Here is an 86,280-nt window from a genome sequence, read left to right as displayed (position 1 = left end):
GGACGCCATCACCGTAGCTGGAAAGCGCATCGACGATGCGGTGGCGACCTATCTCCTTCGCAGCGCCGATCTCGTCGTCGCTCGCGGCGCGTCGCTGGTGCGTCCGTGGGTGGACACGCGTCTACCCCATGCTGGAGGGTGCGGCTGGGCCTGCACTAGCGAGGAGATCGACTGGCGCGATCGTGGCATCGCTGGCCTTGCGGCCGGTATGCCGCTCGAACTCGAAGAGCGGAGCCGGCGCGCGGGCCAGGATGTCGATGCGGTGCTGACGGTGCTCCGGCAAGTTTTCGATGACGGCCGTACCGCGCTGTCCGTCCTCATCGAGAACGCGATGCGGCCATCTTGGAACGTGCGTGCCTGGGGCGCTCGGGATCCGACCGAGGAGAGTATGCGCCTCGCCGGGTACCAATGGAGTTCGGAGGATCGGGTCTGGATGAAGCATGTGGTCGACCGTGACCGCGAAGCAGCATGGCTGGCCCAGCACGTCTACGGGACAGTTCGGAATTGCAGCGATGCGCGCCCGTCCTGGGCGTTGCTGTCGCGGTTTACGCGTCATGCGTGAGCGTCGCTTCCCGACTGCCCGAGTGGAGGAGCAGTGCGCCGATCGCGGCAATGGACCATTTCGTTGCTGTCTGCGGAACATCCAGGAGGACTCTCGACGCCCATCCGGACGACGGCACGACCCGCACGTTCCCGCGCCGCTTTAACGTCAGGCTACGGCCCGACTGAGTCGCCCCTCGTCGTGATCGGCCCCGTCATCAGCGCGGCCTCGCGATCCTGGTAGCGTGTGGCGAGGGCTGGGTCCTTTGACAACGCGGCCGGAAGGTACGGCTCCCGGCGACCGCATTTGAGGATCGAAGGCAGGGCCATCCGCTCGACAACGGTCGGATGGTACGGGGCTCCGCTCGCCTCGTAGCGGGGCTTCGCCTTCCACGTCCGTCGAAGCCGGCGTGGCCACCAGCCGGGATAGGCGTCGAGCATGCCCTCGACCTCGCAATGCTGGACCCCGCTCGCCGACGGGAACACGTTGAGCTTGTCCCGCTCGAACAGGACCGGGTGCGGGAGCGCGGACGCCTCCTCCACCATCCAGCCCAGGGCTATGTCGGACAGTCTGCTCTCGTCCTCCGGATAGCTGCCGCCGACGTCCGAGTGGTTCCCCGCAAACCACATCTGGCGGAACCGCTCCACCTCTCCCAAACCCGGTGGGGAGGTTCCTTCGCTAGGTTGGCCCCAGGCGACGCGCGCGAAGTCGGAGCGGGTCTCGTCGATCGCTAGTGCGTGCCGGGCGAACGGCACCCTTGCATCCAGGTTCGTGTCGTAGTTCCCGAACCGCCAGCCGGTCCAGTGGAGGCGCAGCTGCCACCGCGACGGGTAGCGTGTGATCACCTTGAGCCGCGCCCGGACAACCTTGTAGGCGAACACGGCCGCGGCGGCGGCACCGATCCATAGGACCGTGTCTCGGAACTGCGCATCCGTGACGATGACGGCGAGCTGGGCGACGACGGTAACTGCCAGAGCGACCGCGACCGCGAGCCCAGCCAACATCAGGATGCGTCGCACGCCAACGGCCCCCAGAGCCGCCACCGTATCGAACACTCCGATGAAGTATGGCGCGGCGTTCGCGCGGCCGGCGTGGTCGCTGCCGTACTTGCGGCGGAAGCGGAGCGCGAGTTCCTGGCGCTCGGCCTCGTGCTTCGTGCGGCTTCGACCGGAGCCGTGCTCGTACACCTTGTGGACCGCCTCCTCGGCGATCGCGCGCAGCGCGGTCCCGGTCCTCGGAACGGGCCGCCCGTCGATCAGGCGTTCGGGAACGCCGCAAAGCCTGATGACGCCAGCCACGCACCGCGCGGTGTAGGCGCCCCGGCTGAACCCGAACAGGTAGATGCGATCACCGGGTTCGTATTGCTTGAGCACGGCTTCGTAGCAGTCGACGATGTTGCGACCGATGCCCGCGCCCGTCGCCGAGCTTGCGAACTTCCGCAGCGCTGCGGCGAACTTCGTGCGCATGTTCTCGGAGTCGCTGTCGGTGCCGAGGCCCGGGTCGTAGAAGGCGATCTGATCGGCGGGATCGATCCGGCTGTCGGGTCCGATCCGGGTCGCCCGATACATCTTGTAGATGTTGCTCAGGCGCTGGTCGGGCCGAAGCCCGCCGGCCTGTCCTGTCCCATCGGCATAGATCAGGATGTTCTTCGCCACATTCTTCGCTCCCCCGGCCGCTCGGCACGAACCTTCCATACCATGGGCCGGTGCGAAACCGTCTTGGAATGCTTTGACGCGGGTTTCACAGGGCAACAGCTTGCTCGACGCTGCGAGAACGCAGTCGTTGCCGCAGGAGATCGTATCGCATGCGCGCTCCGGGATTGATGGAGCGGTGACGAGAAGTTGGTCTCGCCTATAAGGCGCCGATGGCAACCGAACATGATCGTCCCCACAGGCTCGCTGTCCTGATCGATGCGGATAACGCGTCTCCCCGTATCGCGCCCGGTCTCTTCAAGGAGATTGCCGCGATCGGCGAGGCAAGCGTGCGTCGTATCTATGGTGACTTCTCGGGTACGCGACTGAAGGGCTGGTCGGAGGTGCTGTCCACGCATGCAATCATGCCCCACCAGAATTTCTCCAATACCGTTGGGAAGAACGCATCGGACATCGCCTTGGTAATCGACGCGATGGATCTGCTCCACACTGGGCGGTTCGATGCGTTCTGCCTCGTGTCGTCGGACAGTGACTTCACCAGGCTGGCCGCGCGCATTCGCGAGCAGGGTGTCGACGTCTATGGATTCGGGGAGGCGAAGACGCCGGCGAGCTTCCGCCAGGCTTGCAGGCGCTTCATCTACACCGAGAACCTGGTCTCGGCGGCGGAGCCGGACACCTTGACCAGCACGGACGTCGAAACCGTGCCGGTGGCCTGCCCTGCCTCGCTGAAGCAGCCCCCGACTGCCGCCGTGCCACTGATTGAGACGGCGCTGAGCCAGATGGAGGACCAGAACGGGTGGTACTTCCTCGGTGCCGTCGGCAACCGACTTCCCGTCCTCATGCCTGACTTTGATCCACGAACCTATGGCTGCGCGAAGCTCGTCACGTTAATCGAAAGATCGGAGGCGTTCGAGGTGCGGCGCGAGAACCTCACGGTCCACATCAAGCCGAGGGCGATGCGCGAAGCGCACCAGGTCGTCGACCCGAATGTAATGAATGGTCGCGTGTAGCGTCGGGATGGGTCGGTCGCCACGAACTCAGACACGACCTCGCTTTTGCGGAAACAGCCATCCCCGCTCGATCGACGACGGATATCGGCTGGCGGAGCGCGGCTGTCGGGCGACGCCGTTGAAAGCGGCCGTGCATCCCTGCGCGGCCGATGCCGTAGTCCTGTCCCGACGCATCCCAGAACGGCGCCAGCGGCCACCGGTCCAAGCATGGCTGGAGCAAGCAGCGGCGCGCGAGGCGCACCTCGATGGCGTCGACCCGCCTGTAGCCCGACCGCGCCATCGCGGAGCGCAGGATGCGCAGCGCACGGTTGATCACGACCTGCCGATGACGCGACAGGGACCCGTCTCACTGGAAGCCCTGCGACGTTACGAGGAGCACGTCCTCGGGTCCATGCCGCCGGTCTGCGGCGGCCGGTAGCCGTCGCATGGGGACGGCCGCCAGCCGGTGTCGCCCCGACCGGCGTCCCCGCATGCCTGGCGCCGTCGCCGCGTCCGGTCCGGTGCGGGAAGTCCAGCTCGCCCACGCGTCACCGCGCCTTGAGCTGCTGCTCGATCGCCCTAATCGCGTCGGCCGCCGCCTCGAGGCGCTCAATGATCTCCGCCGCGATGGCTGCGGGCACATCGTGCTCCACCTGCTCGGTAGAGTTCACGAGGCCCAGATCGAGGCTGCAGCGGTCTGACGCCAGTGCCTCCGCGACGGAATGGGTGCCGAAATGCTCACCCTCCACCCGGCCCGACCTCCTCCTCCCGCCGTAGCTCCGGACGAAGTCGGCCAGCGCGTCGTCGGTGAGCGGATCACCCCGCAGGCTGAAGCGACGCCCCGTGCGCATGTCGTAGGTCCAGAGCCGGCCGCGCTTGACGGGTCTCTCCGTCGGCCGATCGAAGAACAGCACGCTCGACTTGACCGAGCCTGCGTAGAAGATCCCGGGTGGGAGTCGCAGCAGGGTGTGGACGTCGAAGCGGGTCAGCAGCGCGCGCCTGACCGCCTCGCCGGCGCCGCCTTCCGACAGGAGGCTGTCAGGCACGATGACGGCCGCGCGGCCGCCCGGGCTGACGAGCGACATGACGTGCTGTAGGAAATTCAGCTGCTTGTTGCTGGTGGTCGCCACGAAGTCTGGACGCCCGTAGACGAGGCGTTCCGCATCGGTGTCCGCCTCGGTGCTGAACGTCATGGAGCTGCGGCGCCCGAACGGCGGGTTGGTCAGCACCAGGTCGAACGTCCGCTCGGGCTGCGCCAGCAGCGCGTCGCCGACATGGATCTCGATCTCGTCGTCGGGGATCCCCCTGAGGTGCAGGCTCATGAGGCAGAGGCGCGCGGTGTCGGGCACGATCTCCCATCCCGCGAAGAGCGACGGGGCGGCACCGCGCCTGCGTTCATTTCGACCGCCGCGGGCACCGATCGAGCGGCGCGCCTCCAGCAGGAAGCCGCCCGTGCCGCACGCCGGGTCGCAGACGCTTTCGCCTTCCACCGGCCCCATCACCGCGGTGATCGCGCGGAGCAGCGGCCTTGGCGTGAAGTACTGGCCGGCCCCGCTCTTCACGTCCTCGGCGTTGCGCTCCAGCAGCCCCTCGTAGATCGCGCCCTTCACGTCGATGTCCATGTCGGACCAGCGCTCCGCGTCGATCAGCCCGATAAGACGCTTGAGCTTGGCCGCGTCCTGGATCCGATTCTGGGCGCGGGCGAAGATGCGCCCGACTGTGCCCGCTTGGTGGGAGAGCGTCTGGAGCACGTTGATGTAGCGGGCCTCGAGGGGAAGCCCGCATGGGTCGAGGAGGTCGCGCCACCTCGCGCCCTCGGGCAGCGCGGACGCCCGCTCCCCGCCCCGCGTGGCCTCCTCCTCCATCTTCAGGAAGAGGAGGAAGGTGAGCTGCTCGACGTAGTCGCCGTAGCTCACGCCGTCGTCCTTCAGGACGTTGCAGAAGCCCCACAGGCGCTGGACGACCGCGCGCGCGTGGCGGTCCGGACTTGGGTGGCTAGAGGTCACGGTCAAATATCTCCTGAACCCAGGGCAGCGTCTTGTAGGCGCCAAGGTAGATGCGGGCGGCGCTCGACAGCTCCGCTTTGTGGCGCGCCTTCTTGATGAGTTCCTTCTTGGCCCGCTTCCGGCCCTCCGCGTCACCCGCCTCGATCGCGTCCTGCCCGGCGGCAACCAGGGTGCGGATGTCGATCGCGATCTGCTTGCGCTCGCGCACGAGGCTGGTGTGGTCGAGATGGTACAGATCGATGCTGCACAGCGCGCGCTCCCGCGCCTCGCTGTCGGCGTCCTCGTCGACCGGGGCCGGGAAGCCGTTGGTGAGGAACGTGAGCTGCTTCGTGTCCTCGTCGATAAGGGGGTCGAGGAGCTTCGGCCGGTCGTCGGCGTCGTCCTCCATCTGCTGGCGGAGTGGCGGTTCGATGACGGGGAAGTAGTCCTGCTTTCCGCCGACCCGGCCCGTCTTCACGTCCCGCCGACGCGAGTTGCAGTAGGTGCAGGACAGGCGCAGGTTGCGCCAATCGAAGGCGCGCCACCAGTAGCCCGGATGGCCGGCCGCTCCGTTGACCCGGCCTTTCGGTCGGAAGTGGTCGACGGGCTTGTCGGAACGGTCTTGGCGCTTTTCGCAGTACCAGCACTTCTCGTCGCTCGCCGCCGCCAGCGCCGGGCTCGCCGCTGCCCAGACGCGCGATCGCTTCTCGATAGCCTTGTGCAGGGCCTTCAGGGCGGCCCGTTCGGCATCCTCGGCGGATTGCCCCTCCCCGAGCGCGGCAGAGCGCGCCTCGTCGGCCTTGTCGGACACGAACGTCCGCGCCTCCTCGACCCGGTCGTCCCAGTCGTGCGGCAGGTCCAGCTCGACGTCGTCGTTCAGGATGTACCTCAACGGGCCGCGGCCTCCTCGGCCTCGATCTCCGCGAGGATCTCGTCCGTCTCGTCCGCGAGCTCGGCCATGTCGGTCGTATCGAGGAACTGCTGGTTGAGCAGCGCCGCCGTTCTGGGTCGGCGCGCCACACCCTTCAGGAACGCGCGGTAGTATGGGTCCGAGCTGGCGGTGCGAAACCCGAGCGCCTCGATCTGGTCGGTCACCTCTTTAAGGCGTGCGGTCTCGCCGTCGCTAAGCGTCTCCTTGCCGGCGAGCACGGCCTGCCTATGCAGTAGCTCCAGCGTCGGGCGGTCCAGGTCGGAGCCGAAACCGAACATCTCACTGGTGAGGATGCCGGTGAAGCCGAGCCCCCGGGGGCTCTCCGTCGCCGGGCGCCATTCGCAGCGTCCCTCCGGCCGGGTGCGTCTTAGCAGGTGGATCTGCTCCTTCTCCTGGGCGACGATCACGAGCGGGTCGTGGGTAGACATCAGGATCTGGCTGGTGGCGAGGTCCTCGCCGTCGTCCATGATGCGGCCCAGGAGGTCGAGGTAGTCGATCGACCAGTGCGGGTTCAGGTGAGTATCGGGTTCGTCGAGCAGCACCAACGAGTCGTGCGATTTGGTGAACCGGAGCAGCCCGAGGACCGTCAGGAGCTGCTGCTCGCCTTCGCTCATCTCGCGGAAAAGGATCGGGGTCCCGACGCGGCCCGCCCCGTCGACGACGACGCTGACCTTCACCTCACGCACCATGCGGGAGAAGTCGGCGCTCTCCAGCGCGAGGAAGAAGGTGCGCGCGTCGGGATACTCGTCGGCGAGCAGGCGGAGGTGCTCGGCATCGGGAATCAGGAAATGGAGCTGCTCCTCGCGGGTCTGGCGGTATCCCTCGTCGACCGTGGCGAGGATGCGCAGCGGGGCGAGCGCGATGCGCCGCAGTCGCTCGAGGAAGTGGCGTACAACGCCCCTCGCCCCCCAAAAGGTGCTCGCGTCCTCCCCGGGCTGGGCCCAGTCGGGTTTCCTGATCACGAACACGGCCGCGCCGAACCCCACGATGCGCAGGCGTTCGCGCAGGAATTGACTTATGACCTCGTCCTCCTTGTGGAAGTAGCCGAGCATCACGTACTTGGCGTGGTGCACCTCGGCGCAGAAGAAGCGCCTCTCCTCCAGCAGCCTCAGCATTTCGGCGGGATCGTCCGAGGCGCTTTCCACAAGGCGCTGATAGTGCTCGCGGTCGAGCGGCCTGAAGTGCTCCGCGAGACGGTTGGTCGGCCCGGAGTAGTAGCCGAATACGAAGCGCGGCAGGGGAATGTCGTCACGGCCGATCTTCACCAAGCGGCCCGCCTCTCCGGCTTTTGCGGTCAGCTGCCGCTTGCCCTCGGGCGACCACGACAGCTCCACCGTCCTGCCGCCGATCTCGTAGCGGATCCGGTAGGCGAACTCCGTGGCCGGGAGCTTGCCCCGGGCCATCAGCAGGTCCCGGAAGATGACGACTAGCGCTTCGAAGAGGTTTGACTTGCCGGTCCCGTTCCAGCCGAGCACGATGTCGATCGCGTGCGCAGGGTCGAACTCGACGCGGTAGTCGCGGAGGTTCTTGAACTCGCCGATCCAGAGCTCGACGAGCCGGAAGCGGTGTCCGGGTGTGCGATCGCGGGGAATTTTGGCGAAGAGCGTCTCTCGAAGCGGTTCGCGACCCCGCTGTGCGAGAGACTTGAAGTGCTCGAGCACCGCCCCGTCCATTAGAATGTCCTCGTAAAACGCGCCGGCCTGCTCTGGTTCGTAGCCGGCGGCGTCGAACAGCGCCCGCGCGTCGGCAGCACGCCCCAGGCCAGCGACGGCCTCGGACAGCGGGGTCCGCCTCTTCTCGGTTTTCGGCATCTTCGCCCTCCTCCGCCTGTCGATTTTTTCCTCGACGTCCTGCGCCTCGATCGCCGCGATCTCTTCCGCGAGCTCGCGCAAGGTCTCCTGCGCCGTTCCTTCGTTGCCAACTTGGGCGACGAGCCGGCCGTCAGCGGCGCTCCGCAGGATCGAGCGCCTCAGGCCGTCGATGCGGGCAAGTGTCTCCAACACCCGCTCCTCCGCCACCGCCATCCCGGCGAGCGCGCCGTCGAGGCGATCGGCGATCAGCGACTGCTCCTCCACCGGTGGCACGGGCACGACGAAGTCCGCCAATTGCTTGGTCGATATGTGCTGGATCATGCTGCCGGTGCTCAGGCCGTCGACGAAGCGCCTGAACTGCGGCGAGCGCAGCATGTGGAAGAGGAACCGCGTCGAAAGGTCCGGGGCGTTCAGCCGGGCGAGACGCTGGTTGAGGATGCAGTCGTCGCCACGTCCGGTCATGCACACCCGCCCGAGGAAGCCTCCGGCAAGCGACTGCGCAGTGAGGTTTATGATCAGCTCGCCGGGCCCGACCCGCAGCTCGGGGCTGCGGGCGGCCACCTCGGGGGGCAGGTGACGCGTGGCCGAGGGCTTCCAGGTGATCCCGCCGTCGGGCGCGAGGTTGCCGGGTCTGAGCAGGCGCACGCCCTGGTCCGAGTACTGGGTGCTCGGGAACGCTCGGCCGTTTTGCTCGGATCCGATCGCGTCCCATCGGACCCGGAGCCAGCCGTGCGGCTCCCGCTGCTCGCCCGCGTCGTCTCCGCCGCTCGGCCGTCCGTCCGCGACTGCGGGCGGTCGCGACGGCTCGCCAGGGCCGGCGCCGTCGTCGACCTGGGCGTGCCGCGCCTCCCGCCAGTCCCGCGTCAGCTCCCCATCGAACGCGAGGGCCAGCATCGACTTCCGGTAGGCTTCAATCTCCGCTCGCGCCTGCTCCGCATTGCTGGCGGCCTCGAGCAGCCGGGCCTGCAGCGTGCGCACCCGCCGCGCAATGCGCGTCTGCTCGGCAAGTGGGGGGATGGCGAGCTCGAACAAGCCGAGCCGCTCGTAGCTCACCCGCGGGTAGAGCGAGGACGTGGCGCCGACAGTAGCGTGAGCCACGACGTCGTCGGCGAGCAGGCGTAGTGCGAGCCAGTCCGGGTCGACGTGGCGGAGCCGCCGCAGCACGAGGAACTCCGTCGAGCAGCTGCCGTCGAACGTGGCTCTCCAGACCTTGTTCAGGTTTGGCCGCAGGCGGGCATACAGCACGTCGCCGCGCCGAAACCCGGCCTTGTCACTCCTGGTGGTAGCCGCGTCCGCATCGCCGACGAGCCTGCCCGTGTCGCGCTCGATGTTTTCCAGGCCGACGAGCGCGCGGTCACGCGCCTCGGATGGCTCGACCCGCTCCCGGCGCAACCGTGTAATCGCCGCGATCGTCGTGCGGGTCCAGCCGGCTGGCAATCCGCGTCCTCTCATCTATCTGCACGCGCCGAGACGGCGTTTATCGTTCTACCCACTTCCGCCGGAGCGCGACGGATTGGGTCCCCGCGGCTGGTTAGGTGGTGGGGGTGCCAGCTTGCAAGCCGCCATTTCCTCGGTGTTGGTCATGCGCCAACCGGATGGGCCCGGGTCCGCGCGCAGGTGGCGCCCTCCTCGGTCCCGGCCGCACCGCGTCGGAGTCCAGGCGACCACCGTCGCGGCGACGGATGCCCGACGCCTTTGTCCGTGGCATGGGTCAGCCTGCGACCCGCTTTCCCGCTTCGATCGCTGTCAGACGAGCGTTGCCATGCGGACCGCGTCGTCCACGGTGCCCAGCATGGACGTGATGCTCCTCACCAGCCGCTCGCACCGCTCGAGGTCGGCGATCTCCTCCTCGATCGCCGGGATCGCAGCCGACACGGCGCGGGCGTGCCGCGCGATCTCCTCGGTCTGACGCGCAAGCAGGACGCGGCCGGTGGCGGTGACGCGCGCGTTCACCTCGACGATCTGGTCCGTGATCGCGCCGATGGCGGCCGCCGTCGGCGCATTGTCGATCGACCTCTCCAGCCGACCCGCGAGCGCCACCAGATCGCGGTGCATCGCCTCCAGGTCGGGGTTGGCCACGTTACCGCCGCTGCCGGCGCTCGCCTCTGTCATCGCGCCTCTCCGGCCTTGTCGATCGCGCGGTAGGCCGCCTCCGTCCGGCCGAGCCGATCGTCGACGTCCCTGAGCACCTCGTCGAACGGCCGACTGGATCCCGCCGCCGCCGCCGTGTGGGCGTCCGCGAGGCCGAACAGCGTCGCGCGCAGTCCTGCCAGGGCGGCGAGCTGCGCGTCGCGTCGGTCGATGCCGGCGAGGTAGTCGGCGACGATCTGCCGCTGACGGGCCTCGGCCTTCTCGGACGCGGCCACGGCATAGGTCCTCTGATAGGCGGAGAGCGCGGCCGTCCAGTTGGACGAGACCGTCCCGCGCAGTCCCTCGCCGTCGTCCGCCCCGACCGCCTCCGCCATCGCCGTGAGCAGCTTTCGCACATCGGGATCGGTACGCTGCAGGATGTCCCGCGCCGTGGCCTGCGCGCGCAGGTCGACGAGCGCTCCCGCCAAGGCCGCGAAGCCGGCCGCGACGCCCGGATCGAGGTTCGCCGCGGTCGAGCCGGATGCGAGCTGGACGCCAAGCTGACGAAATGCATCGGTCTGCGTGCCGCCCCTGCCGCTACCGGTCAGCGTCGCGAGCAGGTTGCCGTATCGCGCAAGGTCGCTGAGCGAGGTGCGCCACCGGACCGCCACCTCCGGCGGGATGGCGGGAGGGAAGCGACGCTCGGACAGCGCGATGGCGCCGGATCGCACGAACCGGTCGACCTCGACCGAACGCGTCAGCCGGTTGGCCTCCGCAAAGGCGATTGCGACGTCGCTCTGCAGCCCTGTCGCCGCCCGACCGAAACCGGCCAGATCGGCGGGCGGCGTCGTCGCGCAGGCCACCGCGAACAGGGATGGACCGAGAGTCGCCATGATTTTTCCGCGATGCCGGCCGGCCATCATGTGGGACACCCGAGCGCCGGGGATAGATCGGTTCATGTCCGTCGCTCCAATCTTGGGAAGAGTCCCAATCGCGACCGCAACTCGACCTCGTCGATGGCGACCCGAGCGTCGCAGTGGTTCAACGACCGGGGTGTCGCGGTGTCCATGATGAAGGAGGCCAGCCGCCCGTCCTGGGTCGCCACCACCTTCCAGTAGCCGGACGGCACCCGGTGACGCTCGTCCGCGCCGGGCAATGCGGGCATGACCCGCTCGAACAGCGGTCCGGTCAGCACATAGACGGCCACGTTCTCGCGCCTGGCGAGCTCATTCTCGCTCGCCTCCAGCCTCTGCCACGGAGCCTGGTTCAGTCCTGCGCCCTGGGGCGTGATGTTGGACAGGATGTTCGTGTCTTTGGCGAAGGGCGTGCCGGAGAACGCCGCGAGCGGAGCCTGGTGACCGCGGTCAATGCCAAGCGCCTTCGGTGCGCCGACGAAATCGTCGGGTTCCAACGTCTCCTCCGGCGAAAGCCAGGGATCGGCCGACCATGTCCGCTCGCCCGACGGACCGATCGAGTCGGGTGTGACCCGGTACGCCACCCAGTCGGCCATCTTGGTGAGGTCGTTCGAGGCCAGCGTGTAGATCTCGCGCACGACGACGTCGTCGATGCCCGCCGCCCCGATCGGGCACCCGTGCAGGCAGTGTAAGGTGTGCAGCTCTCCACCGTCGCGGGCGACAGCGCCCGCGGGACCGCCGACGAGAATGAGGCCGACTAGAAGAAGGATCGGCAGCCTGCTCATCGCATCGAAGTCTCGCGAAGGACGCCGCCGATGCCAAGAGCCCGGAGCCTCGGTTTAGACCGCATTTGTAGAACAAAGACGGATCATGTTCCAGCGCCGAATCCGGTGACGGTCCGTCGCCGCCACAGACGCCGTACGCGCCGGGGCTGGCGGATGGGCCGGCGCGACGAGGACCCGAACACGCCCAACCCTAACGGCCGCGCAGATGCGTAGATATTCCCGGGCAGTCGGCGCGCAGATTCCCGATCCTGACCGGAGATCCTGTGGTCGCCCAACGAAATGCCGACAGTGGACGCGGTGGCTCGCGGCTCCCGGAGAGCGATGTCGCCGTCTCGCGGTTGGCGGTGGATCGTATCGCCGAGCAGGTCAGACCGTGAGGTGCGACCTGGCCAATGCGGTTCATATGCCACTCTGTTCTATCCGGCCGGCAGCAAGGGCGGCGCTTCCGGTTCCGGCATTTTCCAGGTGACCGCGTGTGAGGCTCGCCCTGTCGTCGGCTCGCCCTTGTCGTCGGTGGCGGGGTCGAACCGCACGCGCGAGCGGAATATGCGGCAGGTGGTCTGGTCCAGATCGGCGGAGCCGCTGGAGGACGCGACCGTGCAGCCCGACACGCGCCCGTCGGCCCCGATCTCCAGCTCCACCGCGACGCGGCCCTGCGCTCCGGCCCTCATCGCGGCGGGCGGATAATTCTCCGCCCCGAACATGAGCGCGAGGTCGCCGCGCACCTTGGCGGACCTGGGCTCCACCCTGACACCGGCGAACGGGTCGTCGGCGATGTGCGAGAAGCGCCGACGCTCGCGCTCGGCTGCGGCCTTGACGGAGCGCTTGGCCGCCAGGCATCGCTCGACCGTCTGAAGCGCTGCGGCCGACCCGGAGAGGTTCAGGCTATCGACGAGTGTCTCGCCCATGTAGATCTTGAAGCCCGAAGCTGCGGCGAAGGCGGGGATGAAGTCGGCCGGGAAGCGCGAAGCGAATCCCTTGCGCCCGGACGACTCGCCAAGGCCGATGGACGCGCCTCCCCCGAACGACTCGTCCCCCATCACGAAGGTCAGGTCGTATTCCTGATCCTTCTTCGCCGACCATTGGAAGTTCGTGACCACGACCAGCGCATGGCCGTCGAGGTACTTGGCGACGCTGAGCTCGGTATCGCCCTTGCCCTCGAACTCGGACGTGAGGGCGCAGTATTCGTCACCCTCAGCGATGTCCCAGCCGGCCGTTCGTGGCCAGTCGCGCGCGGACGCAGGCACCGACATCGCGAGCGCCGCCACAGCCAGGCTCGTCGTCCACCAGCCGGCAATCGAGGCCAGCGCACGACCCGAAAACAACACCATCTTCTCCCCTTGCACCTTCCAGGCGGCGACACTGCCCCGACCGTCGATACGGTCAAGCGGCGGCAAAACCGTGGCGCCGGCAGGTTTGCTCGGCGGGTTCTCGATCAGGCGAGTCCACGGTGCGCAGGAGCCGACGCATTCAGCGACCGGCCAGACCGGCCGCCATCTCGATCCAGCCGCCGATGTTCTCGCGACCTCTCTGCGCGACGAAGTCGTACCGCATGCAACGTTTTGAGATAGGCACGACGGTGCTGGAGACAGGAGGCGTGAACCAAAGATCGCGCGCGGGGATCGCAAGGGTGTAGTCCGCGTACTTGACCCAACGGCCGTCTACCACCTCCGCCAGGTGGATGGCCGATCCCGCCCGGTACACGCCGACCTGGCTGAGGGGATCCGTTCCGCGAACCGTCGTTATACCCCTGCTGTTCTTCACGCCGTGGACGTCGACGGTGAGCAGGCCGTTGCCACGGATGACGCTTCTGGCGATCTCGTAGCGAACCCACCGCCGCGTCGCCGTCTGCGCCCCGTTCAGGACGCATGTGACGGAGGTGTTGTACAGTCCGTCGCGCAGAAAGCGCTTGAGCGAGGCATCGCTCTCCCGCTTCTTGGCCTCGAACACGCTGTTGTCGAAGAAGCCCTGGGGCGCTTCGGCATCGGTGACGACCCAACTGTTCCGGACGTTCCAGGCTCGCCAGACGTCTGGACCGTAGTGGAAGGAGAAGAAGGTCCTGCGCGCCATGCGTCTCTCAGCCGATCCTCGTCTGCTTGGCGATGTTCGGGATAGATCGATGGCTCATCACGCCGTCTTCCGGAACGATTGCGGCGTCTCGACCCAGCTGCGCCAGTCCTTGTAGTCGCTGGCTGCGCGATGCACGCGCAGCCCCTGCGTGGAAAGGGTGAGAGCACCTTCGTCGATCCATGGGTAGATCCCGAGATACTCCTGCCCTCGGAAATCCTGCTGCGCACTCCTGGTCACCGGAAGGATGGCGACGGCGCCGCGGAAGCCGTCGAAGAAGCCGAGCTCCCACGGCATCCATGTGGACGTGCCTGAATTCTCGGTGTGGAGGTAGACCAGCGATCGACAGCTCCTCATGCGCAGCCTGATCCGTTCGGCGGTGGCGGCGTTCACGCGCGATCGGTCCAGCTGCGGATCCTCGAGCCAGTCGACGTACACGGATCGGTTGTTGTCCTCGAGGATCAGCTTCACACCCAGGACCACTTCGGCGTCTCGGACGGAATGGCTGAGGAAGACGTCGTAGGTTCGCGTGGTGGGAGCGGTCCGAATGTGCTCGTTGAGGATCGCGGCGGCAGTAACGCTCGCGTAGGCCGTCGAGCGCCGGGCCCGCGCGCGGATCCGTTCTTCCGTGAAGGTCGCCATCGTTCTCCTTCCACCCCCGTTTCGAGCGCGCTTCCTACCGATCTCCCGTGCCGCGCCGACGAGATTTGCAACCGATCCGGTTGCGATCCACCCTGCCCGATGGTCCTTGCCGGTGTCACTGGGATGCATGTGCCGTCCAGGTCTCGACGGCGGTGCGGGACGAGGCGTCCGTCGCCCGGTGGTGTACGGCAAGGAGGACGGTAATGCGTGCTGAGATCAGACGGTTCGTCGACGACTACTTCGCGGAGCTCGAGGCCGGGAACGCGGCGATACTCGCTGGTGCGGGCCTGTCGGCCCCGGCTGGCTTCGTTGACTGGCGCGAGCTTCTCCGGCCACTCGCCGAGGAGATCGAACTCGACGTCGATCGCGAGACCGACCTTCCGGCGGTGGCGCAGTTCCACGTCAACCGGAACGGGATGAACCGCCACCGGCTCCATCGTGCGGTCATCGAGGCCTTGTCCGCGGACACGCCGCCGACGGCGAACCATCGGCTCCTCGCGCGCTTGCCGGTCACGACGTGGTGGACGACGAACTACGACCGACTGATCGAGGCGGCGTTGCGCGAGGCAGGCAAGGTGGTCGACGTGAAGTCGGCGGTCCCGCAGCTCGCCAACACGATGCCGCGGCGGGATGCGGTGGTCTACAAGATGCACGGCGATGTCGATCGCCCGGACGAGGCGGTGGTGACGCGCGACGACTACGAGGCGTACCCGCACCAGCGTGGCGCATTCATCAACGCCCTCGCTGGCGACCTCGTGTCCAAGACGTTCCTATTCGTCGGCTTCAGCTTCACCGACCCGAATCTCGAGCACGTGCTTTCGCGGCTTCGCACCAGCTTCAAGGACAATCAGCGCAGGCACTACGCACTGTTTCGACGACGTTCGAAGCTCGTCGGCGAATCCGAAGAGGAGTACGAGCATGGACGCGTCCGCCAGATCCTGGTCCTCGAGGATCTGCGGAGGTACAACGTCCAGGCGGTTCTGGTCGACGAATATGCGGAGATCACCGCGATCTTCGAAGAGCTGCTGCGACGGTACCGGCGACGGACGGTGTTCGTCTCCGCCAGCGCGGCCGACTTCGAGCCGTGGGGCGAGCACGCCGTCTCGCAGTTCATGCGTTCGCTGGGCACCGCGCTGATCGACAGCGGGGTGCGTGTCGCCACCGGGCTCGGTCTCGGGGTGGGCAACGCCCTGTTCACGGGTGCGGTCGAGGAGGTGCTCCGGACACGTGCCGGTCACATCGAGGATCTCATCGTCGTCCGTCCCTTTCCGCAGGTGATACCGACGCCCCAGCGCCAGGCCGTATGGGAGCAGTACCGGCAGGACATCATCGGGGAGGCCGGACTTGGCCTGTTCCTGTTCGGCAACAAGGAGGTCGGCGGCTCGATCGTTCCGGCCGATGGCGTCCGGCGTGAGTTCGAAATCGCCCATCAGCACGGACTCGCGCTGATCCCGGTCGGCGCGACCGGCTCGATGGCTCGTGAGCTCGCCGCGGAGGCGGCAGGTGCGCCGGAGACCTTCCTGAGCGGACTGGACGAGGCCGCGAGATCGCAGCTGGAGCGCTTGGCGGAGCCGGTCGAGGACCTCCAGGCGCTCGTGGCGCCCATAGCGGCGCTCGTGCGCTCGTTGAGGGGCGGTCGGCGCTAGGCGCCGCCAGGTGCGCCACCGGGCGGTCGAGCTGCGGCCATGCCGCCTCGAACCTCAACGCGACCGACCCGCTGTTCGCATTGCATCGCGCCCGACATCTTCGAGAGGCCGCGCCCTCGGGGTGAGGCTTCAGGTGCGTCCTCGCCGACCACCGCGCCCGCGGTACCGACCGCGGTGCCGCCCCTGGGACTATATGGTTTCGAGGTAGGACCTCATCGCGGCCTCGGCCTCCGGGGTCAGCTCGACGAGGCGTCGGCGGTTGTCCGCTCCGTCCCTCCAGCAGCGCACGAGCGACTGGCGCTCTAGGTTGCCGAGCCATCGAAGCCCGGTGGTGCTCGCGACGTTAGCACCGCCGCAGGCGCTGGTGACGCTGATCGTCTGGCCCTTCTCGCGCGCGATGAAGAGGTCGAGGAGCATGTCCCATGCCGGCTCGCGGAACAGTCGTGACTGTCCGGGGAAGGCGCGGTGCCTGGCCTGACGCTGCCGGTATAGGGTCTCCGCGCGCTCCAGATGGGTGGGTGGTGTCAGGCCGCGCGGGAGCTTGGGCGGTGATGCTCCGTGCTGCTCATCGCCCTCCCCGGGTGCAAGCAGACAGTCGAGGGCGTCTCCGTCCTCGTGGCTGAAGCGCCACAACCGGACGGCGGTCATGATCCGATGGCGCCCATCGCGCGAAGGCTCGCGACCTTCCGGCCCGCGATGATCAGGTTGTCGTGGACCTCGATCCCCAGTCCACGGCGGACGTTCACGAGTGCGCGGGTCCGTTCGATGTCGCTTCGGCTCGGCACAGGATCGCCGCTGGGGTGATTGTGCGCGAGAACCAGGCCCGCCGCTCCGATCTGTACGGCGCGGGCTATGATCTCCCGGACGTAGAACGAGGTCGCGTCGATCGCTCCGGTCGCGAGGATCTCGTCATGAAGAAGGCAGGTGGCGCTGTTCAGGTACGCTCGCCGAGCGAAGTCGGGCGCGATGAGCGCTCTCAGGTGGTCCGTCTCTGAGATCGGGCTCCTGCCTGCCGTCCGCGTTCGGGCCCGGCGTGCATCAATCCCGTCGTGGGCGCTCATGGCTGGGCACCCGGATGCGGAACGGTTTCCAGGACGGGTCCGTGCCGGCCAGGTGCACCCGCCGTCCATGCCGCCACGTACCGAGCGCCATGACCAGCAGCATCGGATAGCCCCATCCGCGGACCTGGAGCGCGTAGCCGAAAGCGAGCATCGACGGATCGAGCATCTTGGCCGTGTGGGCGATCACCGCCGCCGTCTGGAAGCCGGCGATCCAGAGCGGCCAGAAGCGGGTTGATCTGATGGCAAGGATGGCAAGCCCGATGAGCAGAGCCGCGTCGAGCATGTAGAAGCCGGTTGCCACCCGCGCTCCGCTGCCCGGTTCGTCTAGCCGAGGCATCAGGAAGCCGATCAGGTATGCGCCGAGTTGAAGCGACGCGGCGACCACCTCGCACGCGCCGCCTTTCAGGAACGCGTATCCACAGCATAGGACTAGAACTGCGACGAAGAGGTGGAACGTGCTCACGGCCGGCCGGAACCATCATGCGCAGCTCCGGTCAACCGACCGGATCACGCGGCTTCGACGACGCTGAGCCCGACGGCTTGTGCGGGAGCGGGGGTGTCGCCGTAGTCGCCGTATGAGACGGCACCCAGACCGAGGTCGAACTGCGCGTTGCGCAGGACCATGTGCGCCTCGTTGATGTGGTTGCGGGCCTCGATGAGCCGCATGCTCGCGAGGGCGACATGCTCCAGACTTTTGTGGGCGGTCGTCAACGGTGCTTTGGCCCGCTGCCTGCCCTTGATCATGGCCACCGTGAGCTGCGCATTGCGGATGATCGCGTCGTCGATCTCGCGCTCGTGCGGAATCAGATGCTCGGCGATGTCATGGGCGGCGGAAAGGCGTTCTTGGCGCATGGTCGGTTCCCCGCCGCGGCGCAGGACCGACGGCGCTATCGATTGCCGGGCTGCACCGACCCGTTGGCGCGGAGCGCTAGCCCGGTTGCCCCGTTCCCGATCGCGACGGCCAGTGCGGCGGCGGCGAGCGAAAGCAGGGCGATCGCGAAGATCCAACCGACCGTGATGAGCGGGGTCAAAGCGTTTCGCGGGCTGCTCCGTGTCGGAAAGGGCAGGCCGCCTCCGAGCCGTTCGGGCTCGTGGACGATCTGCCAATCCGGCAGTGCGCCTTCCGGTTCGTCCGTAACGGGATCGGCGACCACCCGCGCCGGATCGGCCCCTGATTCCGTCAGGGGTTCTCGCAGGCCTTGCCACAGGCGTGCCGCCTCGCGCCGGTTGCCGACGCCGAGCGCCGTGACCGCCTCGGCGATGTAGCCGTCGACCGTGTGCTTGCTGCCGATGCCGAGTTCGAGCGCGATCTCCTTGGAGGTCAGGCCAGCGGCGACAAGCCGGAGGCATTCCGCCTGGCGTTTCGGCAGTTTGGGTGTGGTCGGGTCCATTGTGGACCATCCTGCCCTTGCCTGCGCGATCTGTTAAGTACCGGCGGCGGGAGAGGAGTGCGTGAAGCCATGACGATTGAGCGATCGTAGCTTAACGACTGGCCGGAGAGATCGCATTGCGAAGTGTGATGCCCAGCCTGTCGAAATCGCGTCGTGCGAACGTCACACGGTGTCCGGCTCGTTCGACGTCGCCAGCTTGGGAGTCGCGGGATCGGCTCCTCCGCCGATTTCGGTCGCATCGGACAACATCGACAAGTTCCGGATTGTCCATGCCGCCTAGGTGCAGCCGGTACGGCGCAAGAGCGCCGATAATTACGGGGAGCGCAACCGCACGCGGGAATGGACGAGCGCCTCGATGCATGGCCACGGTTCGTGGAGCTGGCCGGCCGAGGACGTTCTGATCGGGGTGGAGGCGTCGCCACGCTTTGGGCTGAGCGGCACCAGGGTGCTCGATCGTGACGATCCCGACCAGAAGCCGATCCCGCTGGCTATGGACCGCCCCCCCCCGACCGCCCCGCATTCGCAAGCGCACCTTCGGGAAGATCAGCGGCATGTACCGGGTATTTGGACGTGACTCGTCTTGCTGACTCGCGTCCGTGACCTTCCGATCGACTCACCGGCCGGAGCAGTGATGGCTCGCGTCAGCCGGTCGGTGCCACACCCGTTGTCGACTGGACCACCTCCTCGTCCCTGGTCTTCCGCAGCGCATGGATGACCTTGGTGTAGGGTTCCCGCTCGTTCTCGACGAACCAGTTGGCCCATATGCGGTCGAGGCGTCCATCCTCGTCCGGCTCGAGACTCAGGTAGTTTCGCCGGCCGATGAAGCGATCCTGGGTTCCGGGGAAGTCGACCATCCGGGCGGCGATGCCCCGGTCGATCTCGTCGGTGCTGTCGAACAGGTGCCGCAACGCGAATAGCACCACGCCACCTGGTCCGGGATGGACGACGCCGGACGAGATCATCTGGTTGATGACGGCTCCGTGACCGCGCTGGCCGCGCGACGACTCGATCACGCCGAGAGCGGCGACGTGCACGTCGCCCGAGAGGATGGTCGAGCGGACCTCCTCGTCCTGTGAAAGCTGGAGCAGCCGGTGGATAAGCCGCAGCCGCTCGCCCTTGTGCGGTCGGCTGTTCCAATGGTCGCGGAGGTCGTCCTCCAGGTCCTGATGTCCCGGCAGCGCTCCCAGGAGCCGCTCCAGGGTGTCGAAGCCGGGGTAGACGACGGGTATGCTCGACATGACCATCAGGTGCTTGGCGTCGCCGACCTTGTCGAGCCAGCCGAAGACGTCGTTCCAGTGTGGCGGGCTCAGCACCTGGCGGTCCGTCCGCTCGCTTCGCATGTCCAGGGCGAGAATCGCGAGCGGGCCTACGATGTGGCCCCGACTGTAGCCGAAGTCCGCCGCGATCGACGATGCGTGGAATTCACCGTCGGCGAGATGCTGCTGGAACACCCGGAACGCCTTGCGGGCCGCCGGCCAGACCGCCTTCTGGAACACGTCGCATCGCTGGCGCGGCTCCGGGTACGAACCCCAGCCATCCATCAGGTCATGGTCGTCCCACATCGCGACCATGGGCACGCTGGCCATCATCGTCGCGATCTCGGGCTGCGACCACCGGTCGGTGTACAGGTCGAAGAAGAACTCCTCGACGGAGCTCACCATCTCACTGGTCGCCTCGGCGGCATTTCCGGCATCGTAGGGCAACCTGGCCCAGCGTCGGAGTTCCGGTACGGTGTCCCACATCGTGTCGGCGTAGACCTGGTCCCCTCCGAGAAGCAGGAGGTGATAGGGCGATCTGGCGTGTTCGGCAGCCATGCGGCTCCACATCGCGTTCTTGTCCTTGACGCCCTTCATCACCTTCGCGGACGAGAAGCCGTTGCACGAGGCGTACGCCATCGTCGGGGCGTGACCCCTCGCGGGCAGGCTGACGGTGAAGGTTCGATCGTCGACGGAGTAGTCGAACCGGGATGCCGCATCTTCGAGCGGCACGGCGAACCGGAAGCGGTAGGCGAACCGCCCGCCGTTGGACCATATGGCCTCTGGCGTCGAGCGGACCTCGGCGCCGCCTATGTCGATCACGAGATCGCTGGGCCGTTGCTTCGAGACCAGCACCGCTGTCAGGTGCCATTGGCGCGCGTCCGAGCGCTCAAGTGCAAGTACCGGTCCCACCGACGTGATCTCCCTGCTGCCCACGGTCGGGCTTCGAAATCTTATCCAGCTGATCGTGAGGTCGATGCCTCTCGTCGGAGTCGATCAGGCCCTTGGCGACCCAGTCCGACGAGTTGTGCTGCCCATGCATGGACGACGCCGTGACCCGCTCGACGCAAGAGCAGGCATGATTTGAACACAGGTCGATCCGACTGTCGAGCACGCGACGACGCCGGCCGCCGGATTGCATCCATTTCGGCTCGGGTTCCGCTACCGGATTGAAAGGCTAGGCAGGAGTTTTCCTCGGGCGTCGCATATGTTCTCCCGAAAACACGCTTTTCGGTCGCATGTCGTCTCGTCAGGCCGGGAGGACTCCGACCTGCAGGTAGTCTAGGATCCGTCTCACAAACGGGCGCGCGCGGCGTCCAGATCTGGTAGGCCGCGGGGTCCGACCACCCTGTAGCATCGCACCATGTGATCGCGGATCGAATAGAAGTTAAGGAGCCTGTCTCGCCCCCCGGTCCGCGAGACACGCTGTTCGACAAGCATCTGCTCGGCATCGAGTAGCTGCTTGCCCAGCATGGGCGTGACCTTGTCGTTCTTGCCCGACCACGGCGAGTCCACGATCTCCTGACATCGGGAGATGGTGAGGAACCTGTCCTGTACGGTCATGCGCTCAAAGCGATGGTCAAGGGCCTCTGCTGTGCCGAAACCAGATCGAGGTGGAGTTCGCTGCGCTGGGGTTCGGCCGCCATCGTGACAATCGGAACCGCGCCAGCGAGGATGGAAGGCGGGGTTACCTACCTGCCCGTACCGCGACGATGGTGCATGGCTGCGATCTGGGCGGGCGTTGGCAAGATTTGTCCGGGCTCTTCGTCATCGGCTTTCCTACCGGGCGACGAGGTAAGCTGCTTGTCCTTCTCGGGGTGGATTGCCTCCCGCAAAGTGCCCGCATACTCCTCCATGGTCGTGAGCAGGAGGCGGTGCATGAGCTCCTGATACGCGTCCGTGCCGCCACCCTTTTGCGCACGCTCGAGCGAGTCGAGATATTCGATTCTATCGTCAGGGCTGACCGGGACAGGCTGATAGCCCCCGCGTACGAGCATGAGGTTCATCAGCAACCGCGCGGTCCGGCCATTCCCGTCGTCGAACGGGTGGATCGAGACCAACCGGTAGTGCGCGTCGAAGGCGTGGCGCGGTGTGATCTCCGCGGTCTTCAGGCTGTCGGTGAAGTCGCGGGTGAGCCCTTCGACTTCAAAAGCTGGCGGGAAGCTGATGCTTGTGCCCTGGATACCACGGGGCAGCACCGCCCATGCACCCGCAATGTCAGGGGCGCTGTGCTTCAGCACCAGCTTGTGCAGCTGCAGGAGCGTGGAAACTCCGATGGGCTCCTCGCCGCTCGCGACCGCGTACATCCATTCGAGGGCCGCGTGATGGTCCTGCGCCTCGAGGTGGTGCTTGATCGGCTTTCCCTTGATCGTGGTTCCGTACGCGATGACCTCGGCGGTCTCGCGCAGGGTGAGCGTGTTTCCTTCGATCGCGTTGGACGTGTGGGTGAGCTGCAGGTCACGCTTCTCGCGCAACACGGCCAGAGCTGATGGCGGCAGCGGGCGCATGGTTGCCAGTTCCGCCTTGAGCGCGTCGATGCGCTTGGTCGTCTCTTCGATGCTCATGCTCGTGTCTCCGGGTGGCATACTACTCTTCGAACCCCTGCTCCGCCACGGCTGTCGGTCGGACGAGCGCCCATCCACGGACCGCTCTCCGTCGAACGCCCGATGCGCGTACGCCGAGCCCCTCGACCCCGCCGCTTGGTCGGACTTCAGCCCTCCGGCCAGACCTGGGGCGTCCGAACGCGACATCATGATCGGCCTGCCGCCCCAGTTCGTCGGCCGCGCCGTACGCCGGCTCGGCTGCCGCCATATGTTATTGGAACCGGAGCGGTCGCGAAAATGCCGACACGCGTAACGCTCCGTTCGGTCGGCCAGCCGTACGGGCCCTCCCGATGACTAGGGAGTGAGTGGCGTTGAGGATCGGCGATGTCGGAACGAAGGCTGTCGTGCTGCTGTACGGGAGCGCGCTCGCGGCGCTGCTCGCGCTGTCCGGCCTAGAGGTATATCGCGGCGTAGGCGATGAGAACGCACCCCAGTCCTCCGCTTGCCAGGCCTACCGCGCCCAGATGCCTCTCCAGGACGTGCTTCCCGCGCGTGAGGAGCAGCAGTCCGATCAGGATGGCGCCAAGGTTGCCGAGGCCGATCACGATCCTTCTGTACAGGCTCGCGCGGCCGCGGCCGCTCTCGACGCGGCCTGCGAAGCCAACGCCCTCTCCAGGGCCGCGCTCGGCACGAGCCCGTGGCTGTTCCTGTTCACGGCCATCTCCGCCTGTCTGTCCGGTGTCGGGGTGATCGCCGCGGCCGTCGCGCTCAAGCAGGGCGGGCGAAGTGATGACGGCCCGGACCGTGACGGCGCTGTGTCGGCTCGCCGCCGCCTCATCGGTCTGACCACCGCCCATCTCGTCATCGAGGTGGACTACCGTCCCGCGATCGACGGTCGCCGGCCGATCTGGTCCGTTTGCAATCTCGGCGACGGGCCGGCCCGGATCACGGGCATGGGGGTGGTCCGGGCCGGCGATCTGGCTCGCCTGGACGATGGGAGGCTGAAGCTGGTCGGCATTCAGCCATTCGATGTCGCGCCCGGCGAGCATCTCGCGCTTCCCCAGGTCCAACCCGACGGACATGGCTCCGAAACGCTCGTCGCGGTCGGCTACCGAGACGATGTGGCGGGCGCGGGGCTGATCTGGGCCTGCTTCGTTCTTCGAGGCGATCCCTTGCGCCAGGAGAAGCACGACGAGGGTCGTGTTCTGCACCAAGCTGTAGAAGAACGGCATAAACTGTTTTCCCTCTCTGTTGGAATGGACGCGCTTCCCGTTTCGGATCCGATCTCTTCGTGAGGACGAGGGCCGTGCGTCGATTAGCGGTGGGGCGGGGTCGGCCGCCTGCTCGTGCTGCCGGCCAGCAGACCGAAGCCGGTCTCGTTTGCCGATCGCGTCCGGCGGTGGCCTGATCCGCGTGCAACATCCGTTTCGGCTGCAATTAAGGGACGCCCGCAGCTCGATGCGCTCTATGCTCCGAGGAAGCGGGTGCTCGACCGCGTGGCAGACCTGGACGAGGATCGGCCAACCGGACCCCGCCGCCGACCGGGAGCCGGGACGATAAGGCACGAGACCGGACCCGTTCACGGCGGAGCGGACTAGAAAGGTACGAGATGGCGACCAAGACCTTCCTGAGCTTCCACTACAAACCCGACAACTGGCGGGTCCAGAAGGTGAAGCAGATGGGTGCGATCGAGGAGCAGCCCCTTCTCACTTCGAATGAATGGGAGGAGATCAAGAAGGAGGGCGACGACGCGATCAAGAAGTGGATCGAGAAGAACCTCAAGGGCAAGGATTGCCTGATCGTGCTGGTCGGTGAGAAGACCGCGAGCAGGCGCTGGGTGAAGTACGAGATCAAGGAGGCCTGGAAGAAGGGTCTCGGCGTTCTCGCGATCCACATCCACAACCTGACCGACAAGGACGACAATCAGGCGAAGAAGGGTGAGAATCCGTTCACCGGGCTGACCGTCGACGGGGAGTCGGTGACGGGCAAGGTCTACGATCCGCCCCAGACCGTCAGCGCGAACGTCTACAATCACATCCGCGACAATCTCGCGGATTGGACGAAGGCGGCGATCAAGGCCCGCTAGGTCAGCGCTCCGGTCGCGTTCAGGGCGGGGCTGGGCAGCCTTGGAGGATCCACGGACAGGCCACGGGGCCCTTGGGAATGGACGCCGCCGCAGGCGGCGATCGACTGCGGGGGTGCTGTGCGGATGTCGATGATGGGCCATTGGGCGGTGCGGGTGGTCGTCGTCACCATGCGGTGACCGGCGGCGCCGGTCCTGTCGCCGGTGAGACCGGCGATCATGAGGATCGTGATAGGCGCCGCGCAGGTCGTCGTCGGCACGGACCGTCGCGCTTCGTGGTGAGCACGGTCCGCGACCGGGCCGATCCGGTCATGCCCCGGTGTCGACGCTGCCCAGGCTCGACGACGCGTTCACCGTGGCAACCAGTTCGGCGGACCTCGAGGACGCATGCGCGCCCCGCCGCACCGATAACGCCTGACACTCCCGGGGGCCGATGCTCGAGCGATGCGCCGTCGATCACCGGGGTCCCCCCGATCGGGGCCTGGCCGCTCCGCCCGGTGTCGCGGCCTAGTCGACCACGGTGGGCTCGATCACCGCCAGAACGCGCTGGCCGCGGGCGCTCGAGAAGTGGCTCAGCGACATGGTGGTGTCCGCCGTCGGCGAGAGACTCAGGCTATGCCGGCCTTCACGCGTCGTCTCCCGGTACTTGGCGGCGGGATAGAGCGCTCGCAGGCTGTTGCGAAAACGGCTGTATGCGGCTTGCGCCTGTTCGACCGAGTCGCCGCGGTAGATCCAGATGGTCACATCGCTGGCACCGTTCCCGGCATGCTCCACGGCTGCCTCCTCGACGCCGGGGATCGGTATTCGAAGCTCGCACGACCGCTCCCCGCGAGCGGGCGTGCAGTTCGCCTCGGCGGTCGAGAAGGCGTACGCGGCGCTTGTGAGGATCGGGTCCAGCGCTGCACGGAGTTCGGTCAGCTCGGCGTCCGCTCCGATCAGCTGGACGGGTGCGGGAGCGGCGGCCGCCGTCGAGCGCAGGACGACCGCCTGGTAGAGGCTCTCGCGGCTGAGCGGATAGACGAGCCTCGGCATGAGCTCGTCGGTGGCGACCCACTGGAGGCGTCCGGTGACCTCATGGATCTGACCGGGCGCGAGATCGAAGGTGTGGCGCCGCGTGTCGGCCACCCGCCATCGGTCGGTATCACCCCTGCGATCCCGCGGAACCGACATCGTGCGGACGTGGAGTTCGGCGCGGATCGGAGCTCTGCCGACGTTTCGGTACGGTATGCGGTAGTCGACGAATGGCGCATCCGCGGCGGTGCTCCATTTGACGGTCGCGGCGTCGGTCGCGAGCGAGGCGACACCGTCGCCGGCGTGGAGGATCCCTCGACAGGTGCGCGTGGCCCACTGCGGAGCCGGCTCCCCGGACATCACGTCGAAGACACGGAGCAGCCGGTCGCGTGCCAACCTCCGGTCTTCCTCGGTCGCCAGATCCGGATAGCGTTCCGCGAGCGCCCGTCCCACCCCGAATCGTATGGCGGTACGCCGCTGGTCACCTGTCGGGTGGTCACCGTCGACCCCTGCGCCGGCCTCAAGCGCCTGTGCGGTGTCGACGACGCCCGCCACGGCATCGCCGAGGCGTTGCGCCGCGCCTTCCTCGGTGCGTAGTCCCTGGGCCGCGAACTCCTGATCCATGACGGCGTGCGAGGCCATGACGTCGGCCTCGCATTCCCGCATGCGCGCGAGTTGCAGGTCCTGCGGCGCCCCGGCGCCACGTCGAAACTGAACGGCGTGCCAGACCTCGTGCGCGATCATCCATTGAACGGCCACCTCCGCGGATTTCTCGGAGAGTCCCGTCGTCAATCGACGCAGCCCTTCCGTGCCGATGTCGATCCGATCTTCGAACCAGCGGATGTCCGCACCATCGACGAACCGGATCTTCGGCGCGACGCCCCAGCGGGCGGAGATCCGGCCGGATGCGACGGCGGCGACCTCCCGGAGACGGCCGGCGTCGGGAGGCGCCGTCGCGGATGTCAGGGCTGCGCCGATCAGCAGCGCCCCCGCCCTCACGGCACCCCTCCGGCGGGCGAACCAGGCGTTGCCAGCCTCATTGCCTCTATGGCGAGCACGGCGGCCGCGGCGAAGCCGAGCACGGTGGCCATGAAGCAGCCGGCGAGCGCGAGTTGGCGGAACACCAGCTCGGAGCGCGGCCAGAGTTCCTCGGTGCGACCGGCGCTGTCGGCGATCATCGCCGCGCATCCGGACTGCCCTAGGTACTGCATCTCCCGCTTCGCCTCGGCCAGCAGCTCGCCCCCGATGACGACGGGCCCGTTCCCGTCATAGTCGCACGTCCACGCCGCTGTGAGGGACAGGTAGGTGAAGAACATCGCCACGCTGGCGGCCAGGACGGTCAGCGCCGCCCACCATAGGGCAGTTGGTCGCCTGCCCGCCTTGCGGGTGGCGACGAGCAGAAGCGCTATCACGATGGCCGCGACGAAGCCGGCGGCGTGGACGAATGCCGGCGTGCCCGACGTGCGGGACAGCGGCGGCGGCTCGACGACGAAGAGGACGATGAGCGCGACGAGCCACACCCCGAACTGCAGAAGCTGCCCAAGGTCGGCCTTTGCCTGTTCGAGCATGCTTCCGAGCGTCACGGGATCGCCAGCTCGACGATGAACTCGTCCTCCGCATGAAGGCCGATGCGATAGATGTCGCGCGCGGCGATTGCACCATTCCGCCAGGCCGCGACCTCGTAGCGCCCCGGTGTCACCAGGCCGGAGCTCGGCGTGAGCGGCCCTAGTCGGTAGAATGGCGCTCGGTGCCGGTATCGGACCGGGTTCAGCGTCACGGAGTAGCCCTTCACTTCGCCTCCCAGTCGCTTCGTGACCACCTTCACGGCCACGTAGCCGGGATTCCGCGAGCCAGCCCCGGAACCTGGGCCGAGGTCGCTCTTCACGCCCAGGTCGTCGGCGACCTCCGCGATGGCCGTCACCCGATCGGCGGCGGCCAGCTCGCCTATGCCGGCGAGCACTGCCGCCTGGTGATTGATCGATCGCGCGTAGTCGGTCGCGGCGGCGGATGGGATCAGGCGCGCCCGGCTCTGAAGGACCGTGGCCAGGCCGGCGATCTCCCGGATCTTCAGGCGCTGGTCGGGAGCCGAGGCTCGCGCGTTCGCGATCGCGCGCTGAAGCTCGCCGAAGGCCGCCTGGAGCCGGGATGCGGCGTCGGAGCTCTGGACCTGCGGCACCTGTGCGCCGACGGCCGAAGGGCCGGTCGGGACCATCGAGGCGAGGGCCGCGAGAATGACGGCGGATCGCACGCTACTGCTGCGGCGCCGGTAGTACGTAGAAGCCCATCACCTTCCAGGTCCCGCCGACATTGTCCATGTAGACGTCCTGGAAGACCAGTCCGTTCGGATGGAGAGTGCGGAAGCGGACATACCGATAGTCGCCGGTCTGCCCGGTCGGGGTCTGTCTGAACGGTTGCATGCCGACGAACTCGCGCGATCTTGCCCGACCGCCGCTCTGTACGCGCATGAAGCCTCCCTGCTGGAGGAACAGGTCGCGGGCCATCAGGCTTTTGAAAGCCGTGGTGAGCTCATGATCGTAGATGTCACCGAGGTCGCCTTCCTCGTATCTTGTGACGAACTGGAGCGCCGCCCGTACGGCCGGGTCATCCTGCGGCGAGCCTGAGTTTTCTGCCTGATTTGCTTGGTTTGCGGCAGAGATCGGAGCCGGAAGTCCGAACGACAGCAAAGCAGCCATGGCCGCTACGCGCACTGGGATGCAGAGACTCATCGCGATCTCCTATCGGGCGTGGTCGTGATACTGCATGGAACCGCCACGGAAGCAAGTGGACGAGCAACGGACGGCAATCCGTTTCGGGCCGGGCATGCCTGCGGCAACGGTCCCCTGAAACGCGCGCGCTTCAACGTCGGGCAGCGTGGAAGCCCCTACGACCGGTTCTGGGTGACGGTAGCGAGGTCAGACGCTTCCGGTGCCGGACTGTCGGGTCTGGCAATGCGTGGATCCGGAGGAGCTTCCGACGTTTGCAATGGAACATCCGCGGCTGAGCCATTCGGACCAGTCGGGGGCGTGTCGTTCGTGCAGGTTGACCGGCAGGAAGACTCAGCCCCTCCCCTGTCCGATGTCTTAGGGGCCGTCACCTGCGGGATGGGCCTCTGCCGCCGGCGGCACGTCGCGCACGGCTTCCGCCCAGACCGAGTCGCTCCCTGGTCGGATCACCGCGCCGCTGCCCTGCTGGACGAGACCTGCGAGATGGATGTCGCAGTTGCGGCCGCAGCACTCGACTCGGTCGGCCGCGGTTTCGGCGCCTGGAGCTAATGCCCGCAGGTGTGCGCTTCCCGTGCCCAAGTTCAAACGGCCGCCGGCTTGCGCCAGCGGCCGTGTTTCCGTCTTCCTTGTCAGGCAGTCAGTTAGCGGAGGTTTGCGGCCGAGATGCGCGGATTCACGCTGAGGCCGTACGCAGCGGCTGCCGCCCGCGAGGCGGCGTTACCGGCAATGAGTTCGCGCTCGATCGAGTCGAGTTCGGAGTTGCTGAAGAAGGGGTGCCCCTCCGTCCGGCTGGCTTCTGCTCCATTCGAGGAGAAACCGGCCTTCTGCATCAGATAACCGAGCAGGCTCATGTCCAATTTCTCCTTTCCACAGTGTGTCTAACTCTGGACCATAGGCCCGCAATAGTAAATCCCGGATTTCCGGGGTCATCGCGAATGGCAGATCCCGTCCTAGGGAATGTGCCAACGCGCACGCGCCCAGGACCGTTCCGCCGTTCCTTATGATGTGGGAACGCATGACCGCAAGGGTACCCCCCAGACTGAGCGTGTCGTCCACGAGCAGATACGGACGATGGGGGTCGACCTCACCCACGAAGCTCGGCTGGAATACGAACCGCGGGAAGCGGGCCAGCCTCGTGCGACCGACCCGCGCCGCCTGTTTGATCGTTATGTTCTCGAAACCGTCCACTGCCAGTCTGACCCGCTCCTTGATGGCGAACGGGATGGCGTTGCGACTGGTGAGGCGGATGCCCGCGTCGTGATCGACGCAGTCCTCGTCGTCGAATCCCGGATGTGGGAAGGCGACGATCGGCCGAACCTGCGCCGCGAGGACGAGATCCACGATCCGCTCCTCGACCTCCTTGCGCCATACGATGTCGACGAGCCGCGTGGCCGCCGCGTGGTCCGCATCTAGCTTCGACTTCTCGTACAGGGCCGCGACGATCTGCTTCCGCTCGCCGAGCCCTTCCTCGGTTCCCTTCAGAATGGACAGCTTCGTGTGGATGAAGGCGGTCGCGCAGCGGGGCAGATCCCACGGCTCGCGCTCGTGCGGAGGCCTGAACGGCCGCATGGCGTCGGCCGATGCTGTTATGCTTGTCATTAATGGAAGGCTGACGGCTGCTGTATCTTGGACGCGGCGGTCTGCGCGCCACGACGCCTTAGCGCCAAGCCGAGCCTGGCACAACGTGACCGAGGCGTGGCCGGCCCGGAGACCGGCCACGGCAAATCAGACCGCCCAGCCGCGTCATGGCGACGGCGGTTTCCCCACCAAGGTCTGCCGCTCGCCGTCGCGCCGCTCGCGACCGCACCGGCCGGTCAGCGTCAGCGAGAACGCCGCCGCATACCTCAGCAGGGTGGAGCTGACGACCGGGTCGGAGGCCGAAAACATCCGCAGGTCGAGACGCGTCTCGCGGATCTGTTCTGTCTCGCTCACCATCTCTCAAATCCTTGATCGTTGACGCGGAGCGGCGGGGCGGGCCTGCTGCCGCTTTTTCCTCTCTCTCCAGCTTCGCTTCCCCTGCCGTGCCTGATGGGCACTGGCCTTCGCGGCCCGGCAACGGTGCCGCTGTCCGGCATCGGACGTCACGATGCCTCGAAACGCATTCGGAGGAGGAACGGCGAAGTCGTTCGGATTAAGTCAGTGGATGAAGCCTAGGTCGCGTCGGGCGTGTCACTGGGGCACGGTCAGCTTGTCGGCGCGCCTGTCGGGTTCAGCCCCAGGCAGATGTAACGCGAAGCGTTCCTGTCACAGCAAGAGTGCCGTTGTGACAGTGACAGGGTGCCGCAGCGGGGAAAGCCGCCGCCTGGTGGGTCCGCCGGGGCTCGAACCCGGGACCTCTCGATTAAAAGTCGCTTGCTCTACCAACTGAGCTACGGACCCTCACCAGACATGCCCCGCGACCTAGGGACGGGGTGCCCGCCGGTCAACCAGCGCCAGCAGTTGGCGCACCGTCCGCCCGGTGACCGGATCGCGCCAGTCCGGCGCCACCGCCGCCAACGGTCGCAGCACGAAGTCGCGCTCCCGATACGCCGGATGCGGCACGACCAGCCCCGGTCCCGCCCACGCCCCCTCCGACCACAGCACCAGGTCGATATCGATCGCCCGCGCCCCCCAGCGCCGGCCCCGCCGCCGCCCGAAGCCACCCTCGATCGCCTTGACCCGCCGGAGCAGCGCGGGCGGGTCCTCGTCGCTGGCGACCAGCGCGACCGCATTGGCGAAGGCACGCGTCGACGGCCCGATCGCCGCCGTCCGCCAAATGGGCGACACCGCGCGCACGCCGCCGATCGCGCCTATCGCCGCAGCGATCGTGGCCGCGGGACTCCCGAACCGGCTGCGCCTGTTCGATCCCAGCGCCAGCGCATAACTTGCCGTTCCCATTCCGCCCTCCTAGCGAGGCGCGATGCCCGCCGCATCCTCCCCGCTCCCCGCAACCGAGCCGCCGCGCGACTGCCCGCTCTGCCCGCGCCTCGTCGCCTTCCGCGAGGAATGTCGCCTGGAGCATCCCGGTTGGTGGAACAGCCCCGTTCCCGCTTTCGGCGACCCCGACGCGTGGCTGGCGGTGGTCGGCCTTGCGCCCGGCAAGCACGGCGCCAACCGCACCGGCCGCGCCTTTACCGGCGACTATGCGGGCGAGCTGCTCTACGCCACGCTCGCCAAGTTCGACCTGGCCGAGGGAACATATGACCGCCGCGCCGATGACGGCTTTCGGCTGCGCGGAGTTGTGATCATCAACGGCGTGCGTTGCCTTCCCCCCGCCAACAAGCCCACCCCCGCCGAGATCCGCACCTGCCGCTCCTTTCTCGAAGCGCCGATCCAGGCGCTCCCCTCGGTCCGCGTCTTCGTCGCGCTCGGCCAGATCGCCCACGACACCACCGCCCGCGTGCTGGGGCTGAAACCCTCGCGAGTCAAGTTCGGCCACCTCGCCGAACACCCGCTCCCCGACGGCCGCATGCTCCTCGATAGCTACCACTGCTCGCGCTACAACCAGAACACCCGCGTGCTCACGACGCCGATGTTCGAAGCGGTTTTCGCGCGGGCGCTGGAGTTGCGGAACGAGAGGTGAGGCAGTCAGGCTCATTCGTCCTGGGTGAAGAAGGGCACATCCTCAACTTCGGCGTCCTGGCGTGATAGATCCGGCATCCGCAGCGGAGCACCAACCCGGTACGATCTCGCGGGCGTGGGCCTGTGCCTGCTCGGCGCGGGAGTGATCCTCTTCGCCCCGCACCGCGCGCGCCTGACGGGCTAACGATCCTCGACCAGCCGCCCGTACAGTTCCGGCCGCCGGTCGCGGAAGAAGCCGAACGCCGCGCGGTGGCGCTTGACGCGCGCCAGGTCGAGCGTGGCGGTGATCACGCCTTCCTCCTCCCGGCCCAGCTCGGCGAGGATGTCGCCCCGCTCGTCGCAGATGAAACTGGTGCCATAGAAGGTCTGGCCCCCCTCTTCGCCATTGGGCTCTACACCAATGCGGTTGGCGGCGACGATCGGCACCACGTTCGACACCGCGTGTCCCACCATCGCGCGCCGCCACAGCCTGGCGGTGTCGAGCGAGGTGTCGTGCGGCTCCGACCCGATCGCGGTGGGGTAGAACAACAGTTCCGCCCCCATCAGCATCATCGCGCGCGCGGTTTCGGGATACCATTGGTCCCAGCACACGCCCACGCCCAGCGTCGTGCGGTCGGGGCCGTCCCACACCTTGAAGCCGGTATTGCCGGGGCGGAAATAGAATTTCTCCTCATAGCCCGGCCCGTCGGGGATGTGGCTCTTGCGGTACACGCCCTGGACCGCGCCGTCGGGGCCGATCATCGCCAGCGAATTGTAATGGTGCGGCCCGTCCGCCTCGAAGAAGCTGGTCGGGATGGCGACGCGCAGCTCGGCCGCCAGTTCGCGCATCGCCAGCACCGCCGGGTGTTCGCCGACCGGCCGGGCATTGGCGAACAGCCCTTCATCCTCGACGCGGCAGAAATATTCGCCTTCGAACAATTCGGGGGGCAGCACCACGGTCGCGCCCCGCGCCGCCGCCTCGCGCACCAGCCGCGAGACGTTGGCGATGTTCGCGTCGATATCGGCGGAAAAGGCGAGCTGTAGCGCCGCCACGGTAATCTCGGTCATGCGGTCTCCTCCGAAGCGCGGGGCAGCTGCTGCGAGATGCAGTGGAAGCTGCCGCCCCCCGTCAGGATATGGTCCGCGCGCAGGCCCACCGCGCGTCGCCCTGGGAACAGCGCCCCGATCGCCGCCACCGCCGCCGCGTCGTTCGCCACGCCGTAAGTCGGCACCACCACCGCCGCATTGCCGATGTAGAAGTTCATATAGCTGGCGGGCACGATCTCCTCCTCGCGCAGCACCCGGCCGGGCGAGGGGATCGTCACCACCTCGAGCCCCGCCGCTTTCGCATCGCGCAGCGCATGGACGTACACCTGCCAATTGGGGTCGTTCTCGCCGGGCTCGGGGATCGCGACGCGCCCCTCGGCGACGAAGCGCGCCAGATTGTCGACATGACCGTCGGTATGGTCGCCCAGCAGCCCCTCCTCCAGCCATACCACGCGGGTGAAGCCCAGCGCCGCGCGCAGCCGCCGCTCGACCTCCGCCTCGTCGAGGTGCGGATTGCGGTTGGGGTTGAGCAGGCATTGGCGCGTGGTGACGACGGTGCCCGTCCCGTCGCCGTCGATCGCGCCGCCTTCCAGCACCCAGTCGTTATCGGCGACCGCCAGCCCGGCCCGGGCGGCCAGCCGCGCCGCCAGGTCGTCATCGCCTTCCAGCTCGTATTTGCCGCCCCAGCCGTTGAAGCGGAACGCATGGCCCCGCCCGCCGGCGACGATCGGCCCCGTGTCGCGCAGCCATATATCGCCGAACGGCTCCACCACCACTTCGGCGAAGGGGCACATCGCCGCCGCCGCGATGCCCGCTTCGGCATCGGCGGCAACCAGGATCACCCGCTCGCCCGCACCATCCGCGTGCACCGCATGCGCGAACGCCGCGACCTCGACCCGCGCGGGGTCCAGGTCGTCGGCCCAGAGTTCGGAATGGCTGGGAAAACCGATCCAGACCGCGTCGTGCGGCGCCCATTCGGCGGGGGGTGGTGTCGACATGCCCGCGCTCCTGACGCGGGCGGGCCGGCCTGTCTAGCGCATGTTCGAATTGGGCGCGGAGCTGACATCGTCGGCGTTCTCGCCCGCCTTGGTCACGCCGGTCGCTTGCTCGACCCCATGCTTGCCGAACATCAGCGCCCCCGCGCCGAACAGCGGCAAGATCGTGACGATCGCCCAGATCATCGCGGGTCCTCTCGCCGCCAGCTTGCCCCGGCGGTGCAGCACCAGCCCGACCACAGCGAGCAGGATCGACGCGCCGATGCACAGGAAGAGGTTGATGAGGATGGGATTGGTGGTGGCGTTGGTGCCCATGGCTGCTCCGGTTGCGCTAGAAGGCGCGAAAACGAGTATCTCGTCTAAGCGTAGAGCTCGCCCTTCCGTTCCCGTGCGACCTGCGCGACTTCAAGCCCAAGCGGAGCAGCCCGGCCGACGGCGCCGCCGCGCCGTTCGACGACGCGGAATTCACTTCCGCGTGGGAGGCTCCGGGAAGCGGCCACAACGAGAAAGAGCGGCCCACACGGGACCGCTCTCCTATAAACCAGCGCCGCGGCGAAGCCGCACCGTCGGACAGGGCTGTAGCCCTGCCGGCCGGTCGAATCTCGTGGTCGGTTCGCCTCGCGCTTCAGCGCGAGTAGAACTCGACCACCAGGTTCGGCTCCATCTTCACCGGATAGGGCACCTCGTCCAGCGTCGGCACGCGCACGAAGGTCACCTTCGCCGCGCCGTCGGGTGCGACGTAATCGGGGATCTCGCGCTCGGCCAGCGTCTGCGCCTCGAGCACCAGCGCCATCTCGGTCGCCTTGGAGCCCAAGGTGATCTCCTCGCCGACGAACACCCGCCTGGAGGCGACGTTGCACTTCACCCCGTTCACGCGGACATGGCCGTGGCTGACGAGCTGGCGCGCGGACCAGATGGTGGGCGCGAACTTGGCGCGGTAGACGATCATGTCCAGCCGCTGCTCGAGCAGGCCGATCAGGTTCTGGCCGGTGTCGCCCTTCATCCGGGCGGCCTCGTGATAGCAGGCGCGGAACTGCTTCTCGGTCACGTCGCCATAATAGCCGCGCAGCTTCTGCTTGGCGCGGAGCTGGATGCCGAAATCGGACACCTTGCCCTTGCGGCGCTGCCCGTGCTGGCCGGGGCCGTATTCGCGCTTGTTGACCGGGGATTTGGGGCGGCCCCAGATATTCTCGCCCATCCGACGGTCGAGCTTATACTTGGCGCTGGCGCGCTTCGACATGATAGATTCCCTTGCAGATGCGTATAACGGGCCCGCCCCTGATGAGGCGGGCCATTCCCGGTCGTCGCCCGCCGCTCCCGAAGGAAGGCGCGGCCACCGCTTCACCGGGGTGCGGAGCCATCGCGAACGCGCGCATTTAGTCGGGGCGACCGCCCGGGTCAAGCCGGACGGTTCTAGCCCTTCGGTCCCTTGGACCCGCCGAGCGCCGACAACACGCCGCGTACCGTCCGCACCTCCTGGCTCGACCAGCCCGGCTTGGTCAGCAGCGTGCGGAGCGTGCGCCGCACCGTCGGCGTCCGGTCGGGCGGGAAGAAATAATGGCGCTCGACCAGCAAGGCGTCGAGCTGGGCGATCATCCCCTCCAGCTCTTCCTGCGGCGCGGGCGGATGAAGCTCGACCTCCGGCGGCCGCGCCAGCGCCTCGCCCTTGGACCATTCATAGGCGACGACCATCACCGCCTGGGCGAGGTTGAGCGACCCGAAGGCGGGGTTGATCGGCACGGTGACGATGGTGCGCGCTAGCGCCACATCGTCGGTCTCCAGCCCCGACCGCTCCGGCCCGAACAATATGGCCGACCGCTCGACCGCGCCGTGCACCGCCGCCGCCGCCTCTTCGGGCGTCACCACGGGCTTGGTCACCCCGCGCTTGCGCACCGTGGTCGCGTAGACATGCGCGCAGTCCGCCACCGCCTCAGCGACGTTCCCGAACACCCGCGCCTCGGCCAGCACCGCGTCCGCCCCGCTCGCCGCCGGCCCGGCACTCGGATTGGGCCAGCCGTCGCGCGGGCTCACCATCCTGAGCTCGGTCAACCCGAAATTGAGCATCGCCCGCGCCGCCTTGCCGATATTCTCGCCCAATTGCGGCCGGACCAGCACGATGACGGGGGGCGGGGCGATGGTAAGGCCCATCCTCTCTCCGTTCGTCCTGAGTAGGGACTGAGTAGGCCCGTCAGGGCCGTAGCGAAGGCCCGTATCGAAGGACTTGCGCGCGAGCTGTTGAAGCATCCCCCAATCACCCGCGATCAGCGCCTCCTTCTTGGCGCGGGACCAGCCCTTGATCCGCCGCTCGGCCTCCAATGCTTCGAGCCGGCTCGGAAAATCCTGCGACCAGAGGAGCTCGACCGGCCTCCGCCGCTGCGTATAGCCGGGAACCTCACCGAGCTGATGCTGGCCGATACGCTGCTCCAGCGCGTCGGTATGCCCGACATAATAGCTGCCGTCGGCGCAGCGGAGCATGTACGCGTGGAATGCCACTCACCTGTCCTTCGATACGGGCCTTCGACTTCGCTCAGTCCCTACTCAGGACGAACGGCGTTTATCTACTCCGTTCGTCCTGAGTAGCCGGTGAGCTTGTCGAACCGGCATATCGAAGGACAGGCAAGCGAGCATAGGCCTAGCCCCGCCCGACCTCCTCGACGGTCCCCGCGAACGCCTCGAAATCGCGCGCCTCGCTGAAATCGCGATAGACGCTCGCGAAGCGGATATAGGCCACCGAATCGAGCCCTTTCAGCCCCTCCATCACCATCTCGCCGATGCGCTGCGAGGTGACCTCGCCCTCGCCCAGCGTCTCCAGCCGGCGCTGGATGCTCGACACCAATTTCTCCAGCCGCACCGGATCGATCGGCCGCTTGCGCCCTGCGATCGCCACCGATCGCAGCAATTTGTCGCGCTCGAACGGCTCGCGCCGTCCCTCGCTCTTGAGCACCGTGAGCTCGCGCAGCTGGATACGTTCGAAGGTCGTGAAGCGCGCGGCGCAACCCTCGCATTGCCGCCGCCGCCGGATCGCCGCCCCATCCTCGGTGGGGCGGCTGTCCTTCACCTGGCTGTCCTCATGCGCGCAGAACGGGCAGCGCATTCAGACCTTGTTGCGCTTGCTGTACGCCCAGGCCGCACCGGCCAGCGCGCCGAAGATCGGACCGATCACCGGCACCGGAATCGCGATCACCGCGCCCACCGCGCTATACTTCGCCATGCGCTTGCCGAGACCCGGCGTCGTCTTGATCGTGTTCTGGACTTCCTCGAGCTTCGACATATCGTCCGTTCCTTTATTGATAGATGGGAAAGCGCGCGCAGAGCGTGTGGACGCGCGCGCGGACATCGGCCTCGACCGCCGGATCGCCGCCCTCGCCCTTGGCCCGGAGCCCGTCGAGCACGTCGGCGACCATGTGGCCGATCTCGCGGAACTCGGCGGGGCCGAAGCCACGCGTCGTTCCCGCGGGGCTACCGACACGGATGCCGCTCGTCTTCATCGGGGGCTGGGGGTCGTCGGGGATGCCGTTCTTGTTGCAGGTGATGCCCGCGCGCTCCAGCGCCTCGTCGGCGTCGCGGCCCGTGATGCCCAGCGGGCGCAGGTCGACCAGCGCCAGATGCGTGTCCGTGCCCCCCGCGATCAGGTCCGCGCCGCGCTCCTTGAGCGTCGCCGCCAGCACCTTGGCGTTCTCGACCACGGCGGCGATATAGGATTTGAAGGACGGATCGAGCGCCTCGCCGAACGCCACCGCCTTGGCCGCGATCACGTGCATGAGCGGCCCGCCCTGCAGCCCGGGAAAGACCGCCGAGTTGATCTTCTTGGCGATCGCCTCATCGTCCGTCATGATCATGCCGCCGCGCGGGCCGCGCAGCGTCTTGTGGGTGGTCGTCGTCACCACATGCGCGTGGCCGAAGGGCGTCGGGTGCAGCCCCGCCGCGACGATTCCCGCGAAATGCGCCATGTCGACCATGAAGTACGCCCCGACCCGGTCCGCGATCGCCCGGAACCGCGCGAAATCGATCCGCCGCGGATAGGCGGAGCCGCCCGCGATGATGAGCTTCGGCCGGCGTTCGATCGCCAGCGCCTCGACCTGGTCGTAGTCGATCAGGTGCGTGACGGGATCGACGCCGTACTGGACCGCGTCGAACCACTTTCCCGACAGGGCCGGCTTGGCGCCATGGGTCAGGTGGCCGCCCGCGTCCAGGCTCATCCCCAGGATGGTGTCGCCCGGCTTGACCAGCGCCAGCATCACCGCGCCGTTCGCCTGCGCCCCCGAATGCGGCTGGACGTTGGCGTATCCGCAGCCGAACAGCCGCTTGACGCGCTCGATCGCCAGCGTCTCGACCGCGTCCGACGGTCCGCAGCCCTGGTAATAACGCTTGCCCGGATAACCCTCGGCATATTTGTTGGTGAACACCGACCCCTGCGCCTCCAGCACCGCGCGGCTGACGATGTTCTCGCTGGCGATCAGCTCGATCTGCGTCCGCTGGCGGCGCAGTTCGGCATCGACCGGGCCGAACACCGCGGGGTCGCTCGTCGCGAGATCGCGCGAGAAGAAGCCGTCGGGCTGATTGTCGTAGGCGGGGGCGGGCTGGGTGCTCATGGGGCGAAGATCCTTGGGCCGATCAAGGGAGCGGGACCGCTATCTAGCCCCGATCGGTTCGATACGCTACCATCCCGGCTCACGCCGCCTGGGTGTCAAGCCATGAACGACCTTTCCGTCAAGATCGTCGCCGACCCGAGCCGTTCGCCCGGACGGTTCACCACCGCCGAGTTCCGGCGCATGTGCGACGTCGACGCCTTCAGCGGCATGAGGGTCGAGCTGGTGGACGGCGAGATAGAGCGCTTGAACCAGCCCAGGAACCCGCATTCGAAACGGCAGGCGCAGTTGTTGTTGCGGCTGGGCCAAGTCTGCCCGGAGGCGCTGCTGCGGGTCGAGATCGGCATCGAGCTGGACGAAGGCACCGTTCTTGGATGCGACGTGGCGGTCCTGCGCGCGCCGATGGACGACCGCGACTGGCTCGATCCTTCCGACTTCGCGCTGGTGGTCGAGGTTTCGGTGTCGACGCTGGCGCGCGATCTCGGTCTTAAGCTACCGCGCTACGCCGCGGCCGGTGTCGAGCGATACTGGGTCGTGGACGATGCCGCCATGGTGGTGCACGTCTATGGTCACCCCGTCGACGGCGAGTACCGGGACACGATGATCGTCCGCTTCGGTGAGCCCTTGACCGTACCCGGCACGGACGCGTCGATCACCATCGACTGATGCCCGCCACGCCCATCGCCCGCGCCACCCGCCTGCTCGGTTATGCGGGGCTGCTGCCGCAACTCGCCGCCGCCGGGCTGGTCGCGTCGGGGCGCGGCGAATGGTTCTTCTTCGGGCGCGTGCTGGCGCTCGTCTACGGCATCGTCATCCTCAGCTTCCTGGGCGGGATCTGGTGGGGGTTCGCGGTGCGCCGGACCGTCGGCCAGGCGCGGCTCGCGGCGGTGGCCGTGCTGCCCTCGCTCGTCGGCGTGGCGTTGATGATCGCCACCCAGTTCGGGCTGCCGCTGCCTTGGGCGCTCGTCGCGCTCGGCAGCGTCGTCGCGCTCACCCTGCTGGTCGACCGCCGCCTCGCGCGGACCGGCGACGCGCCCTCCGGCTGGATGGCACTGCGCGTGCCGCTGTCGCTCGGGCTGGGCGGCCTGACGATCCTGACCGGCATCCTCGCCGCCTAATGCGCGCCCGCGCGCGGGGCGAGCTCGCGCGCCGCCTTCCAGCTCGGATCGTCCCAGGCGCGCAGCTCGAACGGGTAGACGGGATGCCCCTCGAGCGCCGCCCGCAGCTCACCCACGAACGCCTGACCGTCGGCCGCCTGGAACAGCCATTCGCGCGCCGCCCCGCCCGTGACCACCGCGACCAGCATCCCCCAGCCCCCTTGCTCGGCGGCGGCGTGGAGCGCTTCCTCGAACGCGATCATCTCGGCCAGCACCGCCGTCTCCGCCGCCGCGTTCGCGAGTTCGCCGAAGGGCCAGCTGATCCAGATCGCCACCGGATGCCGCGCGCGCTCGTCCGCGGCCGGCAGCGCGGCGCGGGCGCGGACGACGAACAGCCCGTCCTCCGCCGCGCGCTCGGTCAGCGTCCAGGCATCGCTCACGGACCTGGGCTCACGCCGCTTGGCGAAGCTCCAGCCGGCTCCAGATCTCGACCAGCGCGTCGACCAGCTCGCGCATCATCGCTTGCGTATGCGCCGGGCCGGGGGTGAAGCGCAGCCGCTCGGTCCCCCGCGACACCGTGGGATAGTTGATCGGCTGGACGTAGACGCCGTATTCGGCGAGCAGGATGTCGCTGATCCGCTTGGCCTCGACCGGGTCGCCGACCATCACGGGCACGATGTGCGTGTCGCCGGGGATCACCGGCAGCCCGGCCTCCGCCAGCATCGCCTTCAGCCGTGCCGCCGCCGCCTGCTGCCCGTCGCGCTCGACCGACGAGCCCTTGAGGTGCCGGACGCTCGCCAGCACCCCCGCCACCAGCACCGGCGACAAGGAGGTCGTGAAGATGAAGCCGGGCGCATAGGAACGGATCACGTCGACGATCGTCCGGTCGGCCGCGATATAGCCGCCCATCACCCCGAACGCCTTGCCCAGAGTCCCCTCGATCACCGTCAGCCGGTGGGCGCATCCGTCGCGCTCGGAGATGCCGCCGCCGCGCGGGCCGTACATGCCGACCGCATGCACTTCGTCCAGGAAGGTCAGCGCGTTGTACCGGTCCGCCAGGTCGCAGATCGCCGCGATCGGCGACACGTCGCCTTCCATCGAATAAACGCTCTCGAACGCGATCAGCTTGGGCACCGACGGGTCTTCCGCCGCCAGCAGCGCCTCCAGATGCGCGAGGTCGTTGTGCCGGAAAACGCGCTTCTCGCATCCGGAATTGCGGATGCCCGCGATCATCGAGGCGTGGTTGAGCTCGTCGGAAAAGATCACGCAGCCCGGCAGCACCTTGGCCAGCGTATGCAGCGTCGCCTCGTTCGACACGTAACCGCTGGTGAACAGCAGGGCCGCTTCCTTGCCGTGCAGGTCGGCGAGCTCGTTCTCCAGGTCGACATGGTAATGCGTGTTGCCGCCGATGTTGCGCGTCCCCCCGGAGCCGGCGCCGACATCGTGAAGCGCTTCCTCCATCGCCGCGATCACCAGCGGGTGCTGACCCATCGCCAGATAATCGTTCGAGCACCACACGGTGATCGGCTTGGGGCCGTTATGCCCCGCAAAGCAGCGCGCATTCGGGAAGGCGCCCTTGTTGCGCAGGATGTCGATGAACACGCGGTAGCGGCCCTCGGCGTGAAGCCGGTCGATCGCCTGGGCGAACACCCGGCGATAGTCGACGGGCGCCTGGCTGGGGCCGGCAAGGGGGCCGATACTGTCCATCGCCCGCATCTAGTCTCGCGATCCGCCCTTTTCCAGCGCGAACAACTCGCAACTTGCCGCGTGTTACCGGGGCTTCCCGACCCGCTACAGCGCCTCGATCGCGGGGAAACCCCGCGCGGCCAGCGCGGGCGCCAGCGCGCGCTCCGCCTCGCCCAGCCGCGTGAACACGGCGACGCCGGGCGGCGCGCGACCCGGCCAGGTCTCGCCCGCCGTCAGCTGGGCGATTCGTCGCGCGATCCCCTCGCCCCCGTCGACGAAGCGCACCGGATGGGGGACCGCCGCCGCCAGCTCCGCCTCGACCAGCGGAAAATGGGTACAGGCATTCACCACCACATCGATCCGCTCGCCCCCCGGCTGCCCGAACAGGCCGTCCAGCACCGCGCGGTAACGCGCCGGGTCCACCGCCGCCCCGCGCAGCTTCGCCTCCGCCAGTTCCACCAGCTCGGCCGACCCGTGGCGCAGCACCAGGCAGTCGCCCGCATGGGCGCGCGACAGGTCGTCGACATAGCGTTGCGCCACCGTCGCCTCGGTCCCCAGCACCCCGACCACCCGCGTCCTCGAGAGCGCGGCGGCGGGCTTGATCGCGGGGACGGTGCCGACCACGGGCAGGTCCAGCGCCGCGCGGATCGCGGGAAGCGCGATCGTCGAGGCGGTGTTGCACGCGATCACGATCAGGCGCGGCCGATACCGCTCGGCCAGCCGCCCGAGCAGGGCCGGCACCCGCGCCGCGATCTCGTTCGCGCCCTTGATGCCGTATGGGAACCCCGCCGAATCCGCCGCATAGACGAAGGGCGCGTTCGGCAGCGCGTTCCGGGCGGGCGCGACGATCGACAGCCCGCCCACCCCGGAGTCGAAGAACAGGACCGGCCCGGCATTCATCGCGTCGCGCATAGCCGGGGCGTGCGCGCCGGTGAACCTGATTCAGTTTATTTGCACTATTGTGAGTATTGCCTAGAAACTGGGGACGTGGGGGATATCGTTCAGACAGAGATCCTTTGGATCGCGCCGACCCTGGCCCTGATCGGCGGGTATCTGCTGGGGTCCATCCCGTTCGGGGTGCTGCTCACGCGCGCTGCGGGGGCGGGTGATCTTCGCCGGGTCGGGTCGGGTAATATCGGCGCCACCAACGTGTTGCGCACCGGGCGCAAGGGCCTCGCCGCCGCCACCCTGCTGCTCGACATGCTGAAGGGCGCGCTCGCCGTGTGGATCGCGGCCCGCTGGTCCCCGGCCGACGCGCCGCTCGCGGCGGCCGGCGCGTTCATCGGCCATTGCTATCCCGTCTGGCTCGGCTTTCGCGGCGGCAAGGGGGTGGCCACCCTGATGGGCGTCGCGGTCGCGCTTCACTGGCCGATCAGCCTCGTTTATGCGCTGGTGTGGCTCGCCACCCTCGCGCTCACCCGCTATTCGTCGCTCGCCGGGATCGCCGCCGCGATCGCCGCGCCCGTGGCGGCGGCGATGCTCGACCGGTTCGACCTGGTGCTGCTGCTCCTCGCGCTGGCGGTGATCGTCCTGTACAAGCACGGCGCCAATATCGGCCGGCTGCTCGAGGGCACCGAGCCCAAGGTCGGCGGAAAAGGCGTCCGCGCCTCACATGGCTGACGCGGCGTTCGCCGGGGCCGCATCCGGCATCGCCGCCCGCCTTCGCCTGATCCGCACGCCCAGCATCGGCCCGGTCACCTATGCCCAGCTCCTCGCGCGCTTCGGCACCGCCCAGGCCGCGCTCGACGCGATCCCGCTTCTCGCCAGGCGCGGCGGCGGCCGGCCGCCCGTCCTCGCCGACCCCCGCGCGATCGCGGCCGAGATCGCCCGCGTCGCCGAACTCGGCGCGCGCCACCTGTTCCTCGACGACCCCGATTATCCGCCGCTCCTCGCCCAGCTCGAAAACGCGCCGCCCGCGTTGACGATGCGCGGCGACCTGGCGCTCCTCCGCCGACCCTGCGTCGCGATCGTCGGCGCGCGCAACGCATCCGCCGCCGCCTGTCGCTTCGCGCGCGAGCTCGCCGTCCAGCTCGGCGAGGGTGGCGCGACCGTCGTCTCCGGCCTGGCGCGCGGCGTCGACACCGCGGCGCATGTCGGCGCGCTCGGCACCGGCACCGTGGGCGTGATCGCCTGCGGGATCGACGTGGTGTTCCCGCCCGAAAACGCCGCGCTGCAGGAACGCGTCGGCGCGCAGGGGCTGCTCCTGGCCGAACAGCCGCCGGGCACCGAGCCCCGCGCGCGTCACTTCCCCTTCCGCAACCGCATCATCGCCGGGCTGTCGTCGGGCACGGTGGTGGTCGAGGCCGCGCCCAAGTCCGGCTCGCTCATCACGGCGCGGCTGGCGGCGGAGGCGGGGCGCGAGGTCATGGCGGTCCCCGGCTCTCCGCTCGACCCGCGCGCGCAAGGCTGCAATCTCCTGATCCGCGAGGGCGCGACCCTGGTCCAGAACGCGGGGGACATCCTGCAACAGATCCGCCCGCTGGACCCCCGCATGGTCCGCGCGCCCGGCGCCGGCTATGGCGGTCCCCCGCCCGAGGACGCGAGCGACGCGGTGCGCCGCGACGTGGAGCGCCTGCTCGGCCCGGTCGCGGTGCCGGTGGACGAACTGATCCGTCAGTCGGGCCATGCCCCGGCGCCGGTATCGATGGTGCTGCTGGAACTCGAACTGGGCGGGCGTCTCGAAAGGCACGCGGGCGGCCGGGTGTCGCTCGTCGGCTAAGCAAAGCTTGGACGACGAAATAGGCGACACCCCGGCCGACGATCGGCCGGTCGATCCGGCCGTATTCGGTCGACGGCGCGGCTTTGCCGCGACGCGGGTTCGGGTTCCATCTGCCTTCAACTGAAGATGGGGAACCACCACGGCGCCCACCCGCTTCAGCCCGAACCAAATGGGAGCACGCACATGGACGACGACCGCCTCTGGAGCTTCGAGCAGTCGCTATGGCTGGAAGGCGAGGACAATTACCGCGAAAAGGTCGACGCGGAGGTCCAGATGGTCCTCCCCATCCCCCCGCACGTCTTTTCCGGCGAGGACGCGATCGCCGCCGTCGCCGCCACCCCGATCTGGGACCGCGCCGACCTCACCGACCGCCAAGTCTCGCGCCCGCAGGAGGGGCTGATCGTCGTCGCCTATCACGTTCACGCCGAAAAGGACGGCACGGCGGGCTACCAAGCGCATTGCACCTCGGTGATCCGGCGGATCGAGCATGAGGTGTGGCGGGTCGTGCAGCACCAGCAATTGCCCCTGCTGGCGGCGTCTGCCGACGCTCAATCGCACGCATAGGCGAGGCGAACGGGACGGGGCGCGGGCGCCGACGCGACCCCGCCGCGACCTGTCGGGCAAAGGACGGCCGCGGCAGGACCGTCGACGATTGGTTCGCGAAAGATTGTAAGAATATGCAACCTGGACGTTAACCAATTGCATACCGGCGCCGCGATAACAGGGCCGGGACGAACGTCGCGTATGCGTTGGACCATCGTGAACAAGGGCGGGAACATGCGCTGGGCATTGGACGAATTCGAGAGCTGGGCTTGCCAGGAGGACCGGCTGGCGAAGCGAGCCGCTTCGGTCGACGCGCGCGAGTTCCACAGCAGGGCGGCCGCGGTTTTCCGGTCGCGGGCGGGATCCATGCGTTCCGGTTTCCGCGCGTCGCTGGGTCTTGCCCGTCACTCCTGACGGGGCGTCCTCCTCACTCCGCGCTCCGGGTGCATCGGCCAGCACCGTCCGCGCCAAAGCCGACAACGCCGCCGGCTTGACGGCGCCCTCGCCCCGTCCCCACCCTCACGCGTACACGTGAGGGATCGAACACCACATGCAGCTCGTCATCGTCGAGTCGCCCGCCAAGGCGAAAACCATCGAGAAATATCTGGGCGGCGATTATCGCGTGCTCGCCTCCTACGGCCATGTCCGCGACCTGCCGCCGCGCGACGGATCGGTGGACCCCGATGACGGCTTCGCGATGGAATGGGAGAATTACGCCGACAAGGCCAAGCAGCTCCGCGCCATCGCCGACGAGGCCAAGAAGGCCGACCGGCTGATCCTCGCCACCGATCCCGATCGCGAGGGCGAGGCGATCTCGTGGCACGTCCAGGAGGTGCTTCGGAACCGCAAGGCGCTTCCCGCCCAGGTCGAACGCGTCACCTTCAACGCGATCACCAAACAAGCCGTGACCGACGCGATGAAGCGCCCGCGCGAGCTCGATCACGACCTGATCGACGCTTACCGGGCCAGGCGGGCGCTCGATTATCTGGTCGGCTTCACCCTGTCGCCCGTGCTCTGGCGCAAGCTGCCCGGCGCCAAGTCGGCGGGCCGCGTCCAGTCGGTCTCCTTGCGCCTCATCGTCGAGCGCGAGCGCGAGATCGAGGCGTTCCGCGCCCAGGAATATTGGTCGGTCACCGCGGCCCTCGAGCAGGACGGCACCCCCTTCACCGCTCGTTTGACCCAGTGGGAGGGCCGGAAGCTCGACCGGCTGTCGATCGGCGCGGAGGGTGACGCGCTCCGCGCCAAGGCCGATGTCGAAGCAGGCCGCTTCTCCGTCCAGTCGGTCGAGACCAGGCCGGCGACGCGCAACCCGCCCCCGCCCTTCACCACGTCGACCCTGCAACAGGAGGCGGCGCGCAAGCTCGGCTTCTCCGCCGACCACACGATGCGGATCGCGCAGCAGCTCTACGAGGACGGCGCGATCACCTATATGCGCACCGACGGGGTGCAGATGGACGGATCGGCCATCAGCGCGGCGCGCAAGGCGGTCGCCGACCGCTACGACGCCGGCTACGTACCCGACAAGCCGCGTCACTACACCACCAAGGCCAAGAACGCGCAGGAAGCGCATGAGGCGATCCGCCCCACCGACTTCGGCCGCGACAAGATCGGGAGCGGCGATCACGCCCGCCTCTACGACCTGGTGTGGAAACGCGCGCTGGCGAGCCAGATGGCGTCGGCGCGCATGGAGCGCACCACGGTCGAGCTCGCCGAGGGCACCGGCCGCCACGTCCTGCGCGCCACCGGCCAGGTGGTCCTCTTCCCCGGCTATCTGGCGCTATACGAGGAAGGCTCGGACGACAGGGTCGTTGGCGGCGGCTCTGGCCAACAGGCCGACGCCGCCGACGAGGACGCCCGCCGCCTGCCGCGGATGCGCGAGGGCGACGCCCCCGCCAGGAAGGCCGTGAACGCCGAACAGCATTTCACCCAGCCGCCCCCGCGCTTCTCCGAGGCGTCGCTGGTCAAGCGCATGGAGGAGCTCGGCATCGGCCGCCCCTCCACCTATGCGTCGATCATCAAGACCCTCAAGGACCGCGCCTATGTGCGCATCGAGAAGAACCGCTTCTTCGCCGAGGAGAGCGGGCGCCTGGTGACCGCGTTCCTGGAACGCTTCTTCGAACGCTATGTCGGCTATGACTATACGGCGGGGCTGGAGGACCAGCTCGACGAGGTGTCGGGCGGACGGGCCCAATGGCAGGCGGTGCTCGACGCGTTCTGGCGCGACTTCAAGCCGCTCACCACCGACGTGATGGAACAGAAACCGAGCGAGGTCACCGCCGCGCTCGACCAGTTCCTCGCGCCCTATCTGTTTCCCGACAAGGCCGACGGCACCGACCCGCGCCTTTGCCCCAATTGCCAGGCCGGCCAGCTCGCGCTGCGGGGCGGCAAGTTCGGCGCGTTCATCGCCTGCTCCAACTATCCCGAGTGCAAGTTCACCCGCCGCTTCGCCCAGGGCGGCGAGGGGGCGGAGGGCGCCGATACCGGCCCGTCGACCCTGGGCGTCGACCCCGCGACCGACCTGCCCGTCGAGCGCAAATCGGGGCGGTTCGGCCCCTATCTCCAGCTCGGCGAGGGCGAGACGCGCAAGCTCGCCTCCATCCCCAAGGATATCGGCGAGCTCGATCTGGAGATGGCGCTGAAATTGCTCTCGCTTCCGCGCACGGTCGGCAAGCACCCCGAGACGGGCGAGGACATCACCGCCGCGATCGGCCGCTATGGCGCGTACCTCAAGCACGCCGGAAAATATGCCCGGCTCCAGTCGACCGCCGAGGTGTTCGAGACCGGCATGAACGCCGCGGTCGCCAAGCTCGCCGACGCGGCGGCGGGCGGCGGGCGGGCCGGACGCGGCGCCGCGCGCGAGCCGCTGAAACTGCTGGGCGCGCATCCGCGCACCGAGCTGGAGCTGAAGCTGATGGAGGGGCGCTACGGACCCTATGTCACCGACGGCACGACCAACGCGACGCTGCCCAAATCGATCGAACCCGGCGCGCTGACGCTGGAGGAAGCCGCCCAGCTCATCGACGACCGCGCCGCCGCCGCCCCGCCCAAGGGCAGGAAGGCCGCCCCGAAAAAGGCGGCCGCGAAGAAACCGGCGGCGAAGAAACCGGCGGCGAAGAAACCCGCGGCGAAGAAGACCTGAATTCCTCCCCGGAACAGGGAAGGGGGCCGGCCAAAGGCTGGTGCAGGGAGCCCGCGGAGCGAGCCGCCGCCGCAGAGCCGCGTCTTCGACCGCCGAGCGGCCGACCCGTCGGCCGTTTGCGCCTGCGCCGCTACGCCGCCCGTGCCCGCGTCGTGCCCAGCCAGGCGCGCGCCTGGCGCTGCGCCTCGGCGATCTCGCGCGCGGTCATGTCGCAGGCGACCTCGGCGCGCGCGTCCTGCGCGGGGCGCAGCCCCGACACCGCGGCCAGGTTGAACCATTTATGCGCCGCGACCAGGTCGACGGTCATGCCGTTGGTGCCCGTCGAATAGGTCACCCCCAGATCGTAGAACGCGTCCACGTCGCCCCGCGCCGCGTCGCGCATCCGGCTTTCCATCAGGAAATTCGCGGTCTTCAGACTGCTGCCCATCTTGGCCCCCATCACTCCGATTGGTGATGAACGCAGCTTGCCGCCTGAGTCGTCAGCAAATGGTTAACGTGGTTAAGGCTGTTCGACGGCCATGTTGTCGATCAGCCGCGTCGCCCCCATCCGCGCCGCCGCGAGCAGCCGGCGCGGGCGTCCGGGCACCGGGTCGCCCAGCGTCCCCGCATCGACCAGCGCCACGTAGTCCACCACGAACCCCGCCGCCGCCAATGCCGCCCCCGCCCTTCCCAGCACGGCCTCGACCGGATCGCCCGCCGCGATCGCCCGTGCGGCCGCCTCCAGCGCGCGCGGCAACGCCGGCGCCCGCACCCGCTCGTCGGGGCTCAGATAGACGTTACGCGACGACAGCGCCAACCCGTCCGCCTCGCGCATCGTCGGCACCGCCACCACCTGGACCGCCAGGTCGAGATCGGCCGCCATCCGCCGCACCACGGCGAGCTGCTGGAAATCCTTTTCCCCGAAACAGGCGCAATCGGGCCGCACCTGCGCGAACAGCTTGGCGACGACCGTGGCGACCCCGTCGAAATGCCCCGGCCGGGCCGCGCCGTCGAGCCGGGTCGTCAACCCGCCCGCGACCGACACCGTCGTCGCGAAGCCCGTCGGGTACATCGTCTCCACCGACGGCGCCCAGAGCAGGTCGCATCCCGCCCCCTCCAGCATCGCCGCGTCCTGCGCTTCCTGCCGGGGATAGCGCGCCAGGTCCTCGTTCGGCCCGAACTGCCTGGGGTTGACGAAGATCGACGCCACCACCCGCGTGCCCGACCCGTGCCCCATCGCTAGCGCCGCGTCGATCAGCGCCATGTGCCCCGCATGGAGGGCCCCCATGGTCGGCACCAGCGCCACGCTGGCGCCCTCCGCCCGGAATTCGGCCAGGGCGGCGCGTAGCGCGTCCAGGGTACGGACGATCCTCATCGAAAAAAGCCTCGTTGGTTGACCCGCGCGGCTTTATGGAGCGGTGAACGGCCAAGCAACCAAGGACCCACGCCACCATGGCCACCGCGCCAGCCCCCCTTGTCCCAGCCCCCCATGTGATCGTCTTCGCCAACGAGAAGGGCGGCACCGGCAAGTCGACCACCGCGGTCCATGTCGCCATCGCGCTGGCGGCCAAGGGCGCGCGCGTCGCCTGCCTCGACCTTGATCACCGCCAGCGCACCGTCGGCCGCTATCTCGACAATCGCGCGGAGACGATCAAGCGCACCGGCGCCGCGCTGCCCATGCCCGTCCACGCCACCCATGACGGCCACACCGACGGCGTGTTCGAGGAATTGTGGCACTCGCTGTCCGACGGGGCCGACTTTCTCGTCGTCGACACCCCCGGCCGCGACGACCCGTACGCCCGCCTCGCCGCCTCGCTCGCGACCACGCTCGTCACGCCGATGAACGACAGCTTCGTCGATTTCGACCTGATCGGCCAGGTCGATCCCGAGACGTTCAAGGTCACGCGTCCTTCCTTCTACGCCGAGCTGATCTGGGACGCGCGCAAGCAGCGCGCGCGCGCCGACGGCACCACCATCGACTGGGTGGTGCTCCGCAACCGCCTCCAGCATATCGAGGCGCGCAACATGCGCCGCGTGTCGGACGCGCTGGCCCAGCTGTCCAAGCGCGTCGGCTTCCGCATCATCCCCGGCCTGGGTGAGCGCGTGGTCTACCGCGAGCTCTTCCCCTCGGGGCTGACGATGATCGATGCGAAGATGTTCGGATCGATGGGCCTCTCCCACGTCGCCGCGCGCCAGGAACTGCGCGAGATGATGGCCGCGCTGCAACTCCCCGAACCCGGCACCGCGCAATCCGCCACGCCCGACCCCAAGCTCGCCGAGGTCGCGGCATGAAATACCTCGCCATCGCCCTGATCCTCTGGGCGCTCTGGCATTTCCTGCGCCGCCCCTCGCGCACCAAGGTGGTGATCCGCGACGAGGCGCAGGCTAGAGCGGTGCTCGGCGTCGCCCCCGACGCCGACGCCGACGCCATCCGCGCCGCCCACCGCCGCCTCGTGTCGGGCGTCCATCCCGACCGCGGCGGCTCCGCCGAGCTGGCGCGCAGGGTGAACGCGGCCAGGGACCTGCTGCTGGGGCGGATGGAGTAACGGCCGCTCGGGTCGGTCACGGGGAGTCCGGACATGGCGGCGATCAGCGGACTGAACCACATCACCTTGGCGGGTGACCGACGTGGAGCGCTCCGTCGCCTTCTACCGCGACCTGCTGGGCTGCGCCGTCCGGGCGATATGGGCGGACGGCGCCTATCTGGAGGCGGGGACGCTGTGGCTCTGCCTGGCGCGCGACGACGAAGCCCGACGCGCGCCGCACCCCGATTACACCCATATCGCCTTTAGCGTCCCCGAGGACGCCTATGCCGGACTGGCCGACCGCATCGCGGCGCGGTGCACGCTATGGAAGGGTGATGGCAGCGAGGGCGCCTCGACCTATTTTCTCGATCCCGACGGACATAAGCTGGAAATCCATCTGGGATCGCTCGATACGCGCTTGCACCATTATCGAGCAGATCCGTCCAACGCGGTCCGCATCTTCGACGCCTGACGGCCCCTGCCGGGGTCGATCCGACCTCCCCGTTCACGGTCCACAGCACTCAAGGCCACATGATCCACCATTTCCACCCCTCCATCCTGCGCGAATACGACATTCGTGGCCCGGTCGGTTCCCTGCTCGGACATGATGATGCACATGCCGTCGGCCGCAGCTTCGCCACGCGGGTGCGACGCGCGGGCGGGGGCCGGGTCGCGGTCGGGCGCGATGGGCGGCTGTCCTCGCCCGAGCTGGAGGCGGCGCTGGTCGAAGGCCTGCGCACGGGCGGGGTGGACGTGGTGCGGATCGGCCTCGGCCCGACGCCCATGCTTTATCATGCGGAGGCGACGCTCGGGGTCGATGGTGGCATTCAGGTCACCGGCAGCCATAATCCGTCGGGGCATAACGGGTTCAAGCTGATGCTCGGCCACCGTTCCTTCTTCGGCGACGACGTCCAAGACCTGGCGCGGCTCGCGGCGGCGGGCGACTGGACGGAGGGCGCGGGAACGGTCCAGGACGTGGACATCCAGGGCGCCTATGTGTCGCGCCTGCTCGACGTGCGCCCGGTGGCGGCGCGGGTCGGCTGGGATACGGGCAACGGCGCGGCGGGGCCGGTGATCGCGGCGCTGACCGCGCGGCTCCCCGGCGGGCACCACCTGCTCCACGCACAGGTCGACGGCCACTTCCCCAACCACCATCCCGATCCCAGCGAGGAAGGCAACCTCGCGGACCTGAAAGCCCTGGTGCTGGAGCGTGGTTTGGATTGCGGCTTCGCCTTCGACGGCGACGGCGACCGGATCGGCGCGGTCGACGGCCGCGGCCGCGCGGTGCGCGCCGACCTGCTGCTGGCGCTGCTGGCCCAGCCGGTGCTGCGCGACCTGCCGGGCGCGACGATCATCGCCGACGTGAAGTCGAGCGCCGCGCTGTTCGACCGGGTATGCGAGCTGGGCGGGCGGCCCGTCATGTGGAAGTCCGGCCACAGCTCGATCAAGTCGCGGATGCTCCACGAGGACGCGCCGATCGCGGGCGAACTGTCGGGCCACATCTTCTTCGCGCATCGCTGGTACGGTTTCGACGACGCGCAATATGCGGCGGTGCGGCTGCTCGAACTGCTCGGCGAAACGGGCGCGACGCTGGCCGATCTCGTCGACGCGCTCCCCCGCTACCACGCCACCCCCGAGCTGCGCTTTGCCGTCGACCCCGCCAGCCGCGTCCGGGTGGTGGACGAGGTGCTCGCCCGGCTCGCGGCGCGCGGGGCGGCGGTCGAGCGCGTGGACGGGGCGCGCGTGACCACCGCCGACGGCTGGTGGCTGCTGCGTGCGTCGAACACCGAGTCGCTCCTGACGGTCCGCGCCGAGGCGCGCGACGAGGCCGGCCTCGCGCGCCTGCTGGCCGAAGTCGACGCCCAACTCGCGGCGAGCGGCGTCGAACGCCCACCCGATTGACAGAAACGCCGCCCCCTCTACCCTCCCCGCCCATGGACTACCCCACCGAGCGCCCCGTCGACAGCTTCCGCTCGTCCACCGCGCGCTGGCTGTTCGGCAGCTTCGCCGGCTGGGCGACGCTTCTCCTGTGCCTGGTCGGGGTCGGCTTGCTGATCCTGGGTTTCCGCTGGCTGCAGAATCTGGGCAGCGCGTACGAGATCACCGACCAGCGGCTGATCGTCCGGCGCGGCATCCTGGTGAAGACGGTGGACGAGATCGAGCTCTACCGGGTGAAGGACGTGCGGCTCGAATATTCGCTGCTCAACCAGATGACCGATATCGGCACCATCGCGCTCACCTCCTCCGATCCGTCGACCGGCGGCGGCGCCTTCGTGCTGCGCGACGTGCCCATGGCGCGCGATCGGCGCGAGGGGCTGCGCGGGCTGGTCGAGCGCGCCCGCATCCGCCGCGGCGTGCGCGAGGTCGATGTCGATCCGGTGGCGGCCCCCGGTTACGCGACGCTCGCCTAAGTCACTCGATACGCTGGATTCGCGCGGATCGCGCCCCCATATCGGGTTATGCCTCCCGCTCCCCAGCCGCGCCTGCTGCGCGTCATCGACCTCGAAACCACCGGCAACGCCCCTCCCGCCCATGCGGTGCTGGAGATCGGCTGGCAGGACGTGGCGCTCGGCGCCGACGGCCGCTGGGCGCTTCACGGCGAGGGCGGGCGCACCTTCGTCAACCCCAACCGCCCGATCCCGCCCATCACCCAGGCGATCCACCACATCCTCGACGAGGAGGTGGCCGACGCCCCGCAATGGATCGACGTCGCGCGCCAGGCGCTCGATCCTTGGCCCCGGCGGGTCGCGCTCGCCGCCCACCGCGCCGATTTCGAGCAGCAATATTGCAGCCCCGCGCTGACCCGCAACGCCGACTGGATCTGCACCTGGAAATGCGCGCTGCGGCTGTGGCCCGACAGCCCCTCCTTCTCGAACCAGGTGCTGCGTTACTGGCGCAAGCCCGACGGGCTCGACCACCAGCGCGGTCTGCCCATCCACCGCGCCTTTCCCGACGCCTACGTGACCGCCCACCATCTGCGCGACCAGTTGAACGAGGCGGGCTTCGACCAGCTCCTCGCCTGGTCGCGCGAGCCCGGCCTGCTACCCCGCGTCCGCTACGGCCCCGACCGGGGCAAGGACTGGCGCGAGATCTCCGACGACAGCCTGGCGGGCTTCCTGTCCGACCGCGACGTGGACATCCGCTTCACCGCCGAAACCGAACTCGCGCGGCGCCGGGGCGGCGGCCATGTCGGCCGCGCCTCGACCCAGGAACTGCTGCTTTGATTTGATCCGCTCACGCGGATGCGGCGCCGGCCCGCTCCCCCACCCGGCCGCCCAGCTAGGCTACTCTGTGGGCAGCCGGGTTGGGGGAGCGGGCCGGCGCCGCGCTCGGTTCAGCTTCGCTGACCCGAGCCTGACGTCAGAACTTCACCCCCGCCTCGACCCCGTAAAGCCGCGGCTCGCCGGCAATATAGGTGGGCACGCCGAAGCCGCCGCCGGTATTGCCCGCGTCGATCAGATAGCTCTTGTCGGTCAGGTTGCGCGCAAAGGCGCCCAGCCGCCACCGCGCGTCCGGCCCCTCGATCCCGGCGCGCAGGTTCACCAGCGTGAAGCCGCGCTGGCTGATCGCGTCGCGATTGGGCAGCTCGAAGAACACCTTGGACCGATAGCTGGCGGTCGGCGTCGCGTAGAGGCTCAACGCCCCCAGCGGCAGCCGCAGCGTCGCGCCGAGCGAGGCGGTGGTGTCGGGCTGGAGCCGGAAGTTGTTGCCCGCGAACACGCCGTTCTCCACGTCGTCGCCGATCCCGCCGTCCAGATAGGCGAAGCTGCCGAACACCGAGAAGGCGGGCGACACGACATAGGTCGCCTCCAGCTCGACGCCCAGATTGTTCGCCGACCCCGCGCTGACGGTGCGCGAGGTGCCCGCCGCGTCGGTGACGGTAACCTGGAACCCGTCATAGGTCTGGTAGAAGACCGAGGCGGTGCCCGTCAGCCCGCCGAACCCGGCCTTGATCCCGCCCTCGTAATTCCACACCGTCTCTTGCGGCACGTCCTGGAAACTGGGCACGGCCCCCGTCGCGGTGCGGGTCGCCGCGAGCTGGACCACGGGCGACCGCCGCCCCTTGCTGGCGGTGGCGTAGAGGTTCACGCCGTCGCTCACCCGCAGCAGCGCGTTGACGCGCGGCAGCACCGCCGCGAAGGACCTGCGCGCGGTGAAGCGCTGGCCGAAGGTGTTGGCGGTGCCGAGCAGGCTGGTCCGCACCCCCAACGCGCCGAGCAGCCCGGAGTCCGGCTGGAACGAGCTGTACTGCGATCTGCGGTCCTCGATCAGCACCCGCGCGCCCGCCGTCAGCTCGATCGCGGGCGACGGGATCCAGGTCGCGTCGGCGAACACCGAATAGGTGTCGTTCTTGCCGTAATTGGTGAATTCGGCCGAATAGGGCAGGGTCGCCAATCGCCCGCCCGACAGGATCGCGGTCGCGCGCCGCGCCGGGACCGTCCCGTCGGGCGCGACACAGGCCGGGCCGGTCGGCACGCCCGCCGCGTTCAGCCCCGCCCGGAACGGCGCGAACCCGCCCGTCACCGAGCAGGCGATATAGGTCCCCTCCTCGGTCGAGAAGGGCACGCGCTGAAAGCCGTTCTCCAGGAACGCGTTCCACCCGAACGCCGCACGGTAACCGCCGAGACCGCCCTCCCCGTCGAAGTTGAAGCGCGACTCGTGGCTCCACTGGTCGCCCTGCGCGTCCTCGGCGAATTCCAGATACCAGGCCGGGCCGCCATCGGCGTCGAACGTCTCCAGCGAGTCGAACTTGCGATAGCCGTTGATGGTCGTGAAATTGACGCCCTCGGCCAGGTCGATGCTCAGCGTCAGATTGGCGTCGTACACGTCGCGGTCCAGCCCCAGCTTGCGCTTGCCCAGCGCCTGCTCGGACAGGGGCGAGCCCGACAGCTCGGCATAGCCAAAATCGCCCGTCTGCCCGCCGGTCGGCGCGAAGGCGCGGCTCTTGAACGCGGTGCCCGGATTGCGCTGCCCGTCATAGGTCAGCACCAGGTCGGCGGTGATCGCGTCGGTCGGCCGCCAGCGGATCGATCCGCGAATGCCGCGCTGGTCCTGCCCGTTCAGGTCGTCCTGATCGACCAGCCCCTGATTCTGGTTCGGACGCTGAGGATCGCCGGCGATGTTGCGGACGTAACCGCGCCGATATTTATACGCGAAGGCCAGCCGCGCCGCGAGCGTGTCGTTGCCCGCGTTCAGATAGCCCGACACCTGCGTCCGGTCGAAATTGCCATAGGAGCCGGCGATCTCCGCCGACAGGCCGGGCTCGGGCCGCGCCGACACGATGCCGATCGCGCCCACCGCCGCCGCCGTCCCGAACAAGGTCGCCTGCGGGCCCTTGACCACCTCGATGCGCGCCAAGTCGTACAGGTCCTGATAGGCGCCGCGCGACCGGCTGATGTCGACGCCGTTATAATAAAGGGTGACGCGCGCGCCCTGCTGCGCCGATCCGCTGTCCGACGTGATGCCGCGGATCACGAAACCCGGATTGTTCGCGCTCTGCTCCTGCACCTGGAGGCCGGGGACGAAGGCGGCGATCTCGTCCAGCTCCGACGCGCCGATGTCCGCCAGTCGGGCGCCGGTCAGCGCGGTGACGGTGACGGGCACGTCCTCAATCCGCTGCTCCAGCCGCTGGGCGGTGACGATCACCTCGTCCGCGGCCGTGTCGGCGCTCTCGTCGGCGCGCGGCTGGACATTGGCCTGGGCCAGCGCGGTGGTCGAGCAGCCGAGCGCCAGCGCGGCGACCGCGCCACGCGTGAAGAAAGATGTCATCGTCTGGTGTCCCCTTGTTCTGCGGGTCGCCTAGAGCGCTCGCGTGACGCGCGGGGGACGGCACGATGACGATCCGGGGACGCGGCGATGACGAATGGGTGACGCCGGGCGTCGCGGCCGCGTAACATTCGCGGTGCCTAGAACGACCAGCCGAGTTCGCGCCAGGGGACCATCATGACGATCAGCCGCCGCCAAGCCATCGCCGCCCTGGGTTCGGGCGCGGCCCTCGGCCTGCCCACCGGGGTCGGCGCGCGGGCGCCCGCCCCTGCCCGCTTCCTCCACGGCGTCGCCAGCGGGGACCCGGCGGCGGACGGCGCGGTGCTATGGACCCGCGCGACGCCGATCGGCGATGCGGGCGACGTGCCCCTGCGCTGGCAGGTCTCGACCGCCCCCGACGGTGCCCCCGTCCGCGAGGGCCGCGTCGCCGCCCGCGCCGCGCGCGACCACACCGCCAAGGTCGAGGCGACCGGCCTCCAGCCCGGCCGCGAATACTGGTTCCGGTTCGAGACGGAGGCGGGCGAGCGCTCCCCCACCGGCCGCTTCCGCACCCTGCCGGTCGGCGCGACCGCCGACGTCGCGCTCGCGGTCGTGTCGTGCCAGCTCTATCCAGGCGGGCTGTTCAACGCCTATCAGGCGATCGCCGAACTCGACCGGCTCGACGCGGTCGTCCATCTGGGCGACTATATCTACGAATATGGCGCCACCGGTTACGGCGCGCAGATCGGCCGCCGGCTCGGCCGCCTGCCCGAACCCGCGCACGAGATCGTCACCCTCGCCGACTACCGCGCCCGCCACGCCCAGACCAAGCGCGATCCCGACATGCAGGCGGCCCACGCCCGTGCCGCCTTCATCTGCGTCTGGGACGATCACGAGGTGACCAATGACAGCTGGATCGGCGGCGCCGAAAACCACCAACCCGAGGCGGAGGGCGACTGGCCCACCCGCAAGGCGGCGGCGATGCAGGCCTATTTCGAATGGATGCCGATCCGCGATCCCAAGCCCGGCCGCCCCTGGGAGGCGATCAACCGCCAATTCGACTTCGGCGACCTCGCCACCTTGCTGATGGTCGAGACCCGCCTGCTCGGCCGGTCGAAGCAGGTCGCCGCCAAGGGCGAGACGCCCGAGCCGAGCGAATATGCCGCCCTGCTGGCCGAACGCGCCGACCCGAAGCGCGAGCTGCTCGGCGCCGACCAGCAACGCTGGCTGGAGGGGGCGCTGCGCCGCTCCAAGCGCCAGGGCAAGCCGTGGCAGCTGCTGGGCAACCAGGTCGTCATGGCCCGGGTCGCCGGCCCCGATCTCGAACGGAGCATGGGCCCGGACCGCTACGCCGCCTTCGTTGCCAAGCTGCCCCTCGCCTATGCCGCGCGCATCCCGGCGGCGGTCGCGGGCTATAAGGCGGGGATTCCGTTCAACATGGATAGTTGGGACGGCTATCCCCCCGCCCGCGAGCGTCTTTATGCGAGCTTCCGGCGCGCGGGCGTCCGGCCGATCGTGCTGTCGGGCGACAGCCACGCGGCCTGGGCCAACGACCTCCACGACGCGCGCGGCACCTTGGTCGCCGCCGAATTCGGCACCACCGCGATCACCAGCCCCTCTTACGGCGACCTCATCCCCGGCATCGGCCCGATGATCGCCGACGCCAATCCCGAGGTGCGGTTCTGCGACCAGAAGGGCAAGGGCTTCCTGCTGCTGACACTCACGCCAGGCGCCGCCGTCGCCGATTTCCGCACCGTCTCGACGATCACCGCCAAGCCCTTCACCACCGCCACGGTCGCCCGCTACGCCAGCCGCCCGGCCCGGCCGCTGGAGCGTCTGGCCTGACCCACCACCGTTCGTCCTGAGTAGCCATTGAGCTTGTCGAAATGGCGTATCGAAGGACAAACCCCAGACCATGTCCTTCGATACGGGTCTTCGGCAAGCTCAGCCCCTACTCAGGACGAACGGTTTCCTGTGATGTCGTTAGCCGCTAGACGTCCAGGTTCGCGACGTTCAGCGCATTGTCCTGGATGAACTCGCGCCGGGGCTCGACCACCTCGCCCATCAGCTGGGTGAATATCTCGTTCGCGCCCTCCACGTCCGCCGACGACACGCGCAGCATCGTACGGTTGGCGGGGTCGAGCGTCGTCTCCCACAGCTGCTCGGCGTTCATCTCGCCCAGGCCCTTGTAGCGCTGGATCGCCAGGCCCTTGCGCCCCGCCGCCAGGATCGCGTCGAGCAGCTGACTCGGCCGCGACACCCGCGTCTCGCCGCGCGCGACCGTTACGGTCTCGCCGTCCTCGTCGGTTTCCGTCGGCTGGGCCGCGCCCTTCATCGGCACCAGCTTGGCCTGGGCCCCATAGGCCTCGGACTGCTCGGCGGCTAATGCGTGGAGCTTGCGCGCCTCCGCCGACACCAGGAAGCTCGCCTCCACGATGTGATGGTCGGTCACCCCGCGCCACAGCCGCTCGAAATGCACCCCGCCATCCTCGGTCAGCCGTGCCGACCAGCGCGCCTCCTCGTCGTTCGCGCCCAGCAGGCGGACGACCTCGACCAAGGCCGCCTCGCGCGCGCCACGCTCGATATTGGGGTCGAGCGTGCCGCCCAGCGCCAGCACCTCGATCATCGCCGGGTCGTAGCGCCGGGGCACGTAGCGCATCAGCGTGCGCATCCGCCGGGCATGTTCCACCAGGTCGCGGAGATCCCGCCCCGACCGCGCGCCGCCCGCCGCCTCCATCACCAGCGCGTTCAGCCCGGCATCGACCAGATACTCGTCGAGCGCCGAATCGTCCTTCAGATACACCTCCGACCGCCCGCGCGTCGCTTTGTACAGCGGCGGCTGCGCGATGTAGAGGTAGCCGCCCTCGATGATCTTGGGCATGTGGCGGTAGAAGAGCGTCAGCAACAGCGTGCGGATATGCGCGCCGTCGACATCGGCGTCGGTCATGATGACGACCTTGTGATAGCGCAGCTTGTCCGCGTTGAAGTCGTCGCGGATGCCCGTTCCCATCGCGGTGATCAGCGTGCCGATCTCCTTGGACGACAGCATCCGGTCCTCTCTGGCGCGCTCCGTGTTCAGGATCTTGCCCCGGAGCGGCAGGATCGCCTGGAAATGCCGGTCGCGCCCCTGCTTGGCCGACCCGCCCGCCGAATCGCCCTCGACCAGGAACAGCTCGGACTTGGACGGGTCGCGCTCCTGGCAATCGGCCAGCTTGCCCGGCAGCGAGGCGATGTCCATCGCCCCTTTCCGCCTGGTCAGCTCGCGCGCGCGCTTGGCGGCCTCGCGCGCGGCGGCGGCGTCGATCACCTTCTGGATGATCGCCTTGGCGGTGGCGGGATTCTCCTCCAGCCATTCGGCCAGCTTGTCCGCCATGAGGGACTCCAGCGGCGCGCGCACTTCCGACGAGACCAGCTTGTCCTTGGTCTGCGAGCTGAACTTCGGATCGGGCAGCTTGACCGACACGATCGCGGTCAGCCCCTCGCGCATGTCGTCGCCCGTCAGCGACACCTTCTCCTTCTTCAACAGCCCCGACTTCTCGGCATAATTGTTGAGCGTGCGCGTCAGCGCCGCGCGGAACGCGGCCATGTGCGTGCCCCCGTCGCGCTGCGGGATGTTGTTGGTGAACGCCAGGACCTGCTCGTAATAGCTGTCGTTCCATTCCAGCGCGACGTCGATGCCGACATCGTCGCGCTGCCCGTTGATCGCGACGGGCTGGGGCATCAGCGGCGTCTTGGCGCGGTCGAGATATTTCACGAACGCCGCGATCCCGCCCTCGTAATAAAGCTCGACCGTCCGCGGCTCGTCGTGCCGCGCATCGGTCAGGAACAGCCTGACCCCCGAATTCAGGAACGCCAGCTCTCGGTAGCGATGCTCCAACTTGTCGAAATCGAACTCGACGACCTTGAAGGTGCCGGGCGAGGGCAGGAAGGTCACCATCGTACCCTTGCGCGTCGATTCCCCCACCCGCTCCAGCGGCGCCACCGCGTCGCCGTGCGCGAAGCGCATCCGGTGCTCCTCGCCGTCGCGCCAGATCGTCAGGTCCAGCCATTCGGAGAGCGCGTTGACCACCGACACGCCCACGCCGTGCAAGCCGCCCGATACTTTATAAGCGTTGTCGTCGTTGGTGTTGTCGAACTTCCCGCCGGCATGGAGCTGGGTCATGATGACCTCGGCCGCCGACACGCCCTCCTCCGGGTGGATGCCCGTCGGGATGCCGCGGCCGTTATCGGTCACCGACACCGACCCGTCGGGGTTGAGCGTGATGTCGATCCGGTCGCAATGCCCCGCCAGCGCCTCGTCGATCGCGTTGTCGCTGACCTCGAACACCATGTGGTGGAGGCCCGACCCGTCATCGGTATCGCCGATATACATCCCCGGCCGCTTCCGCACCGCGTCGAGCCCCTTCAGGACCCGGATCGAGGAGGCGCCGTAATCGCCGCTGTTGCTGGTGGATTGCAAGGTGTCCGTCATCGGTAACATATAGGGATTCGGGGAGTGGAACGGAAGCGGAATGAGCGCGTCGCGGTCGGGCTAAGCGCGGCTTGGCCGACGATCCAGCGATGCCCTGGCCGATATTCGGCTGCGATACTTATCGGTGCCGACTCTCGTGCAGCGCGCAGCTCGGGACGGCCGAGGACGATAGGGCGATTCCGCTCAATCGCGCGGGATCTCAACGACACGCCGCGCTGCGGCCAGCTCCAGGATGCGGCCGATGACGGTATCGTAGAGCTTGGGCGGAATGAACCCATAGGCGAAGCGGTCCTTACTCCCCGGCACGGGCCGAATGTCATAGCCGGGCCAGGCGAACTGGTTGACCTCATCCAGCACGATCCAGGAGCGATCGTCATCGAGGCCGAGCGCCTGCTTGACGCGGGGCGGCAGCTCGATCGCTTCCCCGTCCTTGGCTGGCGGGGTGTGCGTGATCGGTGCGACCGTCACGCGCAATGCACCACCCTTCGGGCTTTGCACCGCCAGCACGATCACGCTGGGGCGGACCTTGCGGCCTTCCTCCTGCCCTTTGCGATGCTCGTGCCGCCACAGATAGGCATAGGGAATGACCAAGCCCGGTTCCGGGATGGGAAGCGACAAAGGCTCAATCCATCAGCGCATCGAGATGGTCGTGGCGAGAATCCATCCGTGATGCCGCCATTGCCTTCAACGTCGCGCCGTCCAGCTCCTCGACCGCCAAGGCGGTAGGAGCCGTCGCCTTGAGGCGCTGATATTCGTCATAGTCGCGGGCGGACACGAAATAGCCCGTCACCCGGTTATGCGCCACCACGGCGACCGGCTCGCGCTGGGCTTCCTCGCGATAGCGACCGAAATTGCGGGCGAACTCCGTCGCGGCTACCTGTGTCATCGTGCCCTCCTTGGCATTCAAGAAAGTTGATACACAAAACGCGCGTTTTTCGCAACTCTGCTATAGGCCTATCATGGTGATCGAGGTAAGCTCGAACCATGAACCCTTTCGCTGGTATGGACCCGACCATTGAAGAGTACGTGAAGGCGAACGGCTCAACGCTGTTTACTGAATGGGCTGGCGAGCCGGCTCATTTCTTCCATCTTCCTGGGCACCCTCCATTCGAATGTTTCCAAGTGTCGATCAATCCGCCTCGGGCCGGCCGCGTGGCCGTGTTTGCTAGGTCGATCGACACCAACGATGGAAGCGAGTTGGAAGAGAGTTGGGAAGCACCAGTCCAAGATCTGAGCAGTTTGCTCGTGAAGGCGACGCGGGCGGTGCAGGTCTGGCGGAACTGCCTTCAGCAAAATTTGCCACCAAGCGATGGCGACTTCTATGTCGAGCCGGGCTGCTGCCTATTATGCGGCGTCCCGGAGAATATTGCTCCAGAGATTTTTGAAACGGGGAAAAACCACTGCTTCGTCAAACGGCAACCCTGCTTACCAGATGAAATCGACCGAACCGTAAAGGCTATGTGGTCCAGCGAGGTGGATTGTATCCGCTATCGTGGCCACGACGCGGTTTTGCTCGAAAGGCTGGCACGAGCGGGCATGGCCGATCAGGCTGATTACCCTCTACGGCTTGACGCCCCAGCGGGTCTCCGAAATCGGGTGAGCTTCGGCATCTCGACCGAAAGCAGCCTGTCCACCTCCCCGGCCCTCATCGCTAGCGTTTTTCGCGCCGACATGGTTGCGAGTGGTAAGACAGTGCTACCCGCCATGTTCGGCCGAAAGACTGTCTGGGTATCGTGGTTTCAGAACCGCTTTCACCTGGTCCGCTTCACTGATGAAGGTGCCGGCCGGTTCGCTGCCCGCTTGCGATCTAGCATCGCACTCCAAGGGCTCGCGTGGCTTGTCGACGACTGGCTCCGCACCAAGAATGTCGAGAACATTCATTGGGAAGCCACAGGCGATCCGTTGTCAGGTAGCCCGACCCTGATGTGAAGATGCCTACGGCCCGGCACCGTGCCTGGTGGTCAGTGATGCGAAAATCAAAAGTTTTGCATCAAGGCAGAGGCCAAAAGCAGCGGGTCGGCTGATGCTCCAGTTGCAGACATTCGTCAGCCGGTGCACCCTGGTGGGATGAACGTGAGCAAAGCTGTCGGAGCCATCGTCGTCACAGTCGTTCTTGCGGCGTGGGCTTATATTGCCCTGACGGGTGAACCACGTTTGCCGATTAACATCGCCAACGGGTCATATTCGAACCGCTGCTGCGGCACGGTGATCTTCGCCAACGGAGTGATGACGGTGGCAGATCAGCGGGTCAATTATGTGGTCGAGGAAGACAAGGTAGGTCCGTATGTGCTGCCAAAGGAGTATGTCGGCGCTTCTAACGGGAGGGTGATAGTACGATCCGGGAGCTTCCCATTGAAACTGCGTCTGGACGATCCAGCCCATCCACAACAGGTTGAACTGGTCGATGATGCTCCCGGCGGTAAGGCATATTTCTTTGTGCGCGGGGATGGCAGCTAACCACCACTTTTCGGCGTATCTGATGCAAAACTCACAGGTTTTGCATCAACCCGAAAACGGCAGAAATCCGCAGACCTTCGTGATGCACAAATCCAATGCACGATCCGAGCACGAGGCGGCGAGCCGTTACGGGGAAATCCCTAGCTTAGGCCGCTGTCACGATCGGTCGGCCGTGGCACCGTCGCCCGGTCGTGACGGTCTGTGAACTCGGGAGTGTCTGGAGGGCCCGCACCCGACGCGATGATCCCGCCCACGCCCATATCTTCCAAAACTTGTTCAGCATCGCGATCGCCATCTACCCCGGTCGAACAGGCGTGCTTGGCGTGACCTTTAGTGAACTTCCGCCGCCGACCGGCGCGGGAAGCACCGCCCCCGCGCCGACCTTCGGCCCAGCTCAGCGCCCCGCGAACTCCGCCGCGCGGCGGCCGAGCAGGGTCACCTCGACCCGGCGGTTCCGGCGCAGGCCCGCCGCGGTCGTGTTGGGGGCGACGGGGCGCGTCTCGCCGTAACCGCGCACGCGGAAGCGCGCCTCGACCACGCCCATATCCTCCAGCGCGTCGCGCACGCTCGCCGCGCGGCGCTCGGACAGGTCCTGGTTATACTGGTCCGAGGCGCGCGCGTCGGTGTGGCCGTCGATCGCGACGCGCACGCCCGGCTCCGCGCGCAGATAGTCGGCCAGCGGGCGCAGCCGGTCGATCGCACCGGGGCGCAGCGTCGCGCTGTCGGTCGCGAACAGCACCTCCTCCTGCAGCGTCAGCCGCGCGCCCTCGGGCGCGTCGCGAAAGCCGTAGCCGCGCATCGCGCCGCGGTCCCAGCCGCCGCGCCCGTCGGCCACGACCACCCGGTCGCGCGCGTTCCAGTCGAACCGGTCGCGGCGCGGGCCCGCCACCCCGGCAAAGGCGCGGTTCGCCGCTTCCGCCTCGCGCCGGTTGACCCGCCCGTCGCAGTTGCCGTCGAAATTGCGCATCACGAAGGCCCGCCCGCGCGGGGTGCCACGCAGCTCGGGATAGAGATCGGGAGCGCCCGCCCCGACCAGCCGGTACGCGCCGGGCCGCCAGTCGATCCGCTGCGCCGAGGCGGGCGTCGCCATGGCCAAAAAAGTCGATGAAAGCGTGGCCGCCGCCAGGCCGGCGGCGATGATGGGCATACGCATGGGCGTTGACTCCTGTTCGATCCCACCCCGAGGGTGCGACCTAGGCGCCGGTGCTTGAACGCGCGCCGAACCCGGTCGACAGCCCGCGTTCAGCCGCCGAGCGCGACCTGCGTCGCCCCGGCCCCGACCGCGTCGAACAGCGCGGGCTCGGTGCCCGTCATCCACACCTGCCCCCGCCCCGCCAGCCGGTCGAACAGCGCGGCGCGGCGCGACGGGTCGAGATGCGCCGCCACCTCGTCCAGGAGCAGCACCGGCGCGCGCCCCGTCCGCTCGGCGACCAGCTCGCCATGTGCGAGCACCAGCCCCAGCAGCAGCGCCTTCTGCTCGCCCGTGGAGGCCATGGCGGCGGCGCGGTCCTTGTCCAGGTGGGTGACGATCAGGTCGGCGCGGTGCGGCCCCGTGAGCGCCCGTCCCGCCGCCGCGTCGCGCGCGCGGCCCTCGCGCAGCGACCGCAGCAGCGCGCCCGCCTCGCCGCTCCACCCCTCCAGCGCCAGCGCGCCCCGCGCGAAGGGGCCAGCCGCCTGGGTCGCCAGCCGCGCGCCGAGCAGCGCCACCGTCTCGCGCCGCGCCGCGTCGACCGCCGCGCCATGCTCGGCCATCTGCGCCTCCAGTGCCGATAGCCAGTCGGGGTCGGGGCGCGCGCCTTCCAGCCCCTCGGCCAGCAGCCGGTTGCGCGCCCGCATCGCCGCCTCGTAGCGCGCGGCATGGGTCGCATGGGCGGGCGCGAGCGCCAGCGCCAGCCGGTCGAGGAAGCGCCGCCGCTCGCCCGCCGGCTCGACGAACAGCCGGTCGGTCGCCGGGGTCAGCCACAGCACCGTCAGCCATTCGGGCAGGGATGCGGCGGTCGCGGGCGCGGTCTGGACGCGCACCACCCTCCGCTCGGGCGCGGCGGCGAGCGTGCCTGTGGCGATCTCGACCCGCTCGGCCGCGTCCCCCTTCCCATCGCCATCCCCGTCGCCACCCAGCGTGGCGGCGACACCGAACCCCCCCGCCCCGCCCTGCCGGGCCATGTCGGACAGGTCGGCGCGGCGCAGCCCGCGCCCCGGCGCCAGCAGCGAGACGGCTTCCAGGATATTGGTCTTGCCCGACCCGTTCTCGCCGGTCAGCACCACGAAGCCCGGCCCTGCGTCCAGCGTCAGCGCGGCATGATTACGGAAATCGGTCAGGACCAGGCGCGACAGCATCGCGCCCGGCCCTAGCGCGCCCTTATCGGTCAGGCGAGCGCGGGTTCCTTGGCGCGGCTGGCATAGGAGGCCAGTTCCTCGCCCAGCTCGCGCTGCGCCAGGCGGTAGGCGACCGGCTCGGCGATCCGCAGCCGCTTGCGCGCTGCGTCGAGCGGTTCGTGCATCAGCGCCTCGTAATCCTCGCCCAACAGCCATTCGGCGCGCTTGCCCTGGCGGTAGCCCTCCAGCACCGCGCGGGCGAACAGCTTGCCCCCCGTCACGCGGATGCTCTTGAGCGCCGCGCCGGCCCCGATCAGCGCCCAGCCCATGCCCCGGGTCTGCGCGAACGAAAAGGCGACCAGCGCCGCCTCGCCCATCGTCTCGTCGGCCTTGTACCCCGTCAGCACATGCCAGATGTCGTGCACGTCGCGCGTCCGCCGTCCGAACCAGGCATAGGGATGCGGGATCGGCTTCTCCAGGCCGTCCAGGTTCGACACCTCGGCCAGCCCCTGCGCCGAATAGCCCGTCTCCGCCAACCAGTCGCGATAGGCCGCGCCGACCGTGCCGGGCTTGAAGCTCCGAACGAAATCGGGGTCGGAGAACAGGTCCGCCGCCAGCTCGACGCGTTCATAGGCCTGGCGCGCGCCCGTCTCGGTCTTCAACAGCCGCTCGTAATTTTTCGGCGTCGCCGCGCCGTTCAGCGCGCGCATGATGACGAACACCTGCGTGGTATCGTCGCCATTGGCGAGCAGCTTGCGCAACGCCGAGATCGCGGTGCGCCAATCGCGCTTATAAGTGTCGGCGGCCTGGGTCTGGTACATGGAGCGACTCCTTACTGACACAGGTGTTAATAAGTGGTGGACGCCGGGAATGTCAAACAAGAAAGGCCGCCCCGAAGGACGGCCTCTCCGAACACGACAACTCCGCAGGCTTGTTATCGCCGACGCGGAGCCGGCTGCTCGCTCGATGGCGGGCAGTCTCCAAGCCCGATACTTTCGCAGAGCGGGATGAAAGAAACATAGCTGTCAAGTGTTATTTGTCAAGGGTGGAACCCCAGTCCGAACAGTATCGCGGCTCTCAGGTCGGCGAGCTGCGCGGGAGTGACGCGACCCGTGCTCCACCGCTGGACACCGCCACACCGGCTCCTGACCTGTTTGAAACGATCGAGCCGATCCAGCGACACCGACGACACCATGTCGCACTTGGCCCAATCGTCCGTTCGCTGAACGGTGCGGGCAAGGACTGATCCAGCTGGATCAGGCAATGATAAGGCTCGGTCGATGTCGGCGCCGTGGTGCTGAGCGGAACGACCGTGACCAGCCTGCCACGCCTGCGGAGCCGGGGACCGATCACGACCACCGGTCGCGACTTGTTCATCTCCGGCTCGAACGCGGCCTGACCATAGTGACAGACCAGAATCTCGCCGGTGCTTGGATAATAGCTTAGCGCCATTCAGCCGATCGCGCCTTTAAGCGGCCCGTCCTCACACCCGCATCGGCATCAGCACATACAGCGCGGCGCTCTTGTCGTTCTCGCGGATCAGCGTCGGGGCGGCGGCGTCGTTCAGGTGGACCTCGACCGTGTCGCCGTCGATCTGCCCCAATATGTCGAGCAGGTAGCGGCTGTTGAACCCGATCTCGAACGCGGTGGCGGTGTAGTCGCCCGGCACCTCCTCGGCGGCGGTGCCGTTTTCGGGGGAGGTGACCGACAAAGTCACCTTGTCGCGGTCGAGCGCCATCTTGACCGCGCGGGTCTTCTCGGTGGCGATGGTGGCGACGCGGTCGACGCTTTCCTTCAGGCTTTGCGGGTCGAGGCGGAGGATCTTGTCGTTGCCCGTCGGGATCACGCGGCTGTAATCGGGAAAGGTGCCGTCGATCAGCTTGGACGTCAGCACCGCCTGGCCCAGATCGAAGCGGATCTTGGTGGGCGACAGCGACACGCCCACCGAGCCGTCGACCTCGTCGAGCAGCTTTCTGAGTTCGGCGACGCATTTGCGCGGCACGATCACGTCGGGCATTCCGTCCGAACCCTCCGGGCGCGGCATGGTCACGCGCGCCAGCCGGTGGCCGTCGGTCGCCGCCGCCTTGAGCACGGGCTGCCCCGCATCCTCGGAAACGTGCAGGAAGATGCCGTTCAGATAATAACGCGTCTCCTCGGTCGAGATCGCGAAGCGCGTCTTGTCGATCACCTGCTTCAGCGTCTCGGCGGGCAGCTCGAATTTCGTGGGCAGTTCGCCCTCGGCGATCACGGGAAAATCGTCGCGCGGCAACGTGCCGAGCGAGAAGCGCGCGCGGCCCGCGACGATCGTCATCCGGCCATCGGCGGCGGCGAGCTGGACCTGCGATCCTTCGGGCAGCTTGCGCGCGATGTCGAACAAGGTGTGCGCCGACACGGTGATCGCGCCCGGCTGGTCCACCGCGGCCGCGACGCTCTCGTTGATCTGCAGGTCGAGATCGGTCGCCATCATCCTCAGCGTCCCCTCCTGCGCATCGAGCAGCACGTTGGACAGGATGGGGATGGTGTTGCGGCGTTCCACCACCGACTGGACGTGGCTCAGGCCCTTCAACAGGGTCGCGCGTTCGATGGTCGCCTTCATTGGAACTCCCCGGCCCCCTCATGTCCGAGGGCGATGTCACCGCCTGTCCTACCCAAGGAAAAGGGGTCGGAGCAAGCGCCCCGACCCCTCCCCCGATTCCGGTTAACGCCCGGCTAACGGATCAGAAACGGATGCCGATACCCGCCATCACCTGATGCCGGTCGGCATCGATGTCGAAATCCTCGATCTCCTTGTAGTTCGAGTAGCGATACTCGCCCTTGACATAGGTGCGCGGACCGATCGCATGCTCCAGACCGGCGCCCAGGCGCAGGCCGTCGGCTTCCGCCTTGTCGCGCACCGTCGTGGTGCCGGTGGTGTAGCGCGTATTGATCCGTGCATTGGTGTAGCCGACCTTGCCGTAGAGCAGGGTCGCGGGGGCGAGCGGAAAGCCCACGCGTCCGCCGACATAAAGGTCGCGGCCCAGGGTCACGCGCGCGCTGTCGCCCGCGACCAGCAGGTTGCTGTCGCGACCCTTGATGCTCGACTCGGTGGCCTCGCCCTCGACACCCAAGGTGATGCCGCCGACCTGCGCGTCGTAACCGATCGCGCCGCCATAGACGACGCCGTCCGAGTCGGCGCCGCTGGTGAGCGCGTCATAGCCGACCAGCGCTTCGGCGCGCAGGCCGGTGAAGGGGGCGGCCTCGACCGGGGCGTCTTGCGCCTGGGCGATCGCGGGGAGGAAAGCGGCGGCGGCCGCGGCGAGAATGGTGATACGCATGAAGCAACTCCGAAACGGGCCCGGACGATTCCGGGTCGGGTGGCTCAAATGGTTGCGGCGGGCCTCCGTTGCATGAACCTCACCTAAACAGGAAAAAGCGTTGCCTTTGCGCCACACCGGCCCGACAAGCCCGACATGGAACGATCGGGACGGGACTTCATCGCGCGCCACGGCGAAACGGTGTTCAACGCCGCGCGCCGGCTCCAGGGCGATCACCCCCATACGCCCCTGACGCGCGCGGGCTTCGCGCAGGCGGACGGGATGGGACGGGCGCTGCGCGCGCTGCTCGGCGCCGGGCCGAGGCTGACCCTATGGGCCTCACCGACGGGCCGCGCCCTCCAAACGCTGGCCGTCATCGCCGAGCATCTCGACCTCGACTGGCACGACGCGCATACCGACGCGCGGCTGGTCGAGATCGGCATGGGTTCCTGGGGCGGGCGCTATTATGCCGATGTCGTGGCGGAGGTCGGGCCGGTGATCGACCCCGTCACTCACGCGCTTAGGGTCGCGCCCGACGGCGAGTCCTACCCCGCCATCGCCCGGCGGGTGGGCGGGTGGCTGGCCGACACGGACGAGGACGGGGGCGACCGTCTCGTCGTCATGCACGGCATCTCCAGCCGGGTGCTGCGCGGCGTGATGACCGGGCTCGCCCCCGATCCCGCGCTCGGCAGCCCGCTCGCCCCCGGCCTGCCGCAGGGAAGCGTCGCGCTGATCGAACTGGGCCGCGAGACGGTGGCGCATCTGGGCGGGGGACAGGCGCCCGCATGAAGCTCGCCTGGGCCGTGCTGCTGCTCGTCGCGGCGCCCGTCGGCGCGCGCGACCTGATCGGCGTCCACGGGGCCTGGGGCGCGTTTCGTGACCCCGGCCATTGCTATGCCATCGCCGCGCCGGAAATCGCGGGGGGACGGCGAGCGTGGCGGCCTTTCGCAGGGGTCGGGACCCGGCCCGCACGGGGGCAGCGGAACAGCCTGCACATCCGCCTGTCCCGCCCGCGCGACCGATCGGCCGGGGTCACGCTGTCGATCGGCGAGCGGCGTTTTCCCCTGGTCGCGAACGGCATCGACGCCTGGGCGCCCGACGCCGCCGCCGAACGCGCGGCGGTGGCGGCGATCCGGTCGGGGCGCAGCATGAGCGTCGAGGCGGTCGGCACGGGGGGTCGTCCCTTCGCCGATGTCTACCGCCTGGACGGCGCCGCCACCGCGATCGACGCGGCGACCCTCGCCTGCCTGCGGCCCTAGCTCGTCCCCTCGCGCCGCGCGCCCTGAAGCATCTTGCGCGCGATGGCGCGGACCGCCTCGTCGTCCTTGGTGTCGTCCCTGGCGTAATCGCCCAGATGGTCGAGGCTTGCCTCGATATGGTCGAGCAGGCCGGGATGCCGCGCCTCGACATATTCGAGCGTCTTGAACAGCACATGTTCCGCCGCGATCTCGCGGCGGCGGGCCTGGACGGCGCTGTCGGTCTGGTCGGTCATGATTGAAACGCTCCGCTGATGGATCCAGCGGGTCCAACGCGGCAGGCGCCGATCGGTCCCGCCCGGCATCCGAGTGGAATTCGCGCCCCTTTTCGTCTATATGGGCCTCCATGCAGACAGTTCCGGCCGCCCTCATGCCCATTCCCGGGCACATCGACCCCGTGCCCGTCCCCCGCGCCGCCGCGCCGCGCTCGGACGGTCGCGTCGACTTGGTCGGCTTGAGCAGGGACGGCTTGCGCGAGGTGCTGCTCGCCGGCGGCATGGAGCCGAAACAGGCCAAATTGCGCGCCAAGCAGATCTGGCACTGGATCTACAATCGCGGTCAGACCGAGTTCGGCCGGATGACCGACATCGCCAAGGCGCAGACGCCCTGGCTCGCCGAGCGCTTCGTGGTCGGTCGCCCCGAGGTGATCGAGGCGCAGGTGTCGTCCGACGGCACCCGCAAATGGCTGCTGCGCTCGCCGGACGCGCAGGATTACGAGATGGTGTTCATCCCCGACGCCGATCGGGGCACCTTGTGCGTGTCGAGCCAGGTCGGCTGCACGCTCAACTGCCGCTTCTGCCACACGGGAACGATGCGGCTGGTGCGCAACCTGACCGCGGGCGAGATCGTCGGCCAAGTGATGCTGGCCCGCGATTCGCTGGGCGAATGGCCGTCCCAGCCCGAGGGGCGGATGCTCACCAACATCGTCATGATGGGCATGGGCGAGCCGCTCTACAATTTCGACGCGGTCCGCGACGCGCTCAAGGTCGTCATGGACGGCGACGGCCTTGCCTTGTCCAAGCGCCGGATCACCCTGTCGACCAGCGGCGTGGTGCCGATGATGGCGCGCGCCGGGGCGGAGATCGGGGTCAATCTCGCCGTCTCGCTCCACGCGGTGACCAAGGAGGTGCGCGACGAGATCGTGCCCCTGAACCGCAAATACGGGATCGAGGAGCTGCTCCAGGCCTGTGCCGACTATCCCGGCGCCAACAACGCCCGGCGGATCACCTTCGAATATGTCATGCTCCGGGACAAGAACGACTCGGACGAGGACGCGCACGAGCTCGTCCGCCTGCTCCGCCACTACCGCCTGCCCGCCAAGGTGAACCTGATCCCGTTCAACCCCTGGCCCGGCGCCCCTTATGAATGCTCCACCCCCGAGCGCGTCGCGCGCTTCTCGGACATCGTGTTCGAAGGCGGCATCTCCGCTCCCGTCCGCCGTCCCCGGGGCCGCGACATCGACGCGGCCTGCGGCCAGCTCAAGACGGCCGCCGAGCGCAAGTCGCGCGCGGAGCTCGACCGGCAGGCGGAAGAGAAAATGGCCGCACTCGCCTGACGCGTCGATCCGGAGCGGCGGTGGGAATGGCGGACCATCCCCACCCCGTCACCGGATCAGCGGCGCCAGCGATTGTCCCAGCGCTGGAAGCGGCCCGAGCGCTGCGCCTGGGCCAGCTCGCGGCGGCATTCGCGCAGCTCGCGGTTATACTCGCGGCGATTGTCGGCCCGGCGCAGCTCGCGACGGCACTCGCGGCGTTCCTGGCGCACTTCGCGGTTTCCGTACCCGTTGCGCTGGGCGTTCAGGGTCGCCGTCGGCACCGTCGCCGCCAGCAGGCCGAGGGTCAAAAGCAGTTTACGCATATACGCTCTCCTGGTCGGGTCCGCCTGCCACGGGGCAGGCGTCCGCCGGGGGGTAACGCCTTCTCCGCCCATCGGTTGCCCGTGATGCTTCCGGTCGACGCGCCTGGACGGGAGATCGCCGCCAGGCATCTCGCCCTTCCCGGCATCTCGCCCTAAGGTGGGGTAGCGGTCATCTGAGGGGACGCGGTGGTGAAGGCGCAGTGCCAATGTGGGCAGCTTTGGGCCGAACTCCCCGGTCCGACGCCGGCCGTTATCGCCTGTCACTGCATCGACTGCCAACGGCGCAGCGGATCGCCCTTCGGCGTGCTGGCCTATTATCCCGCCGACCAAGTCGCGATGCTCGGGGAGGCCAGGCGCTTCGAGCGCCCGACCGCCGGCGGGGGCGTGTTCGATAGCTTCTTCTGCCCGGACTGCGGCTCGACGGTGTTCGCGCGGACGGGCAAGCATCCGACCATGATCGGCGTCGCGGTGGGCGCGATTGCCGATCCGGCCTTCCCCGCGCCCGTCCGTTCGGTCTGGGAGCGGTCCAGGCATCATTGGGTCACGATCCCCGGCGAGGTTCAGCACCTCCCGCGAGGCCGATCGTGATCGACACCGCGTCGATCGATCATCTCCTCGCCCGCGCCACACGGGTGACGATCAAGATCGGTTCGTCGCTGCTGATCGACGGCGCCACGCCGCGCGCGGCGTGGCTGGGCGACCTCGCCGCCGACATCGCCGGGCTGCGGGACGCGGGCAAGCAGATGGTGCTGGTCTCGTCGGGGGCGGTGGCGCTCGGGCGGAGCCGATTGGGGATCGGGCGGTCGGCGCGGCTCGACCTGAAACAGGCGGCGGCCGCGATCGGCCAGCCCCTGCTGATGCGCGCCTGGGACGCGGCGCTGAGCCGTCACGGGATCGGCTGCGCGCAGCTTCTGCTCACGCTCGACGACACCGAGCAACGCCGCCGCTGGCTGAACGCACGCGCCACCGTCGAGATGCTGCTGGCGCATGGGCTGGTGCCGATCGTCAACGAGAATGACAGCGTGGCCACCGACGAGCTGCGCTACGGCGACAATGACCGGCTGTCGGCGCGCACTGCGCAACTCACGCGCAGCGACCTGCTGATCCTGCTGTCGGACGTGGACGGCCTCTACACCGCCGATCCCGCGCGCGATCCCGCCGCCCGGCACCTGCCGCTGGTGACCGGGATCACTCCCGCGATCGAGGCGCTGGCGGGCGGCGCGTCGGCGGCGGGGCCCGGCACCGGGGGGATGCGCACCAAGATCGCCGCGGCCGCGATCGCCCGGGCGTTCGGCTGTACGACGGTGATCGCCGCCGGGCACGCGTCGCGCCCGATCACCGCGTTGCGCGAGGGCGCGCGCTGCACGATCTTCCCGGCCACGGGATCGCCGACGGGCGCGTACAAGCAATGGATCGCGGGATCGCTGCGACCCGCCGGGTCGCTGACGATCGATGCGGGCGCGGTCCGCGCGTTGCGGACGGGCGGCAGCCTGCTTCCCGCCGGCACCCACGGGGTCGCGGGAGAGTTCGGACGCGGCGCCTGCCTGCGCGTGCTCGGCCCGGACGGCGCCGAGGTCGCGCGCGGCCTGTCCGCCTATGACGCCGCCGAGGCCCGCCTGCTGCTCGGCGCGGGAAGCGCGCGCATCCCCGAACTTCTCGGCTATGGCGGCCCCGACGAACTGATCCACCGCGACGACATGGTGCTGCGATGACCCTGCGGGACGAGATGCTGGACATGGGCCGTGCTGCGCGGCGTGCGGCCGAGACGCTGCGCACCGCGCCGCCCGAGCGGCGCACCGCCGCGATCCGCGCGATGGCCCGGCATATCCGCGCGAACGTCGACCCGATCCTCGCCGCCAACGCCGCCGACGTCGCCGCCGCGACCGCGCAGATCGATCGGCTGCGCCTGGACGCCGGGCGCGTCGAGGCGATGGCGGCCGGGATCGAGATCGTGGCCGACCTGCCCGATCTGCTGGGGCAGGAGCTGGCGCGCTGGACGCGGCCCAACGGGCTCGACATCGCGCGGGTGCGCGGGCCGATCGGAGTGATCGCGATGGTGTTCGAATCGCGGCCCAACGTCGTCGCCGACGCCGCCGCGATCGGGGTCCGGTCGGGCAATGCGCTGATCCTGCGCGCGGGGTCCGACGCGCTGGGCAGCGCGCGCGCGATCCACGCGGCGATCACGGACGGACTGGTCGAGGCGGGATTGCCGGCCGAGGCGGTGCAGCTCGTCGCCACCGCCGACCGCGACGCGGTGGGGCTGATGCTCGACGGGCTGGACGGCGCGATCGACCTCGTCATCCCGCGCGGGGGCAAGGCGCTGGTGGAGCGCGTGGCGCGCGACGCGCGGGTGCCGACGCTGGGCCATCTGGAAGGCGTGTGCCACACCTATCTCCACGCCTCCGCCGACCCGGCCATGGCCACGGCGATCGTCGCCAACGCTAAGATGCGCCGCGTCGGCATCTGCGGCGCGACCGAGACCCTGCTCGTCGACCGCGCCTGCGCGCACGCGCTGCTGCCGCTGGTCGTCGCCGCCCTGCCGGGCTGCGAGCTGCGCGGCGACGACGCGGCGCGCGCGATCGTGCCGATGACGCCTGCGACCGAGGAGGACTGGTCGACCGAATATCTGGCACCCGTGCTCGCGGTCCGCGTCGTCGATGACATGGGCGCGGCGATCACGCATATCGCCCGTTACGGCACCGGCCATACCGAGGCGATTGTGGCGGAGGATGCGGGCGCGGCGGAGGCGTTCCTGGCGCGCGTCGACAGCGCGATCGTGCTGTGGAACGCGTCCACCCAGTTCGCCGATGGCGGTGAGTTCGGCTTCGGCGCGGAGATCGGCATCGCCACGGGCAAGCTCCACGCACGCGGGCCGGTGGGGCCGGAGCAGCTCACGACGTTCCGCTATGTGGTGCGCGGATCGGGCCAGGTCAGGCCGTAACGACCGGGACGCTCCGGTCGACAAACGCGTCCCGAGCGGGAATGGAGCGACCATGCCCGACCTGATCCAGCTCGTCCTGCCCCTCGCCGCCGGTTTCGTCGGCGGGGCGATGAACGCGCTGGCGGGGGGCGGCACCTTCGCGACCCTGCCCGCTTTGATCGCGCTGGGGCTGCCCGCCACCATCGCCAACGCCACCTCCAACGTCGCCTTGCTGCCCGGCGCCGGGGCGAGCGCCTGGACCTTCCGGCGCGAGCTGGAGCCGCTGGGCGGCGTGTCGCTGCCCCTGCTGGCGGGAATCACCTTCGCCGGGGCGATCGCGGGAAGCCTGCTGCTCGTCTGGACGCCGACCGCGACCTTCGACCTCCTCATCCCCTGGCTGCTGCTCTTCGCGTTCCTGGTGATCGCGTTCGGGCGGCGCGCGGCCGACTGGCTCCATGCGCGCGTGTCGATCGGCCGGCGGTCGCTGATCGCCGCGCAGACGATGCTGGGCATCTATGGCGGTTATTTCGGCGGCGGCGTCGGGCTCATCACCACGGCGGTCTATGGGCTGCTCGCGGGCATCACGCCGCGCGCGCTGTTCGCGCCGCGCACGCTGATGCTGGGCATCGCCAACGCCGCCGCCGCTTTGGTGTTCGTCGCGGTCGGGATGGTGCGCTGGTCGGCCTGCCTGCCGATGCTGCTGGGCGCGGTGCTCGGCGGCTGGGCGGGCGCGCATCTGGGGCTCAGGCTGCCCGCCGGGTTGGTCCGGCTATGGACGCTGCTCGTCACGGCGCTGACCACGGTCGTGTTCTTCTGGCGCGCATATGGATAAGAGGCGGGCATGGCGCTGATCGATCGATTCCTCGCGCGCGCGGTCCGGCGCGGGCGGCTGACCGTGATCCACCCCGACGGGGCGCGCGCGACGCTGGGGGCCCCCGACCCCGACCTGCGCGACGTGACGATCCGCTTCGCCGACCGGGGCGTCGCGCGCGCGATCCTCGCCGATCCGGGGCTCGGCGCGGGCGAGATGTACATGGCGGGCCGTCTGCTGATCGACGAGGGTGATGTCTGGGACCTGGTCCGCCTGTTCAAGGCGAGCAACGCCTGGGAACGCGGCGGCGGGCTCAAGGCCGGCCCCGCCTCGCGCGCGGTCGGCGCGGTCAAATACCGGCTCGACCGCTATAATTCCGCGCGGCGATCCCGGCGCAACGTCGCGCATCATTACGACCTGTCCGCCGATTTCTACCGGCTCTTCCTCGATGACGACCTGCAATATAGCTGCGCCTATTTCACCGATCCCGCCAACAGCCTCGAACAGGCCCAGGCCGATAAAAAGGCGCATATCGCCGCCAAATTGCTGCTGGAGCCGGGGATGCGCGTGCTCGACATCGGTTGCGGCTGGGGCGGTCTGTCGCTCTACCTCCACGCCAGGACGGGCGCGGAGGTGCTCGGCGTCACCCTGTCGACCGAACAGCTCGCGGTCGCGCGCGCGCGCGCCGAAGCGGCGGGGGTGGCGGACAAGGTGCGGTTCGAGCTGATCGACTATCGGGCGGTGAAGGGCCGGTTCGACCGGGTCGTGTCGGTGGGCATGTTCGAGCATGTCGGCCCGCCGCAATATCGCGCCTTCTTCGCCAAATGCCGCGACCTCCTGACGGAGGACGGGGTCATGCTGCTCCACACCATCGGGCGGATGGGCAAGCCGGGCGTGACCGACGCCTGGACCGCCAAGCACATCTTCCCCGGCGGCTATAACCCCGCCCTGTCGGAGATCGTACGCGGCTATGAGGGGCGGCGCATGTTCCCGACCGATGTGGAGGTGCTGCGCCTTCATTACGCCTGGACGATCCGTCACTGGTACGAGCGCGCGGTCGCGGCGCGCGCGGCGATCGTCGCGATGTACGACGAGCCCTTCTACCGCATGTGGACCTTCTACCTGTCGGGCGCGGCGGCGGCGTTCGAATTCGGCGGGATGTGCAACTACCAGCTCCAGCTCAGCCGCGCGCGCACCGCGGTGCCGGTGACGCGCGACTATCTACCCGCGCGCGAGGCCGGGCTGATCGGGATATAGTTCGGCCATGTGCCACCAGGCCGCGCCGACCAGTTCCTCCAGCACGCCCGCGTCGATATCGGCCAGCCGCTTCACGTAGAGGCAGGACTTGCCCGCGCGATGCTTCCCCAGCCGGGCGAGCAGCGCCTCGTGCCCCGGAAAGCCGCCCATGACGTACACCACCAGCTCGCTCTTGCGCGGGGCGAAGCCGATCCGCATCGCCTCGCCCTCGCGCCCGCTCTCGTACCGGTAATGGTAGCGTCCGAAGCCGATCATCGTGCCCCAGGCCGCGGGCGGCATATCCGTGACGCGCGCCATGAGCGCCGCGAGCGCGCGCGCGTCCGCCTGGCGCTCGGGCGGGGAAACCCCCGCAAGCAGCGCTTCGACCGCGTCCGTCATAGCCGCCCTCCCCGCGCGATCATCGCGAGCGCGGCGGCCGAAGTCCAGTGGCGCGGGTCAGCGGCCCTGCATGCGCGCCTTGGCCGCCGCGCGCTCGCCGCCGCCGATCCTGCCGTCCCCGTTCGCGTCGTAGCGCCGGAAGATCGCCGCGAGCAGCTTCTGCGCCTCGGCCTCGGTGACCTTGCCGTTCCGGTTGGCGTCGGCGCGGCTGAACCACAGGTCGGTCAAGCCCTTGGCGTTGGCCGCGTCGGGCCGCTTGGAGCCGATCCGCATCCGCGCCATCCGGCCCTGGAGCTCGGCCCTGGTCAGCGCGCCGTCCTTGTTGGCGTCGGTGGCGGCGAACTCGCGCGAGAATTTCGCGGCGGCGGACGCCTGTGTCTCCTGCGCCAGGGCGGGCGCGGGCAGGGCGAGCAGGATCAGGGGCAGAAAAAATCGTGACACGGACAAAACTCCGGGTGGATGAGTGGAGGCCCAGCTACCCGACCGGGCTTGTACCCCGGGTGAACGCCCGATACGGGCGCGGGCGCTCTCGCACCGTCTACCCGAGGACCCGCCCGTGACCGAATCCGTCAACCGTCCGACCGGCGAAGCCGGGGTGAACAAGGTCGTCCTCGCCTATTCGGGCGGGCTCGATACCAGCGTGATCCTGCGCTGGCTCCAGGACAATTACGGGTGCGAGGTGGTGACCTTCACCGCCGATCTCGGCCAGGGCGAGGAGCTCGAACCCGCGCGCGCCAAGGCGGAGATGATGGGGGTCAGGCCCGAGCACATCTTCATCGACGACCTGCGCGAGGAGTTCGTGCGCGACTACGTCTATCCCACCATCCGCGCCAACGCGCTGTACGAGGGGCTGTACCTGCTGGGCACCTCGATCGCGCGGCCGCTGATCGCCAAGCGCCAGATCGAGATCGCGCGTCAAGTCGGCGCCGACGCGGTCGCGCATGGCGCGACCGGCAAGGGCAACGACCAGGTGCGTTTCGAACTGGGCTATTACGCGCTCCAGCCCGATATCCGCGTCATCGCCCCGTGGCGCGAATGGGACCTGACCAGCCGCACCAGGCTGATCGAATATGCCGAGTCGCGCCAGATCCCGATCCCGCGCGACAAGCGCGGCGAGGCTCCCTTTTCCACCGACGCCAACCTGCTCCACACCTCGTCCGAGGGACTGGTGCTGGAGGACCCGTGGGAGGAGGTGCCCGACCATGTCTTCTCGCGCACCGTCAGCCCGGAGGACGCGCCGGACACGCCCGAGGTCATCACCGTCGATTTCGAGCGCGGCGACGCGGTCGCGGTGAACGGCGAGGGGATGAGCCCGGCCACGCTGCTCGCCCGCCTCAACGATCTCGGCCGCACGCACGGCATCGGCCGGCTCGACCTGGTCGAGAACCGCTTCGTCGGCATGAAGTCGCGCGGTATGTACGAGACGCCCGGCGGCACCATCCTCCACATCGCCCACCGCGCGATCGAGCAGATCACCCTCGACCGCGGCGCGGCGCATCTGAAGGACGAGCTGATGCCGCGCTATGCCGAACTGGTCTATAACGGCTTCTGGTTCTCGCCGGAGCGCGAGATGCTCCAGGCCGCGATCGACCACAGCCAAGCCAAGGTCGACGGCACCGTCCGGCTGAAGCTGTATAAGGGCGGCGCCCATGTGATCGGCCGCCGCTCGCCCCATTCGCTTTATTCGGAAAAGGTCGTGACCTTCGAGGACGACCAGGGCGCCTATGACCAGCGCGACGCGGCCGGCTTCATCAAGCTCAACGCGCTGCGCCTGCGCCTGCTGGGGCGCCGCGACCGCTGATCCGGCGCCGAGCGGGAAGAATGCGTTAACCATCCGCGCCTAAGCCGGGCGGATGGATCGCAGCCGCCCTCTCGATCTCGTTCGCGCGCTCGGATTGGCGCTGGTGCTGGGCCTTGCCTGGACGGTGCGCGACCGGGCGAACCTGTCGGCGCTCGCCTTGCCCGACACCGACGACGTGATGCGGCTGGTCCAGATCCGCGACTGGCTGGCCGGGCAGGCCTGGCGCGACCTGACCCAGCATCGGCTGGCGGACGGTCTGCCGATCCACTGGACCAGGCTGGGCGATCTCGGCCCCGCGGCGTTGATCGGGGCGCTCGCACCCTGGCTGGGGCGCCATGCGGCCGAAGTCGCGGCGGTGACCGCCTGGCCGCTGCTGCTGTTCGCGCTCGCCCTGTTCCTCGTGCAGCGGATCGCGCGCGTCGTCGGCGGACCGGCGCTCGCGGGCATCGCGGCCGTCATCGCGGCGATCGCCTATCCCGCGACCACCGTGTTCGCGCCGGGCCGGATCGATCATCACGGCCTGCAACTCGTCCTGCTGCTGGCCGGGCTGCTCGCCCTGCTCGGCCCGGCCACGCTCGGGCGCGGGGCATGGCAGGGCGCGGTGGCCGCCACGGGCTTCATCGTCGGGCTGGAGACCGCGCCGCTGGTGCTGACGATGGCCGCGACCCTTCTATGGCGCTGGTCCCGTGCCGAGCAGGGCGCGCGCGCGCGGCTGGCCGGGCTGGTGCTGGGTGCGGGCGCGGGGCTGATCGTCGCCCGCGTCGTGTTCGCCCCGACCTTGTGGGTCCAGCCCTGGTGCGACGGCCTGACCGCCCAGGCATGGCACGCGGCCGCCGCCGGTATCGGCGGGGCGGCATTGCTCCTCCTCGTTCCCGAATCGGCCTCACGGCGGACCCGAACGGTGCTGGCGGCCGCGAGCCTGGTGGGCATGGCCCTGTTCGCGGCGCTGGCGACCCCAGGCTGCCTTGCACCCTATGGTGGCGTCGACCCGGTGCTCGCGACGCGCTGGCTCGCCCATGTCGGCGAAGCGCAATCGATCCGGTCCGCGCCCCTGCCGACGAGCTTCGCCTATCTCGGCGTCGCCGCGGCGGGTCTGCTGACGGGTGTCCGGCGCTTCCACCGCGATCGGCACGAGGGCTGGGGCGTCCTGCTCCTCGTTCAGGCGGTCGCGGTCGTCATCGCCTGCGTCCAGCTTCGCGGGGCCTATCCGGCGGCGCTGCTGGCGGCGCCCGTGCTCGCATCGGTGGTGGTCGCGGCGCGCGACCGGGGCGCGATCCGCCTGGCCCTGGCCTGGACGGCATCGGCGGGGATGCTCTACCCCATCGCCGCCCAGGCGATGACGCCGCCCACGAGCCCGGCCGGACCTGCTCCGACGGCCTGCGCGCTTCCGCCCGGCCTTGCACGCCTGCCGCGCGGCGTCGTGCTCGCGCCGATCGACCTTGGTCCGCGCATCCTGCTCGACACGCCGCACGGCATCGTCGCGGCGCCGTATCACCGCAACAATGCCGGCAATCTGGCGGCGCTCCGCTATGGCCAGGACGCCGACACCGACGCCGCGATCGCCCGGGCCTGGGGGGTGCGCTATGTCCTGACCTGCCCCGCCACCGCCGGCGCACCGGCCCTGTTGAAGGCGCTGCCCCGATGACCGGACCCTGGTGGCAAGGCCGCGGCCTGATCGTCCTCGCGCTGCTGGCGACCGCGATCCCGCTGCTTTGGCCCGCCGTGCCCCCGCTGATCGACCTGCCGGGCCATATGGCGCGGTATCGCGTCATGCTGGGGGACGATCCGGGCCTGTCGCGCTGGTATGCGTTCGAATGGAAGCCGATCGGCTATCTGGGCGTCGACCTGCTCGTGCGCGCGGTGGCGCCCGCGCTGGGGCTGGAGCCCACCGTCAAGCTCGTCGCGATCCTGATCCCCGTGATCACCGCCGCCGGGATGCTCTGGCTGTCGCGCGAGGCGCATGGATGCGTCCAGCCGCCCGCGCTGTTCGCGCTGCCGCTCGCCTTTCACCTGTGTTTTCAATACGGGTTCCTGAATTACACGCTGGGCATGGGGCTGGCGCTGAACGCCCTGGCGCTGTGGCTGCGGCTCGGGCGGCTCGGACGGACACGCATGCGCGCGGCATTCTTCCTGCCGATCGCCGCCCTGCTCTGGACGGTGCACCTGTTCACCTGGCTCGCGCTGGTCGCGACGGCGGGATCGGCGGAGATCGCGCGCGCGCGCGCGGCGGGGCGAAGCTGGCCGGCCTCGGTCTGGTCCGCGGCCCTGCGCTGCCTGCCGATCGCACCGCCGGCGCTGATGTTTCTGCTCTGGCGGCCGGGCGGGCCGGCTGCGGGCAACGACTATCTCGCCGGGCTCCCGCTCAAGCCCGGCTGGCTCGCAAGCGTCCTGCGCGATCGGTGGGAGCTGTTCGACATCGTCTCGGTCGTTCTGATCGGTCTGCTTCTCTATCGGTGCGCGCGGTCGGCGCCGTGGCGCTGGTCGCCGCCGCTGCTGGGGGCGGGGCTCGGCCTGTTCCTGGTGTTCCTCGCCATGCCGTTCGGCGCCGCCTATGCCGATGCGCGCTTTGCGCCCTATGTCGTGATGCTGCTGCTGCTGGCGCCCGGCGGATCGAAGGTTCCGAACCGCGAACTCCGGCTCGTCGCGCTGACCGGGCTCGCCTTTTTCGCGGTGCGGACGGTCGCCACGACCGCGAGCTTCGCGATGGAGGGGCGGGATTGGGATCGCCACCTCGCCGCGCTCGCCCATGTGCCGCGCGGCGCCCGCGTGATCAGCTTCACGACCGCACCGTGCGAGGGATCGTGGCGGATGTTCCGGCTGGCGCACCTGCCGGGGATGCTGGTGACCCGGCGCGGCGCCTTTTCGAACGACCAGTTCGACCTGGGATCGACCGCGCTGCTGCGGGTGATCGCGCCGGGACTGGACGGCTTCGCGCTCGACCCGTCGCAGATCGTCATGGCCGAGGCCTGCGCGGAGTCGCGTGGCTTTCTGTCGCTCGCCCAGGCACTCGCCCGGTTCCCGCGCGACCGGTTCGACCATTTGTGGATCCTGAACGCGGTTGCCGTCGACAGGCGGCTTCTCGCCGACCTCGATCCGATATGGAGCGACGGGCGCGATGTCCTGTATCGCCTGCGCCCGGCCGGGGCTCCGAATCCCACGTCGCGCTTGTCGGCCCCGCCCCCGACCCGTTAGGGCCTCGCCATGCGAGGAACCGCGCTCACCGCGCCGCCCGATTGGTGGCAGACACGCGCCTTCGTCCTGGCGGTCACGCTGGCGTCGTTGATCCCCCTGCTGTGGCCCGACATCCCCCCCCTTGTCGACCTGCCCGGACATATGGGCCGCTACCGCGTCCAGCTCGCGATCGGCGATCATCCCCATCTGGCGGGCTGGTATGACTTCCGCTGGCAGGTGATCGGCAATCTGGGGGTCGATCTGCTGATCGAGCCCCTGGCACGCGTCTTCGGGCTGGAGCTCGGGGTCAAGCTGATCGTCCTCGCCATCCCCGCGCTGACGGTGGCGGGGCTGCTCTGGATCGCGCGCGAGGTGCATGGGCGCATCCCGGCCACCGCCCTGTTCGCGCTGCCGCTGGCGTACAGCTATCCCTTCCAGTTCGGCTTCGTGAATTTCGCGCTGTCGATGGCGATCGCGCTCAACCTGTTCGCGCTCTGGCTACGGCTGGCGCGGCTGGGCAGGCTCGGGCTGCGCGCCGCGCTGTTCGTCCCGGCGTCGTGCCTGTTATGGCTGTGCCACACCTTCGGCTGGGGCGTGCTGGGCGTGCTCGCCTTTTCCGCCGAGCTGATCCGCCAGCACGACGCCGCGGCCGGCAGGCGCGGACTGGTGCATCGCTGGGCGCTGCCGGCGGCTCGCGCGGGGCTGGGTTGCCTGCCGCTCGCCCTGCCGATGGTCCTCATGATCTTCTGGCGGTCCAGCGATCACGTCACCGGCAGGACCGGCGACTGGTTCAACTGGCGCGGCAAGTTCAGCTACGTCACCATGATCCTGCGCGACCGGTGGATGGCCTTCGACATCGCCTCGGCGACGATCATGTACCTGATCCTGTTCAAGGGCGCGCGTGACGACCGGATCGAATATTCGCGCAACCTGCTGCTGTCGGCCCTGTTCCTGCTGCTGGTCTTCTTCCTGCTCCCGCGCGTGGTGTTCGGATCGGCTTATGCCGATATGCGGCTGGCACCGTTCGCCATAGCGATCGCGCTGGTGGCGCTCAGGCCGAAGCGCGGTCTCTCGCTCCGCGGCTCGACGACGCTCGCGGTGCTGGGCCTCGCCTTCTTCCTCGTCCGCTTGGGGGGCACCACGATCAGCTACGCGCTCTACGACCGCAGCTACGACCGCGCGCTGGCCGGGCTGTCGCGCGTCCCGGTAGGCGCGCGGCTGCTGACCTTTGTGGGGCGGAGCTGCCGCGACGACTGGGCCTATTCCCGGCTGGAGCACCTCCCGGCCATGGCGCTGGTCCGCCGCCTGGCCTATTCCAACGATCAATGGTCGATGCCCGGCGCGCAGCTGCTGACGACGCGCTACTACCCGGCCGGGCGCTTCTCGCACGATCCCAGCCAGATGGTCACCGCCGTCCAGTGCCGGCGCGAGATGTGGCGCCCGATCGCCCGCGCGCTGAGCGATTTCCCGCGTGACGCGTTCGATTATATATGGATGCTCCAGCCGCCGCCCTATGACCCGGCGCTGCTGCGCGGCCTGACGCCGATCTGGCGGGACGGCACGCACCTGCTGCTGCGCGTCGACGACCGGAGGCCGGTCAGCCCGCCTTCCGGAACGGGGTGAACGCCTCCAGATAATCGCGTTCCGCCGCGACGCCCGCGCGCTCCCGGCGGAGGAACCCGGCGACCGCCTCGCGGAAATTGGGATCGGGCAGGTGATGCGCCGACCAGGTCGCCACCGGCGCATAACCGCGCGCCAGCTTGTGCTCGCCCTGCGCCCCCGCCTCCACGAAGCGCAGCCCGCGCGCGATGGCGGCGTCGATCGCCTGGTAATAGCAGAGCTCGAAGTGAAGGAACGGCACCTCCTCGATACACCCCCAATAGCGCCCGTAGAGCGTGTCGGCGCCCACCATGTTGAGCGCTCCCGCGATCGGCCGTCCGTCCCGCTCGGCGAGGATCAGGAGGGTTTGGTCGCCCATCCGCTCGCCCAGCAGCGAGAAGAAGGCGCGGGTCAGATAGGGCTGCCCCCATTTCCGCCGACCCGTATCCTGGTAGAAACGCCAGAACGCATCCCAATGGGCCTCGGTCAGCTCGGCGCCGGTCAGGTGACGGATCGTCAGCCCCTCGACCGCGCCCGCCCGCTCCTTGCGGATCGCCTTGCGCTTGCGCGACGCCAGCGCCGCCAGGAAATCGTCGAAGCTCGCATAACCGTCATTGGCCCAGTGGAATTGCACGCCCTCGCGGATCAGCCACCCCGCCGCCTCGAACAGCGGCACCTGGGCCGGGCTGATGAAGGTCGCATGCGCCGAGGACAGGCCGTGCTGCTCGACGACCGCCTCCACCCCGGCGATCAGCGCGGGCGCGTCCGCCTGGTCGCGCAGCAACAGGCGCGGACCCGGCACCGGGCTGAACGGCGCGGCGAGCTGGAGCTTGGGGTAGTAACGCCCGCCCGCGCGCTCCCAGGCATCGGCCCAGCCATGATCGAACACATATTCGCCCTGGCTATGGCTCTTGGCATAGGCGGGCGCGATCGCGCGGACGGCGCCGTCGGCTCCCTCGACGACGATCGGCACCGCCTGCCACCCGGATCGCCCGCCGACGCTCCCCGATTCCTCGAGGATCGACAGGAAGGCGTGGGAGACAAAGGGATTGCCGGGGCCGGCGCACGCATCCCAATCCGCCGCCGGAAGCTGGCGGACGCCGTCGACGATGCGGGCGGTGACGGCGGTCATTCGCCCGCCAAGATAGGAGGGAAGCCGCCCGCCTCCAACCCGTTCAGTTCAGCTCGATCACCGCGTCGACCTCGACCGCCGCGCCCAGCGGGAGGGCGGCGACGCCAACCGCCGCGCGCGCATGGCGCCCCGCCTCGCCGAACAGGGCGACCATCAGCTCGGACGCGCCGTTGGCGACCTTGGGCTGGTCGGTGAAGTCGGGCGTCGAATTGACGAACACGCCCAGCTTGACGATCCGGCGCACCCGGTCGAACCCGCCCAACGCCGCCTTGACCTGGGCCGCGATCATCAGCCCGCACAGTTTCGCGGCCTCCTGCCCTTCCTCCAGCGAGACATTCTCACCCAGTCGCCCGGTCACGACCCGGCCGTCGCGAAAGGGCAATTGCCCCGACAGATGGAGCATCCCGCCCGCCTCGACGGTCGGGACATAAGCCGCGACGGGCGCCGCGGCCTGGGGAAGGACGAGGCCGAGTTCGGCCAGCTTCGCGTCGATGGGATCGGTCATGCCCGCCCGCTGCCCCGCCTCCGCGCGCCGGTCAAGTCGCGCCGGTCAAGTCGCGGGGATCAAGTCGCGGCGGGTGTCCCGGCATCGAACCGCGCCGCGATCCAGGCGCGCGCGTCGCGCCAGTCGTCGATGCGCGCATGGGCGTGCGGCGCGGGCGCGATATGCGGGGCGAGCTCGGGCTCCGACACCATGTGCAGACGGTGAACCTGCGGCGCATGGCGAGCCACCGATTCGTGGTGCACGGACAGGTCGTCGACGAACACGGCGACGGTCGCGCCATATTCCGCGACCAGCCTCGCCACCGGCTCGCCTTTGCCCCCGGAATTGCACTCGACCCGCGCGTCGATCCCGAATTTCGCGAGCTGGTCGCGCCTGGGGCCCCGGCACTGGTCGGCGATGTTGGTCAGCACCACGATGTCCGCCTGCTCGCCGAGCGCCGCCAGCGACTCGGCGGCGTGGGGGACCGGCGTCTGGCGCCCCATCTCGGCGGGGAAGAAGCCGTGGAGCAGCGCCCACATCTCCTCGCGCGCAGGCGTCTCGCCGGTCGCGCGATGCTTCATGCTGCCCCAGATCTCGGGGCTGCCGACGGTGAAGTCCATGTCGTGCGCCTCGCCGATCCAGTCGCCGAAATGGCGGACCATGTGGAGCAGCACCTCGTCGCAGTCGCAGATCAGCAGGGGCCTCATCCCTCCAGCTCCGCATGGGCGGCGACCAGCGCCTCGGGCTGCACCTCCAGATCCGCGGCGCAGGCGAGCAGGTCGGGCTGATGCGCCTCCAGAAAGCCCAATATCGCCGCCAGCACGGCCGGCTCCCCCGCCCGTTCGCGCAGATCGGCGGGATCGAGCCCCGTCACGTCGAGCAGCCGCTGCGCCCGGTCGGCCTCGCCCAGCGTCCAGACCATCGCCTGGAGCGCGAGCGCGGCGGCGTCGGGTGTATCTTGTCGGCGCAATGGGTTATACTCGGCAGGGAACAGGGGGCGGGACTTGACGAAGAAGGTGCTCGTTGTCGAGGACAACGAACTCAACCTCAAACTTTTCTGCGACCTGCTCCGCGCGCACCAGCACGTGGTCGAACCCGTGCGCGACGGCCGCGAGGCGGTGGCGCGCGCGCGGGACTTCCAGCCCGACCTGATCGTGATGGACATCCAGATGCCGCACGTGACCGGATACGACCTGATCCTGGAGCTGAAGGCCGATGCGGAGCTCCGGTCGATCCCCGTCATGGCCGTCACCGCCTATGCCGGGCGCGAGGACGAGGAGCGCATCCGCGCGGCCGGGGCGAACGCCTATGTGTCGAAACCGATCAGCCTGCAGCGCTTCATGAACGAGATCGCCGCGCTGATGTGACGCGC

The 86,280-nt window shown here is 68.8% G+C and carries 90 protein-coding genes, 1 tRNA gene and 2 pseudogenes; 35 read left to right on the top strand and 58 right to left on the bottom strand.

Annotated features, from left to right (window positions below):
* A pseudogene (locus VF592_RS00460) lies at positions 1-562 on the top strand (hypothetical protein); the annotation flags it as partial.
* Positions 563-714: 152 nt separating this feature from the next.
* On the opposite strand, the gene VF592_RS00455 reads toward VF592_RS00460, so the two are convergent.
* Positions 715-2,196, bottom strand: coding sequence for a DUF2235 domain-containing protein (locus tag VF592_RS00455; RefSeq protein WP_331003623.1), 1,482 nt, complete (start codon positions 2,194-2,196; stop codon positions 715-717).
* 209 nt (positions 2,197-2,405) lie between these two features.
* Here VF592_RS00455 and VF592_RS00450 point away from each other — a divergent pair, with 209 nt between their 5' ends.
* Entirely contained in the window at positions 2,406-3,203 is a 798-nt protein-coding gene (locus VF592_RS00450) for an NYN domain-containing protein (RefSeq protein ID WP_331003622.1), read from the top strand.
* A 527-nt stretch (positions 3,204-3,730) separates the two neighbouring features.
* Here VF592_RS00450 and VF592_RS00445 read toward each other — a convergent pair.
* The 9 genes from VF592_RS00445 to VF592_RS00405 form a co-directional block, all read right to left on the bottom strand.
* The gene (locus VF592_RS00445) at positions 3,731-5,188 is read right to left on the bottom strand and encodes a class I SAM-dependent DNA methyltransferase (RefSeq protein WP_331003625.1); all 1,458 of its coding nucleotides are present in this window, start codon (positions 5,186-5,188) and stop codon (positions 3,731-3,733) included.
* Positions 5,178-6,059 (bottom strand): hypothetical protein, encoded by an 882-nt coding sequence (locus VF592_RS00440; protein ID WP_331003621.1) that lies wholly within the window; start codon positions 6,057-6,059, stop codon positions 5,178-5,180. Before VF592_RS00440 ends, VF592_RS00445 begins: the two co-directional genes overlap by 11 nt.
* Positions 6,056-9,346: an AAA family ATPase gene (locus tag VF592_RS00435; RefSeq protein ID WP_331003620.1), complete on the bottom strand. Its 3,291-nt coding sequence runs from the start codon at positions 9,344-9,346 to the stop codon at positions 6,056-6,058. Before VF592_RS00435 ends, VF592_RS00440 begins: the two co-directional genes overlap by 4 nt.
* A gap of 309 nt (positions 9,347-9,655) precedes the next feature.
* Positions 9,656-10,021, bottom strand: a complete 366-nt coding sequence (locus VF592_RS00430) for a hypothetical protein (protein ID WP_331003619.1) — start codon at positions 10,019-10,021, stop codon at positions 9,656-9,658.
* A complete protein-coding gene (locus VF592_RS00425) occupies positions 10,018-10,872 on the bottom strand; it encodes a hypothetical protein (protein WP_331003618.1) in 855 nt (284 codons plus the stop codon). Before VF592_RS00425 ends, VF592_RS00430 begins: the two co-directional genes overlap by 4 nt.
* Positions 10,873-10,934: 62 nt before the next feature.
* The gene (locus tag VF592_RS00420) at positions 10,935-11,678 is read right to left on the bottom strand and encodes a DNA/RNA non-specific endonuclease (RefSeq protein WP_331003617.1); all 744 of its coding nucleotides are present in this window, start codon (positions 11,676-11,678) and stop codon (positions 10,935-10,937) included.
* Between the two features lie 416 nt (positions 11,679-12,094).
* Positions 12,095-13,009: an energy transducer TonB gene (locus VF592_RS00415; RefSeq protein ID WP_331003616.1), complete on the bottom strand. Its 915-nt coding sequence runs from the start codon at positions 13,007-13,009 to the stop codon at positions 12,095-12,097.
* A 139-nt stretch (positions 13,010-13,148) separates the two neighbouring features.
* Entirely contained in the window at positions 13,149-13,748 is a 600-nt protein-coding gene (locus VF592_RS00410) for a TIR domain-containing protein (RefSeq protein WP_331003615.1), read from the bottom strand.
* 57 nt (positions 13,749-13,805) lie between these two features.
* Positions 13,806-14,387 carry a hypothetical protein gene (locus tag VF592_RS00405; protein WP_331003614.1) on the bottom strand — a complete coding sequence of 194 codons (582 nt, stop codon included), beginning with the start codon at positions 14,385-14,387 and terminating at the stop codon, positions 13,806-13,808.
* Between the two features lie 203 nt (positions 14,388-14,590).
* Between VF592_RS00405 and VF592_RS00400 the strand changes: the two genes are divergently transcribed.
* Positions 14,591-16,033 carry an SIR2 family protein gene (locus tag VF592_RS00400; RefSeq protein ID WP_331003613.1) on the top strand — a complete coding sequence of 481 codons (1,443 nt, stop codon included), beginning with the start codon at positions 14,591-14,593 and terminating at the stop codon, positions 16,031-16,033.
* Between the two features lie 189 nt (positions 16,034-16,222).
* Here the strand turns inward: VF592_RS00400 and VF592_RS00395 are convergent, their stop codons facing one another.
* From VF592_RS00395 to VF592_RS00360, 8 genes are all read right to left on the bottom strand, one after another.
* On the bottom strand, positions 16,223-16,681 hold the full coding sequence (locus VF592_RS00395; protein ID WP_331003612.1) for a MarR family winged helix-turn-helix transcriptional regulator: 459 nt from the start codon (positions 16,679-16,681) through the stop codon (positions 16,223-16,225).
* A complete protein-coding gene (locus VF592_RS00390; protein WP_331003611.1) occupies positions 16,678-17,094 on the bottom strand; it encodes a JAB domain-containing protein in 417 nt (138 codons plus the stop codon). The genes VF592_RS00395 and VF592_RS00390 overlap by 4 nt, the downstream gene beginning before the upstream one ends.
* Positions 17,072-17,557 carry a hypothetical protein gene (locus VF592_RS00385; RefSeq protein WP_331003610.1) on the bottom strand — a complete coding sequence of 162 codons (486 nt, stop codon included), beginning with the start codon at positions 17,555-17,557 and terminating at the stop codon, positions 17,072-17,074. The genes VF592_RS00390 and VF592_RS00385 overlap by 23 nt, the downstream gene beginning before the upstream one ends.
* Before the next feature lie 44 nt (positions 17,558-17,601).
* Positions 17,602-17,946 carry a hypothetical protein gene (locus VF592_RS00380; RefSeq protein ID WP_331003609.1) on the bottom strand — a complete coding sequence of 115 codons (345 nt, stop codon included), beginning with the start codon at positions 17,944-17,946 and terminating at the stop codon, positions 17,602-17,604.
* A gap of 35 nt (positions 17,947-17,981) precedes the next feature.
* Positions 17,982-18,485 carry a helix-turn-helix transcriptional regulator gene (locus tag VF592_RS00375; RefSeq protein ID WP_331003608.1) on the bottom strand — a complete coding sequence of 168 codons (504 nt, stop codon included), beginning with the start codon at positions 18,483-18,485 and terminating at the stop codon, positions 17,982-17,984.
* Between the two features lie 641 nt (positions 18,486-19,126).
* The gene (locus VF592_RS00370; protein WP_331003607.1) at positions 19,127-20,653 is read right to left on the bottom strand and encodes an alkaline phosphatase D family protein; all 1,527 of its coding nucleotides are present in this window, start codon (positions 20,651-20,653) and stop codon (positions 19,127-19,129) included.
* A 381-nt stretch (positions 20,654-21,034) separates the two neighbouring features.
* A complete protein-coding gene (locus VF592_RS00365) occupies positions 21,035-21,304 on the bottom strand; it encodes a hypothetical protein (RefSeq protein ID WP_331003606.1) in 270 nt (89 codons plus the stop codon).
* 128 nt (positions 21,305-21,432) lie between these two features.
* Positions 21,433-22,305 (bottom strand): Fic family protein, encoded by an 873-nt coding sequence (locus VF592_RS00360; protein ID WP_331003605.1) that lies wholly within the window; start codon positions 22,303-22,305, stop codon positions 21,433-21,435.
* 344 nt (positions 22,306-22,649) lie between these two features.
* Here VF592_RS00360 and VF592_RS00355 point away from each other — a divergent pair, with 344 nt between their 5' ends.
* On the top strand, positions 22,650-23,579 hold the full coding sequence (locus tag VF592_RS00355; RefSeq protein ID WP_331003604.1) for a hypothetical protein: 930 nt from the start codon (positions 22,650-22,652) through the stop codon (positions 23,577-23,579).
* A 314-nt stretch (positions 23,580-23,893) separates the two neighbouring features.
* Complete coding sequence (locus tag VF592_RS00350; protein WP_331003603.1) at positions 23,894-24,370, top strand: TIR domain-containing protein; 477 nt, start codon at positions 23,894-23,896, stop codon at positions 24,368-24,370.
* Here the strand turns inward: VF592_RS00350 and VF592_RS00345 are convergent.
* From VF592_RS00345 to VF592_RS00320, 6 genes are all read right to left on the bottom strand, one after another.
* Complete coding sequence (locus tag VF592_RS00345) at positions 24,367-24,588, bottom strand: hypothetical protein (RefSeq protein ID WP_331003602.1); 222 nt, start codon at positions 24,586-24,588, stop codon at positions 24,367-24,369. The two genes, VF592_RS00350 and VF592_RS00345, sit on opposite strands and share 4 nt — an antisense overlap.
* 286 nt (positions 24,589-24,874) lie before the next feature.
* Positions 24,875-26,377 (bottom strand): hypothetical protein, encoded by a 1,503-nt coding sequence (locus tag VF592_RS00340; RefSeq protein ID WP_331003601.1) that lies wholly within the window; start codon positions 26,375-26,377, stop codon positions 24,875-24,877.
* Positions 26,374-26,961 carry a hypothetical protein gene (locus VF592_RS00335; protein WP_331003600.1) on the bottom strand — a complete coding sequence of 196 codons (588 nt, stop codon included), beginning with the start codon at positions 26,959-26,961 and terminating at the stop codon, positions 26,374-26,376. Before VF592_RS00335 ends, VF592_RS00340 begins: the two co-directional genes overlap by 4 nt.
* Entirely contained in the window at positions 26,958-27,626 is a 669-nt protein-coding gene (locus VF592_RS00330; protein WP_331003599.1) for a hypothetical protein, read from the bottom strand. Before VF592_RS00330 ends, VF592_RS00335 begins: the two co-directional genes overlap by 4 nt.
* 1 nt (position 27,627) lies before the next feature.
* The gene (locus tag VF592_RS00325) at positions 27,628-28,104 is read right to left on the bottom strand and encodes a hypothetical protein (protein ID WP_331003598.1); all 477 of its coding nucleotides are present in this window, start codon (positions 28,102-28,104) and stop codon (positions 27,628-27,630) included.
* Between the two features lie 638 nt (positions 28,105-28,742).
* Complete coding sequence (locus VF592_RS00320; RefSeq protein ID WP_331003597.1) at positions 28,743-28,952, bottom strand: hypothetical protein; 210 nt, start codon at positions 28,950-28,952, stop codon at positions 28,743-28,745.
* Positions 28,953-29,172: 220 nt separating this feature from the next.
* Between VF592_RS00320 and VF592_RS00315 the strand changes: the two genes are divergently transcribed.
* The gene (locus tag VF592_RS00315; protein ID WP_331003596.1) at positions 29,173-29,514 is read left to right on the top strand and encodes a hypothetical protein; all 342 of its coding nucleotides are present in this window, start codon (positions 29,173-29,175) and stop codon (positions 29,512-29,514) included.
* Between the two features lie 330 nt (positions 29,515-29,844).
* Here VF592_RS00315 and VF592_RS00310 read toward each other — a convergent pair whose 3' ends face one another.
* From VF592_RS00310 to folK, 3 genes are all read right to left on the bottom strand, one after another.
* Positions 29,845-30,036 carry a hypothetical protein gene (locus VF592_RS00310; RefSeq protein WP_331003595.1) on the bottom strand — a complete coding sequence of 64 codons (192 nt, stop codon included), beginning with the start codon at positions 30,034-30,036 and terminating at the stop codon, positions 29,845-29,847.
* 368 nt (positions 30,037-30,404) lie between these two features.
* Positions 30,405-30,480 (bottom strand) — tRNA-Lys (locus VF592_RS00305).
* 21 nt (positions 30,481-30,501) lie between these two features.
* Positions 30,502-30,978 (bottom strand): 2-amino-4-hydroxy-6-hydroxymethyldihydropteridine diphosphokinase, encoded by a 477-nt coding sequence (folK, locus tag VF592_RS00300; protein ID WP_331003594.1) that lies wholly within the window; start codon positions 30,976-30,978, stop codon positions 30,502-30,504.
* 22 nt (positions 30,979-31,000) lie between these two features.
* Between folK and VF592_RS00295 the strand changes: the two genes are divergently transcribed.
* Entirely contained in the window at positions 31,001-31,663 is a 663-nt protein-coding gene (locus VF592_RS00295; RefSeq protein ID WP_331003593.1) for a uracil-DNA glycosylase, read from the top strand.
* Between the two features lie 179 nt (positions 31,664-31,842).
* On the opposite strand, the gene aguB is transcribed toward VF592_RS00295, so the two are convergent.
* The 8 genes from aguB to glyA all read right to left on the bottom strand — a co-directional run bounded on the left by aguB (position 31,843) and on the right by glyA (position 38,275).
* Positions 31,843-32,709: an N-carbamoylputrescine amidase gene (gene aguB, locus VF592_RS00290; protein ID WP_331003592.1), complete on the bottom strand. Its 867-nt coding sequence runs from the start codon at positions 32,707-32,709 to the stop codon at positions 31,843-31,845.
* Entirely contained in the window at positions 32,706-33,686 is a 981-nt protein-coding gene (locus VF592_RS00285; protein WP_331003591.1) for an agmatine deiminase family protein, read from the bottom strand. The genes aguB and VF592_RS00285 overlap by 4 nt, the downstream gene beginning before the upstream one ends.
* Before the next feature lie 33 nt (positions 33,687-33,719).
* Positions 33,720-33,998, bottom strand: a complete 279-nt coding sequence (locus VF592_RS00280) for a hypothetical protein (protein ID WP_331003590.1) — start codon at positions 33,996-33,998, stop codon at positions 33,720-33,722.
* Positions 33,999-34,308: 310 nt separating this feature from the next.
* Positions 34,309-34,923, bottom strand: coding sequence for a 30S ribosomal protein S4 (rpsD, locus tag VF592_RS00275; protein WP_331003589.1), 615 nt, complete (start codon positions 34,921-34,923; stop codon positions 34,309-34,311).
* A 173-nt stretch (positions 34,924-35,096) separates the two neighbouring features.
* Positions 35,097-36,176, bottom strand: coding sequence for a TrmH family RNA methyltransferase (locus VF592_RS00270; RefSeq protein ID WP_331003588.1), 1,080 nt, complete (start codon positions 36,174-36,176; stop codon positions 35,097-35,099).
* A 139-nt stretch (positions 36,177-36,315) separates the two neighbouring features.
* Positions 36,316-36,777 carry a transcriptional regulator NrdR gene (gene nrdR / locus VF592_RS00265; RefSeq protein ID WP_331003587.1) on the bottom strand — a complete coding sequence of 154 codons (462 nt, stop codon included), beginning with the start codon at positions 36,775-36,777 and terminating at the stop codon, positions 36,316-36,318.
* On the bottom strand, positions 36,778-36,954 hold the full coding sequence (locus tag VF592_RS00260; protein WP_331003586.1) for a hypothetical protein: 177 nt from the start codon (positions 36,952-36,954) through the stop codon (positions 36,778-36,780).
* A gap of 13 nt (positions 36,955-36,967) precedes the next feature.
* Positions 36,968-38,275 carry a serine hydroxymethyltransferase gene (glyA, locus tag VF592_RS00255; RefSeq protein ID WP_331003585.1) on the bottom strand — a complete coding sequence of 436 codons (1,308 nt, stop codon included), beginning with the start codon at positions 38,273-38,275 and terminating at the stop codon, positions 36,968-36,970.
* Positions 38,276-38,377: 102 nt separating this feature from the next.
* On the opposite strand from glyA, the gene VF592_RS00250 reads away from it, so the two are divergent.
* Both VF592_RS00250 and VF592_RS00245 read left to right on the top strand, forming a co-directional pair.
* Positions 38,378-38,938, top strand: coding sequence for a Uma2 family endonuclease (locus VF592_RS00250; RefSeq protein WP_331003584.1), 561 nt, complete (start codon positions 38,378-38,380; stop codon positions 38,936-38,938).
* Positions 38,938-39,390: a DUF3429 domain-containing protein gene (locus tag VF592_RS00245; RefSeq protein WP_331003583.1), complete on the top strand. Its 453-nt coding sequence runs from the start codon at positions 38,938-38,940 to the stop codon at positions 39,388-39,390. The genes VF592_RS00250 and VF592_RS00245 overlap by 1 nt, the downstream gene beginning before the upstream one ends.
* Here VF592_RS00245 and VF592_RS00240 read toward each other — a convergent pair.
* The 3 genes from VF592_RS00240 to murI all read right to left on the bottom strand — a co-directional run bounded on the left by VF592_RS00240 (position 39,387) and on the right by murI (position 41,967).
* On the bottom strand, positions 39,387-39,809 hold the full coding sequence (locus VF592_RS00240; RefSeq protein ID WP_331003582.1) for a DUF695 domain-containing protein: 423 nt from the start codon (positions 39,807-39,809) through the stop codon (positions 39,387-39,389). The two genes, VF592_RS00245 and VF592_RS00240, sit on opposite strands and share 4 nt — an antisense overlap.
* Before the next feature lie 10 nt (positions 39,810-39,819).
* Complete coding sequence (hemA, locus tag VF592_RS00235) at positions 39,820-41,076, bottom strand: 5-aminolevulinate synthase (RefSeq protein WP_331003581.1); 1,257 nt, start codon at positions 41,074-41,076, stop codon at positions 39,820-39,822.
* An 84-nt stretch (positions 41,077-41,160) separates the two neighbouring features.
* Positions 41,161-41,967 carry a glutamate racemase gene (murI, locus tag VF592_RS00230; protein ID WP_331003580.1) on the bottom strand — a complete coding sequence of 269 codons (807 nt, stop codon included), beginning with the start codon at positions 41,965-41,967 and terminating at the stop codon, positions 41,161-41,163.
* Between the two features lie 75 nt (positions 41,968-42,042).
* Between murI and plsY the strand changes: the two genes are divergently transcribed.
* The 4 genes from plsY (at position 42,043) to topA (ending at position 47,456) form a co-directional block, all read left to right on the top strand.
* Entirely contained in the window at positions 42,043-42,675 is a 633-nt protein-coding gene (gene plsY / locus VF592_RS00225; protein WP_331003579.1) for a glycerol-3-phosphate 1-O-acyltransferase PlsY, read from the top strand.
* Positions 42,668-43,774, top strand: coding sequence for a DNA-processing protein DprA (dprA, locus tag VF592_RS00220; protein ID WP_331003578.1), 1,107 nt, complete (start codon positions 42,668-42,670; stop codon positions 43,772-43,774). The genes plsY and dprA overlap by 8 nt, the downstream gene beginning before the upstream one ends.
* Positions 43,775-43,957: 183 nt before the next feature.
* Positions 43,958-44,338, top strand: coding sequence for a DUF4440 domain-containing protein (locus VF592_RS00215; RefSeq protein ID WP_331003577.1), 381 nt, complete (start codon positions 43,958-43,960; stop codon positions 44,336-44,338).
* 529 nt (positions 44,339-44,867) lie between these two features.
* A complete protein-coding gene (gene topA / locus VF592_RS00210) occupies positions 44,868-47,456 on the top strand; it encodes a type I DNA topoisomerase (RefSeq protein WP_331003576.1) in 2,589 nt (862 codons plus the stop codon).
* A gap of 130 nt (positions 47,457-47,586) precedes the next feature.
* Here topA and VF592_RS00205 read toward each other — a convergent pair whose 3' ends face one another.
* Positions 47,587-47,883: a hypothetical protein gene (locus VF592_RS00205; RefSeq protein ID WP_331003575.1), complete on the bottom strand. Its 297-nt coding sequence runs from the start codon at positions 47,881-47,883 to the stop codon at positions 47,587-47,589.
* Positions 47,884-47,955: 72 nt separating this feature from the next.
* Positions 47,956-48,810 carry a pantoate--beta-alanine ligase gene (gene panC, locus VF592_RS00200; RefSeq protein ID WP_331003574.1) on the bottom strand — a complete coding sequence of 285 codons (855 nt, stop codon included), beginning with the start codon at positions 48,808-48,810 and terminating at the stop codon, positions 47,956-47,958.
* Between the two features lie 77 nt (positions 48,811-48,887).
* On the opposite strand from panC, the gene VF592_RS00195 reads away from it, so the two are divergent.
* From VF592_RS00195 to VF592_RS00170, 6 genes and pseudogenes are all read left to right on the top strand, one after another.
* Positions 48,888-49,727, top strand: coding sequence for a division plane positioning ATPase MipZ (locus VF592_RS00195; RefSeq protein ID WP_331003573.1), 840 nt, complete (start codon positions 48,888-48,890; stop codon positions 49,725-49,727).
* The gene (locus tag VF592_RS00190) at positions 49,724-49,981 is read left to right on the top strand and encodes a DnaJ domain-containing protein (protein WP_331003572.1); all 258 of its coding nucleotides are present in this window, start codon (positions 49,724-49,726) and stop codon (positions 49,979-49,981) included. Before VF592_RS00195 ends, VF592_RS00190 begins: the two co-directional genes overlap by 4 nt.
* A 33-nt stretch (positions 49,982-50,014) precedes the next feature.
* A pseudogene (locus VF592_RS00185) lies at positions 50,015-50,432 on the top strand (VOC family protein).
* Between the two features lie 59 nt (positions 50,433-50,491).
* Positions 50,492-51,862, top strand: a complete 1,371-nt coding sequence (gene pgmG, locus VF592_RS00180; protein WP_331003571.1) for a phosphoglucomutase/phosphomannomutase PgmG — start codon at positions 50,492-50,494, stop codon at positions 51,860-51,862.
* Positions 51,863-51,894: 32 nt separating this feature from the next.
* Positions 51,895-52,371, top strand: coding sequence for a PH domain-containing protein (locus tag VF592_RS00175; RefSeq protein WP_331003570.1), 477 nt, complete (start codon positions 51,895-51,897; stop codon positions 52,369-52,371).
* Positions 52,372-52,419: 48 nt separating this feature from the next.
* Entirely contained in the window at positions 52,420-53,184 is a 765-nt protein-coding gene (locus VF592_RS00170) for an exonuclease domain-containing protein (protein ID WP_331003569.1), read from the top strand.
* Between the two features lie 136 nt (positions 53,185-53,320).
* On the opposite strand, the gene VF592_RS00165 is transcribed toward VF592_RS00170, so the two are convergent.
* Entirely contained in the window at positions 53,321-55,729 is a 2,409-nt protein-coding gene (locus VF592_RS00165; protein WP_331003568.1) for a TonB-dependent receptor, read from the bottom strand.
* Positions 55,730-55,903: 174 nt separating this feature from the next.
* Here VF592_RS00165 and VF592_RS00160 point away from each other — a divergent pair, with 174 nt between their 5' ends.
* Positions 55,904-57,550: an alkaline phosphatase D family protein gene (locus tag VF592_RS00160; RefSeq protein WP_331003567.1), complete on the top strand. Its 1,647-nt coding sequence runs from the start codon at positions 55,904-55,906 to the stop codon at positions 57,548-57,550.
* Positions 57,551-57,695: 145 nt separating this feature from the next.
* On the opposite strand, the gene gyrB is transcribed toward VF592_RS00160, so the two are convergent.
* The 3 genes from gyrB to VF592_RS00145 all read right to left on the bottom strand — a co-directional run bounded on the left by gyrB (position 57,696) and on the right by VF592_RS00145 (position 61,062).
* A complete protein-coding gene (gene gyrB, locus VF592_RS00155; protein WP_414714109.1) occupies positions 57,696-60,185 on the bottom strand; it encodes a DNA topoisomerase (ATP-hydrolyzing) subunit B in 2,490 nt (829 codons plus the stop codon).
* Between the two features lie 174 nt (positions 60,186-60,359).
* Positions 60,360-60,794, bottom strand: a complete 435-nt coding sequence (locus VF592_RS00150; protein ID WP_331003565.1) for a hypothetical protein — start codon at positions 60,792-60,794, stop codon at positions 60,360-60,362.
* Positions 60,795-60,798: 4 nt separating this feature from the next.
* A complete protein-coding gene (locus VF592_RS00145) occupies positions 60,799-61,062 on the bottom strand; it encodes a hypothetical protein (protein WP_331003564.1) in 264 nt (87 codons plus the stop codon).
* 98 nt (positions 61,063-61,160) lie between these two features.
* Here VF592_RS00145 and VF592_RS00140 point away from each other — a divergent pair, with 98 nt between their 5' ends.
* A complete protein-coding gene (locus VF592_RS00140; protein WP_331003563.1) occupies positions 61,161-62,105 on the top strand; it encodes a ferredoxin in 945 nt (314 codons plus the stop codon).
* A gap of 144 nt (positions 62,106-62,249) precedes the next feature.
* Entirely contained in the window at positions 62,250-62,633 is a 384-nt protein-coding gene (locus VF592_RS00135; RefSeq protein WP_331003562.1) for a hypothetical protein, read from the top strand.
* A gap of 394 nt (positions 62,634-63,027) precedes the next feature.
* On the opposite strand, the gene VF592_RS00130 is transcribed toward VF592_RS00135, so the two are convergent.
* The 6 genes from VF592_RS00130 to VF592_RS00110 form a co-directional block, all read right to left on the bottom strand.
* Positions 63,028-63,786 (bottom strand): OmpA family protein, encoded by a 759-nt coding sequence (locus VF592_RS00130; protein ID WP_331003561.1) that lies wholly within the window; start codon positions 63,784-63,786, stop codon positions 63,028-63,030.
* Positions 63,787-63,875: 89 nt separating this feature from the next.
* A complete protein-coding gene (gene recF / locus VF592_RS00125; RefSeq protein ID WP_331003560.1) occupies positions 63,876-64,970 on the bottom strand; it encodes a DNA replication/repair protein RecF in 1,095 nt (364 codons plus the stop codon).
* Between the two features lie 29 nt (positions 64,971-64,999).
* The gene (locus tag VF592_RS00120; protein WP_331003559.1) at positions 65,000-65,770 is read right to left on the bottom strand and encodes a Coq4 family protein; all 771 of its coding nucleotides are present in this window, start codon (positions 65,768-65,770) and stop codon (positions 65,000-65,002) included.
* A 256-nt stretch (positions 65,771-66,026) separates the two neighbouring features.
* Positions 66,027-66,401, bottom strand: coding sequence for a type II toxin-antitoxin system PemK/MazF family toxin (locus tag VF592_RS14290; RefSeq protein ID WP_414714107.1), 375 nt, complete (start codon positions 66,399-66,401; stop codon positions 66,027-66,029).
* 31 nt (positions 66,402-66,432) lie between these two features.
* Positions 66,433-67,545, bottom strand: a complete 1,113-nt coding sequence (gene dnaN, locus VF592_RS00115; RefSeq protein WP_331003558.1) for a DNA polymerase III subunit beta — start codon at positions 67,543-67,545, stop codon at positions 66,433-66,435.
* Between the two features lie 121 nt (positions 67,546-67,666).
* The gene (locus VF592_RS00110) at positions 67,667-68,263 is read right to left on the bottom strand and encodes a porin family protein (RefSeq protein WP_331003557.1); all 597 of its coding nucleotides are present in this window, start codon (positions 68,261-68,263) and stop codon (positions 67,667-67,669) included.
* A 135-nt stretch (positions 68,264-68,398) separates the two neighbouring features.
* Between VF592_RS00110 and VF592_RS00105 the strand changes: the two genes are divergently transcribed.
* Both VF592_RS00105 and VF592_RS00100 read left to right on the top strand, forming a co-directional pair.
* A complete protein-coding gene (locus VF592_RS00105) occupies positions 68,399-69,031 on the top strand; it encodes a histidine phosphatase family protein (RefSeq protein ID WP_331003556.1) in 633 nt (210 codons plus the stop codon).
* Entirely contained in the window at positions 69,028-69,501 is a 474-nt protein-coding gene (locus tag VF592_RS00100) for a hypothetical protein (protein WP_331003555.1), read from the top strand. The genes VF592_RS00105 and VF592_RS00100 overlap by 4 nt, the downstream gene beginning before the upstream one ends.
* On the opposite strand, the gene VF592_RS00095 is transcribed toward VF592_RS00100, so the two are convergent.
* Positions 69,498-69,734 (bottom strand): hypothetical protein, encoded by a 237-nt coding sequence (locus VF592_RS00095; protein WP_331003554.1) that lies wholly within the window; start codon positions 69,732-69,734, stop codon positions 69,498-69,500. The genes VF592_RS00100 and VF592_RS00095 overlap by 4 nt on opposite strands.
* Before the next feature lie 110 nt (positions 69,735-69,844).
* Here VF592_RS00095 and rlmN point away from each other — a divergent pair, with 110 nt between their 5' ends.
* Positions 69,845-71,053, top strand: coding sequence for a 23S rRNA (adenine(2503)-C(2))-methyltransferase RlmN (rlmN, locus tag VF592_RS00090; RefSeq protein ID WP_331003553.1), 1,209 nt, complete (start codon positions 69,845-69,847; stop codon positions 71,051-71,053).
* Positions 71,054-71,109: 56 nt separating this feature from the next.
* On the opposite strand, the gene VF592_RS00085 is transcribed toward rlmN, so the two are convergent.
* The gene (locus VF592_RS00085; protein WP_331003552.1) at positions 71,110-71,355 is read right to left on the bottom strand and encodes a hypothetical protein; all 246 of its coding nucleotides are present in this window, start codon (positions 71,353-71,355) and stop codon (positions 71,110-71,112) included.
* A 189-nt stretch (positions 71,356-71,544) separates the two neighbouring features.
* Here VF592_RS00085 and VF592_RS00080 point away from each other — a divergent pair, with 189 nt between their 5' ends.
* Genes VF592_RS00080 through VF592_RS00060 form a run of 5 tightly spaced genes read left to right on the top strand, consistent with a single transcriptional unit; the run spans position 71,545 to position 76,343 of the window.
* The gene (locus VF592_RS00080) at positions 71,545-71,943 is read left to right on the top strand and encodes a GFA family protein (protein WP_331003551.1); all 399 of its coding nucleotides are present in this window, start codon (positions 71,545-71,547) and stop codon (positions 71,941-71,943) included.
* Entirely contained in the window at positions 71,940-73,067 is a 1,128-nt protein-coding gene (gene proB, locus VF592_RS00075) for a glutamate 5-kinase (protein WP_331003550.1), read from the top strand. Before VF592_RS00080 ends, proB begins: the two co-directional genes overlap by 4 nt.
* Entirely contained in the window at positions 73,064-74,296 is a 1,233-nt protein-coding gene (locus tag VF592_RS00070; protein WP_331003549.1) for a glutamate-5-semialdehyde dehydrogenase, read from the top strand. Before proB ends, VF592_RS00070 begins: the two co-directional genes overlap by 4 nt.
* A gap of 52 nt (positions 74,297-74,348) precedes the next feature.
* Entirely contained in the window at positions 74,349-75,107 is a 759-nt protein-coding gene (locus tag VF592_RS00065; RefSeq protein ID WP_331003548.1) for a sulfite exporter TauE/SafE family protein, read from the top strand.
* A gap of 9 nt (positions 75,108-75,116) precedes the next feature.
* A complete protein-coding gene (locus VF592_RS00060; RefSeq protein WP_331003547.1) occupies positions 75,117-76,343 on the top strand; it encodes a cyclopropane-fatty-acyl-phospholipid synthase family protein in 1,227 nt (408 codons plus the stop codon).
* Here the strand turns inward: VF592_RS00060 and VF592_RS00055 are convergent.
* Entirely contained in the window at positions 76,308-76,721 is a 414-nt protein-coding gene (locus VF592_RS00055; protein WP_331003546.1) for a DUF1801 domain-containing protein, read from the bottom strand. The two genes, VF592_RS00060 and VF592_RS00055, sit on opposite strands and share 36 nt — an antisense overlap.
* 57 nt (positions 76,722-76,778) lie before the next feature.
* A complete protein-coding gene (locus tag VF592_RS00050) occupies positions 76,779-77,162 on the bottom strand; it encodes an EF-hand domain-containing protein (RefSeq protein WP_331003545.1) in 384 nt (127 codons plus the stop codon).
* A gap of 154 nt (positions 77,163-77,316) precedes the next feature.
* Between VF592_RS00050 and VF592_RS00045 the strand changes: the two genes are divergently transcribed.
* From VF592_RS00045 to VF592_RS00030, 4 genes are read left to right on the top strand one after another with little or no spacing between them, the layout of a single operon-like run.
* On the top strand, positions 77,317-78,522 hold the full coding sequence (locus VF592_RS00045; RefSeq protein WP_331003624.1) for an argininosuccinate synthase: 1,206 nt from the start codon (positions 77,317-77,319) through the stop codon (positions 78,520-78,522).
* A 52-nt stretch (positions 78,523-78,574) separates the two neighbouring features.
* Complete coding sequence (locus VF592_RS00040; protein WP_331003544.1) at positions 78,575-80,167, top strand: hypothetical protein; 1,593 nt, start codon at positions 78,575-78,577, stop codon at positions 80,165-80,167.
* Positions 80,164-81,714, top strand: coding sequence for a hypothetical protein (locus tag VF592_RS00035; protein WP_331003543.1), 1,551 nt, complete (start codon positions 80,164-80,166; stop codon positions 81,712-81,714). The genes VF592_RS00040 and VF592_RS00035 overlap by 4 nt, the downstream gene beginning before the upstream one ends.
* 9 nt (positions 81,715-81,723) lie before the next feature.
* Positions 81,724-83,316 carry a hypothetical protein gene (locus tag VF592_RS00030; protein ID WP_331003542.1) on the top strand — a complete coding sequence of 531 codons (1,593 nt, stop codon included), beginning with the start codon at positions 81,724-81,726 and terminating at the stop codon, positions 83,314-83,316.
* Here VF592_RS00030 and VF592_RS00025 read toward each other — a convergent pair.
* Genes VF592_RS00025 through VF592_RS00010 form a run of 4 tightly spaced genes read right to left on the bottom strand, consistent with a single transcriptional unit; the run spans position 83,291 to position 85,830 of the window.
* Complete coding sequence (locus VF592_RS00025) at positions 83,291-84,424, bottom strand: GNAT family N-acetyltransferase (RefSeq protein WP_331003541.1); 1,134 nt, start codon at positions 84,422-84,424, stop codon at positions 83,291-83,293. The two genes, VF592_RS00030 and VF592_RS00025, sit on opposite strands and share 26 nt — an antisense overlap.
* A gap of 43 nt (positions 84,425-84,467) precedes the next feature.
* On the bottom strand, positions 84,468-84,929 hold the full coding sequence (locus VF592_RS00020; protein WP_331003540.1) for a RidA family protein: 462 nt from the start codon (positions 84,927-84,929) through the stop codon (positions 84,468-84,470).
* A 59-nt stretch (positions 84,930-84,988) separates the two neighbouring features.
* On the bottom strand, positions 84,989-85,615 hold the full coding sequence (locus VF592_RS00015) for an HAD family hydrolase (RefSeq protein WP_331003539.1): 627 nt from the start codon (positions 85,613-85,615) through the stop codon (positions 84,989-84,991).
* On the bottom strand, positions 85,612-85,830 hold the full coding sequence (locus VF592_RS00010; protein WP_414714112.1) for a DUF3572 family protein: 219 nt from the start codon (positions 85,828-85,830) through the stop codon (positions 85,612-85,614). Before VF592_RS00010 ends, VF592_RS00015 begins: the two co-directional genes overlap by 4 nt.
* Positions 85,831-85,912: 82 nt before the next feature.
* On the opposite strand from VF592_RS00010, the gene VF592_RS00005 reads away from it, so the two are divergent.
* On the top strand, positions 85,913-86,275 hold the full coding sequence (locus VF592_RS00005; protein ID WP_331003537.1) for a response regulator: 363 nt from the start codon (positions 85,913-85,915) through the stop codon (positions 86,273-86,275).
* Positions 86,276-86,280: the final 5 nt, after the last annotated feature.

Origin of the sequence: Sphingomonas sp. (assembly GCF_036388435.1) — a bacterium.
Classification (GTDB): domain Bacteria; phylum Pseudomonadota; class Alphaproteobacteria; order Sphingomonadales; family Sphingomonadaceae; genus Sphingomonas.
The sequence above is the reverse complement of the archived record's forward strand: the minus strand, read 5'-3'. Positions and strand labels throughout refer to the sequence as shown.

What these genes read in the sequence shown, in the direction of transcription:
- VF592_RS00450 (WP_331003622.1), top strand. Translation starts at nt 2,406, where the DNA reads ATGGCAACCGAACATGATCGTCCCCACAGGCTCGCTGTCCTGATCGAT.
- VF592_RS00430 (WP_331003619.1), bottom strand. Translation starts at nt 10,021, where the DNA reads ATGACAGAGGCGAGCGCCGGCAGCGGCGGTAACGTGGCCAACCCCGAC.
- VF592_RS00425 (WP_331003618.1), bottom strand. Translation starts at nt 10,872, where the DNA reads ATGGCGACTCTCGGTCCATCCCTGTTCGCGGTGGCCTGCGCGACGACG.
- VF592_RS00420 (WP_331003617.1), bottom strand. Translation starts at nt 11,678, where the DNA reads ATGAGCAGGCTGCCGATCCTTCTTCTAGTCGGCCTCATTCTCGTCGGC.
- VF592_RS00415 (WP_331003616.1), bottom strand. Translation starts at nt 13,009, where the DNA reads ATGGTGTTGTTTTCGGGTCGTGCGCTGGCCTCGATTGCCGGCTGGTGG.
- VF592_RS00410 (WP_331003615.1), bottom strand. Translation starts at nt 13,748, where the DNA reads ATGGCGCGCAGGACCTTCTTCTCCTTCCACTACGGTCCAGACGTCTGG.
- VF592_RS00405 (WP_331003614.1), bottom strand. Translation starts at nt 14,387, where the DNA reads ATGGCGACCTTCACGGAAGAACGGATCCGCGCGCGGGCCCGGCGCTCG.
- VF592_RS00400 (WP_331003613.1), top strand. Translation starts at nt 14,591, where the DNA reads ATGCGTGCTGAGATCAGACGGTTCGTCGACGACTACTTCGCGGAGCTC.
- VF592_RS00395 (WP_331003612.1), bottom strand. Translation starts at nt 16,681, where the DNA reads ATGACCGCCGTCCGGTTGTGGCGCTTCAGCCACGAGGACGGAGACGCC.
- VF592_RS00390 (WP_331003611.1), bottom strand. Translation starts at nt 17,094, where the DNA reads ATGAGCGCCCACGACGGGATTGATGCACGCCGGGCCCGAACGCGGACG.
- VF592_RS00380 (WP_331003609.1), bottom strand. Translation starts at nt 17,946, where the DNA reads ATGCGCCAAGAACGCCTTTCCGCCGCCCATGACATCGCCGAGCATCTG.
- VF592_RS00375 (WP_331003608.1), bottom strand. Translation starts at nt 18,485, where the DNA reads ATGGACCCGACCACACCCAAACTGCCGAAACGCCAGGCGGAATGCCTC.
- VF592_RS00365 (WP_331003606.1), bottom strand. Translation starts at nt 21,304, where the DNA reads ATGACCGTACAGGACAGGTTCCTCACCATCTCCCGATGTCAGGAGATC.
- VF592_RS00360 (WP_331003605.1), bottom strand. Translation starts at nt 22,305, where the DNA reads ATGAGCATCGAAGAGACGACCAAGCGCATCGACGCGCTCAAGGCGGAA.
- VF592_RS00350 (WP_331003603.1), top strand. Translation starts at nt 23,894, where the DNA reads ATGGCGACCAAGACCTTCCTGAGCTTCCACTACAAACCCGACAACTGG.
- VF592_RS00345 (WP_331003602.1), bottom strand. Translation starts at nt 24,588, where the DNA reads ATGATCGCCGGTCTCACCGGCGACAGGACCGGCGCCGCCGGTCACCGC.
- VF592_RS00325 (WP_331003598.1), bottom strand. Translation starts at nt 28,104, where the DNA reads ATGAGTCTCTGCATCCCAGTGCGCGTAGCGGCCATGGCTGCTTTGCTG.
- VF592_RS00320 (WP_331003597.1), bottom strand. Translation starts at nt 28,952, where the DNA reads ATGAGCCTGCTCGGTTATCTGATGCAGAAGGCCGGTTTCTCCTCGAAT.
- VF592_RS00315 (WP_331003596.1), top strand. Translation starts at nt 29,173, where the DNA reads ATGGGGGTCGACCTCACCCACGAAGCTCGGCTGGAATACGAACCGCGG.
- VF592_RS00310 (WP_331003595.1), bottom strand. Translation starts at nt 30,036, where the DNA reads ATGGTGAGCGAGACAGAACAGATCCGCGAGACGCGTCTCGACCTGCGG.
- folK (WP_331003594.1), bottom strand. Translation starts at nt 30,978, where the DNA reads ATGGGAACGGCAAGTTATGCGCTGGCGCTGGGATCGAACAGGCGCAGC.
- VF592_RS00295 (WP_331003593.1), top strand. Translation starts at nt 31,001, where the DNA reads ATGCCCGCCGCATCCTCCCCGCTCCCCGCAACCGAGCCGCCGCGCGAC.
- aguB (WP_331003592.1), bottom strand. Translation starts at nt 32,709, where the DNA reads ATGACCGAGATTACCGTGGCGGCGCTACAGCTCGCCTTTTCCGCCGAT.
- VF592_RS00285 (WP_331003591.1), bottom strand. Translation starts at nt 33,686, where the DNA reads ATGTCGACACCACCCCCCGCCGAATGGGCGCCGCACGACGCGGTCTGG.
- VF592_RS00280 (WP_331003590.1), bottom strand. Translation starts at nt 33,998, where the DNA reads ATGGGCACCAACGCCACCACCAATCCCATCCTCATCAACCTCTTCCTG.
- rpsD (WP_331003589.1), bottom strand. Translation starts at nt 34,923, where the DNA reads ATGTCGAAGCGCGCCAGCGCCAAGTATAAGCTCGACCGTCGGATGGGC.
- nrdR (WP_331003587.1), bottom strand. Translation starts at nt 36,777, where the DNA reads ATGCGCTGCCCGTTCTGCGCGCATGAGGACAGCCAGGTGAAGGACAGC.
- VF592_RS00260 (WP_331003586.1), bottom strand. Translation starts at nt 36,954, where the DNA reads ATGTCGAAGCTCGAGGAAGTCCAGAACACGATCAAGACGACGCCGGGT.
- glyA (WP_331003585.1), bottom strand. Translation starts at nt 38,275, where the DNA reads ATGAGCACCCAGCCCGCCCCCGCCTACGACAATCAGCCCGACGGCTTC.
- VF592_RS00250 (WP_331003584.1), top strand. Translation starts at nt 38,378, where the DNA reads ATGAACGACCTTTCCGTCAAGATCGTCGCCGACCCGAGCCGTTCGCCC.
- VF592_RS00245 (WP_331003583.1), top strand. Translation starts at nt 38,938, where the DNA reads ATGCCCGCCACGCCCATCGCCCGCGCCACCCGCCTGCTCGGTTATGCG.
- hemA (WP_331003581.1), bottom strand. Translation starts at nt 41,076, where the DNA reads ATGGACAGTATCGGCCCCCTTGCCGGCCCCAGCCAGGCGCCCGTCGAC.
- murI (WP_331003580.1), bottom strand. Translation starts at nt 41,967, where the DNA reads ATGCGCGACGCGATGAATGCCGGGCCGGTCCTGTTCTTCGACTCCGGG.
- dprA (WP_331003578.1), top strand. Translation starts at nt 42,668, where the DNA reads ATGGCTGACGCGGCGTTCGCCGGGGCCGCATCCGGCATCGCCGCCCGC.
- VF592_RS00215 (WP_331003577.1), top strand. Translation starts at nt 43,958, where the DNA reads ATGGACGACGACCGCCTCTGGAGCTTCGAGCAGTCGCTATGGCTGGAA.
- topA (WP_331003576.1), top strand. Translation starts at nt 44,868, where the DNA reads ATGCAGCTCGTCATCGTCGAGTCGCCCGCCAAGGCGAAAACCATCGAG.
- VF592_RS00205 (WP_331003575.1), bottom strand. Translation starts at nt 47,883, where the DNA reads ATGGGCAGCAGTCTGAAGACCGCGAATTTCCTGATGGAAAGCCGGATG.
- panC (WP_331003574.1), bottom strand. Translation starts at nt 48,810, where the DNA reads ATGAGGATCGTCCGTACCCTGGACGCGCTACGCGCCGCCCTGGCCGAA.
- VF592_RS00195 (WP_331003573.1), top strand. Translation starts at nt 48,888, where the DNA reads ATGGCCACCGCGCCAGCCCCCCTTGTCCCAGCCCCCCATGTGATCGTC.
- VF592_RS00190 (WP_331003572.1), top strand. Translation starts at nt 49,724, where the DNA reads ATGAAATACCTCGCCATCGCCCTGATCCTCTGGGCGCTCTGGCATTTC.
- pgmG (WP_331003571.1), top strand. Translation starts at nt 50,492, where the DNA reads ATGATCCACCATTTCCACCCCTCCATCCTGCGCGAATACGACATTCGT.
- VF592_RS00175 (WP_331003570.1), top strand. Translation starts at nt 51,895, where the DNA reads ATGGACTACCCCACCGAGCGCCCCGTCGACAGCTTCCGCTCGTCCACC.
- VF592_RS00170 (WP_331003569.1), top strand. Translation starts at nt 52,420, where the DNA reads ATGCCTCCCGCTCCCCAGCCGCGCCTGCTGCGCGTCATCGACCTCGAA.
- VF592_RS00165 (WP_331003568.1), bottom strand. Translation starts at nt 55,729, where the DNA reads ATGACATCTTTCTTCACGCGTGGCGCGGTCGCCGCGCTGGCGCTCGGC.
- VF592_RS00160 (WP_331003567.1), top strand. Translation starts at nt 55,904, where the DNA reads ATGACGATCAGCCGCCGCCAAGCCATCGCCGCCCTGGGTTCGGGCGCG.
- gyrB (WP_414714109.1), bottom strand. Translation starts at nt 60,185, where the DNA reads ATGTTACCGATGACGGACACCTTGCAATCCACCAGCAACAGCGGCGAT.
- VF592_RS00145 (WP_331003564.1), bottom strand. Translation starts at nt 61,062, where the DNA reads ATGACACAGGTAGCCGCGACGGAGTTCGCCCGCAATTTCGGTCGCTAT.
- VF592_RS00140 (WP_331003563.1), top strand. Translation starts at nt 61,161, where the DNA reads ATGAACCCTTTCGCTGGTATGGACCCGACCATTGAAGAGTACGTGAAG.
- VF592_RS00130 (WP_331003561.1), bottom strand. Translation starts at nt 63,786, where the DNA reads ATGCGTATGCCCATCATCGCCGCCGGCCTGGCGGCGGCCACGCTTTCA.
- recF (WP_331003560.1), bottom strand. Translation starts at nt 64,970, where the DNA reads ATGCTGTCGCGCCTGGTCCTGACCGATTTCCGTAATCATGCCGCGCTG.
- VF592_RS00120 (WP_331003559.1), bottom strand. Translation starts at nt 65,770, where the DNA reads ATGTACCAGACCCAGGCCGCCGACACTTATAAGCGCGATTGGCGCACC.
- VF592_RS14290 (WP_414714107.1), bottom strand. Translation starts at nt 66,401, where the DNA reads ATGGCGCTAAGCTATTATCCAAGCACCGGCGAGATTCTGGTCTGTCAC.
- dnaN (WP_331003558.1), bottom strand. Translation starts at nt 67,545, where the DNA reads ATGAAGGCGACCATCGAACGCGCGACCCTGTTGAAGGGCCTGAGCCAC.
- VF592_RS00110 (WP_331003557.1), bottom strand. Translation starts at nt 68,263, where the DNA reads ATGCGTATCACCATTCTCGCCGCGGCCGCCGCCGCTTTCCTCCCCGCG.
- VF592_RS00105 (WP_331003556.1), top strand. Translation starts at nt 68,399, where the DNA reads ATGGAACGATCGGGACGGGACTTCATCGCGCGCCACGGCGAAACGGTG.
- VF592_RS00100 (WP_331003555.1), top strand. Translation starts at nt 69,028, where the DNA reads ATGAAGCTCGCCTGGGCCGTGCTGCTGCTCGTCGCGGCGCCCGTCGGC.
- VF592_RS00095 (WP_331003554.1), bottom strand. Translation starts at nt 69,734, where the DNA reads ATGACCGACCAGACCGACAGCGCCGTCCAGGCCCGCCGCCGCGAGATC.
- rlmN (WP_331003553.1), top strand. Translation starts at nt 69,845, where the DNA reads ATGCAGACAGTTCCGGCCGCCCTCATGCCCATTCCCGGGCACATCGAC.
- VF592_RS00085 (WP_331003552.1), bottom strand. Translation starts at nt 71,355, where the DNA reads ATGCGTAAACTGCTTTTGACCCTCGGCCTGCTGGCGGCGACGGTGCCG.
- VF592_RS00070 (WP_331003549.1), top strand. Translation starts at nt 73,064, where the DNA reads ATGACCCTGCGGGACGAGATGCTGGACATGGGCCGTGCTGCGCGGCGT.
- VF592_RS00065 (WP_331003548.1), top strand. Translation starts at nt 74,349, where the DNA reads ATGCCCGACCTGATCCAGCTCGTCCTGCCCCTCGCCGCCGGTTTCGTC.
- VF592_RS00060 (WP_331003547.1), top strand. Translation starts at nt 75,117, where the DNA reads ATGGCGCTGATCGATCGATTCCTCGCGCGCGCGGTCCGGCGCGGGCGG.
- VF592_RS00055 (WP_331003546.1), bottom strand. Translation starts at nt 76,721, where the DNA reads ATGACGGACGCGGTCGAAGCGCTGCTTGCGGGGGTTTCCCCGCCCGAG.
- VF592_RS00040 (WP_331003544.1), top strand. Translation starts at nt 78,575, where the DNA reads ATGGATCGCAGCCGCCCTCTCGATCTCGTTCGCGCGCTCGGATTGGCG.
- VF592_RS00035 (WP_331003543.1), top strand. Translation starts at nt 80,164, where the DNA reads ATGACCGGACCCTGGTGGCAAGGCCGCGGCCTGATCGTCCTCGCGCTG.
- VF592_RS00030 (WP_331003542.1), top strand. Translation starts at nt 81,724, where the DNA reads ATGCGAGGAACCGCGCTCACCGCGCCGCCCGATTGGTGGCAGACACGC.
- VF592_RS00025 (WP_331003541.1), bottom strand. Translation starts at nt 84,424, where the DNA reads ATGACCGCCGTCACCGCCCGCATCGTCGACGGCGTCCGCCAGCTTCCG.
- VF592_RS00020 (WP_331003540.1), bottom strand. Translation starts at nt 84,929, where the DNA reads ATGACCGATCCCATCGACGCGAAGCTGGCCGAACTCGGCCTCGTCCTT.
- VF592_RS00015 (WP_331003539.1), bottom strand. Translation starts at nt 85,615, where the DNA reads ATGAGGCCCCTGCTGATCTGCGACTGCGACGAGGTGCTGCTCCACATG.
- VF592_RS00010 (WP_414714112.1), bottom strand. Translation starts at nt 85,830, where the DNA reads ATGGTCTGGACGCTGGGCGAGGCCGACCGGGCGCAGCGGCTGCTCGAC.